The organism is Bradyrhizobium sp. HKCCYLRH3059 (genome assembly GCF_051168035.1).
Lineage (GTDB): Bacteria > Pseudomonadota > Alphaproteobacteria > Rhizobiales > Xanthobacteraceae > Bradyrhizobium.
This window is the reverse complement of the sequence record NZ_JBNPUF010000002.1, coordinates 732,136-835,392: the sequence shown is the minus strand read 5'-3', so window position 1 is coordinate 835,392 and position 103,257 is coordinate 732,136. Positions and strand designations below refer to the sequence as shown.

At 65.9% G+C, this 103,257-nt stretch carries 90 protein-coding genes (1 of these 90 only partly in view); 51 read left to right on the top strand and 39 right to left on the bottom strand.

All coding sequences use genetic code 11. The features are described from left to right. Positions 1-244: 244 nt before the first annotated feature. The 4 genes from ACQR13_RS10725 to ACQR13_RS10710 all read right to left on the bottom strand — a co-directional run bounded on the left by ACQR13_RS10725 (position 245) and on the right by ACQR13_RS10710 (position 1,639). Positions 245-589 carry a hypothetical protein gene (locus tag ACQR13_RS10725; RefSeq protein ID WP_315754242.1) on the bottom strand — a complete coding sequence of 115 codons (345 nt, stop codon included), beginning with the start codon at positions 587-589 and terminating at the stop codon, positions 245-247. 9 nt (positions 590-598) lie between these two features. After that, a complete protein-coding gene (locus tag ACQR13_RS10720) occupies positions 599-730 on the bottom strand; it encodes a hypothetical protein (protein WP_315754240.1) in 132 nt (43 codons plus the stop codon). A gap of 66 nt (positions 731-796) precedes the next feature. After that, positions 797-1,255: an energy transducer TonB family protein gene (locus ACQR13_RS10715; RefSeq protein ID WP_315754238.1), complete on the bottom strand. Its 459-nt coding sequence runs from the start codon at positions 1,253-1,255 to the stop codon at positions 797-799. A gap of 165 nt (positions 1,256-1,420) precedes the next feature. After that, positions 1,421-1,639, bottom strand: coding sequence for a CBS domain-containing protein (locus tag ACQR13_RS10710; protein ID WP_315754236.1), 219 nt, complete (start codon positions 1,637-1,639; stop codon positions 1,421-1,423). A 702-nt stretch (positions 1,640-2,341) separates the two neighbouring features. Here ACQR13_RS10710 and ACQR13_RS10705 point away from each other — a divergent pair. Further along, a complete protein-coding gene (locus ACQR13_RS10705) occupies positions 2,342-3,028 on the top strand; it encodes a cysteine hydrolase family protein (protein WP_315715675.1) in 687 nt (228 codons plus the stop codon). 75 nt (positions 3,029-3,103) lie between these two features. Then, positions 3,104-4,759, top strand: a complete 1,656-nt coding sequence (locus ACQR13_RS10700; RefSeq protein ID WP_316193900.1) for a regulator — start codon at positions 3,104-3,106, stop codon at positions 4,757-4,759. Between the two features lie 52 nt (positions 4,760-4,811). Here the strand turns inward: ACQR13_RS10700 and ACQR13_RS10695 are convergent, their stop codons facing one another. The 3 genes from ACQR13_RS10695 to ACQR13_RS10685 all read right to left on the bottom strand — a co-directional run bounded on the left by ACQR13_RS10695 (position 4,812) and on the right by ACQR13_RS10685 (position 6,375). After that, on the bottom strand, positions 4,812-5,303 hold the full coding sequence (locus tag ACQR13_RS10695) for a TlpA family protein disulfide reductase (RefSeq protein WP_316193927.1): 492 nt from the start codon (positions 5,301-5,303) through the stop codon (positions 4,812-4,814). Between the two features lie 106 nt (positions 5,304-5,409). Continuing rightward, positions 5,410-5,874: a DsrE family protein gene (locus tag ACQR13_RS10690; protein WP_012042917.1), complete on the bottom strand. Its 465-nt coding sequence runs from the start codon at positions 5,872-5,874 to the stop codon at positions 5,410-5,412. 63 nt (positions 5,875-5,937) lie between these two features. Then, positions 5,938-6,375: a DoxX family protein gene (locus tag ACQR13_RS10685; RefSeq protein WP_315715678.1), complete on the bottom strand. Its 438-nt coding sequence runs from the start codon at positions 6,373-6,375 to the stop codon at positions 5,938-5,940. A gap of 101 nt (positions 6,376-6,476) precedes the next feature. Between ACQR13_RS10685 and ACQR13_RS10680 the strand changes: the two genes are divergently transcribed. After that, on the top strand, positions 6,477-7,436 hold the full coding sequence (locus ACQR13_RS10680) for a LysR family transcriptional regulator (RefSeq protein WP_316193901.1): 960 nt from the start codon (positions 6,477-6,479) through the stop codon (positions 7,434-7,436). A 131-nt stretch (positions 7,437-7,567) separates the two neighbouring features. Here the strand turns inward: ACQR13_RS10680 and soxA are convergent, their stop codons facing one another. The 9 genes from soxA to ACQR13_RS10635 all read right to left on the bottom strand — a co-directional run bounded on the left by soxA (position 7,568) and on the right by ACQR13_RS10635 (position 15,867). Continuing rightward, entirely contained in the window at positions 7,568-8,344 is a 777-nt protein-coding gene (gene soxA, locus ACQR13_RS10675; protein ID WP_434862807.1) for a sulfur oxidation c-type cytochrome SoxA, read from the bottom strand. Continuing rightward, on the bottom strand, positions 8,344-8,664 hold the full coding sequence (soxZ, locus tag ACQR13_RS10670) for a thiosulfate oxidation carrier complex protein SoxZ (protein ID WP_434862806.1): 321 nt from the start codon (positions 8,662-8,664) through the stop codon (positions 8,344-8,346). Before soxZ ends, soxA begins: the two co-directional genes overlap by 1 nt. Beyond that, entirely contained in the window at positions 8,664-9,152 is a 489-nt protein-coding gene (locus ACQR13_RS10665) for a SoxY-related AACIE arm protein (RefSeq protein ID WP_316170628.1), read from the bottom strand. The genes soxZ and ACQR13_RS10665 overlap by 1 nt, the downstream gene beginning before the upstream one ends. A 6-nt stretch (positions 9,153-9,158) precedes the next feature. Next, entirely contained in the window at positions 9,159-9,602 is a 444-nt protein-coding gene (soxX, locus tag ACQR13_RS10660; RefSeq protein WP_315826431.1) for a sulfur oxidation c-type cytochrome SoxX, read from the bottom strand. After that, positions 9,589-10,866 carry an NAD(P)/FAD-dependent oxidoreductase gene (locus tag ACQR13_RS10655; protein ID WP_316170627.1) on the bottom strand — a complete coding sequence of 426 codons (1,278 nt, stop codon included), beginning with the start codon at positions 10,864-10,866 and terminating at the stop codon, positions 9,589-9,591. Before ACQR13_RS10655 ends, soxX begins: the two co-directional genes overlap by 14 nt. Before the next feature lie 56 nt (positions 10,867-10,922). Then, complete coding sequence (locus ACQR13_RS10650) at positions 10,923-13,106, bottom strand: xanthine dehydrogenase family protein molybdopterin-binding subunit (protein ID WP_316186868.1); 2,184 nt, start codon at positions 13,104-13,106, stop codon at positions 10,923-10,925. Between the two features lie 10 nt (positions 13,107-13,116). Next, positions 13,117-13,566, bottom strand: coding sequence for a (2Fe-2S)-binding protein (locus ACQR13_RS10645; protein ID WP_315715685.1), 450 nt, complete (start codon positions 13,564-13,566; stop codon positions 13,117-13,119). A 137-nt stretch (positions 13,567-13,703) separates the two neighbouring features. After that, complete coding sequence (locus ACQR13_RS10640) at positions 13,704-15,104, bottom strand: MFS transporter (RefSeq protein ID WP_315715686.1); 1,401 nt, start codon at positions 15,102-15,104, stop codon at positions 13,704-13,706. Between the two features lie 130 nt (positions 15,105-15,234). After that, positions 15,235-15,867, bottom strand: a complete 633-nt coding sequence (locus ACQR13_RS10635; RefSeq protein ID WP_315715813.1) for a GntR family transcriptional regulator — start codon at positions 15,865-15,867, stop codon at positions 15,235-15,237. A 120-nt stretch (positions 15,868-15,987) separates the two neighbouring features. Between ACQR13_RS10635 and bioB the strand changes: the two genes are divergently transcribed. The 5 genes from bioB (at position 15,988) to ACQR13_RS10610 (ending at position 22,203) form a co-directional block, all read left to right on the top strand. Further along, positions 15,988-17,040 carry a biotin synthase BioB gene (bioB, locus tag ACQR13_RS10630; RefSeq protein ID WP_410051821.1) on the top strand — a complete coding sequence of 351 codons (1,053 nt, stop codon included), beginning with the start codon at positions 15,988-15,990 and terminating at the stop codon, positions 17,038-17,040. Between the two features lie 100 nt (positions 17,041-17,140). Further along, positions 17,141-18,286, top strand: a complete 1,146-nt coding sequence (locus ACQR13_RS10625; RefSeq protein ID WP_316170626.1) for an 8-amino-7-oxononanoate synthase — start codon at positions 17,141-17,143, stop codon at positions 18,284-18,286. After that, positions 18,283-18,915 (top strand): dethiobiotin synthase, encoded by a 633-nt coding sequence (gene bioD, locus ACQR13_RS10620; RefSeq protein WP_316170625.1) that lies wholly within the window; start codon positions 18,283-18,285, stop codon positions 18,913-18,915. Before ACQR13_RS10625 ends, bioD begins: the two co-directional genes overlap by 4 nt. Further along, complete coding sequence (locus tag ACQR13_RS10615) at positions 18,912-20,177, top strand: adenosylmethionine--8-amino-7-oxononanoate transaminase (RefSeq protein WP_315754212.1); 1,266 nt, start codon at positions 18,912-18,914, stop codon at positions 20,175-20,177. The genes bioD and ACQR13_RS10615 overlap by 4 nt, the downstream gene beginning before the upstream one ends. An 82-nt stretch (positions 20,178-20,259) precedes the next feature. Continuing rightward, positions 20,260-22,203, top strand: a complete 1,944-nt coding sequence (locus ACQR13_RS10610) for an alkyl/aryl-sulfatase (RefSeq protein WP_315826425.1) — start codon at positions 20,260-20,262, stop codon at positions 22,201-22,203. Positions 22,204-22,249: 46 nt separating this feature from the next. Here the strand turns inward: ACQR13_RS10610 and ACQR13_RS10605 are convergent, their stop codons facing one another. Continuing rightward, positions 22,250-23,320, bottom strand: a complete 1,071-nt coding sequence (locus ACQR13_RS10605; RefSeq protein WP_315754208.1) for a glycosyltransferase family 4 protein — start codon at positions 23,318-23,320, stop codon at positions 22,250-22,252. A gap of 291 nt (positions 23,321-23,611) precedes the next feature. Between ACQR13_RS10605 and ACQR13_RS10600 the strand changes: the two genes are divergently transcribed. The 4 genes from ACQR13_RS10600 to ACQR13_RS10585 all read left to right on the top strand — a co-directional run bounded on the left by ACQR13_RS10600 (position 23,612) and on the right by ACQR13_RS10585 (position 29,584). Beyond that, the gene (locus ACQR13_RS10600; RefSeq protein WP_315754206.1) at positions 23,612-25,375 is read left to right on the top strand and encodes an ABC transporter ATP-binding protein; all 1,764 of its coding nucleotides are present in this window, start codon (positions 23,612-23,614) and stop codon (positions 25,373-25,375) included. Between the two features lie 72 nt (positions 25,376-25,447). Beyond that, entirely contained in the window at positions 25,448-27,649 is a 2,202-nt protein-coding gene (locus tag ACQR13_RS10595; protein ID WP_315754204.1) for an amylo-alpha-1,6-glucosidase, read from the top strand. After that, positions 27,646-28,155, top strand: a complete 510-nt coding sequence (locus ACQR13_RS10590; protein WP_434842222.1) for a PRC-barrel domain-containing protein — start codon at positions 27,646-27,648, stop codon at positions 28,153-28,155. The genes ACQR13_RS10595 and ACQR13_RS10590 overlap by 4 nt, the downstream gene beginning before the upstream one ends. Before the next feature lie 106 nt (positions 28,156-28,261). Then, the gene (locus ACQR13_RS10585; RefSeq protein ID WP_434842221.1) at positions 28,262-29,584 is read left to right on the top strand and encodes an MFS transporter; all 1,323 of its coding nucleotides are present in this window, start codon (positions 28,262-28,264) and stop codon (positions 29,582-29,584) included. Positions 29,585-29,598: 14 nt separating this feature from the next. On the opposite strand, the gene ACQR13_RS10580 is transcribed toward ACQR13_RS10585, so the two are convergent. The 4 genes from ACQR13_RS10580 to fixL form a co-directional block, all read right to left on the bottom strand. After that, positions 29,599-30,303 (bottom strand): helix-turn-helix domain-containing protein, encoded by a 705-nt coding sequence (locus tag ACQR13_RS10580; protein ID WP_316186886.1) that lies wholly within the window; start codon positions 30,301-30,303, stop codon positions 29,599-29,601. A gap of 111 nt (positions 30,304-30,414) precedes the next feature. Further along, a complete protein-coding gene (locus ACQR13_RS10575; protein ID WP_315715697.1) occupies positions 30,415-30,819 on the bottom strand; it encodes a response regulator in 405 nt (134 codons plus the stop codon). A 77-nt stretch (positions 30,820-30,896) separates the two neighbouring features. Then, positions 30,897-31,514, bottom strand: a complete 618-nt coding sequence (fixJ, locus tag ACQR13_RS10570) for a response regulator FixJ (protein ID WP_434862805.1) — start codon at positions 31,512-31,514, stop codon at positions 30,897-30,899. Next, positions 31,507-33,030: a sensor protein FixL gene (gene fixL / locus ACQR13_RS10565; RefSeq protein WP_409998690.1), complete on the bottom strand. Its 1,524-nt coding sequence runs from the start codon at positions 33,028-33,030 to the stop codon at positions 31,507-31,509. The genes fixJ and fixL overlap by 8 nt, the downstream gene beginning before the upstream one ends. 271 nt (positions 33,031-33,301) lie before the next feature. Here fixL and ACQR13_RS10560 point away from each other — a divergent pair, with 271 nt between their 5' ends. The 10 genes from ACQR13_RS10560 (at position 33,302) to ccoS (ending at position 42,771) form a co-directional block, all read left to right on the top strand. Beyond that, complete coding sequence (locus ACQR13_RS10560; protein WP_316202302.1) at positions 33,302-34,135, top strand: universal stress protein; 834 nt, start codon at positions 33,302-33,304, stop codon at positions 34,133-34,135. A 37-nt stretch (positions 34,136-34,172) separates the two neighbouring features. Further along, positions 34,173-34,598, top strand: coding sequence for a CBS domain-containing protein (locus tag ACQR13_RS10555; RefSeq protein ID WP_315715700.1), 426 nt, complete (start codon positions 34,173-34,175; stop codon positions 34,596-34,598). A gap of 215 nt (positions 34,599-34,813) precedes the next feature. Then, positions 34,814-36,460 (top strand): cytochrome-c oxidase, cbb3-type subunit I, encoded by a 1,647-nt coding sequence (gene ccoN / locus ACQR13_RS10550; RefSeq protein ID WP_316164329.1) that lies wholly within the window; start codon positions 34,814-34,816, stop codon positions 36,458-36,460. Positions 36,461-36,470: 10 nt separating this feature from the next. After that, a complete protein-coding gene (gene ccoO / locus ACQR13_RS10545) occupies positions 36,471-37,205 on the top strand; it encodes a cytochrome-c oxidase, cbb3-type subunit II (RefSeq protein ID WP_172236801.1) in 735 nt (244 codons plus the stop codon). A gap of 17 nt (positions 37,206-37,222) precedes the next feature. After that, positions 37,223-37,387 carry a cbb3-type cytochrome oxidase subunit 3 gene (locus ACQR13_RS10540; protein WP_315715702.1) on the top strand — a complete coding sequence of 55 codons (165 nt, stop codon included), beginning with the start codon at positions 37,223-37,225 and terminating at the stop codon, positions 37,385-37,387. A gap of 6 nt (positions 37,388-37,393) precedes the next feature. After that, positions 37,394-38,266, top strand: a complete 873-nt coding sequence (ccoP, locus tag ACQR13_RS10535; protein WP_315715703.1) for a cytochrome-c oxidase, cbb3-type subunit III — start codon at positions 37,394-37,396, stop codon at positions 38,264-38,266. A 113-nt stretch (positions 38,267-38,379) separates the two neighbouring features. After that, positions 38,380-39,861, top strand: coding sequence for a cytochrome c oxidase accessory protein CcoG (gene ccoG / locus ACQR13_RS10530; RefSeq protein WP_315715704.1), 1,482 nt, complete (start codon positions 38,380-38,382; stop codon positions 39,859-39,861). Positions 39,862-39,878: 17 nt separating this feature from the next. Further along, a complete protein-coding gene (locus ACQR13_RS10525) occupies positions 39,879-40,379 on the top strand; it encodes a FixH family protein (RefSeq protein ID WP_315715705.1) in 501 nt (166 codons plus the stop codon). A 14-nt stretch (positions 40,380-40,393) separates the two neighbouring features. Further along, positions 40,394-42,595, top strand: coding sequence for a cation-translocating P-type ATPase (locus ACQR13_RS10520; protein WP_315715706.1), 2,202 nt, complete (start codon positions 40,394-40,396; stop codon positions 42,593-42,595). Next, positions 42,586-42,771 (top strand): cbb3-type cytochrome oxidase assembly protein CcoS, encoded by a 186-nt coding sequence (gene ccoS / locus ACQR13_RS10515; RefSeq protein WP_315715707.1) that lies wholly within the window; start codon positions 42,586-42,588, stop codon positions 42,769-42,771. Before ACQR13_RS10520 ends, ccoS begins: the two co-directional genes overlap by 10 nt. On the opposite strand, the gene ACQR13_RS10510 is transcribed toward ccoS, so the two are convergent. Together ACQR13_RS10510 and ACQR13_RS10505 are read right to left on the bottom strand one after the other, a co-directional pair. Continuing rightward, entirely contained in the window at positions 42,741-43,970 is a 1,230-nt protein-coding gene (locus ACQR13_RS10510; protein ID WP_315754195.1) for an MFS transporter, read from the bottom strand. The genes ccoS and ACQR13_RS10510 overlap by 31 nt on opposite strands. Before the next feature lie 92 nt (positions 43,971-44,062). Then, positions 44,063-44,548: a cupin domain-containing protein gene (locus tag ACQR13_RS10505; RefSeq protein WP_409977935.1), complete on the bottom strand. Its 486-nt coding sequence runs from the start codon at positions 44,546-44,548 to the stop codon at positions 44,063-44,065. Between the two features lie 244 nt (positions 44,549-44,792). On the opposite strand from ACQR13_RS10505, the gene ACQR13_RS10500 reads away from it, so the two are divergent. Beyond that, a complete protein-coding gene (locus ACQR13_RS10500; RefSeq protein WP_434862804.1) occupies positions 44,793-45,074 on the top strand; it encodes a hypothetical protein in 282 nt (93 codons plus the stop codon). Positions 45,075-45,159: 85 nt separating this feature from the next. Continuing rightward, positions 45,160-45,879, top strand: a complete 720-nt coding sequence (locus tag ACQR13_RS10495) for a peroxiredoxin-like family protein (protein ID WP_316202301.1) — start codon at positions 45,160-45,162, stop codon at positions 45,877-45,879. Here the strand turns inward: ACQR13_RS10495 and ACQR13_RS10490 are convergent. Beyond that, the gene (locus ACQR13_RS10490) at positions 45,867-46,757 is read right to left on the bottom strand and encodes a LysR family transcriptional regulator (protein ID WP_316202328.1); all 891 of its coding nucleotides are present in this window, start codon (positions 46,755-46,757) and stop codon (positions 45,867-45,869) included. The two genes, ACQR13_RS10495 and ACQR13_RS10490, sit on opposite strands and share 13 nt — an antisense overlap. Before the next feature lie 190 nt (positions 46,758-46,947). On the opposite strand from ACQR13_RS10490, the gene ACQR13_RS10485 reads away from it, so the two are divergent. The 3 genes from ACQR13_RS10485 to ACQR13_RS10475 all read left to right on the top strand — a co-directional run bounded on the left by ACQR13_RS10485 (position 46,948) and on the right by ACQR13_RS10475 (position 51,363). Beyond that, entirely contained in the window at positions 46,948-47,769 is an 822-nt protein-coding gene (locus ACQR13_RS10485; protein ID WP_315754193.1) for a 3-hydroxybutyrate dehydrogenase, read from the top strand. Between the two features lie 76 nt (positions 47,770-47,845). Then, complete coding sequence (locus tag ACQR13_RS10480) at positions 47,846-49,000, top strand: patatin-like phospholipase family protein (RefSeq protein WP_316202300.1); 1,155 nt, start codon at positions 47,846-47,848, stop codon at positions 48,998-49,000. Between the two features lie 239 nt (positions 49,001-49,239). Further along, entirely contained in the window at positions 49,240-51,363 is a 2,124-nt protein-coding gene (locus ACQR13_RS10475) for a methyl-accepting chemotaxis protein (RefSeq protein ID WP_315754189.1), read from the top strand. 157 nt (positions 51,364-51,520) lie between these two features. Here the strand turns inward: ACQR13_RS10475 and glgA are convergent, their stop codons facing one another. After that, positions 51,521-52,936 carry a glycogen synthase GlgA gene (gene glgA, locus ACQR13_RS10470; RefSeq protein ID WP_315715717.1) on the bottom strand — a complete coding sequence of 472 codons (1,416 nt, stop codon included), beginning with the start codon at positions 52,934-52,936 and terminating at the stop codon, positions 51,521-51,523. Between the two features lie 338 nt (positions 52,937-53,274). Here glgA and ACQR13_RS10465 point away from each other — a divergent pair, with 338 nt between their 5' ends. The 3 genes from ACQR13_RS10465 (at position 53,275) to ACQR13_RS10455 (ending at position 56,885) form a co-directional block, all read left to right on the top strand. Next, positions 53,275-54,342 (top strand): CaiB/BaiF CoA transferase family protein, encoded by a 1,068-nt coding sequence (locus tag ACQR13_RS10465; RefSeq protein WP_410052270.1) that lies wholly within the window; start codon positions 53,275-53,277, stop codon positions 54,340-54,342. 231 nt (positions 54,343-54,573) lie between these two features. After that, positions 54,574-55,641, top strand: coding sequence for an alcohol dehydrogenase (locus tag ACQR13_RS10460; RefSeq protein WP_315715718.1), 1,068 nt, complete (start codon positions 54,574-54,576; stop codon positions 55,639-55,641). Positions 55,642-55,805: 164 nt separating this feature from the next. After that, positions 55,806-56,885 (top strand): isocitrate/isopropylmalate dehydrogenase family protein, encoded by a 1,080-nt coding sequence (locus ACQR13_RS10455; protein WP_434862803.1) that lies wholly within the window; start codon positions 55,806-55,808, stop codon positions 56,883-56,885. Here ACQR13_RS10455 and ACQR13_RS10450 read toward each other — a convergent pair. The 3 genes from ACQR13_RS10450 to ACQR13_RS10440 form a co-directional block, all read right to left on the bottom strand. Then, the gene (locus ACQR13_RS10450; protein WP_434862802.1) at positions 56,882-57,703 is read right to left on the bottom strand and encodes an enoyl-CoA hydratase; all 822 of its coding nucleotides are present in this window, start codon (positions 57,701-57,703) and stop codon (positions 56,882-56,884) included. The genes ACQR13_RS10455 and ACQR13_RS10450 overlap by 4 nt on opposite strands. A 440-nt stretch (positions 57,704-58,143) precedes the next feature. Continuing rightward, positions 58,144-58,539, bottom strand: coding sequence for a helix-turn-helix domain-containing protein (locus ACQR13_RS10445; RefSeq protein ID WP_015668220.1), 396 nt, complete (start codon positions 58,537-58,539; stop codon positions 58,144-58,146). 7 nt (positions 58,540-58,546) lie between these two features. Further along, entirely contained in the window at positions 58,547-59,767 is a 1,221-nt protein-coding gene (locus ACQR13_RS10440; RefSeq protein WP_315715722.1) for a LysR family transcriptional regulator, read from the bottom strand. A gap of 515 nt (positions 59,768-60,282) precedes the next feature. On the opposite strand from ACQR13_RS10440, the gene ACQR13_RS10435 reads away from it, so the two are divergent. Then, positions 60,283-60,528, top strand: coding sequence for a hypothetical protein (locus ACQR13_RS10435; protein ID WP_315737708.1), 246 nt, complete (start codon positions 60,283-60,285; stop codon positions 60,526-60,528). Between the two features lie 304 nt (positions 60,529-60,832). Next, on the top strand, positions 60,833-61,567 hold the full coding sequence (locus ACQR13_RS10430; protein ID WP_316170614.1) for a cytochrome c biogenesis CcdA family protein: 735 nt from the start codon (positions 60,833-60,835) through the stop codon (positions 61,565-61,567). Positions 61,568-61,573: 6 nt separating this feature from the next. Here ACQR13_RS10430 and ACQR13_RS10425 read toward each other — a convergent pair whose 3' ends face one another. Then, entirely contained in the window at positions 61,574-63,091 is a 1,518-nt protein-coding gene (locus ACQR13_RS10425; protein WP_434842217.1) for a sensor histidine kinase, read from the bottom strand. A gap of 231 nt (positions 63,092-63,322) precedes the next feature. Further along, positions 63,323-64,597 carry a serine hydrolase domain-containing protein gene (locus ACQR13_RS10420; RefSeq protein ID WP_315715725.1) on the bottom strand — a complete coding sequence of 425 codons (1,275 nt, stop codon included), beginning with the start codon at positions 64,595-64,597 and terminating at the stop codon, positions 63,323-63,325. Between the two features lie 149 nt (positions 64,598-64,746). Between ACQR13_RS10420 and ACQR13_RS10415 the strand changes: the two genes are divergently transcribed. Further along, on the top strand, positions 64,747-65,661 hold the full coding sequence (locus ACQR13_RS10415) for a dioxygenase (protein WP_315754180.1): 915 nt from the start codon (positions 64,747-64,749) through the stop codon (positions 65,659-65,661). 20 nt (positions 65,662-65,681) lie between these two features. Here ACQR13_RS10415 and ACQR13_RS10410 read toward each other — a convergent pair whose 3' ends face one another. Together ACQR13_RS10410 and ACQR13_RS10405 are read right to left on the bottom strand one after the other, a co-directional pair. Continuing rightward, positions 65,682-67,412, bottom strand: a complete 1,731-nt coding sequence (locus ACQR13_RS10410; protein ID WP_315754178.1) for a bifunctional protein-serine/threonine kinase/phosphatase — start codon at positions 67,410-67,412, stop codon at positions 65,682-65,684. A 69-nt stretch (positions 67,413-67,481) separates the two neighbouring features. After that, positions 67,482-68,315 carry a formate/nitrite transporter family protein gene (locus ACQR13_RS10405; protein WP_315754176.1) on the bottom strand — a complete coding sequence of 278 codons (834 nt, stop codon included), beginning with the start codon at positions 68,313-68,315 and terminating at the stop codon, positions 67,482-67,484. 679 nt (positions 68,316-68,994) lie between these two features. Here ACQR13_RS10405 and ACQR13_RS10400 point away from each other — a divergent pair. From ACQR13_RS10400 to ACQR13_RS10355, 10 genes are all read left to right on the top strand, one after another. After that, positions 68,995-70,311, top strand: a complete 1,317-nt coding sequence (locus ACQR13_RS10400) for a CmpA/NrtA family ABC transporter substrate-binding protein (protein ID WP_315754174.1) — start codon at positions 68,995-68,997, stop codon at positions 70,309-70,311. A gap of 64 nt (positions 70,312-70,375) precedes the next feature. Continuing rightward, positions 70,376-71,284, top strand: coding sequence for a nitrate ABC transporter permease (gene ntrB / locus ACQR13_RS10395; protein ID WP_315715730.1), 909 nt, complete (start codon positions 70,376-70,378; stop codon positions 71,282-71,284). Between the two features lie 9 nt (positions 71,285-71,293). Then, positions 71,294-72,088: an ABC transporter ATP-binding protein gene (locus ACQR13_RS10390; RefSeq protein WP_315715819.1), complete on the top strand. Its 795-nt coding sequence runs from the start codon at positions 71,294-71,296 to the stop codon at positions 72,086-72,088. 82 nt (positions 72,089-72,170) lie between these two features. Further along, on the top strand, positions 72,171-72,596 hold the full coding sequence (locus tag ACQR13_RS10385; RefSeq protein ID WP_315715731.1) for a globin family protein: 426 nt from the start codon (positions 72,171-72,173) through the stop codon (positions 72,594-72,596). Between the two features lie 5 nt (positions 72,597-72,601). Beyond that, positions 72,602-73,816 (top strand): NAD(P)/FAD-dependent oxidoreductase, encoded by a 1,215-nt coding sequence (locus tag ACQR13_RS10380; RefSeq protein ID WP_409977925.1) that lies wholly within the window; start codon positions 72,602-72,604, stop codon positions 73,814-73,816. A gap of 19 nt (positions 73,817-73,835) precedes the next feature. Then, positions 73,836-76,526 (top strand): nitrate reductase, encoded by a 2,691-nt coding sequence (locus ACQR13_RS10375; RefSeq protein WP_434862801.1) that lies wholly within the window; start codon positions 73,836-73,838, stop codon positions 76,524-76,526. 212 nt (positions 76,527-76,738) lie between these two features. Continuing rightward, positions 76,739-77,578, top strand: a complete 840-nt coding sequence (locus ACQR13_RS10370) for an aldo/keto reductase (RefSeq protein ID WP_315754168.1) — start codon at positions 76,739-76,741, stop codon at positions 77,576-77,578. 195 nt (positions 77,579-77,773) lie between these two features. Continuing rightward, entirely contained in the window at positions 77,774-78,727 is a 954-nt protein-coding gene (locus ACQR13_RS10365; RefSeq protein ID WP_434862813.1) for a DMT family transporter, read from the top strand. A 211-nt stretch (positions 78,728-78,938) separates the two neighbouring features. Continuing rightward, positions 78,939-81,971 (top strand): autotransporter outer membrane beta-barrel domain-containing protein, encoded by a 3,033-nt coding sequence (locus ACQR13_RS10360; protein ID WP_434862800.1) that lies wholly within the window; start codon positions 78,939-78,941, stop codon positions 81,969-81,971. An 85-nt stretch (positions 81,972-82,056) separates the two neighbouring features. Further along, positions 82,057-83,229 (top strand): fumarylacetoacetate hydrolase family protein, encoded by a 1,173-nt coding sequence (locus ACQR13_RS10355; RefSeq protein WP_434862799.1) that lies wholly within the window; start codon positions 82,057-82,059, stop codon positions 83,227-83,229. A gap of 203 nt (positions 83,230-83,432) precedes the next feature. Here ACQR13_RS10355 and ACQR13_RS10350 read toward each other — a convergent pair whose 3' ends face one another. The 3 genes from ACQR13_RS10350 to ACQR13_RS10340 form a co-directional block, all read right to left on the bottom strand. Continuing rightward, complete coding sequence (locus ACQR13_RS10350; RefSeq protein WP_315826404.1) at positions 83,433-84,692, bottom strand: 2Fe-2S iron-sulfur cluster-binding protein; 1,260 nt, start codon at positions 84,690-84,692, stop codon at positions 83,433-83,435. A gap of 55 nt (positions 84,693-84,747) precedes the next feature. Further along, positions 84,748-85,851 carry a ferredoxin gene (locus ACQR13_RS10345; RefSeq protein WP_315715737.1) on the bottom strand — a complete coding sequence of 368 codons (1,104 nt, stop codon included), beginning with the start codon at positions 85,849-85,851 and terminating at the stop codon, positions 84,748-84,750. A gap of 1,356 nt (positions 85,852-87,207) precedes the next feature. Continuing rightward, positions 87,208-87,669: an Lrp/AsnC family transcriptional regulator gene (locus ACQR13_RS10340; RefSeq protein ID WP_315715739.1), complete on the bottom strand. Its 462-nt coding sequence runs from the start codon at positions 87,667-87,669 to the stop codon at positions 87,208-87,210. Between the two features lie 141 nt (positions 87,670-87,810). On the opposite strand from ACQR13_RS10340, the gene ACQR13_RS10335 reads away from it, so the two are divergent. Together ACQR13_RS10335 and ACQR13_RS10330 are read left to right on the top strand one after the other, a co-directional pair. After that, positions 87,811-90,180: a transketolase gene (locus tag ACQR13_RS10335; RefSeq protein WP_315754731.1), complete on the top strand. Its 2,370-nt coding sequence runs from the start codon at positions 87,811-87,813 to the stop codon at positions 90,178-90,180. A 490-nt stretch (positions 90,181-90,670) separates the two neighbouring features. Further along, positions 90,671-92,101, top strand: coding sequence for an aldehyde dehydrogenase family protein (locus tag ACQR13_RS10330; RefSeq protein ID WP_315754729.1), 1,431 nt, complete (start codon positions 90,671-90,673; stop codon positions 92,099-92,101). A 95-nt stretch (positions 92,102-92,196) separates the two neighbouring features. On the opposite strand, the gene ACQR13_RS10325 is transcribed toward ACQR13_RS10330, so the two are convergent. Continuing rightward, positions 92,197-93,165: an SMP-30/gluconolactonase/LRE family protein gene (locus ACQR13_RS10325; protein ID WP_316186861.1), complete on the bottom strand. Its 969-nt coding sequence runs from the start codon at positions 93,163-93,165 to the stop codon at positions 92,197-92,199. 89 nt (positions 93,166-93,254) lie between these two features. Between ACQR13_RS10325 and ACQR13_RS10320 the strand changes: the two genes are divergently transcribed. After that, entirely contained in the window at positions 93,255-94,073 is an 819-nt protein-coding gene (locus tag ACQR13_RS10320) for an NAD-dependent epimerase/dehydratase family protein (protein WP_315826402.1), read from the top strand. A gap of 138 nt (positions 94,074-94,211) precedes the next feature. Beyond that, entirely contained in the window at positions 94,212-95,918 is a 1,707-nt protein-coding gene (locus ACQR13_RS10315; RefSeq protein ID WP_315754724.1) for an IlvD/Edd family dehydratase, read from the top strand. 8 nt (positions 95,919-95,926) lie between these two features. Here the strand turns inward: ACQR13_RS10315 and ACQR13_RS10310 are convergent, their stop codons facing one another. Further along, positions 95,927-96,712 carry an enoyl-CoA hydratase/isomerase family protein gene (locus ACQR13_RS10310; protein ID WP_315754722.1) on the bottom strand — a complete coding sequence of 262 codons (786 nt, stop codon included), beginning with the start codon at positions 96,710-96,712 and terminating at the stop codon, positions 95,927-95,929. 114 nt (positions 96,713-96,826) lie between these two features. Between ACQR13_RS10310 and ACQR13_RS10305 the strand changes: the two genes are divergently transcribed. Continuing rightward, positions 96,827-98,062: an NAD(P)/FAD-dependent oxidoreductase gene (locus tag ACQR13_RS10305; RefSeq protein WP_315754720.1), complete on the top strand. Its 1,236-nt coding sequence runs from the start codon at positions 96,827-96,829 to the stop codon at positions 98,060-98,062. Here ACQR13_RS10305 and rbsK read toward each other — a convergent pair. Next, on the bottom strand, positions 98,059-98,967 hold the full coding sequence (gene rbsK, locus ACQR13_RS10300; protein ID WP_315754718.1) for a ribokinase: 909 nt from the start codon (positions 98,965-98,967) through the stop codon (positions 98,059-98,061). The two genes, ACQR13_RS10305 and rbsK, sit on opposite strands and share 4 nt — an antisense overlap. A 20-nt stretch (positions 98,968-98,987) precedes the next feature. Further along, on the bottom strand, positions 98,988-99,881 hold the full coding sequence (locus tag ACQR13_RS10295; protein WP_315715822.1) for a sugar kinase: 894 nt from the start codon (positions 99,879-99,881) through the stop codon (positions 98,988-98,990). Positions 99,882-100,086: 205 nt separating this feature from the next. Between ACQR13_RS10295 and ACQR13_RS10290 the strand changes: the two genes are divergently transcribed. The 3 genes from ACQR13_RS10290 to ACQR13_RS10280 all read left to right on the top strand — a co-directional run. Beyond that, a complete protein-coding gene (locus ACQR13_RS10290; protein WP_315754716.1) occupies positions 100,087-101,346 on the top strand; it encodes a Glu/Leu/Phe/Val family dehydrogenase in 1,260 nt (419 codons plus the stop codon). Next, complete coding sequence (locus ACQR13_RS10285; RefSeq protein WP_315754715.1) at positions 101,343-102,191, top strand: VOC family protein; 849 nt, start codon at positions 101,343-101,345, stop codon at positions 102,189-102,191. The genes ACQR13_RS10290 and ACQR13_RS10285 overlap by 4 nt, the downstream gene beginning before the upstream one ends. A gap of 138 nt (positions 102,192-102,329) precedes the next feature. Beyond that, positions 102,330-103,257 carry the 5' portion of an NAD(P)H-binding protein gene (locus ACQR13_RS10280; protein ID WP_315754739.1) on the top strand. It continues 14 nt past the right edge of the window, so only the first 928 of its 942 coding nucleotides appear in the window; its start codon is at positions 102,330-102,332; its stop codon lies off the right edge, out of view.

Here is a 103,257-nt window from a genome sequence, read left to right as displayed (position 1 = left end):
AGCGCCTCATCGATTCCCCCAAAAGAATCACTGGAGAATCATAACAGCCGCGCAGCGTTTTCACACAGCCAGGGTCATAAGCAGCCTATCGGCCCTCTGATTGCCGACTTCCGGTGCGGGCCGAGAGCGGACATCCTTGGCGCGACCTGCCGGGTTCGGGACAGGCCCACAACCGACCTTGCGCTCAAATTTTGCTCTTCGCCATATGGGGCACGATCTGTCGGCGCAGTAGGAATCGGTCCGGTCAGGTTGGCTGGCCGGCCACTTTCGCGAGGTATCCGTCCCTCTGCATTTGGGTGAGGCCGGGTGACTGGCCTGACGCCCAAAGGGCGGCCAGCGCCTCGGCAGAAGCGAGATGCTCCATCTCCGGCAGAGCGGCCGTCTCAAGCAACATCGCGATCCTCTTTCCCGCCTGAACAGCGTCCTCGCTATTTCGGCATGTCCACCAATAGTCGCTCGGCTTGTCCATAAACTCACCAATTCGCTTCCGCCAGTGCCCAGCACCTGGGAAGATGCTCGGGTCGCGGTCCAATTTGCCAAGCCGTATGCTCAGGTTGATCGTGATCAATAGGCGGGTCTTGTCGCTCATTTGGCTGCTCTAGAACTCGACAAGGAGCTTCGCGTCGCCGCGATCGGCCGAGAAGCGCAGCCCGTTCTTTCGGAATCCGCGCTTCTTGAGAAGTTCGGCTACGGACGCCGCGATGATCTTCTTCCAATCTTCGAGTGCCATCAGCCGACCTAAGCGCTGCAGGATGGCGCAGCTTCAGTGTTGCTGCGCGTGAGTTTCAGTCACGCCTTAGCAGCCACGACAGATGCCGCGAATTTTTGCGTCAATCTTCTTCTGCTCGTCGACCCACTCAGCAGGCCAATGTCCGCCTGCCCAAGGCAACTGCTTCCCGCCTGCAAAGTTGATGGGTAATGTAAAGGCGAAGCTATCGTCGCTCAACTCTGCGGGCGGCTCCGGAAATGGCTCCGCTCGCTCAATCATACTGAGGGCCGCCGTATCGAGTAACGCGGAGCCGGTGCTTTCCACCAGTTCTCTGGAAATCAGTTTTCCCTGCCGATCGATGACAAACTTGACCTTGGCCGTGCCACTTTGACCGGCCGCCCCGGGCGGAAATGTTCTCTTTCTAACTAACAGTATGACAATCTTCTTTTTCCACGCTTCGAGCGCACTTGCCTGAGCGCCGACACTTTCCGTTTGCGCATATGAGAAAGACGCCGAAGCCAATAGAAGTACGAACAGGCCGGCCAACAAGGGGATTCTCGCGTTCATAAGCTGATGTCATCACACGCAAGATAATTCATCACCAAGAATGCGATGCGGCGCAGTCGCGTAAAGCGCCCGTCCGCATGGACGGGTGGGCGCTTCGGGTCAGAAGCACACCTACGTGGGGGTGACGGTATCGCGGTTCGTTCGTCAGCCCCCGGGACCGTCTTTCATGATGTAGCCCATCAGGCCGTCCACGTTGTGCTCCAGATCCCGGATGATGTTCTTGACGACGTCTCCGATCGAGATCACGCCCACGACCTTGCCCGCGTCCAATGCGGGCAGATGGCGAAAGCTGCGCTGAGCCATCATCGCCATGCAACCGTCCAGCGGATGGTCCGGCTTGACCGTCACCGGGTCGCGCGTCATTTACCTGGCTCACCGGCGTCTGCTTCGCATCGAACCCGGGCAGCAGCACCTTGATGGCGCAGTCACCTTGGGTGACGATGCCGACCAGCACGCCGTCGTCGATGACCAGCACCGACCGGCCCCGATTGTCGCGCATCTGGCGCAAGGCTTCGACGACCATGTCGCCGGAACGAACATGGATCAGGGCGCCGCTCTTCTGGGCCAGAGCGCTTCTGACTGTGATCATCGATCTCCCTCTCGTGGGCTCTGCCCGACCCTGCCTTGATCAGGATAGTCGAAATATCTCACCTCGTCAGCACCGCGCCGATGCCGTCGGCCTGCCCACGAACCGAACTCGGTCAAGGGTCAAAAGCAGAGATCGGTGGACGTTTCTCGAAACGCCGGCCTCGGGCCGATCGCAGAAGTCCAGCGAGCCTGGAACGGCACCTTAGCCCGCCGGCGCGGGTTCTTCCCGAGTCGGGCACCCAATGGCGCATGGACGCGCCGCAGCGCGAGCGCTGCATGCATCGACTGCCCAGGAAATGAGCCGCTGCCTTCGCGAAGCCCGCGGCCCGGCGACCGCCCCGTTGTCAGCTGCCCTTTCAAGTCATTGAATGAGTTCGGACTTCGTCCGGCCTGCGGCGATGCCGGGGATTGTACACAATGGCATAGCGCTTGCTTCGTCTGTTGCGAGGCATTCTCGTGGAGAGGCAAGCGGCTGGTATGGCGAACTCATCTGCATCGGCAACCGCTACGATCACGGCCGAGCCGGAGCCGATCACGCTCGATCTCTTCAAGACCGCGCTGGTCATCATCGACATGCAGCGCGACTTCATGGAGCCGGGCGGGTTCGGCGAGACGCTGGGCAACGACGTCTCGCAGCTTGCACGCGCCGTCGCGCCGATCGCCAACGTGCTGGCGGCGGCGCGCAAGAGCGGCATGCTGGTGATCCATACGCGCGAGGGGCACGCGCCGGATCTCTCCGACGCGCCGCCGGCCAAGGTCGAGCGCGGCGCGCCGTCGCTTCGCATCGGCGATCCCGGTCCGATGGGGCGCATCCTCATCCGCGGCGAGGCCGGCCACGACATCATTCCCGCGCTCTATCCTGTCGACGGCGAGGTCGTGATCGACAAGCCGGGGAAGGGCGCCTTCTACGCCACCGAACTCGGTGACGTGCTGAAGCATCACGGCGTCGAAAACCTGCTGGTGTGCGGCGTCACCACCGAGGTCTGCGTCAACACCACCGTGCGCGAGGCCAATGACCGGGGCTATCGCTGCGTCGTCATCTCCGACGGCTGCGCGTCCTACTTCCCGGAATTCCACGAGATGGGCCTGAAGATGATCAAGGCCCAGGGCGGCATCTTCGGCTGGGTCGCTGACTCCGCCGCGGTTCTGAAGGCCATGAACTGAGAGATGAACCGAGAGACGAGTCGAGACGAATGAGTTCGGTCATGTAGTCGCTGCAAGCAACAGGGGAGCAAGGCGATGAGCGGAAGCGGGACGGCAAGCTCGGTAAGAGCGGATTTCAAGCCGGTGCTCTGGACACCCGGAGACTGGAACGCGTTCTTCGGTTTCGGCACCAACATCCTCGTCAACATGCTCGTCCTCACCGGACTGTTGCGCTTCGTGCTGAAGATGCCGGACAGCCTGGTGTTCGGCCGCATCCTGCCGGCGCTCGGCCTCATGATGTGCCTGTCGACCCTGTACTACGCCTTCCTTGCCTATCGCCTGGCGCAGAAGACCGGACGCAGCGACGTCTGCGCGCTGCCCTCGGGCGTCAGTGTCCCGCACATGTTCATCGTGACCTTCGTGATCATGCTGCCGATCACGCTCAAGACCGGCGATCCGCTGAAGGGCTGGTCGGCCGGCCTCGTCTGGGTGTTCTTCCAGAGCTTCATCCTGATGATCGGCGGCTTCGTCGCGCCCTATATCCGCAAGATCACGCCGCGGGCGGCGCTGCTCGGCACGCTGGCCGGCGTCTCGGTCACCTTCATCTCGATGCGGCCGGCGCTCGAGATGTACATGACGCCGCAGATCGGGCTGGTCTGCTTCGCGATCATTCTGGTGAGCTGGTTCGGCGGCGTGAAATATCCGAAGGGGCTGCCGGCCGGCCTGGTGGCGATCGCGGTCGGCATGATCATCGCATGGGGCTCGAACCTGTTCGGCCTCGGTCTCGGCGGGCTCAGCGTCAAGGGCGTCGGGGACGCCTTTGCGAGCTTCGGCTTCTCGGTGCCGCTGCCGGCGTTCGGCACGGTGTTCTCCGGCTTCGAATATCTCGGGATCATCCTGGTGACTGCGATTCCGTTCGGCATCTACGACCTCGTCGAGGCGATGGATAATGTCGAGAGCGCGGAAGCCGCGGGCGACGAATATCCGACCACGCGGGTGCTGACAGCCGACGGCGTCGTCAGCCTGATCGGCTGCATGATGGGCAACCCCTTCATCAACGCCGTCTATATCGGCCATCCCGGCTGGAAGGCGATGGGCGGCCGCATCGGCTATTCGGCAGCGACCGGGCTGATGGTGATCGTGCTGTCCTGGCTCGGCATCATCTCGGTGCTGCTGGCGCTGGTGCCGGTGGTCGCGATTTCGCCGATCCTGCTCTACATCGGCATGCTGATCGGCGCGCAGGCGTTCCAGACCACGCCGGTCAAGCACGCGCCGGCGATCGTGCTCGCCTTCACGCCGCATCTCGCCGCCTGGGCCAAGCTGCAGATCGACACCATGCTGGCCTCGACGGTGGCCGCGGCGCAGAGCGTCGGCGGCCTCGCAGCCGACAAGGTCGATGCGGTCAAGACCGCTGCGATCGCGGCGCTGCCGCAGCAAGGCGTGCTGTATCACGGGCTCGAAGTGATGGGCGGGGGCTCGATCCTCGCCGGCCTCGTGCTCGGCGCGATCGGCGTGTTCGTGATCGAGCGCGACTTCACCAAGGCGGCGGCCTTCGCGCTTGCCGGTGCCGTCATGACCTATTTCGGCTTCATGCATGGCGAGGCCGTCGGCATCGGTGGCGGCTTCGGCGTCACGCCGGCGGTGGCGCTGGCCTATTTCGTGGTCGCAGGCGGATTGTTTGCACTGGGGCGGCTCGGCATGTCCGAGAGCTACCTGGCGCATGCCGACATGCATGCGGCGCCGGCAGAATAGGTATCTTTTCAACGAGAACGACAACCGGCGGCATGGCCGCCGGTGATGATTTTCACGCGCCCGGCTGATCGAGATAATAGCGCAGCAGCGCCTGGCCCGGCTCGGACAGCCATTCGGCCGCCCCGGTGACATAGCCTTCGATCAATCCCGTCGTGCCGATCAGATAGGTGATCGGCATCGCCGGCGTCGCGAAGATCGAGGCATCGGCATTGGCCGGATTGGTCGCTTGCGCATGCGGATCGGCGTAGGAGGCGCGGGGCATCGCGATCGCCTCGGCATAGCGGCGGATGCTTTTGATGTTGCGCCGGTCGGTGCAGATGGTCCAGACGTCGAGCGCCGGAATCCGCATCCGCTCCAGCCCGGCCAAAGTCGGCAGGTCGACCTTGCACGCCGCGCACCAGCTCGCCCAGAGATTGACCAGCGTGACATGGCCGGGCTTGGGCGCGAGCGTCACGTCCTTGCCGCCCATGTCCTGCAGCTTCAACGGCGGCAGCGCCCGGCGCGGCCGCTCGACGATGAACTGGGTGCGGCCGCTGCGGAACACCGGCGGGCTCGGGTCCTGTGCGCCGGCGCAAGCAGGCCTGCTTGTCAGCAGCAGCAGGCTGGCCGCCGCCAGCAGCAGATCGCGCCGTGCGGGCGCGCTCAAAACCTCAGCCATGGACGTAGGCCCAGCCTTTGCGCTGCAGCTCGACGACGCGGCCGATGCCGAACGGCACCAGCCTGGCGCCGTCGATCAGCTGGATCGTGAGGTTCTCCTTGCTCTCCGCGATCGACTTCGACGAGGCGCACATGCTGAAGCCGATATGCGGATACATCTGCCGCAGCGCCGCGAGCGGCTCCTTGAGCGGAGATTTGTCGGCGCGAAATACGTCGATGCCGGTGCCGTTGGCGACGACCTCGATCGCGGGGGTCTGTCCGAGACTGGCGAAATGCCGCGTCAGATTGCCGGAATAGCTGATGGCGTGACCCATCACATGGGGGTCGTTGCGGTCGATCAGCACGACAATGCCGGCGCGATGCTGGGCGACGGCCGGGACGGCGGGGGCTGGGGCGCCGAGGGCTGTCGCGCCAGCGAGAAAGCCGCGGCGCGACACGTCAGGGATCGGTTCGCTCATCATGGCTTCCTTCAAAGCACGCGATGCGCCGGCGCTGGATGGCCAGCGCCGGCGATGCTCGGATCAGCCGCGCGGCGCGATCGGCGCCTTGCCGTTGCGGCCCCACAGCACGAACAGCGACAGCGCCAGCAGCAGGATGTTCAGGGGCGTGACCGCCGCTTCGCCGCGGGAGATGTGGAAGGCGAACGCGAACACCTGCAGCGTGGCACAGCCGATTGCGGCCAGCACGGTCAGGCGCGGCATGATGCGGGTCAGCGACGGCAGCAGGATGCCGAGCCCGCCAGCCAGATCGATCAAGCCGATGGTGCGGACGAAGGCCACCGAATATTCGCCGGTCCACGGCATCATCTGGGCGAGTTCCTTGATCGGGGTGAAGACCTTGGTGACGCCGGCGAAGCAGAACAGGGCGAAGAGCAGGGTCTGGGCGACCCACAGGCCGATGCGCAGCGCCAGCGGGGGCTGGAGTGGGCTGAGATCGGTAGTCGATGCGGTGCTGGACATCGTCGGAGCTCCAAATGAAAAGGTGCCCGACATTGATAATTTCTTCTGGTTTGATCATTATGCTTTTCGTTAAGTCATCATTTTCTATGGGTTGATGATAAGTGGATACGCTGGTCAGTATTCGGGTGTTCTGCCAGGTCGCGGAGCTCAAGAGCTTCGCGGCCGCCGCCGATCGCCTGGGGCTTTCGGCGGCGATGGCCTCCAAGCATGTCATGCAGCTGGAGCAGCGGCTCTCGACCCGGCTGCTCAACCGCTCCAGCCGGCGGGTCGGCCTGACCGAGGCCGGCCAAGTCTATTTCGACCAGGTGCGGCCGATGCTGGAGTCTCTCGACGAGGTCGAGGCCGTCGTCAGCAAGGCGACCGTGATCCCGCGCGGCACCCTGAAGGTCAGCGCGCCGGTATGGTTCGCCAATCCGCTGTTTGCCGGCACGCTCGCGGCGTACCGCGCGCGCTATCCGGACGTGGTGATCGATCTCGATCTCAGCGGACGCCTGGTCAATCTCGTCGACGAGGGGTTTGATCTGGCGCTGCGCGTCTCGGCCACGCCCGGCGATGGGCTGATCGCGCGGCCGCTGTCGCCGGTGCTGATGCAGCTCGTCGCCGCGCCGAGCTATCTCGCCGCCGCCGGGCGGCCGAAGGCGGTGGCCGATCTCAATGGCCATGCAATGCTGAAATACGCGTTGTACCCGCTGCGGGCCATGATCCTGCCGACCGGAGAGGGCGAGGTGACGGTCAACTTCAACGAGGTGCTGATCAGCGGCAACGAGACGCTCCTGCATCACGCCGCTGTCGCCGGCATGGGCATGGCGGTGCTGCCGCGCTGGCTGATGGCCGACGACCTCGCCAGCGGCCGGCTCGAGACGGTGCTGCCGGAGATGCTGACGATCAAAGCGCCGCTGATGGCGGTCTATCCCAGCCGAAAATATCTCTCCGCCAAGGTCCGTACCTTCATCGACTTCATCGCCGCCGATCCCCTGATGAAGCAGGCCTCGGACGGACCTCTAGCCGCGATCGATCCGACGGCGGCGGGGGTGAGAAAGGGACGGAAGGCAGGATCTTGAGCATATTGGGTCGCCGGAGGTCTCCATGCCGTCATGGCCGGCCACGACGCGTAACCCATGGCACGGCTCGTTCGTAAGCGGCGTTCTGCAAGCTCGAACGACTGCCTGATAGCTCGCGAGACCTTGCCCGCTCACGGCCGCACCGCCGGCGCCTCCACCGGCATCCCTTGCGCCCGGGACATCAGATACAGCGCCAGCGCGATCATGTCGGGGGCGTCGAAATCGTAAGCCTGGGCGCGCACCCCGGTCATGCAGCCGCGCAGGCGGCGCTGCAGCGAGCCCATGCCTTGCCATTCCAGCCGGTAGATCGGATAGCCCGTCGGCTGTCCCTGCGTGATCGCGGAGCCGGCGAGATGCTTGCTCCAATTGTCATCGTGACAATTGGTGCAGGCGAGATTGAGCTGGCCCTGCCGCTGAAAAAACAGTTCGCGACCGCGCGCGATGAAGGGCTTGAGCCGCGGATCGTCGCCAGCGGTGATCGGCATCCCGCGCGATTGCTTCGCGATCAGCGCCGTCAGTGCCAGCAGCTCGCGGCTCTCTGCTGCGAACGGCGCTGCCTCCTGGTGCTGTTTGCGGCAGAGATTGACGCGCTGGCCGAGATCGACCGGCGCACCGCTGGCGGCATTGAAGGCGGGATAGCGCGCGGCGACGCCCTTCATGCTGACATCGACCGGGCCATGACAATCGCCGCACGCCTTGTTGGCCGTGCCTGCCTTCGTCGTCCACAGCGCCTCACCGTCGAGCACCGACAGCATCGCCGGATTGGCGGTGTCGTCGTCCTGCATCGCCCTGGTGTCCGACGACATGAAGTCATAGCCGGAGCGGCGCTCGGACTCAGCGATCTCGCCGGCAAGCACGGGCAAGGTCAGGACGATTGCCGTGACGACAGTGAGAAACGCAGACCGCATCATTCGATCGTGATCGCGGCGGCGGTGGTGGCGACGAACCCGTTGTCGCCGATCCATTCGAACTCGAAGCGGCCGCTCTCGGTAGCCGTGGTGAAGAACGACAGGAACGGATTGGCCGCGATGGCCGGATAGAGATCGGCGCGAAAGATCTCGGTGCCGTTGAAGCGGCAGGTGAAGCTGGTGATGATGTCGCGCGGGATGGCTTCGCCTGCGGCCGTACGGCGGTAGCCCGGCTCCATGACGTGGCTCATCAGCGTCTTGATCTCGATGACGGCGCCGCGCTTGGCCTTGGCGGGAACGTTGACGAGGGCGGCAGGCATCACGGCATCTCCTCGGTGCAGGCGGCCAAGGTCACGATGACGTCGACGCTCGCCGACCAGAACGAGCCGTCGGAGAGCCTTGCGATCGCCACGACCTTCTGGGTGTCGGCGAGCCGGATGCGCGTCGTGACCTGGGCGCGGCCGGCGCTGGCTGTCAGGTGAAAGCTGGCGACGTTGGGCTGCGGGTTCTTCTCGTTGAAGACGTGGATGCTCTTGACGAAATCGTCAGGCGTCATCGGGTGATCGACGCTGACGGTCATCGGCACGGTGTTGCCGTTCTCGACCAGCGGCGGGATGTCTAATCGGATCTTGCCGGCGTTCACCTTTGCCTCGCCGACGAGGTTGCGGATCGCGGACGCCAGCATCGCCGGGGTCGCCTGCGCAGGCCGGACCGTGATCAGCGGCAGCGCGCCCGCGGCGGTCAGCGTTCCCGCCAGTTGCAGCAGGTGGCGGCGGGACATGTGGGACGGTTCGAACATGCCGGTCATATGGGCTCACTCGCGCAAGGTCGCGAGATAGGCGACGATGTCTTCGATCTGCTCTGCCGACAGGATCGGCTTGTCGCGCCAGGCGGAACCGACGCGCGTCAGCCCGTCGATGCGATAATAGGACGGCATGATCGTTTCCGGATTGAGCCTGGAGGCATCGACCAGCCGCAAGCGGAGCTGCGGGATCGTCGAACGGCTGCCGGCCCCGGCAAGGCTGGGTGCGAGATCGCCCTGGAAGCGCGCTTCCGGAAACGGGCCGGAGTGACAGAGGATGCAGGTCGAGCTGCGCGCGAGGACGAGTGCGCGGCCGCGGGTGGCGTCGCCGGGCCGTCCGGTGAGGGACGAGGCGATGCCGTCGCCGGTGATCGTAGCGGGCGCGAGCGTCTGCGCCGCGACAGCGGCGGGCAGGGCGGCCACGAGCGCGGCGATGACAAGGCTAGCCGAAGGCATCGTGGGTCAGCGCCTTGAACCAGGCCGTCGCCGCGGCGGCCTCACGCGCGCGCGTCTCGCGCGATGCGTCGACCGGGCTGGCCCGTCCGCCCTCGATCTCGGCGAAGATGTCTCCCTTGGGCTGGTAGATGCCGGCGAGCGAGAACGCGTCGTCCGGCGCGACGATGCTGTAACAGATGCCGGTCAGCGTCGGCGGCTCCGACCGCCGTCCCGTCAGATCGCGCACGATCACGGCCGCGCACGCCTTGCCCTGCGCCTGGGCGGCGCCGGCCGATTTCGGGATGCCGCCGCCGAGACAGGCGTCGCCGATGACATGGACGTCGGGGACGAGCTTCGAGGCGAAGGTCGCGGCATCGATCGGGCACCAGCCGGTGCGGTCGGCCGCGCCGGCGAGGGCGGCAATGCGGCCGGCCTTCTGCGGCGGGATGATGTTGGTCACATCGGGATTGTAATTGCCGAACTCGGTGACGACGGTACGCGTGGCGATCTCGACGCCGGTGACGCGGCCGCCCTGCGACAGCGGAATGCGCTCGATCATGCCGGGGTAGAGCTGCTGCCACGCCTGCTCGAACAGCTTCTGCTGCGAGAAGCTGTCCTTGGCATCGAGGATCAGCACCTTCGACTTCGGCTTGTGCGCCTTGAGATAATGCGCGATCAGGCTGGCGCGTTCGTAAGGCGCGGGCGGACAGCGCGACGGATTGGCCGGGACGGCGATCGCGACGGTGCCGCCATCCGGCATCGCCTCGATCTGCGTCCGCAGCAGCAGCGTCTGCTCGCCGGCCTTGTAAGCGTGCGGCATGACCGCGGAGGCGGCCTCGTCGTAGCCTTGCAGGGCCGTGAAATCGAGGTCGATGCCGGGCGCCAGCACGAGGCGGTCATAGGCCAGCGCGCTGCCGTCGGCGAACGTGACCTTGTGGGCGGGCGCATCGACCGCCGTGGCCGCCCGCAGCACAGTGCTCACGCCTTCGGCTGCGATCTTGTCATAGCCGAACTGCTGGGCACCGATATCGCGCAGGCTGGCGATGACCTCGTTGCTGAGCGGACACGCCGTGAAGGTCGTGTTGGCCTCGACCAGGGTGACGTCGAGCTTGCCATCGGCTTGGCGCAGCGCGCGGGCGCAACTGGCGCCGCCGAAGCCGCCGCCGATCACGACGACGCGCGCCATCGCTTGTGCGCGCAACACGGCAGGGGCGGCGACCATGGCAACTGACGCCGCGATCAGGCCGCCGACCTCTCTGCGCGTGCGCTGTCGGGACATCGTCATCATCATTGCAATAGCACGGCGGCGGCCATTGGTCCCAACGGCCGCCGCCACGCGGGTCATGCGAAGGTGATGTTCTGGTCGCGCAGTGGCAACGAGCGGATGCGCTTCCCGGTGGCGGCAAAATACGCATTCAGCACGGCGGGCGCGGCGACGCCGATGGTCGGCTCGCCGACGCCGCCCCAGAACCCGCCGCTCGGGATCATGATCGCTTCCACCTTCGGCATCTCGGCGATGCGCATCGAGTTGTAGCTGTCGAAGTTGGTCTCGACGATCCGTCCGTCCTTCACGGTGCAGCCGCCGTAGAACAGCGCCGAGAGGCCGTAGACGAACGAGCCGGCGATCTGCCGCTCCACCTGCGCCGGGTTGACGACGTAGCCGGGATCGGTCGAGGCGACGATGCGGTGGATCTTGATCTTGCTGCCGTCGATCACCGAGATCTCAGCGGCACCCGCGACGTAGCTGCCATAGCCGTGCAGTTGAGCGAGGCCACGGGACACGCCGTCCGGCGCCGGCGTGCCCCAGCCGATCTTCTCCGCGACAGCGTTGAGCACCGCGAGATGCTTGGGATGATCGGCCATCAGCTTGCGGCGGAAGTCCAGCGGGTCCTGCCCGGCCGCATCGGCGAGCTCGTCCATGAAGCATTCGAGATAGATCGCGTTCTGGTTCACGTTGACGCCGCGCCAGAAGCCCGGATTGATGTGCGGGTTGCGCATCGCGTGTTCGATCAGCAAATTCGGCACGGAATAGCCGATCGTGGCTTCGCCCGATGGCGCAAGCCCCTGGAAGGTCGCGGGGTCCTTGCCGTTGACCAGCGCGTCGGGCCGCAGGCTGAACAGGATCGACTGGCCGGAGATGCGCATGTGCAGCGCCGTCAGATTGTTGTCCGCGTCGAAGCCGCCGGTCAGCTTGCACTGCGTGATCGGATGATAGCGGCCGTGGGTCATGTCCTCCTCGCGCGACCACAACAGCTTGATCGGCGTGCCCGGCATCTCCTTGGCGATCTTCACCGCCTGGCGGACATAGTCGGTCTGGCCGCGCCGGCCGAAGCCGCCGCCGAGGATCAGCTTGTGCACCTCGCATTTGTCGGCGGGCAGCCCTGAGGCTTCCAGAACCGCGGCGAACGCCGCCTCGCCGTTCTGCGTGCCGCACCACACCTCGCATCGCTCGGGCGTGTAGAGCGCCGTGGCGTTCATCGGCTCCATCGTGGCGTGGTTCTGATAGGGATAGTTGTAGACGGCCTCGACCTTCCTGACGGCGCTCGCCAGCGCCGCCTTGGCGTCGCCGTTCTCGTTGCCGACAAAGGCGGGGCCGGACTCCAATCCTTCCGCGAGCCATTTGGCGATCGAGGCCGAGGAGACCTTGGCGTTCTCGCCTTCGTCCCACACGATCGGCAGCGCATCGAGCGCCGTCTTCGCGTGCCACCAGGTGTCGGCGACCACGGCCACGGCGGTGCCATCGATCGCGACCACCTTCTTGACGCCCTTCATGCCGGCGATCTTGGCCTCGTCATAGCTCTTCAGCTTGCCGCCGGTGACCGGACAGTCCTTGATCGCGGCGTTGAGCATGTTCGGCAGCTTCATGTCGGCGCCGTAGATCATCGCGCCGGTGACCTTGTCGGCGGTGTCGAGCCGTCTCACGCCCTTGCCGATCAGGGTCCAGTCCTTCGGATCCTTCAGCTTGACGTCGGCAGGCGGCGTCAGCTTCGCGGCGGCTTCCGCCACCTTGCCGTAGGTCGTCGTGCGGCCCGACGCCTTGTGGGTGATGACGCTGTTGGCGGCGGTGCATTCGGCCGCCGGAACCTTCCATTCGTCGGCGGCCGCCTGGATCAGCATCATGCGCGCGGCGGCACCGCCCTTGCGGACGTAGTCCTGCGACGAGCGGATGCCGCGGCTGCCGCCGGTGGAGAAATCGCCCCACACGCGCTTGCGGGCGACGTTCTGGCCGGGCGTCGGATATTCGGTCGTGACCTTGCTCCAGTCGCAGGCAAGCTCCTCCGCGACGAGCTGGGCGAGCCCGGTCAGCGAGCCCTGGCCCATTTCCGAGCGGGCGATGCGGATCACCACGGTGTCGTCGGGCCGGACTACGACCCATGCATTGACCTCGGGTGAGCCATCGGCTGCGCGCACCACCTGCGGGCCGCCGAAGGGGATATCGAGGCCGAGGGCGAGGCCGCCGCCGAGCGCGGCGGTGCCGATGACGAAGGACCGGCGGTCGAGGCGCGGCGTCACATGCTGGTTCATGCCGTCCTCCTCAGGCGTTGGCCGCGGCGTGGATCGCCTCGCGCACCTGCGCGAAGGTTCCGCAGCGGCAGATGTTGGTGATGGCGTCGTTGATGTCCTGATCGCTCGGCTTCGGATTGTCCTTGAGCAGTGCCGCGACGGCCATGATCATGCCGCTCTGGCAGTAGCCGCATTGCGGAACGTCGTTCTCCACCCAGGCCTGCTGCACCTTGTGCAGCCCGTTGTCGCTCGCGAGCCCCTCGATGGTGGTGATCTGCTTGCCCTGGGCCTCGGAGACGGTGACGCCACAGGAGCGCACGGCCGCGCCGTCGAGATGCACGGTGCAGGCGCCGCATTGTGCAATGCCGCAGCCATATTTGGTGCCGGTCAGTCCGGCGTTCTCGCGGATCGCCCACAGCAGCGGCGTGTCGGGCTCGACGTCCAGAGTATAGGATTGTCCGTTGATCGTGAGGTTTGCCATCGCAGATCCCTTTCGTTCAACTCGCCAGTTGAACAGAGGGCGGCAATGTGGCGCGAACGTTTGCATCCTTCAAATCAAGAATATGCGTTTGCCGCGCGGGAAGATTTGTGATGAGCCGGGGTTGTAGTTGCTCCGGCTCATGGGCCGCGCGGCGGAGCTACGGCCAGCCGCAGAAAGCTCATCACGCTGCCCAGCGCGGCGAAACCTGCGCCGAGGGCCAAGGCAAGGGTGGCTCCGTCGTGCCCCGCAAGGCTGAAGCACAAGGCGGCCAGCGCCGCGCCGGTGGTCTGACCGGTCAACCGGGCCGTGGCGACGATGCCGCTGGCGCCGCCGCTGCGATGGGGCGGGGCGCTTGACATGATAGCCTTCATGTTCGGCGCCTGGAAGAAGCCGAACCCGATGCCGCAGATCAGCATGCGCCAGACGATGTTGGCGATGCTCGGGTTCTCGGGCAGCATGGCGAGCAGCGCCATGCCGGATCCGAGCATCACCAGGCCGATGCCGCCAAGCAGGCCGGCGGGAAAACGGTCCGACAGCCGCCCGGCGATCGGGGCCATGATCGTGACCGCGAGCGGCCAGGGGGTCATGAAGAACCCGGTCTCGACCTGCGAACGCTGGAGAATGTCCTCGAAATAGAACGGCAGCGACACGAAGCCGAGGCCCTGCACCGAGAAGGAGCAAACCGCGGTCGCCGCCGACAGCGCGAAAACCCCGCGGCGGAACAGGTCGATCGGCAGCATCGGCGCCGGGTGGTCGGCCTGGCGGCGGGTCAGGATGACGCCGAGCACGAGCGCGCCGACAAGCTCTGCCACCACCATGGCCGGCGTCGCGCCATGCGCGGCGCTGCCGATGCCGGTGATGAACAGGCCGAGGCAGAGCGCAGCGAGCCCGGCGCCGAGAAAGTCGAAGCCATGCTCGGCGCGCGGCGTGCGCGGCAGCATCTTCATGCCGATCGCGATGGCGATCAGGCCGAAGGGGAGGTTGATCGCAAACAGCCAAGGCCAGGAGCCGAGCGAGAGAATGGCGGACGCAATGGTCGGGCCGAAGGTGAAGGAGATGCCGACCACGAGCGCGTTGTGGCCGAGGCCGCGGCCGAGCATTTTTCCAGGATAGACGTAGCGCACCAGCGCGGTGTTGACGCTCATGATGCCGCTGGCGCCGAGGCCCTGCAACGCGCGGGCAACGACCAGGGTCGGCAGCGACCACGCCAGCGCGCAGCCGACCGAGGCCAGCGTGAACAGCAGGAGGCCGCCGAGATAGATGCGCTGATGGCCGACGATCTCGCCGAGCGCGCCGAGCGGCAGCAAGGTCGCCACCAGCGCGATCTGGTAGATGTTGACCACCCAGACCACCTCGGCCGGGGAGACGTGGAGATCGGCCGAGATCGACGGCAGCGCGATGTTGGCGATGGCGACGTCGAGCGAGGCCATCGACAGCGCGGTGAAGATCGCCGCGATCGCCCAGGGACGCTGGCCCGGCGGCAGGCCGTCGGCGGTGCCGTCGCCGGCGAGCCTCGAAGCGTGGTGGCGGTTGGACATGGAGACCTTTGGAGACCTTCGGTTCGCGGGGCGCGTCCGGATCAGCATGTACACGGGAGCAGGCGAGCGCCCCAGCCGTCGCGGGCGCATGGCGGTATGCGCCCGGTCGCAAGGAACGGGTTGAAGCCGGCTACACGCCCGGCCTTGCCAGCCGCTCGATCGTCTGGTTGTGCCGCGTCAGGAGCTCGCAGGCGTGGCCGATCTGGCGGGCGCGCAGGGCCTGCAGGATCAGCCGGTGATCCTGGTTGGTGCGCGGACGCCAGCCGGCATTGCGGGCCATCGCCAGCACGAGGCGCGAATTCGCGAGGCGTAGTCCGTCGAGGCTCGCCAGCAGCCGCGGCATCGCGCAGGGCGCGACCAGCGCGCGGTGGAAGGCGCGGTTCGCGGTCTCGAACTCCTGGATGGTCTCGGCATTGTCGGCCTCGATCAGCGCCAGCTCGATCGCGGCGAGATGCGCCGGCGTATAGCGCGGCGCGGCATTGCGCAGCGCGATCACCTCGAGCGCTGTGCGCATCTCGACGATCTCCCTGGTCGACTTCGCATCGAGCGGTGCCACGCGTACGCCGCGTCGCGGCGCGGCGACCACGAGATAGAGCGCCTCGAGCTGCCGAAATGCCTCGCGCACCGGCACGTGGCTGGAGTTGAACTCGCGCGCGACGTGGTCCTGCCGCAACGGCGCGTCGGGCGGCAGCGCACCGCTGACGATGCGATCGGTGATCGCTTCGGCGATCCGCTGAGCGGTGGTGAGATTCTCGTCCGGCATAGTCATAGATTATCTATCGAAAAAACCGATGCAGCGGAAGCTCTCGTCCGATACGGTGCTCGAATACAGAGAAATCATAGATAATGTCTATGATAATCTATAATTTGGCGTGGAGCGAGCATGGCGGATCAAAGCGGCGCGGGCCCTGATCGAATGGCGGTTGGCAATGCCATCCGTCATGACTGGACCAGAGACGAGGCCGAGGCGCTCTATCGCCTGCCACTTCCGGACCTGATGTTCCTGGCGCAGTCGGCGCATCGCCGGCAGTTCGATCCCACCCGCGTCGAGACAGCGAGCCTGCTCAGCATCAAGACCGGCGGCTGCCCGGAGGATTGTGGCTACTGCTCGCAGAGCGCGCATTACGACACTGGGCTCAAGGCGACCAAGCTGATGGACCGCGACGAGGTGGTCGCCACCGCGCGGCGCGCGAAGGCCGCCGGGGCCGAGCGCTTCTGCATGGCCGCCGCCTGGCGCAGTCCGAAGGACCGCGACCTCGATCAGGTCTGCGACATGGTCAGCGCGGTGAAGGGTCTCGGCATGGAGACCTGCGTCACGCTGGGCATGCTGACCCCGCCGCAGGCGCAGCGGCTGAGAGAGGCCGGGCTCGACTTCTACAACCACAATGTCGACACCTCGCCCGAATTCTACGACCGCATCATCACCACGCGCACGCTGCAGGACCGCATCGACACGCTCGCGCATGTGCGGCAGGCCGGCATCAAGGTGTGCTGCGGCGGCATCATCGGCATGGGCGAGGAGGTCGATGATCGGCTCGGCATGCTGGTGCTGCTGGCCAATCTCGCTGAGCATCCCGACAGCGTGCCGATCAACATGTGGAACGAGGTCAAGGGCGTGCCGGTCAACGCTACGGCCGCGCGGCCCGATCCGATTGCGCTCGTGCGATTGATCGCGGTGTCCAGGATCATGATGCCGGCCAGCGTGGTGCGGCTGTCCGCGGGCCGGCAATATATGAGCGACGAGCTGCAGACCCTGTGCCTGCTCGCCGGCGCCAATTCCATCTTCATCGGCGACGTGCTGCTGACCACGGCCAATCCGCAACGCGACCGCGATGCCGATCTGCTCGCACGGCTCGGCATGACATCGTCGCTGTTGGCGCGCCCGGGCGCGCCGATCGCCGCCGGCGAGGGCGCGGAGGCTTCGTCCCCGGCCTGATTCAACCCTCAGCGCGATCTCGGCGCGACGGCGCCCACGGAACTGCCTTGTCGTGCCGGTCCACGTCCGCGGCTGACCGAAAGAGAGCGGAGCCATGCCCATGTCGTCCGACAGATTGGCGATCTATTCCGACGGTCTGCAGAGACTCGCGGCCGATGACCGGTTGCGGCGCCTCAGTCCACGGGCCGGTCTCGATTTCTCCTCCAACGACTATCTCGGTCTCGCACAGGCTCCGCGGATGAAGCGCGCGGTCGCCGCGGCCATGGAGGCCGGCACGCCGGTCGGCGCCGGCGGCTCGCGCCTGCTGCGTGGCAATTGCGAGGAGCACGAACGGCTCGAGGCGGACGCGGCGCGCTTCTTCGGTGCCGAGAGCGCGCTGTTCTTCGGCTCCGGCTACATGGCGAACTTCGCCGTGCTCACCACGCTGCCGCAGCGCGACGACCTGCTGGTGCTCGATGCGCTGGTTCATGCCAGCACCCATGAAGGCGCGCGCGCCGGCCGTGCCGAGACGTGCCAGTTCATCCACAACAACGCCCAGTCGGCCGAGGACGCGATCCTGATCTGGCGCAGGGGCGGCGGGGTGGGCCGGCCCTGGATCGTCGTCGAAAGCCTCTACAGCATGGATGGCGATCTCGCGCCGCTGGCGGATTTGATCGCGATCGCCGAACGCCACGATGCCTTTCTGCTGATCGACGAGGCCCATGCGACCGGGGTCCACGGCGCGCAGGGCCGCGGTCTGGCCGCAGCCTACGAGGGACGCGAGAGCGTCGTGACCGTTCACACCTGCGGCAAAGCGTTGGGCGCAGCCGGTGCGCTGGTCACCGCAAGCCGCGTGCTGCGCGACACGCTGATCAATCGCTGCCGGCCTTTCGTCTTCAGCACGGCGCCGTCGCCGCTGATGGCGGTGGCGGTGATGGAGGCGCTTGCGATCCTGCGGGAAGAGCCGGAGCGGCAGCGGAGGCTGGCGCAGCTCGTTGCCTTCGCCCATGGCGCGATCGCCGCGCGCTTCGGTGAAAGCTGGTCGCCGTCGCAGATCATTCCCTGCGTCGTCGGCGACAATGCGCGCGCGATGAGCCTGGCTGCCGCGCTGCAGGCGTGGGGCTTCGACGTCCGCGGCATCCGCCCGCCGACGGTGCCGCCGGGCACGGCGCGGCTCAGGCTGTCGCTGACCTTGAACATCGACGAGCCGGCCATCGCGGCGCTGCTCGACGCGCTCGCCGATGAGATCGGAAGGCCGCGGCCATGACGCTGCGCATCGTGGTCACCGGGACCGACACCGGGATCGGCAAGACGGTGTTCGCCGCCGGCCTCACGGCGCTGCTCGGGGCCTGCTATTGGAAGCCGGTCCAGGCCGGCCTTGCCGAGGAGACGGACTCCTGCTGCGTCCAGCGGCTCGCCGAGCTCGCCGACGATCGCGTGCTGCCCGAAGCCTATCGGCTGGCCGAGCCGGCCTCGCCGGATCGCGCGGCGCGCCTCGCAGGCATCAGCATCGATCCGCTCCGCCTCCGTCCTCCGCGGGCCGCCGGCCGGCCTGTCGTGATCGAGGGAGCCGGCGGCGTCATGGTGCCGCTCGATTCCGGAACGCTCTATCTCGATGTCTTCGCGCGATGGCAGCTGCCGGTCGTGCTCTGCGCGCGCACCAGTCTCGGCACGATCAATCACTCGCTGCTGTCGCTGGCGGCGCTGCGCAGTCGTGGCATCGACGTGCTCGGCATCGCCTTCATCGGCGACGGCCACGACGACAACGAAGATACGATCTGCCGGCTCGGCGAGGTGAGGCGCCTTGGCCGGTTGCCCTGGGTCACGCCGCTGACGGCGCGATCGCTGCAGCACGTGTTCGCCACCCAATTCCAGCGCACGGATTTCGAACCATGATGCGCAAGGCAACCTCGCCGATCTGGCATCCCTTCACGCAGCATGCGCTCCAGCCCGAGATGACGGCGGTCGCGCGCGGCGAGGGCGCCTATCTCTTCACCGCCGACGGCAGGCGGATCATCGACGCGATCGCGTCGTGGTGGGTGGTCACGCACGGCCATTGCCATCCGCATATCGTGCGCGCGATCCAGGACCAGGCCGAGCGGCTGGATCAGGTCATCTTCGCCGGACATAGCCACGAGCCGGCCGAGCAGGTGGCCGCCGGGCTGCTCGCGCTGGTGCCGCCGAGCCTCACGCACGTGTTCTTCTCTGACAGCGGCGCCACCAGCGTGGAGGTCGCGCTGAAGATGGCGCTCGGCTACTTCAAGAACATCGGCGAGCCGCGCTCGCGCATCGTGGTGATGCAGCATTCCTATCACGGCGACACCATCGGCGCGATGTCGGTCGGCGCGCGCGGCGTGTTCAATGCGGCCTATGAGCCGCTGCTGTTCGACGTCGCCGTCGTCCCGTTTCCAGTGCAGGGCCGGGAACAGGCGACTCTGGATGCGCTCGCTACAATTTGCGAGAAGGACCGGCCGGCCGCCTTCATCGTCGAGCCCCTGGTGCTCGGCGCCGGCGGCATGCTGATGTATCCGGCCGAGGTGCTGCGCGAGATGCACCGGATCTGCAAGGCGTTCGGCGTGCTGTTCATCGCCGACGAGGTGATGACCGGCTGGGGCCGCACCGGCACGTTGTTCGCCTGCGAGCAGGCGGACATCGCCCCCGATATCGCCTGCTACGCCAAAGGACTGACTGGAGGCGCGATGCCGCTTGCGGTCACGCTGTGCAGTCCCGCTATCTACGAGGCGCACTATTCGACCGACCGCGCCTGCACGTTCTTTCACTCCAGTTCCTACACCGCCAATCCCATCGCCTGCGCGGCAGCGAGCGCCAATCTCGAGCTGTGGCGGCAGCCGCAGACGCGGGCCCGGGTCGCCGCCGTCGCGGCCGCGCAGGAGCGCTGCCTCGACCGCCTGCGTTACGACGAGCGATTTTCCGACCTGCGGCGCTGCGGTACCATCACCGCGCTCGATCTCCATGCCGACGAGCCGGGCTACCTCGCCGAGGTCGGCCCGAAGCTGCAGGCCTTCTTCCGCGACAGCGACGTCCTGCTGCGTCCGCTTGGCCACACCATCTACGTCATGCCGCCTTACTGCGTCACCGCCGGGGATGTCGAGACGGTCTATGCCGCCATCGACGAGGCCGTCGATCACGTGCTCTGAGGGGCTGTTCTGCGGCCCACGATTTGCGCTCCGCGATCCCGCGCACTAGCATCGTGCCAACGTCGTTGCGGAGGAAACAGTCATGAGCGCGCCGGTCAGCGGAGATGGCACCAAGGATCCGAAGGAGGCCAGCGCGGCCGTGAGCGCAGCGCAGCAGGCCGTGCTGGAGGCGCTGCCGTTCGGCGACACCGCCGATTTCGATGATGCCGCCCGCGGCTTTCTCGGCACGATCGATCAGGCCAAGGTGACGACGGCGCAGGGGCGCACCGTCTGGAGCCTCGCGCCTTACTACTTCCTTGACGCGGAGCAGGCGCCGCCGACCGTCAATCCCAGCCTGTGGCGGCAGGCGAAGCTCAACATGCATCACGGCCTGTTCGAGGTCGTGCCCGGCGTCTACCAGGTGCGTGGGCTCGACATCGCCAACATGACGCTGATCGAGGGGGACACCGGCGTGATCGTGGTCGACACGCTGACCTCGATCGAGGGCGCGCAGGCCGCATTGGAGCTGTACTACCAGCACCGCGGCGTCAGGCCGGTCACGGCGGTGATGTTCACGCATACCCACACCGATCATTGGGGCGGCGCGCGCGGCGTGGTCGACGACGACGCGATGGCCAGCGGCCGCGTGCCGCTGATCGCGCCGAACCTGTTCATCGAGCATGCGGTCTCCGAGAACATCATCGCCGGCCCTGCGATGCTGCGCCGGGCGCAATATCAGTTCGGGCCGCTGCTCGCGAAGGGGCCGAAGGGCCATGTCGATTGTGGGCTCGGCAAGACCATGGCGGCGGGAGCCGTTGCGCTGCTGCGGCCGACCGACCTGATCATGGCGACCGGGGACACCCGGGTCATCGACGGTCTCACCTTCGAATTCCAGATGGCGCCGAACAGCGAGGCGCCGGCGGAGATGCATTTCTTCGTGCCGCGCTATCGCCTGTTGAACCTCGCCGAGAACTGCACGCACAACTTCCACAACCTGCTGCCGTTTCGCGGCGCCGACGTGCGCGATGCGCTGGCGTGGTCGAAATATCTCGGCGAGGCGCTGCAACTGTGGGGCGGCAAGGCGGAGGTGATGTGCGGCCAGCATCATTGGCCGATATGGGGCGCGAGCCGTGTCGACGGCATGATCCGCGAACAGCGCGATCTCTACAAATTTGCCCACGACCAGACCGTGCGGCTGATGAATCATGGCCTGACCGCAAGTGAGATCGCCGAGCAGATCAGGCTGCCCCGGAGCCTCGAAGGGGCATGGCATGCGCGCGGCTATTACGGCCACATCCGCCACAACGTAAAGGCGATCTACCAGAAATATCTCGGCTGGTATGATGCCAATCCGGTCAATCTCGATCCGCTGCCGCCGGTCGAGGCCGGCCGGAAATACGTCTCCTATATGGGCGGGACAGAGGCGCTGCTGGCGCGGGCGCGCGCGGACTTTGCCAACGGCGAATTCCGCTTCGTCGCGCAGGTCGTGGGTCATCTCGTCTTCGCCGAGCCGGACAATGCCGAGGCGCGCGCGCTGCTGGCCGACACGCTGGAGCAGCTCGGCTATGCCGCCGAGAGTGCGACCTGGCGCAATGCCTATCTGTTCGGCGCGCAGGAGCTGCGCCAGGGTATGCCGGAGGTTCCGGCTCGGCCCGGCCTGCCGCGCGAGACGCTGGCGGCGCTGCGCACCGAGCAGCTATGGGACGTGCTCGGGGTCAGGCTGAACGGGCCCAAGGCGGAGGGCAAGCATATCGTGCTGAACTGGACGTTCACCGACACCGGCGAGCGCTTCGTGCTCACCTTGCAGAATTGTGCGCTGACCTATGCGGTCGGCGTGCAGGCGTCGACCGCCGATGCGGGGTTCACGCTGGCGCGTTCGACGCTCGATGCGGTCATTGCCAAGGCCACGAGCTTTCCGGAAGCGGTCGCCGCCGGGAAGATCAGCTTCGCGGGCAATCCGATGCGGCTGGCCGAGCTGATGTCGCTGATGGACGAGTTCCCGCGTATGTTCGAGATCGTCGAGCCGAAGCGGGCTGCCGTCACCTGAGATGAGGCGGAGGCCGGGCTCGCCGAACTTGCCCGGCCTCCTCATGCTATTCGGCGCTGCTGACCAGCCGGATGCGCGGCGCAGCGATGTCGATCAGGCTGCGATAGGCCGCGAGATAGTCGAGCGCCATCCGGCGCGCGGTGAAGCGTCGCTCGAACTGCGCGCGCACGCGGGCGCGGCTCAGCTCGGGCAGGCGACTGACGGCCGCTACCGCGCTGAGCTCGTCCTCGACGATGAAGCCGGTCACACCGTCGTCGATCACTTCGGGAACCGAGCCGCGGTTGTAGGCGATCACGGGCGTGCCGCAGGCCATCGATTCGATCATCACCAGGCCGAACGGCTCCGGCCAATCGATCGGCAACAGCAGGCCGAGCGCGCCGGACAGGAACTCCGGCTTCTCGTGATCGCTGATCTCGCCGATGAACTCGACGAGCGGATTGCCGTGGATCAAGGGACGGATCGTCTGCTCATAATAGTCTTGGTCGGCGCGATCGATCTTGGCCGCGATCTTCAGCGGAATCCCGCAGCGCATGGCGATCTTGATGGCACGGTCGACACCCTTTTCCGGGGCGATGCGTCCGAGGACGGCGAGATAGCTCGGCGTCACCGGCTTGGGAATCAGGAGCGTTGCGGGCAGTCCATGCAGCACGGTGCGCACCCAGTTCGCATTCGGCACCGGCCGGCGCTGCGAGTCCGAGATCGAGACGACGGGAACATCCTTGAAGACCGAGAACACCGGCTGGTGCTCCGGAAGATCGAGCCTGCCGTGCAAGGTGGTCAGGAACGGTGTGGGTTGCCGGTGGAACAGGGAGAACGGGTAGTAGTCGAGGTGGAAGTGCAGAATGTCGAACTGTTCGTCGTCGCATTGCTGCCGCACGTTTTCGAGCATCACCATGTGCAGCGCGTTCGGATCCCTCACCGAGCCGTCGAGGCGCAGTGCTTTCGGCCATGTCGGAGAGAGCTTCGCCGAGGTCTGCGAATCGCCGCTGGCGAACAGGGTGACGTCGTGTCCGAGGGCAACGAGCTCTTCGGTCAACCAATGGACGACCCGCTCAGTGCCGCCGTAGAGCTTCGGAGGCACGGCCTCCGTCAATGGAGCTATTTGCGCAATGCGCATCTCATCGTCTCCTGTTCGTGACCGATCATGGATGAATCCCCAATGGCACCGGCACTGCCACAGCGGGAACGTTGTCGCATGTGCGAAGTTCCATTCACGCGATCACTCTTTCTTCGACACAACGTGTTCCGTGCCGTCTCATTGATGCCATCCCCGCTCTCCAACGCTGCTGCCGCGGCATCGTCGGAGGGCAGGTTTGCGCCGCGAAGGCGCACGGAACCCGAGAAACCGTTCGTCGTTCATCTGGCCGCATCAGGTGTCGCCACGACCTCGCTCATCAACGGGAAGACCATGGATCAGCTTTCTGGCTACGCGCACCGACCCTTTCCCTTCGTGATGCGCTATCTGCGCAAGCGCCCCACCGCCCACCTCGTGATTCTGATGGCCGTCATCGGTGCGGTTGCCTGTTCGGTAGGCACGCAATATGGCGTGAAATCGCTCGTCGACAGCCTCTCGGCAGGGCCTGCGGGCGGCGGCAACGTCTGGGCCGCGTTCGTGCTGCTGATGGCGCTGATCGCGACCGACAACATTCTTTGGCGTGTCGCCAGCTGGATCGCGAGCTTCACCTTCGTCCGTGTCACCGGAGATCTCCGGCGCGACATCTTCCGTCATCTCACCGGGCATTCGCCGAGCTATTTCGGCGACCGTCTGCCCGGCATGCTGTCGAGCCGCATCACGGCGACGTCGAACGCCGTGTTCACCGTGGAGAACATGTTCGTCTGGAACGTCTTGCCGCCATGCCTCGCCACGGTCGCGGCGATCTGCCTGATCGGAACCGTGAGCGGCCCGATGGCCATCGGCCTGCTGCTGATCGCGGCGATGATGGTGGCGGCGATGTTCCGTCTGGCGGCCGCCGGCAAGCCGCTGCATGACGATTTCGCCGACAAGGCGGCCATGGTCGACGGCGAGATGGTCGACGTGATCTCGAACATGCCGCTGGTGCGCGCGTTCTGCGGCCTGCGCCACGAGCACGACCGGTTCGACGCGACGGTCGACAGGGAGTTGGAGGCACGCGGGCGCAGTCTCCGCTACCTCGAGAAGCTGCGCATTCTGCACGCGACGGTGACGATCGTGCTGACGATCGCGCTCATGGCGTGGGCGATCTCGCTGTGGCAGCGGGGCGGGGCGACGACCGGCGACGTCGTGCTGGTCTGCACGCTCGGCCTCTGCATTCTCAACGCGACGCGGGATCTGGCGGTGGCGCTGGTCGATGTCACCCAGCACGTGGCGCGCATGAGCGAGGCGATCGCGACCCTGCTGCAGCCGCACGAGCTGCGCGATGACCCGCAGGCCGAGCCGCTGGTCAAGAGCGGTGCGGCCATCGCCTTCGACAACATCACCTTCCACTATCCTGGCGGTCACAAGCTGTTCGAGAATTTCACGCTGCGCCTGCAGCCGGGCCAGCGCGTGGGCCTGGTTGGACAGTCCGGCGGCGGCAAGTCGAGCCTGTTCACGCTGCTGCAACGGTTCTATGATCCGCAAGCCGGGCATATCACGATCGACGGCCAGGACATCGCCAAGGTCACCCAGCAGAGCCTGCGCGAGGCGATCTCGGTGGTTCCGCAGGACATCTCGCTGTTTCATCGCTCCATTCTGGAGAACATTCGCTACGGACGTCCGAGTGCGACCGACGACGAGGTGTTGCGGGCGGCGATCGCGGCGCGCTGCGACTTCGTCGAGACGCTGCCGGAGGGATTGCAGACAATGGTCGGGGATCGCGGCGTCAAGCTTTCGGGCGGGCAGCGCCAGCGCATCGCGATCGCGCGCGCCTTCCTCAAGGATGCGCCGATCCTTCTGCTCGACGAGGCCACCGCCGCGCTCGACAGCGAGTCCGAGGAGGCCATACGTGAGGCGTTGAGTCGTCTGATGCGCGGCCGCACCGTCATTGCGATCGCGCATCGCCTTGCGACCTTGCGGAATTTTGACCGCGTGGTGGTGCTGAAATCGGGCAGGATCATCGAGGACGGAGCGCCTGACCGGCTGATGCAGGACGAGGGCCCGTATCGTGAGCTCGTCACCCAGGAGATGAACCGGCTCGCCAAGTTCGCCGCCTGATCGTAGCGTCGGGTCGCGTCGAGAACGTGCACTCTCGGTTGTCTGGGCACTTCAACATCGCATGAGGCCAACATGTCCGCCGAAGTCGCAAGCACACTGTCGTTGATCACCCAGACGGACGAGCCTGTCGAGCAGCCGTTCTATATTCCCATGACGGGGCCGGCGTCCCGGCCGCGGCGCTCGCTCAAGCACGACGATACGTTCATCGTCCTCGACGGCCATGGCGACATCGGCGCCTCGGCCGGCGGACCGGACGGTCTCTTCAACGCCGATACGCGCTATCTCGCGCGGCTCGAATTGACGCTGGACGACGTTCAGCCCCTGCTGCTCGGCTCGAGCCTGCGCGACGACAACTCCGCGCTGACCGTCGATCTCACCAATCCCGACATCTACAGCCAGGGCCGCCTGGTGCTGCCGAAGGATATGCTGCACATCGTGCGCACGATCTTTCTCTGGCATGGCACGGCCTATCAGCGCATCGGGCTGCAGAACCATGGCGATCGCCATGCCAGCTTCGATCTCAAGCTGACATTCGACAATGATTTTGCCGACCTTTTCGAGGTGCGAGGCACCGTGCGGCCGCGGCGCGGCATCGGCTCGAGCCGGCTGGTGGACCCGTCCGAGGTGGTCCTGCACTATCGCGGCCTGGACAATGTCCTGCGCACCACCGACGTGAGCTTCGATCCGCGTCCGACGCATCTCACCGTCAATGTCGCAACCTATCATTTCGACCTTGCCCCGCAGGAATCGGCCTCGCTGTTCGTGGCCGTGATGTGCAACGCCAAGGCCGGCGAGCGGCCCCGGCCCTTTTTCCGCAGCCTGCTCGCCCATCGCCGAGAGATGCGCCGATGCACCGTTGGCGCCGCCAGCATCGAGACCTCCAACGACATCCTCAACGAGGTGCTGTGCCAGGCAGCGGCCGATCTGAACATCCTGATGACGGATACGCCGGAGGGGCGTTATCCCTATGCCGGCATTCCCTGGTATTCGACCACATTCGGTCGCGACGGGCTGATCACCGCGATGCAGATGCTGTGGGTCGATCCGCGCATTGCCCGCGGCGTCCTGCGCCGGCTCGCCGTGCATCAGGCGCGCACGACCGATCCGCTGTCCGATGCCGAGCCCGGCAAGATCCTGCACGAGATGCGCGGCGGCGAGATGGCGGCGCTGCGTGAGGTGCCGTTCGGCTGCTATTATGGCAGCGTCGATTCCACGCCGCTGTTCGTGCTGCTCGCCGGGCTTTATATCGAGCGCACCGGCGACATCGACACCCTGAGGGAGTTATGGCCGGCGATCGAGCTGGCGTTGCGCTGGATCGACGGCCCCGGCGATCCCGATCGCGATGGCTTCGTGGAATATCAGCGCGCCTCCGAGCAGGGTCTCGCCAACCAGGGCTGGAAGGACTCCTACGACGCGGTGTTCCATGCCGATGGACGTCTCGCGGAAGGTTACATCGCGCTTGCGGAGGTGCAGGGCTATGTGTTTGCCGGCAAGCAGCTGGCGGCGCGTTGCGCCCGTCGGCTCGGAAAGGCCGAGATGGCGGACCGGCTCCAGGCCGAGGCCGCTGATCTCGCGGAACGGTTCGAGGACGCCTTCTGGTGCGAGGATCTGAACACCTATGCGCTCGCGCTCGACGGCCACAAGCAGCCCTGCCGCGTCCGGACGTCCAACGCCGGGCAGCTGCTGTTCAGCGGCATGGTGCGCGAGGATCGCGCCCGCAAGCTTGCCGCCGAACTGCTGCGGCCGCATTTCTTCTCGGGCTGGGGCATCCGCACCGTGGCCTGCGGCGAAGCGCGCTACAATCCGATGTCCTATCACGACGGATCGATCTGGCCGCACGACAATGCGCTGATTGCGCTCGGCCTGTCGCGCTATGGCCTCAAGCATGCGGTCGAGCAGGTGTTCGGCGGCCTGTTCGAAGCGGCGTCCTACATGGATCTGCGCCGGCTGCCGGAGCTGTTCTGCGGCTTCCGGCGCGAGAAGCATCGCGGCCCGACGCTCTATCCGGTGGCCTGCGCGCCGCAGGCCTGGGCCAGCGCGACGCCGTTCACCTTGCTCGAGGCGGCGCTCGGGCTCGAGTTCGACGCCGCGCGCGGCGAGATCCGTCTGCGCAATCCGCGGCTGCCCGCCTTCCTGGACTGGGTGGTGCTGCGCGATCTCAGGCTCGGCAGCTCCACGATCGACCTGCGCATTCGCCGCCATGGCGAGGACATCTCCATGGAGGTGCTGCGGCGGCGCGGTCAGATCCAGGTCTCGCTGGTGCTGGCGCAATGATGGCGTTGAAACCCGCTCTCCACCGAGCTGCTTGCGGCTGTCTCGTCACGCTGCCGTTGCTCATCGGTCCGTATGTCGGCGACGGGCATGCGCAGCAGCCGTCGCCGGCACCGCCTGCCAAGGATGCCGCGGCGCCCGCGAAGGAGCCGGCACCGCCGCCCTCGGTTACCATCCTCGGCGCGCGCGATGCGCATGGCGTGCTCGGTCGCGACGTGCGCAGCTCGACCGGCGAGGACATGGGCCACATCGTCGACGTCATCGTCGATCTCACCGGCACGGTGCGCGCCGCGGTGATCGATTTCGGCGGCTTCCTCGGCGTCGGCAGCCGCAAGATCGTGGTCGACTGGACCGCGCTCGATTTCAAGCACATCGCCGAGAAGAGCGACCAGGTCACGCTCGACCTCACCAAGGAGCAGGTGAAGGCCGCGCCCGAATACAAGGAGGACAAGCCGGTCGTCGTGCTCGGCGCGTCCGGCAAGCTGTCTCCCTGGGATTTCGATCATTGAGTTGATGCGTGAGATTGCCGGTCCGGCCTGCGCGTGCAGCGGAACATGGTGGGGATGTTCTGTCCCGTCAGCCTCATGAGTTGAGATGAGTTGAGATGTGAGAGCCATGCCGATTGCACGGCCGTCGAGATCGCCTGACCGGGAGCCCGAGCCTGACGGCGCGGCAGAGGCGGGCGCGCGTCCGGATGCCGGGGAGGATCATGGCCAGACTTCAAGACCGGCGCCGTCGCGGCAGAGCCTGCGCGGGCTGGATTGGTTCATCTTCTTCCTGGCCGACGTGCAGACCGGCTTCGGTCCCTTCATCGCGGTCTATCTGACGACGCAGAAATGGACGCAGGCGCAGATCGGCCTGGTGCTGTCGATCGGCGGCGTCGTCGGGCTGATCGGGCAGATGCCGGGCGGCGCGATCATCGATGCGGCCAGATCCGAGCGCCGCGTCGCCGGCCTTGCCATCGCGGCCATCGGCGGCTGCGCGCTGGCCTATGCGGCTTGGCCGATCTTTCCCGTGGTCGCGGCTGCCGCAACGTTGCATGCGGCGGCGAGCTGCGTGCTGGGACCCGCGATCGCGGCGATCAGCCTCGGCCTGGTCGGGCCGCGCGGCATGGCGGAGCGGCTCGGCCGCAATGCGCGGTTCGCGTCGCTCGGCAATGGTGTGGCCGCGGCCGTGATGGGCACCTGCGGCTATCTGCTGTCCAGCCGCGCCGTGTTCCTGGTCACCTTCATTCTCGCCTTTCCGACGCTGATCGCGTTGTCGCGAATCCGCGATCGCGAGATCGACGTCGCGCGGGCGCACGGCCGGGCCGATCACGAGGACAAGGAGGTCGCGCGGCTGTCGAATCTGCTCGGCCTGCTGCGCCAGCGCGCGCTGCTCGTGTTCGCGCTCGGCGTGTTCCTGCTGCAACTCGCCAATGCGGCGATGCTGCCGCTGATGGCCGGCGTGGTGACGACGAAATCGAGCGAATGGGCGCCGATGCTGATCGCGTTCTGCATCGTGGTGCCGCAGGCGATCGTGGCGCTGACCTCGCCCTCGGTCGGCGCGGTGGCGCAGCAATGGGGCCGCAGGCCGCTGCTGATGCTCGGGTTTGCCGCGCTCGCGATGCGCGGCGCGCTGTTCGCGGTCGTGCACGATCCCTACGTGCTGGTGGCGGTGCAGATCTTCGACGGCGTCACGGCGGCCGTGTTCGCCGTCATGATTCCGCTGACGGTGGCCGACGTCGCCTTCGGCAGCGGGCATTTCAATCTGGCGCAGGGAATCGTCGGGACGGCGTCCGGAATCGGCGGATCGCTGTCCACCGTCGTCGCCGGCTTCGCCAGCGACCGCTACGGCAGCGCCACCGCCTTCATCGGTCTGTCGGGCGTGGCGCTGACAGGTCTTCTTCTGATCGCGCTGCTGATGCCCGAGACCGGGCACCGCCGGCGCAGGGCGTGAACGGGCAGGGCGCCTCAGGCGTCCATGCTGCGCAGGCGCTGGCGGTTGCGCAGCACGATCTGGCGGGCACCGGAGAAGCCGAGAACGCCCTGGCTGTGCAACTGCGACAGCGCGCGCGACACGGTCTCCAGGGTCAGGCCGAGATAGTCGCCGATATCGCGGCGGCACATCGGCAGCGCCATCATGCCGGCGACGGCGAGGCGGCGGTCCATCTCGAGCAGGAAGGTCGCGACGCGCTCCATCGCAGTCTTGCGGCCCAGCAGCAGCATGTGGTCCTCGGCATGGCGGAGATCGCCGGCCGTCATGGTCCAGAGCTTGCGGGCGACCGCGACGTCGACGCCTGCTGCCTGTTCGAGGCTGCGGCGCTTCACCAGGCGCACGGTGGTATCGATGATGGCCTCGGCGGCGAGGCGATGCATGGAGCCGAATTCGAGGCCGAAAACGTCACCGGGAAGATGGAAGGCGCCGATCTGGCGGCGGCCGTCGGAGAGCAGCTTGTAGCTGCGAACGGCGCCGGAAATCACTTGGTAGACGTATTCGGCCGGCTCGTCCTCGCCATAGATCTCCTCGTCCTTCTTGTAGGAGAACTCGCTGGCGATGAGCCCGGCATGGCCGGTGATCTCGGCAAAGGGATTGGCGGCAGGAGAGACGACAGCAGAGGGGACGGCGTGGGGGGCGTTGGTGTTGACGACCGAATTGGTAATCGACTGATTGAGCATGACCATCTCCTTGCGGCGGATGGCGATGTGGTACACGGCGGCTCCCGTTAAGGACATTTCGGCCGTTATCTTAAGGGGGGTTCCTTACGTAGATATACGTAGCCGGCCCGCTCAGGAGACCCGCTGGGCGGTACCCGAATGGTCGTTGGCGATCGCCTTGCGGATCCGCTTCACCAGATTGTCGTCGAGCAACGGCTTGAGCAGGAAATCCTGGATCCCGACGGCCGCCGCGCGCGCCGCAAGCCGGTCATCATAGTGCCCCGTGATCAGCACCACCGGCGCGGTCGCCCCCTGCTTGCGCAACCGTTCGGCGAGCTCGACGCCGTTGATCTCCGGCATCTTGTAGTCGACCACGAAGCAGTCGACGGGCGCGTGGTCCGAGGCCTTGAGCAGCGCGGTGCCGCTGCGAAACGTGCGCACGTCGAAGCCATCGGCCTCCAGCAGGAAGCGCAGCGAGCCGAGGACGTCAGCATCGTCGTCGGCTACGTAGACCGTAGGTTTTGTGTGAGCCGACATCGCACGTGCCGCGAGAATGTGATGTTGAACCGAGGCGCAAGATAACACTCGATTCTGTCAAGGTAGCTTGATCTAGCTCAATCCTTCAGCGCACCTGCGCGCATCGCCAGACGCACCAGCTCGGAGAGGCTGTTCGCTCCCATCTTGGTCATCACGTTGGCCCTGTAGACCTCGATGGTGCGCGGACTGATGTCGTATTCGCGCGCGATCAGCTTGTTGGAGAGACCGGCCATCAGTCCATCCATCACCTGGCGCTCCCGGGGGCTCAGGCTGGCGACGCGGGCCAGGACGTCCTGCGTGACCGATTCATTCTTCGCGGCCGGCTCGGCCTGCTGGATTGCCGTTTCGATCATGGCGACCAGTCGCTCGTCCTCGAACGGCTTCTCCAGAAAATCGACCGCGCCGAGCTTCATCGCCTCGACCGCGAGCGGCACGTCGCCATGGCCGGTCATCACCAGGATCGGAAAGCTGCTGCCGGCGGCCTTCATGCGCTTGAGCAGCTCGATGCCGTCGATGCCGGGCATCCGAACGTCCGAGACGACGCAGCCGAAAGGGAGCATCGGCAGTCGGCCGAGAAAGATCTCCGCGTTCTCGAACAGCGTGACGTCAAAGCCTGATGAATCGAGCAGGAAGTTGAGCGAATCCCGCATCGCCTCGTCGTCGTCGATCACATAGACCTTGGCCCGTTCAGCCATCGTGCTCAACCTTGGTGGAGGCCGCGGGCAGGGTGAAGCGGAACGTCGCGCCGCCCGCTTCGTTGTTCTCGGCCCACATGCGCCCGCCATGGGCCTCGATGATGGACCGGCTGATCGAGAGGCCGACTCCCATTCCGGTGTCCTTGGTGGTGAAGAAGGTCTTGAAGAGATTGGGCATGACGTCGTCGTGGAATCCCGTTCCGGTGTCGGATACCGAGACCTCGATCAAGTCGTCGCTGAGTCTGCAATTTGTCGCACTGAGCTCGCGGCGTTCGGAATGAGCCATCGCCTCGAGTCCATTGCGGAACAGATTGACCAGGACCTGCTGGATCTGGACCCGGTCGGCGAGCACGAGATCGGCCTCCGGATTGAGTTGAAAGCGCAACTGGACGTTCTGCTCGCGGGCGCCGGAAAGGCCGAGGGCGCCGGCTTCCTCGATCAGCTTCGACAGGCTCTCGACCCGCTTCTCCGATTCGCCGCGCGAGACGAAATCGCGCAGACGGCGGATGATCTGGCCGGCGCGAATCGCCTGCTCGGCGGCGCGGTCCATCGCGCTCTCGATCTTGGGCGTGTTCGGATCACTGCTGCCGGCCAGCAGCCGGCGCGAGCCTTTCATGTAATTGCTGATCGCGGCGAGCGGCTGGTTCAGCTCATGCGCCAGCGCCGAGGCCATCTCGCCCATGGCGCTGAGGCGCGACACGTGGACCAGTTCCGACTGCAGTTCCCGCAGCCGTGCCTGGGTCTGCTGATGCTCGGTGAGATCATGGGCGAAGCCGGTGAAATAGGGCTTGCCGCCGGACTGCATCTCGCCGATCGACAGATGCATCGGGAATGTCGTGCCGTCGCGGCGGCGGCCGGTCACGATGCGGCCGATGCCGATGATACGGCGCTCGCGACTGGCATGGTAGCGGGTGAGGTAGCCGGCATGGCGCGAGCGGTCCGGCTCGGGCATCAATTCGCTGACGTCAAGGCCGACCGCTTCTGCCTCGGTGAGGCCGAACATCCGCTCCGCCGCGGAGCTGAAGAACTGGATCGTGCCGCTGCCGTCGATCACGATCATCGCGTCCGGCACGGTGTCCAGGATCGAGCGGAAATGCTGCTCGCGCAGCCGCAGCGTCTCCTCCAGCCGCTTCTCCTGGTCGATGTCGAGGGCGATGCCGCGCAGATGGTGCGGCGCGCCGGCCTCGTCGGGGACCACGCCGGCGAGCACGCGAATCCAGTGGCCGCCGCCGGACACCTTGAACGACATGTCGAACCCGGTGCTCCGATGGCGCGAGTCCTCGATCGCCGCCTCGACCGGCGCGCGATCCTCGGGCGCGAGCAGCGCCAGGAAGGACCCGTAGGTCACCGGCTGATCGGCCGCCACGCCGAACAGCTTCCGCGTCGTCACCGACCAGTAGAACTCGCCCGAGGCCAGATCGAGATCCCACGCGCCGAAGCCCAGCCTCCGAGCGTCCTCGGGAGCGTCGTCGAGCCTGGCGGATGCATCCGGGAAGGGGTGGGTGAAGTCGCGCAATTCGAGGCCTTTGATCGATTCGCCGTTGTCCGATTCGCCGTTATCGCCGCAGCCGGGAGGCCGACCACCGCGGTATCCTATACCAGATTGCGCCCCTGCAACCCGGCCCGACTTAAACTTTGGTTCGACAATTCAAGGCTTTCTCCGATCCTGGGCCGGGTTCCAACGGTGTCCTGCCGCCCGTGCTTCACCGCCGCACCTTGATCTATCTCATCACGGCAGGTGATTTCACCTCTAAGAGCTGCATGGAAGCAATGTTTGGAGAGGCGGGATGACGTTCGCGACTGTCATGGTGAGCCTTGCGCTCAGTCAGCCGAATGAGGCCCGCCTTCAGGTCGCGGCCGACTTGGCGGCGCGCTTTGACGCAGGTGTCATCGGCGTGGCGGCCGCGGAATTCGCGCCGCCGCTGTATTTCACGACCGGCGAGCAGGCGCAGGATCTGATCGAGCAGGGTGAGGCCGCGCTGCGGAATCGACTGGCCGAGCTCGAGCAGCAGTTCCGCACCGCAGTGGGTGACCGGGCTGCGTCGTTGAGCTGGCGCAGCGCCGTGGATTTCCCCGCGCGCTACGTGCTGGCGCAGGCCCGTGCCGCCGACATTCTCGTCACCGGCGGCGTGCCGCCCGGGGTGTCCGATGCGTTCGCGGTGGCCAATCCCAAGGATCTCGTCATGCAGGCCGGGCGCCCGCTGCTCGTGGTGCCGGACAACGTCAGCAGCCTCGATCTCGGGACCGTACTGGTGGCCTGGAAGGAGACACCGGAGGCGCGCCGCGCTTTGACCGATGCCCTGCCGCTGCTCGCCAAGGCGAGCGGCGTCGTGGTCGCCGAGATCCCGGAGACCGCCTCGGAATATGACGCCTGCGCGGCGCGTCTTGCGGACGTCGTCGCATGGCTCGGCCGTCACAAGATCGTCGCATCGGCGCGCGTCGCGGAACCGGGGCAGGGGCGCAACGTTGCGGCTACGCTCGACGCCGTCGCCGCCGATGTTTCGGCCGGTCTCGTCGTGGCGGGCGCCTATGGCCATTCCCGATTCCGCGAGCTCGTGCTCGGCGGGGTCACCGAGCATCTGATGACGCGCAGCGAGCGTTGCGTTCTGCTGTCGCACTGAAATTCGACCCGCTCCATTCGAGAACAGGATTGCCGCCTTGTACAGATTTCTCGAGGAAACCGCCGGCAACTACATGACGCGGAACGTCACGACCGTGACCCGGGAGACGACGATCCGCGAGCTCGGCGAGATGTTCGACCGCGACGATTTCAACACCTACCCCGTCGTCGAGAACGACGAGGTGATCGGCATCGTCACCAAGTTCGACGTGCTGAAATGCTTTGCCTTCACGCCGAATCAGATGCTGCCGCGCTACAGCGACCTGATGAACCGGACGGTCGCCGACGTGATGACGTCCGAGTTCATCTACGTCAGGCCGGATACGAAGCTGACGCGCGTGCTGCAGCTGATGGTCGAGCATCGCATCCGCAGCCTTCCCGTGACCGATGCCGACAACCGCGTGGTCGGGATCGTCGCCCGCGAGGACATCGTGCGAGCGCTGGCGGCTGCCGCCAAGGATTGAGCGCGGCGCGCTGAGTCCGAAGCCTGCTACGAACGTCTAATGACGGCCGGCATGCATCGCTGCATGCCGGCCGTCGCCATGTCTGCGAGCGAAACCGCGTCGTCGTGCAACACTCCGCCTGTTTACCGGCGAACTGGTCGCAAAGTTGATTTCGATCAATTCCACGTGTGAACGATTGTGGTTGCTGGGCTCGTGTTCTTTCAGCGAGATTCCGCATGAGCGCGTCCTCATCCACAAAATCCATGACCATCGGCGAAAGTGGCTTGTCGCTCACTTTTGCCGTCACCGCCTTCCTGTGCGTCTTCGCTGCGGCGAAGGCACTGGATACGGCCTTCGCGTTCCACGCCTCGCTCGCGGCTGCCGCCAGCGCGGCGTCCGTCTTCTTCATCCTCAACCGCTACTTCGAGCGCGGCGAGCTGCCGCCGCAGGAGATCAATGGTCGGCCGAACTACAATCTCGGTCCGATCAAGTTCGCCTCGTTCATGTCGATGTTCTGGGGCATCGCCGGCTTCACGGTCGGCCTCATCATCGCCTCGCAACTGGCCTGGCCCGCGCTGAACTTCGACCTGCCATGGACCAGCTTCGGCCGCCTGCGGCCGCTGCATACCTCGGCGGTGATCTTCGCCTTCGGCGGCAACGTGCTGCTGGCGACGTCGTTCTACGTCGTGCAGCGGACCTGCCGCGTGCGTCTCGCCGGTGATCTCGCGCCCTGGTTCGTGGTGATCGGCTATAACTTCTTCATCCTGATCGCGGGCACGGGCTATCTGCTCGGTGTCACCGAGGGCAAGGAGTACGCCGAGCCCGAATGGTACTCGGATCTTTGGCTGACGATCGTCTGGGTGGTCTACCTGCTGGTCTTCCTGACGACGATCATCAAGCGCAAGGAGCCGCACATCTTCGTGGCGAACTGGTTCTATCTTGCCTTCATCGTCACGATCGCGGTTCTGCACCTCGGCAACAATCCGGCGCTTCCGGTGTCGCTGTTCGGCTCCAAGTCCTACATCGCCTGGGGTGGCGTGCAGGATGCGATGTTCCAGTGGTGGTACGGCCACAACGCGGTCGGCTTCTTCCTGACCGCCGGCTTCCTGGCCATCATGTACTACTTCATCCCGAAGCGGGCTGAGCGTCCGATCTACTCGTATCGGCTGTCGATCATCCACTTCTGGGCGCTGATCTTCCTCTACATCTGGGCCGGCCCGCACCATCTGCACTATACGGCGCTGCCGGACTGGACGCAGACCCTGGGCATGACCTTCTCGATCATGCTGTGGATGCCCTCCTGGGGCGGCATGATCAACGGCCTGATGACCCTGTCGGGAGCGTGGGACAAGCTGCGGACGGACCCCGTGCTGCGCATGCTGGTCGTCTCGGTCGCCTTCTACGGCATGTCGACCTTCGAAGGTCCGATGATGTCGATCAAGGTGGTCAACTCGCTCAGCCACTACACCGACTGGACCATCGGTCACGTGCACTCCGGTGCGCTCGGCTGGGTCGGCTTCGTCTCCTTCGGCGCGCTGTACTGCCTGGTGCCGTGGATCTGGAACCGCAAGGGTCTCTATAGCCTCAAGCTCGTGAACTGGCACTTCTGGACGGCCACGCTGGGCATCGTGCTCTACATCTCCGCGATGTGGGTCTCGGGCATCCTGCAGGGTCTGATGTGGCGGTCCTACACGGCGCTCGGCTTCCTCGAATACTCGTTCATCGAGACCGTCGAGGCGATGCACCCCTTCTACATCATCCGTGCCGCTGGTGGCGCACTGTTCCTGATCGGCTCACTCATCATGGCCTACAATCTCTGGATGACGGTCCGTGTCGGTGAGGAAGAAGTTCAGTCGCCCGTCGCCCTTCAGCCGGCGGAGTGAGGTATCAACCATGTCTTTCTGGCAACGACACCAAGTCTTCGAGAAGAACTCGATCATCCTGGTCATCGGCATCCTGCTGGTGATCGCGATCGGCGGCCTCGTCGAGATCACTCCGCTCTTCTACCTGAAGAGCACGATCGAGGCGGTCGACGGCGTGCGTCCCTATACGCCGCTCGAGCTGGCCGGCCGCAACATCTACGTCCGCGAGGGCTGCTATCTCTGCCATTCGCAGATGGTTCGTCCGCTGCGCGACGAAGTGGAACGCTACGGCCACTTCTCGCTCGCCGCGGAGAGCATGTACGACCATCCGTTCCAGTGGGGCTCCAAGCGTACGGGTCCTGACCTCGCCCGCGTCGGCAACAAGTACTCCGACGACTGGCATGTCACCCACCTGACCAACCCGCGCGCCATCGTCCCGCAGTCGATCATGCCCGGCTATCCCTTCCTGAAGGAGACCGAGCTGAACGCCGACAACGTCGCCGATCACCTGAAGACGCTGCGGGCGGTGGGTGTGCCCTACACCGACGACCAGATCGCCAACGCCGCCGCCGACCTCAAGGCGCAGGTCGATCCGGACGGTGCCGGTGCCGAGGCGCTCACCAAACGCTATCCGAAGGCGGTGGTGCGCAACTTCGACGGCAAGGCGGGTGCGCCGACCGAGATGGATGCGCTGGTAGCGTACCTGCAAATGCTCGGCACCTTGGTCGACTTCAAGATCTACAACGAAAAAGCCAATCTGCGCTGAGATCAGAGGCGAACATCATGAAGCCCATCATTGCAGTCGAAAACATCGCGTCGTCACTCGTGACGACGCTGTGGACCCCGATCTTCGTCGCGATCTTCATCGCGATCGTGACCTATGCCCTCTGGCCTCGCAACAAGGCCGCTTTCGACGAGGCGGCGAGCATGCCGTTGCGGGAGGATTAATTCATCATGGCTGACCATACCGAAGTCGACAGTGTCTCCGGCACCCCCACCACCGGCCACGCCTGGGACGGCATCAAGGAGCTCAACACCCCGCTGCCGCGGTGGTGGGTGATCACCTTCTACATCACCATCGTCTGGGCGATCGGCTACTGGATCGTGTATCCGGCCTGGCCGACCATCTCCAGCAACACCCAGGGCCTGTTCGGCTACTCGTCCCGTGCGGACGTGGCGGTCGAGCTTGCCAATCTCGAGAAGATCCGCGGCGCCAAGATGGCCGCGCTCGCGACCGCCTCGCTCGCCGACATCGAGAAGGATCCGGCGATGCTGGCCCTGGCGCGCGCCAAGGGCAAGACGGTGTTCGGCGACAATTGCGCCGCCTGCCACGGGACCGGCGCGGCCGGCGCCAAGGGCTTCCCGAACCTGAACGACGACGACTGGCTGTGGGGCGGCTCGCTGGAGCAGATCCAGCAGACCCTGCTGTACGGCGTGCGCTCGGGTCACCCGAAGACGCGTGAGGGCCAGATGCTCGCCTTCGGCAAGGACGGTGTCCTGAAGCCGGCGGAGATCGTCACGGTCGCCAACTACGTTCGGGAGCTGGCGGGCCTGCCGACCCGGCCGGGTTATGACGCCAAGGCCGGCGCCAAGGTCTTCGCCGAGAACTGCGCGGCCTGCCATGGCGACAACGCCAAGGGCAATCCGGAGCTCGGCGCGCCGAACCTCACCGACAAGATCTGGCTGTACGGCTCCGACGAGGCGACCCTGATCGAGACCATCACCAATGGTCGCGCCGGCGTCATGCCGGCCTGGGAGGGCCGTCTCGACCCGACCACGATCAAGGCGATGGCGGTCTATGTCCACTCGCTGGGTGGCGGAAAGTAACGGAAATCCAACGGAACTTTCCCTTCGATTGAGCTGGATCAACTGAGCGGCCGGAGGTGGACATACCTTCGGCCGCAACTGCGAGAAGACCCCCCAGCCATGATCCGCCAGCCATGAACCAGACGGTAAGACCGGACGACCTGAAGCCTCAGGACCTGCAGCCCGTGGACGATTACGGTCCGCTCTATGCTGCGCACAAGAAGGTCTATCCCCAGAGCGTCTCGGGCACTTTCCGCCGGATCAAATGGGGCCTGATGGGCTTCTGCCTCGGCGTCTATTATTTCCTGCCGTTCGTGCGCTGGAATCGCGGCCTCGGCGCGCCCGACCAGGCGGTGCTGATCGACTTCCCGAACCACCGCTTCTATTTCTTCTTCATCGAGCTGTGGCCGCAGGAGGTGTACTACTTCACCGGCCTCCTGATCATCGCCGCCATCGGCCTGTTCCTGATGAACGCGATCGGCGGCCGTATCTGGTGCGGCTATCTGTGCCCTCAGACAGTGTGGACCGACCTGTTCTATGCCGTCGAGCGCCTGATCGAGGGTGACCGGCGGGAGCGCATGAAGAAGGATGCCTCCGGCGACCCGATGAAGCTGGAGCGGATTTCGGAGCTCGTGCTCAAGCATTCGATCTGGCTGATGATCGCGTGGTGGACCGGCGGCGCCTGGGTGCTGTATTTCAGCGATGCGCCGACGCTCGTGAAGGATCTCATCACCTTCCAGGGGCCGATGCTCGCCTATGTCTGGATCGCGATCCTGACCGCGACGACCTACACGCTCGCCGGCTTCATGCGCGAGCAGGTCTGCGTTTATATGTGCCCGTGGCCGCGCATCCAGGCGGCGCTGACCGACGAATGGGCGCTCAACGTCACCTACCGCTATGACCGCGGCGAGAGCCGCATGTCGGTCAAGAAGGCCGCCGAATTGCGGGCGCTCGGCCAGCCGGCCGGCGACTGCATCGATTGCAAGCAATGCGTGGCGGTATGCCCGACCGGCATCGACATCCGCGACGGCGCCCAGATGGATTGCATCCAGTGCGGCCTCTGCATCGACGCCTGCGATACCGTCATGACCAAGATCGGCCGCCCGACGCGGCTGATCGGCTATGACAACGACATCAACATCCATCGTCGGCAGGAAGGCAAGCCGCCGATCTACAAGCTCGTGCGCCCGCGGACCATCGTCTATGCCGCGATCATCGCCGTGGTCGGCGGCGCCATGGTCTACAAGCTCGCGACCCGGTCGCTGCTCGAGGTCAACGTGCTGCACGATCGCAATCCGATCGCGATCAAGCTGTCCGACGGCTCGATCCGCAATGCCTATACGGTGCGCGTCCTCAACAAGCACGGCTTCGATCGCGTCATCGCCATCGACATCGAGGGGCCTGCCAATTCGACCGTCCACGTCGTCGGTGCGGATTCGGTGACGCCGGACCGGCCTATGATCGTGATCGGGCGCGACCAGACCGAGGAGCTGCGCCTCCTGGTGACCGCTCCCGAGGAGAACAATCCCGCGAAGTCCATCCCAGTGAAGTTCCATGTGACGGATATCGGTCTCGGCGTCGTCGCCTCCGCCACCGACAATTTCGTCAGCCCGTAGAGCTAAGGAGCCTGTCAATGGCCAGCCGTTCCAATCCTTCTTTCCAGCTGACCGGAGGCATGGTGCTCGCGATGCTCCTCGCCTTCTTCGGGACCGTGATCGGCGTCAACGTCTACATGATGAAGATGGCGATCTCGACCCTGCCGGGCACCGAGGTCGACAGCGCCTACAGCGCCAGCCTCGGCTACGAGAAGGAGATCGCGGCGGCGCGCGCCCAGGAGGCGCGGCGCTGGCAGGTCGAGGCGCATATCGAGCGTAGCGCCGGCGGCGCCGCCATCCTGCAGGTCAACGCGCGCGACGCAAGCGGCAATCCCGTCTCGGGCCTGACCTTCCAGGGCCGGCTCGAGCGTCCGGCCGACAAGCGCGCGGATCAGGACGTCGCCCTCGCCGAGGTCGGCATCGGCATCTATCGCGGCACGGCGGAGGCGATCGCGCCGGGCCAGTGGGACCTCGTGCTCGAAGGTGATTCCAGCGGCCGCCGCCTGTTCATGTCGAAGAACCGCGTGCTGCTGAACTGAAGGGACTTCCGATCATGCATGTGACGCGTGACTTCTCCCACTACGTCAAGGATCTCGGCGCCGGCCTGAAGCACATCGACCTCGCGGTCGAGGGTGTCAGCTGCGCCGGCTGCATGGCCAAGATCGAGCGCGGCCTCTCGGCACTGCCCGACGTGACGCTCGCGCGGGTCAACCTGACCGACCGCCGCGTCGCGCTGGAATGGAAGCAGGGCACGCTCGATCCGGCCAAGTTCATCGACCGCCTCGCCGAACTCGGCTACAAGGCCTATCCGTTCGAGAAGGCAAGCGCCGAGGCCACCGAGGCCGAGGAATCGCGCTTCCTGCTGCGCTGTCTCGGCGTCGCCGCGTTCGCGACCATGAACGTGATGATGCTGTCGATCCCGGTGTGGTCCGGCAATGTCAGCGACATGCTGCCGGAGCAGCGCGACTTCTTCCACTGGCTGTCGGCCGTCATCGCATTGCCGGCCGCGGCCTATGCCGGCCAGCCGTTCTTCCGTTCGGCATGGCGCGCGCTCAAGAGCGGCAACGTCAACATGGACGTGCCGATCTGCATCGGCGTGATCCTGGCGCTGGGCATGTCGGTCGTCGAGACCTTCCACCACGCCGAGCACGCCTATTTCGACGCCGCGATCATGCTGCTGACCTTCCTGCTGGTCGGCCGCTATCTCGACCAGAACATGCGGCGGCGGACTCGCGCGGTCGCCGGCAATCTCGCCGCGCTGAAGGCGGAGACCGCGACCAAGTTCATCGGCCCCGACGAGATTTCGGAGGTACCGGTCGCCGCCGTTCGCGCCGGCGATCTCGTGCTGCTGCGGCCCGGCGAGCGCTGCGCCGTCGACGGCGTCGTGGTTGAGGGCCGCTCCGAGATCGACCAGAGCCTGATCACCGGCGAGACGCTGTACGTGCCGGCCGAGCAGGGCACGGCGGTCTATGCGGGTTCGCTCAACATTTCCGGCACGCTGCGCGTCCGGGTGTCGGCCGCGGCCGAGGGCACCTTGCTCGCCGAGATCACGCGCCTGCTCGACAACGCGCTGCAGGCCCGCTCGCGCTACATGCGCCTCGCCGACCGCGCCTCGCGGCTCTATGCGCCGGTCGTGCACGCGACAGCGGCGCTCACCGTGCTCGGCTGGGTGCTGATGGGCGCGAGCTGGCATGACGCCATCGTCACCGGCATTGCCGTGCTGATCATCACCTGTCCCTGCGCCCTCGGGCTCGCGATTCCCACCGTGCAGACCGTGGCGTCGGGCGCGATGTTCAAGTCCGGCGTGCTGCTCAATGCGGGCGATGCGATCGAGCGCCTCGCCGAGGCCGATCACGTCATCTTCGACAAGACCGGCACCTTGACGCTGCCGGAGCTCGAGGTCGTCAACGCCGCCGACATCCCTGCAGATGTGTTCGCGCTGGCCGGCCAGCTCGCGCTGTCGAGCCATCATCCGGTGGCCGCGGCGGTGGCACAGGCCGCCAATGCGCGGTCGCCGCTGATGGGCGCGGTCGAGGAGCCGGGCCAGGGTGTCCGCGCCGTCGTCGACGGCGTCGAGATCAGGCTGGGACGTCCAACCTTCTGCGGCGCCGAGGCGCTGGTTGCGCAGACCGGCAGCGTCGATCCCGAGGCCTCGGTGGTGGCCTTCAGCCGCGGCGACAGCAAGTACCTGTTCTCGGTGCGGCAGGGCTTGCGCCCCGACGCCGCCAAGATCGTCGCCGGCCTGCAGCGGCGCGGCATCAAGGTCGAGATCCTCTCGGGCGATCGCGAGGCGGCGGTGGCCGCGGCCGCCAAGGCGCTCGGCATCGGCGAGTGGCGCGCCGGCGTCACGCCGGCCGACAAGATCGCGCGCATCGAGGAGCTGAAGCGCGCGGGCGTCAAGGTCATGATGGTCGGCGACGGCATGAACGACGCGCCGTCGCTCGCCGCCGCGCACGTCTCGATGTCGCCGATCTCGGCCGCGCATCTGAGCCAAGCCACCGCGGATCTCGTCTTCCTCGGTCGTCCCCTGGCGCCGGTGCTGGCCGCGATCGACTACGCGCGCAAGGCGCTGCATCTGATGCGGCAGAATCTGTGGCTCGCAGTCGGCTATAACGCCCTGGCGGTGCCGCTGGCGATCAGCGGCGTCGTCACCCCGCTGATCGCGGCAGCCGCGATGTCCGGCTCGTCGATCATCGTCATGCTGAATGCGCTGCGTGCCCGCAAGGTGGCCGGGGAGGCCGCGTCATGGAAGTGATGATCATTCTCGTCCCGCTCGCTCTGGCGCTCGGCCTTGCCGGCCTGGTCGGCTTTCTCTGGTCGCTGAAGAGCGGCCAGTATGAGGATCTCGAAGGGGCGGCCTGGCGCGCCATCGCCGACGACGATGAGCAGGCCCCGCCGGCTCAGCCCGAGGCCGCGCCGAGCCGGTCCTGAACGCCTGGCAGCGTCATCCGACGCGCCAGGTATCCCGCGACCGCGAGCGCGGCGGCGATGCCTGCCACGCAAGCCGTCCAGCCGAACCGGTCGAACAACTGGCCGAGCACGGCCGTTCCGATGATGCCGCCGGCGAAATAGCTGGCGAGGTAAAGACCGCTTGCAACGCCCTGATCGTGGGCGGCGGTCTTTCCGACGAAACCTGTGGTCACGGCCTGGGCGAAGAACGTGCCCGCTCCGACCAGCACCATGCCGGCGAGCACCGCCCCGAGCTGTGACGACAGCATCAGGACGAGGCCGAGGCCTGCGGTTGCGAGTGCGCCCCAGATCGCGCCCTGTGTGCCAATCCTTGCGACCGTCCGGCCGGCGAGCAGCGTGGTGACGATCGAGGGCAGGAAGACGAAATACACCAGTCCGACCTCCATCATGCCGAGCGACAGCGGCGGTCGCACCAGCACGAAGTTCACGAAGGTGAAGGCGCCGATGAAGGCGAACAGGACGCAGAAGCCGACGCCGAAGGCCGCGCGCAGCCGGCGGTCGCGCAGGTGATCGGCGATGGCCCCGCCGCGCAGCCGCATCGTTCCCTGCACACGCATGGCCGCGCCTCCGACCGCGAATGCGGCGAGAAGGGCACCGCAGACATTGAGCGCGGCGAAGACGTAGAAGGTCGGCTTGAGGCCCAGGGCACCGGTGAGACCGGCCGAGAGCAGGCGCCCGACCAGATTGCTGGCGACGTTGCCGGTGATATAGGCCGCGAAGGCGCCGCCGGCCTCGCTGGCGGTGCACTGCTCGCCGAGATAGGCAAGGGTGAGGGCGAACGCCGAGGCCATGCACAGGCCCTGCAGGATGCGCAAGCCTGCGAACACCGTCAGGTCGGGCGCGCTGCCGAGCAAGGCGGTGAAGCCGGCGAGCAGGGCAAGGCTGGCGACGATGCCGATCCGGCGATCGATCAGCGGGCTGAGCAGGCCGATGACCAGGCTCGCGATCGCCATTCCCAGCGTGCAGGCGTTGACGGCAAGCCCCATCTCGGCCGCGCTGACCTGATAGTAGCGCGCGAGGACCGGCAGCATCGCCTGCGCCGCGAACAGATCGACGAGGCTGAAAAAGGCGAGCAGGCCGACCAGGACCGCGCGCCGCGCCGCCCTTCGTGCATTCACATCGGCGGCTCCAATCGGCAACCGTGCGGACAGATCCGTCATGGCAATCTCCTCGGCTCCACAGGCAACGCGGCCGTATCCGGATCGCCTGCCTGAAGGGGGCGATCCGAAGGCGGCTGGCGGAGGCCCGCGATCTACATGTTGTGATCGTGCGGATCCTTGCGAACGTCGCCGACATAGAGGATGACCGTCTCCTTGCCGTCGTTCTTCCACCAATGCGACGTGCCGAACACCTCGGCTCTCAGATCGCCGGCCTTGTGCAGGATCGGCTCGGCGCAGTTGCTGGCATATTCGATGATCTCGCCCTGCTGAACGAAGATCAGCGCCGGGCGATCGTCATGGCTGTGCCACGGCACGATGCCGCCGGGCGCGATGGTCAGCTTGCGGAAGCGCAACTCGCGGTCCTTGATATTGGCGGGCTGCTTGGCGAGATCGATCGCGCCAAGCGTGACGTCGGTAACGCCGACCGCCTTGACGTCGGCTTTCTCACGTACGCCGGCCTTGATCTTGTCGGCCGGACACTCGCCGGCGCGGGCGCCGGACGCCGCGATCACCGTCGTAGCAACGGCCAGGACGAAAGCAGCGCTCAGGCGGCGCGCGCGTGTAGGTGCGATCTGCATCAACATGTCATTGTCTCCTCTGATGGAACAGCGGCCCGCGCCGAGCGGGCATCGCGAGGCGCACCATCGGGGAGCAGGGGACATGATGGAAATGCATCCTTTCTCTGGAGCCGATAGACCGCCGCTATCGATAGGCGGACGCTATCCTCGCGATTGGACAACGGCATTTCTCAAGCAGAGCAGGTCGCGCTTGTAATGCGGACGCCCGATGACGGGCGACAGCATTCATGAGGAGGAGATATCCATGACCCGCCTGTCCAAGACCTTGATCGCCGCGGCCGTGGTCGCGGTCTCTGCCACCGCAGCCATCGCGCAAGGCGGCCTCGATCTCGCGCCCGGCATGGCCTATGTCTACAGCGCCGGCAAGACCAGCATGATGACGATGGCCGCCGGCGACGCCAATCATCGGGCCATGATGCGCCACGCCAGGAAGGTGCCGAACAACACCGTCTTCTTCATGAGCGACGGGCAGCTCTATTCGGCGCCCGGCATGCTCGATCCCACCGGCAATTTCTATCGGCCCTGAGCGCGACAGTCGGGCAGGCCGCCCTTGTGGTCGGCTTGCCCGGGAAACTATCATGGTTGGGGTCCTGAACCTGCCGGAGCTGCTCATGACAGTGCTTTCACCCGCGGATGCCGAGCGGCTCAGACAGGCCTTCCTGCAATGCAGGGAGATGCAGGGCACCCTGCGTCAGCAGCTCGATGCCTATGCCGCTGCGGGTCGCGAGATCTTTCCGGCCTACGCGTCCGCCGTCGACCGCCTGGTGGCGCGGCTCGGAGACAACGGCGGCGGCGAGACTGCGCCGCGGCCCGGTGAGACGATGCCGCCATTCGTCCTCCCCGATGAGGCTGGCCGGCTGGTGAGCCTGCAATCCTGCCTCGTCCGGGGGCCGGTCGCCGTGATGTTCTTCCGCGGCCATTGGTGCCCCTATTGCCGGCTCAACGTTCGCGCGGTGATCAAGGCGCAGGAGCGCATCGACGCCGCGGGCGGCGCGATCGTCGCGATCATGCCGGAGCTGCAGGCGTTCACGCAGCAGTTCAAATCGGACGCCGGCGCCACCTTCCCTGTGTTGACGGATCTCGACAACGGCTATGCCTTGTCGCTCAACCTCGCGATCTGGCTTGGTCGTGAGATCCAGCAACTACTGGCGCACCAGGACCTGGCGAGCTTCCACGGCAATGACGGCTGGGTGTTGCCCATTCCGGCTGCCTTCGTGGTCGGGCGTGACGGTCTCGTAAAGGCGCGCTTCGTCGATCCCGATTTCCGCAAGCGGATGGAAATCGACGATCTGGTCGAAGCGCTTCGCCAGGCCGCGGCTCAGGACAGCTGAGCGAGCCATCCCTGCCAGTTCCTGCCGCGCAGCATGCGCATCACGGTCGAGGCAACCGCCGTGCGTTCACGGCCAGCAACGCCGTAGAGATGAACGGTGCGCCGCGCGTCGAGTCCGTCGACGGTGGCCCGATGCAGGGTCTCCGGCAGCGTGGTCGTTTGCGGCACCACACCGATGCCGACTCCGGCTTCCATCAGCGCGATCAGGTCGCGTTCGGAGTGGACATCATGAGTTCGTCCGAGGTCGACGCCGCGTTCGCGGAGCAGCGTGCGCAACCTGTCCGCATGTTCGCAATAGTTGCGGCACAGCAACGCGTCACCGCCCAGATCATCGATCGCGATCGGATCCTGCCCGGCCAGCCGGTGCCGGCTGCTCACGGCGAGCGCGAAGTCCTCCGTGAAGAGAGGCCAGACATCCAGCCGATCCCAGGTCTCGTCGATCTCCGAGGCGATGCCGAGCTCCGCTTCGCCGCTCTTCAGATGCTCTGCGATCATGCGGCTGCTGCCGCGTAGAAACCTGAGCTCGAGCTGGTTGAACTGGCGCTGCAGCTGATCGAGCAGCGGGATCAGCAGCGCAAGGTCGACCGAGTCGGCGAGCGCGATCCGGAGCGTGCCGAGCTCTCCGCTCTTGAAGGACGAGGCGAGGGTTCGCGCGCCAACGGCAGCCTCGTAGCATTGCTTCAGCAGTGGATGCATGCGCTGGCCGAGCTCGGTGAGTTGCGCGGCCGGCCGCTCACGCCGGAACAAGTCGCCACCGAGCTCGGCTTCGAGCTGCTTGATCGCACGCGTCAGCGACGGCTGCGTCACGTTGCATTCCTCGGCCGCGCGCGTGAAGTGCAGCAGCCGGGCAACGGCAAGAAAATACCGAACCTGATGCATTTCCATCGAGGTGCTCCGTTCGATCGGGCCGACGTCCCCGGGTGCAATATCCTACCAAGCGGGGCTTGGCACCAGCGATTGCGATAGCGAACACCTATCGTGTGGTGAGCCAAACGGCATTTCCATTGGTCATGGCGGCCCGGCAATTTGTGCAGGCACGGGGCTCAACTGCTCGGACGAAGGCGACGCCATGGCTGTAGATTCACTGAAAGCCCGATCCACATTACCTCCGTTGTCCGGCAGGGTGGCGGTGATCACCGGCTCGACCAGCGGCATCGGTCTGGGGATTGCGCAGGCACTTGCCGGTGCCGGGGCGCACGTGATGCTGAACGGCTTCGGAGCTCCCGAGGAGATCGGCCGCATCAGGTCGCAGATCGCTGCGGAGTTCGGTGTTCGCACCGGCTATGCTGCGGCCGACATGACGCAGCCGGAAGCGATCGCGCGCATGATGGCCGGTACCCTGCAGGAATTTGGCCGTATCGACATCCTGGTCAACAACGCCGGCATTCAACACGTCGCGCCGCTCGAGCAGTTTCCCGTCGAAAAGTGGGACGCCATCGTTGCGGTCAATCTCTCGTCGGCGTTCCACACGATGCGGTTGGCACTGCCGTCGATGCGGCGGAATAGCTTCGGTCGCATCATCAACATCGCCTCGGCGCATGGCCTCGTCGCGTCGCCGTTCAAATCGGCCTATGTCGCTGCCAAGCATGGCATCATCGGCTTGACCAAGGTCGCGGCGCTGGAGGCGGCCGAGATCGGCATCACCTGCAATGCGATCTGTCCAGGCTACGTCTACACGCCGCTGGTCGAGGCGCAGATCGACGGACAGGCCAGGGCGCACGGCATCTCCCGCGATCAGGTCATCCGCGATGTCCTGCTGGCGCAACAGCCGAACAAGCGCTTTGCAACGGTGGAGGAGATCGGTGCGCTCGCCGTCTTTCTCGCCAGCGATGCCGCCGCATCGATCACCGGTGTTGCCCTGCCGGTCGATGGTGGTTGGACCGCACATTGACGGTTGGGCGATGTAACAGCGACGGGAAAACTGCGAACAGGACAATGCATCAGGAGGGAGACATGAGGAGGGAGACATGGCCGACGTCGACGACACGATGTGCGCGATGATCGATCGCAGCAGGCTGCCTGGGCAGGTGGTTCTCGTCCTGCAGGGCGGTGGTGCGCTCGGTTCATACCAGGCCGGCGTCTATCAGGCGCTGCACGAGGCTGGTCTGGAGCCGGACTGGGTGATCGGGACATCGATTGGCGCCATCAATGCCGCTCTCATCGCCGGCAGCCCGGTGCAGGAGCGCATGACGCGGCTGCGGGAGTTCTGGAAGCAGATGCACCGGCGGCCAGCCTGGACAGTGCGCACGGCCTTTCCGGATTTCAACGAGCGGCTGTCCTATTGGACGACCGTGACGCATGGGATTCCGGGCTTCTTCCGTCCCAACGCCCTGGCGCATGCCGGGGAGTCCTATCCGCTCGGTGCCGAGCAGGCCGGCTATTACTCGACCGCTCCGCTGCGCGAAACGCTGCAGGAGCTCGTCGACTTCGATCGTCTCAACAATGGCGGTCTACGCCTCACGGTCGGGGCGGCGCATGTCAGGACGAGCCGGATGCGCTATTTCGACAGTCGCGACGAGGTGCTGGATGTCCGCCACATCCTGGCATCGGGCGCGCTGCCTCCCGCGTTTCCGGCAGTTCGCATCGATGGCGAACTGTATTGGGACGGCGGCATCCTGTCGAACACGCCGACCGAGGTCGTGTTCGACGACAATCCGCGAAAGGACTCGCTGATCTTCGCCGTGCATCTGTGGAATCCCGAGGGAGCCGAGCCGACGACCATGGCGGAGGTGTTCAACCGCCACAAGGACGCGCAATATTCGAGCCGGATCTCGAGCCATATCGCGCGCCAGCAGCAGACGCATCGGCTGCGGCATATCATCAATCAGCTTGCGGTTCATTTGCCGGAGTCGGCCCGCAATGATCCGGCGATCCGCGATCTTGTCAGTCACGGTTGCCAGACGCGGATGCATGTCGTCCGGCTGCTGGCCCCGCAACTCGCTCGCGAGAGCCATACCAAGGATATCGATTTCACCGAGCGAGGCATCATCGCGCGCTGGACTGCGGGCTATCAGCACACGCGATCGGTCCTGCAGCGCAGGCCCTGGTCGGGCGAGCACGATCCGCTCTCCGGCGTGGTGTTGCACGATCCCTCGGTTACGCTTGCAGCGGCTGCGGAGTAGAGGGCCCGATGGGCCGAGTCGATCCGATTGGCGCGGTATCGCGGCATTCCGATACCGCTCGGATCAGCTCAGTTTAAGGGATTAGTCGCCATTCGTTCTTAATCATTATGGCGCGGCAGCATCGCCGCGATTCGTGTTTGCCGACCGCGCGGGGACGTCGCCGGAGGCCGCTGCGCCAGCGCGTATCGGCCGACGCGAGCGTGACCGGCCGGGCAGCGATATTTGATTGGGAACGGCCGATGTCCGAGCGCTCGGTGCTGCAGAATGAGACGATCAAGCCGGAGACCGGTGCGGTCAGTCTCAAATGGAAAATTCTTGCCGGCAATCTGCTGACCGGCTTCTTCGCGATGGCCTTCGCCTTTGCGCTCGCATGGAGCGGGTGGGGCGACTTGCGCAAGCGCGAGCGGGCGGAGCAGGTTCTGGACGCCTTCGAGCTGGCACTGAAGGTCAATGCGCAGATCCCGCTCGAGCGCGGCCAGTGGAATCTGCTCGCGGCGGCCGGGTCCGCGTCGGCGGATGATGTCGCCAAGCTCGACAAGGCCATCGCCACGACGGACGAGTCGCTGGCACGGGCCAAGACCGCCGCGCAAGTTGCGGGCCTGCCGACCACCAACATCGATGCCGCAGCGACGACACTGCGTGGCGTCCGTTCGGCGGCGCGCAACGCTGTACCGCTTCCGGCCGCGCAACGTCCGGCGAACATCCAGGCGACGACCACGGATGGCCTCGGTCGGGCGGCCGAGTCCCTGAATGCCGCCATCGACGAGACCGCGATCGAGCTGTCGGGGGCCGGCGGCGAGGTCGAGAACCTGTTGCCTTCGGCCCAGCTTGCGCAGCTGTCGCAATCGATGCGCACGATCAACGGCGCGCGCTCCGCCGTGCTGCGCTTCTTCATCCAGAACGTCAGCTGGACCCCGGCGCGTCTTGCCGAGGTGACCGAGCAGAGCGGACAGGTGACCCTGCTGTGGCAGCAGATCGAGCTCGCGGCGCGCAGCGTTCGCAATACGCCGGAGGTGTCCGCCGCGCTGGAGCACGTGCGCACGACCCTGATGGGTGCTGGCGAACAGCGCTACCGTCAGATCGTCACGGCGGGGCGCGACGGACAGCCGTCGCCGGTCACGGCTGAGGAATGGGGCCGCTGGACCACGCCGATGCTGAACAACGTCATCGTGCTGCGCGATGCGGCGCTGAAGTCCGCGCATCAGGCCATCGATCAGGCGATCGGCGCGGCGCGGCTGCGGCTGTTCATCGCGCTCGGCGTTCTGCTGCTGGTGGCGATCGTGTCGGTCGCCGTGGTCATCGGCGTCGTCCGCGGCGTCATCGGCCCGCTGGTCGGGCTGACCGGCGTGACCCTGCGCCTCGCCAATGGCGAGCTGAGCGCCGACATTCCGAACGAGTCCCGCAAGGACGAGATCGGCGCGATGGCGCGCGCCCTGAAGATCTTCAAGGACGCGCTGATCGCCAAGAAGGCCTCGGACGAGGCCGCGCAGCGCGACGCGCAGGCGCAGATCGATCGGGCCCAGCGGCTGGATGCGCTGACGCGCAACTTCGAGTCGACGATCGCCGACATCGTCAACACCGTGTCGTCGGCGGCCTCGGGCCTCGAGACGTCGGCGGATATGCTGACAAACACCGCTAGCCGCTCGCAGGAGCTCAGCACGGTGGTGGCGGCTGCGTCGGAGGAAGCGTCCGCCAACGTTCAGTCGGTCGCCTCCGCCACCGAGGAGCTCTCCTCGTCGGTGACCGAGATCAGCCGTCAGGTCCAGGCGTCGGCCCGCATGGCCGGCGACGCCGTGCAGCAGGTGCGCCAGACCAATGGGCGCGTCGCCGAGTTGTCGCAGGCCGCAGCCCGCATCGGCGACGTCGTCGAGCTCATCAACAGCATTGCCGGACAGACCAATCTCCTCGCACTCAACGCCACCATCGAGGCGGCGCGCGCCGGCGACGCCGGCCGCGGCTTCGCGGTGGTCGCGACCGAGGTGAAGGCGCTCGCGGAACAGACGGCGAAGGCGACCGAGGAGATCTCACAGCAGATCTCGGGCGTGCAGGCCGCGACGCAGGAATCGGTGAATTCGATCCAGGCGATCAGCTCGACGATCGAGCGGCTTGCCGAGATCGGAGCAGCCATTGCGGCGGCGGTCGAAGAGCAGGGCGCGGCAACGCAGGAAATCTCGCGTAACGTGCAGCAGGCCGCCCACGGCACCCAGCAGGTCTCGTCCAACATCACGGACGTGCAGCGCGGCGCCTCGCAGACCGGCTCGGCCTCCGCCGAGGTGCTGTCGTCGGCCAAGTCGCTGGCTGGAGATTCCAACCGCCTCAAGCGGGAGGTCGGCAGCTTCCTGGAAGCGGTCCGCGCAGCGTAAGAAGCTGGCCTTTCAAGCGCCCAAGAAAAAGCCCGGACGACGTCCGGGCTTTTGTTGTTTGACCGTAGCCCGGATGAGCGAAGCGATATCCGGGGCCTGTTCGACAGGATGAGATAAACCCGGATGTCGCTTCGCTCATCCGGGCTACGGGAGCGGGCTACGACGCCAGCATCTTCCGGTACAGCGCGTTGTAGCAGGCGGCCGACAGGTTCCAGCTGAATGAGCGTGCCATCGCCGACAGCCGCATCTCGTTCAGCCGTTCGGTGCTGGTGAACGCCGAGAACGCGCGCTTCACCCCGCCGAGGAAGGATTCCGCCGACGGCTTCTCGAACAGGAATCCGGTCTCGCCATCTGTGATGGTCTCGGCGAGGCCGCCGGTCTGGTGGCCGATCGGCAGCGAGCCGAAGCGCTGGGCATACATCTGGCTCAGGCCGCATGGCTCGAAGCGCGACGGCATCAGGGTGAAGTCGCTGCCGGCGAAGATGCGCCGCGCCTGTGCATCGTTGAAGCCGATGGCGACCCCGATCGCGTCCGGCCGGCGGCGGTGGGCCTCCATCAGCGCGCGCTCGATGGCGGGCTCGCCGGTGCCGGTGACCACGATCTGGCCGCCGGCGCCGACGATCTCATCGGCGGCTTCCAGCACCAGGTCGATGCCCTTCTGATGGACGAGGCGCGCGACGATGCCGAACATCGGACCGCGCGACACGGCGAGGCCGAACTGCTTGCGGACGTAGTCGGCGTTGGCCTTCTTGCCCTTCCAGTCGCCCGCGGCGAAGGGCTGCGCCAGCTGCTGGCAGTAACGGGGATCCCAGCTCTCGTCGATGCCGTTGAGAATGCCGGTCAGCTCATCGGCATTGGAGCGCTGCCGGAGCAGGCCCTCCAGCCCGCAGCCGAGCTCGGGCGTCGTGATCTCCTGGGCATAGGTCGAGCTGACCGTGGTGAGATGCGACGCATAGATCAGACCGCCCTTGAGAAAGGACAGTTTGTCGTAGAACTCCAGACCGTCGATGTGGAACGAGGATTCGGGGGCGCCGATCCGGCGCAGCGACTCGCGCGGGAACAGGCCCTGATAGGCGAGGTTGTGGATGGTCAGGATCGACGGTACGTCGACCCCGCGCCACGCCAGATAGGCCGGCACCAATGCGGCCTGCCAATCATTGGCGTGGACCAGATCGGCTGCCCAGTTCTTGTCCAGCGTGCCCGCCGCCAACTCGGCGGCGGCGGCGGCGAGACGGCCGAAGCGGATGTCGTTGTCCGCCCAGTCCTGCCCGCTTTCGTCGCCATAGGGGTTGCCCGGCCGGTCGTAGAGCTCGTCGCAGAGCAGGACGTAGACCGGCAGGCCGTCGCGGGTCGACGACCGCCCCAGGGCGCAGCCCGGCATCTCTGCCAGGGGCGCGCAGTGGCCGACGATCTCGATGTGAGTGAGTTGCTCGATCACGTCCCGGTAGCCGGGCAGCATGATCCTGACGTCGGTGTGTGAGCGCAGCGCCCGGGGAAGTGCCGCCGAAACGGCAGCCAGTCCGCCCACCCGGACGAAATCGTCCATTTCGGTCGTAACGAACAGAACCCGCAAGAGATGTCCTCGATCAAGCCCCATGTTCGTCCTATGCAAGAAAAGGTCCAAATCAGTCATGAAGAAAGGCGCTGCCGCACCGCGGCGGAACGCCAAACGCTTTCGACATCGAATGGTTCGATCTAGAAACGACCTGCACGACGATCGATGGCTTACGCTTTGTGAATCAGCGACGGCAAAGCGGACCTTCGGCCTCGGTGCCGAGCGAGAAGAGTTCAAACCAGGGAGCTGCCAGGGTGAGTCTAGTGGGAAACGATGAGAGCCGTTTGACAGGATGTTTCGAGGGACTGCGCGTCCTCGACTTCTCGACCACCATCGCCGGCCCGCACTGTGCCCGCATGCTTGCCGATATGGGAGCGGAGGTGATCAAGATCGAGTCAGTCGAAGGTGAAACCATGCGCACCCGGCCTCCGATGCGTCATGGCTGCTCTACCGCTTTCGGTCAGCTCAACGTCGGCAAGAAGAGCGTCGTGCTCGACCTCAAGTCGCGCGACGGTGTCGCCGCGGTGTGTCGGCTGGTCGCATCGGCCGATATCCTGGTTGAGAACTTCCGCCCTGGAGTGATGCAGCGGCTCGGGCTGGACTATGCGGCCTTGAGCGCGCTGAATCCGCGGCTGATCTACTGCTCGATCTCGGGCTACGGCCAGACCGGCCCATCGGCGGAACTCCCGGCCTACGCCCCGGTGATCCATGCGGCTTCGGGCTACGACATGGCGCATCTCGCCTACCAGCCGGGGCGCAGCCGGCCCGATTATTGCGGCATCTATCATGCCGACGTCGTCACCGGGACCTACGCGTTCGGCGCCATCGCCTCCGCTCTGTATCAGCGCGAACGCAACGGGCGCGGCCAGCACATCGACTGCTCGATGCTGGAATCGATGCTGAGCCTGACACTGAACGAGATCCAATGGTCGCAATTTCCCGTCGCGCAGCCGTCGCGGCCGACCTTCGGCCCGGCGGAGTGTCGCGACGGCTATGTGATGATCGCCATCGCCAGCGAGAAGACGTTCCAGAACCTGATGACCGTGATCGGCCATCCGGACTGGGTTGATGATCCCAGATTCGCAAAATATTCCGACCGGCGGGCAAACTGGGGGGCGCTGATGGATGGCGTGGAAGCCTGGTCGCGCGGGCTCAACGTCGCCCAGTGCCTGGCGGCATTGAATGCGGGCGGCGTGCCCAGTTCGGCCTACCGCAGCGTGGCCGATGCGCTGGCTGATCCGCAGATCGCGCATCGCGGCGCGCTGGCCGATGTGGAGGATGCAGCCGGCAACTTCAAGGTCGTCAACCTGCCGTTTCGGATGTCGGAAGCGAAGGTTGCGGCCGGCCCGCGGGCCGCAAGCCTCGGAGAGCATACCGTGGAAGTCCTGCGGGGAGCTGGCGTAGGCGACGCTGCAAAACCTTGAGCTCGCTGAGGCAAAACGCTGCAGGGCTGCCATGACCGCAGGCGCTGCGCGCAGCCTTGCCGCTCCTCGCGTTTCCAGCCAATGTCGCGATATCGCAAGAACAGTCCGGACCAGCCGGGCGCGCTCATGCCGGGGAGGAGGTCCAAGGCGACGTTGCCGCGCGCAGCCTCGCCGCTCGTCCCGTCGATGCGCCGTCCGGTCGCGCCCGCACCGGACTACGGGAGTGAAACCATGAAGAGCTTCAAGGTCACCGATTTCAATGCGCCGCTGACCGAGGTCGACGAGCCGACACCGCAACCATTCGGCAAACAGGTGCTGATCAAGGTGAAGGCGGCCGGCGTCTGCCACAGCGATCTGCACATCTGGGAAGGCGGCTATGATCTCGGGCACGGCCGCAAGCCGCTGTCCCTCAAGGATCGCGGCGTGTCGCTGCCGCGGACCATGGGCCACGAGAGCGCCGGCGAGATCGTGGCGTTCGGGCCGGAGGTCACCGAGGCGGAGAAGGGCGGGCTGAAGGTCGGCGACGTCGTGCTGGTCTATCCCTGGATCGGCTGCGGCAAGTGCGCCACCTGTCTCGCCGGCGACGAGAACATGTGCCTGAAGCCGGCCTCGCTCGGCGTCTATTGCGACGGCGGCTATGCCGACCACATGACCGTGCCGCATCCGCGCCACCTGATCGACCTCAAGGGGCTCGATCCGGTGACGACCGCGCCTTACGCCTGCTCCGGCGTCACGACCTACAGCGCGCTGAAGAAGGTCGAGAAGGATTTCGACACGCCGATCGTGATCTTCGGCGCCGGCGGCCTCGGGCTGATGGCGCTGTCGCTGTTGAAGGCGATGGGCGGCAAGGGCGCGATCGTGGTCGATATCGACGCACGCAAGCGCGAGGCGGCGCTGGCGGCCGGCGCGCTGGCGGCGGTCGACGGCAAGGCGCCGGATGCGCTGGAGCAACTGAACAAGGCCGCAGGCGAGCCGATCCGGGCCGTCATCGACCTGGTCGGCAATGCCGCCACCGCGCAGCTGGGCTTCGACTGCCTCACCAAGGGCGGCAAGCTGGTCATCGTCGGCCTGTTCGGCGGCGGCGCGCCGTGGGCGCTGCCGCTCATTCCGATCAAGGCGGTGACGATCCAGGGCAGCTATGTCGGCAATCTCCGCGAGACAAAGGAGCTGCTCGACCTCGTCCGTGCCAAGCACATCGCGCCGATCCCGGTGACGCCGATGCCGCTCGCCAAGGCCAACGATGCTCTGCGTGAGCTGCAGAAGGGTCAGCTGGTCGGCCGCGCCGTGCTGACGCCGTAGGACACACCCTCTCCATCGTCATTGCGAGGAGCGAAGCGACGAAGCAATCCAGAGTCTCAACCTGGGCCCTGGATTGCTTCCGCCGTCGCCCTTCGGGCTAAGGCGGACAAGTCGCTTCGCTCGCAATGACGGCGCTAAATCCCTCGTGTGACGAAGAAAAAAGCATGCCCTCCACTAACGCACTCCACATCGCAGTCCTCCCCGGCGACGGCATCGGGCCGGAGGTCATGGCGCCGGCCCTTGAAGTGCTGCGCAAGGTCGAGGCCAAGGCCGGCCTGTCGTTCCGGTTCACCGAGGCCCAGGCCGGTGCGAACAACTATCTCGCGACCGGCGTCTCGATCGCCGACTCCACGATCCGGCTGTGCGAAGAGGCGGACGCGATCCTGCTCGGCGCCTGCGGGCTGCCGTCGGTGCGCTATCCCGACAACACCGAGATCGCGCCGCAGATCGAGCTGCGCTTCCATTTCGACCTCTATGCCGGCGTGCGGCCGGCGCGGCTGATCCCGGGCGTGCCGAGTCCGATCGTCGGCGCCGCCGAGCGCGGCATCGACTTCGTCGTGATCCGCGAGTCCACCGAAGGCCTGTTCGCCTCGATGGGCAAAGGTGTCGTGACACATGAGGAGGCGCGCGAGACCCTCGTCATCACCCGCAAGACATCTGAGCGGCTGTTCAACTTCTCCTTCAAGCTCGCCGCCCGGCGCCGCGCGCGCGGCCGCTCGGGGACTTTAGCCTGCGTCGACAAGGCCAACGTCTTCAAGGCCTTCGCCTACTTCCGTAAGATCTTCGACGAGGTCGCTCAACTTCATCCGGACGTGAAGACGGACCGCCTCTACATCGATGCTTGCGCGCTCATGCTGGTGAAGCGCCCGTGGGATTTCGACGTTCTGGTCACCGAGAACATGTTCGGCGACATCCTGTCCGATCTCGCCGCCGGTCTCGTCGGCGGCATGGGCATGGCGCCGTCGGCCGACATCGGCGATCGCCACGCCGTGTTCCAGCCCTGCCACGGCACCGCGCCCGACATCATGGGACAGGGCAAGGCCAACCCGACCGCGATGGTCCTGTCGGCCGCGATGATGCTGGACTGGCTGGCGGACACCCATGGCATCGAGGGGGCAGCCGAGGCTGCCCAGCGGATCGAGCAGGCCGTCGACCAAGTCTATGCATCCGGCCTCAAGCCATTCGAGTTCGGTGGCAATGCCGGCACGATCGACGTGACCAGGGCGGTGCTGGAGGCGCTCTAACGTCCCTTGAAGGCTGGCTTGCGCTTCTCCATGAAGGCGCGGCGGCCCTCGCGGAAATCCTCCGAATCCATGCAGATGTCGCCGATCCGCTTGATAGCTTCCATGTCGCGGCGACTTTCGTCCTTCAGCACTTCGGCGATGGTGATCTTGGCGGCCTTGACCGCCAGCGGCGCATTGACGGCAATGGTGCGGGCGATTTCCAGCGTGGCCGGCAGCAGTTCGCCGTTGCTCATCATCCGGTCGACGAGGCCGATCCGCAGCGCCTCCGCGGCATCGATCCGCAGGCCCGTATAGAGCAGCAGCCGCGCCTGCGACGGGCCGACCAGTGACACCAGGTTGCGCAGGCCGTCATAGCCATAGGCGATGCCGAGCCTGGCGGCGGGGATGCCGAACTGGCTGTCCGCGGCGGCGAAGCGCATGTCGGTCAACATCGCGATCTGCAGGCCGCCGCCGAGGCAGAAGCCGCTGACGCAGGCGATCGTCGGCTTCGGGTAGCCGGCGAGCAGCGCCCGCTGGGCGGCGCTTCGCTCGGCATAGGCCTCCGAGGCCGCGGCATTGTGGCGGCTCTGCTCGAACTGGCTGATGTCGGCGCCGGACACGAAGGCCTTGCCGCCGGCGCCGGTCAGCACCACGACCCGGATCGCGTCATCGTCGCGCAGCGCGACCAGTGCCTGGCCGAGCCCCTCCCACATCTCCAGCGACATCGCATTGCGCTTGTCCGGGTTGTTGAAGGTAATGATGCCGACGCCATCGTCCGCTCTGGTCATGAGGATCTTGTCCCCGGCGAAGGTGGTGGGGAGCTCGGAGATGGTCGGCATGTGGGTCCGTCCGCAGGAGGGCAGGCGGCCGCCATCGTTCACCGCGCCCGTGACGGCGTCAATGCAAGTTCAGGACATGATGGGCAGGCAAAGGGACGTTCGGGCCGAGGCTCTCGACCTGTGCATGTGTGGCCCAGGAGAGGACGCGCAGCAGTCATGATCAGCGTCGGCCGGACGGGACCGAAACGCCGGCATGCCGCCACTTCCTATGACGGCAGAGAGCACGAGATTATAAAGGCGACGAAGCCTCAGACCGCGCAGCGATCGCTGTGCGGACGAGAAGGGCCGGTGTGTCGGCCGCGCCGATCGCTCGGCCTTGAGCCGAGGCAGTGAACTCGCCCGAGCTGGCAGAGCGCCTGGCGCCCCCAAGTTGCGCCCTCGAGCGAAGATGGCCCATATCCATCACGGGCAGACCTGTCTGACGGATCAGACAGCCTTGCCTATTCTTCGTTCGCTGCGATCGATTCCATCAAGGATACCAGCTGACGCTGCACGGTCTGGTCCTTGATCTTGCTGTAGGCGCGCAGCAACCGCAGGCTGAAGGCTGAGTCCAGGAACAGGAGGCTCTCGACCTCGCGCGCCTTGCTGTCGCCGTCGTAGAAGAACGTCACGGGCACGTCGAGCGCGGTGGCGATCTGCTGCAGACGCGCAGCGCCGACCCGGTTGACGCCCTTCTCGTACTTCTGGACCTGCTGGAAGCTCACGCCGAGCTTCTCGCCGAGCTCGGCCTGCGAGATCTTCTGCTCTACACGCCGCAGGCGAATCCGCTTGCCGAGCTCGATGTCGGGCTTGCCCGCACTGCGCTGCTTCATTTTCTTTGCCGCTGATTTGTTCATACTGATTTTACCGTCCTTCCATCGGAAAGCCCCCGAATAGATGGGTCAGGGGTTCACCCATATATACTGTTTTAAGTTGCTGTGGATGAATGAATTCGTCTTTAAACCACGGGTATTTGCCAGGGTTAAAAGCCTCGACCAGCCAGTCGATCATGTGACGCACCCTAGGGATGCGTCCGGTGGTGGCATGATAAGACAGCCAGATGTCGTAAGACCACTTGAGGTCAACCTCCAGTGGTATGATTTTCCCGCCCAGGGCACTCGCATAGGTTGGGAAGACTCCGATGCCGGCGCCGTGCGCCACGGCCCAGTAATTGGCGCTCGAGACATTGGTGGTCATCGCGATCAGGTCCCGCTGCTCGAAACCGGGGAAGATGGTGGCGAAGGCGGCATTGGCGGCGGCTTCGTCCGCCACCTGCAGAACCAAGCGGTGTTTGACGAGATCGTCAATCGTCTTTGGGATGCCAAATATCTCCAAATATTTCTCGCTCGCAAAGCACATCAGGTGCATGCGGCCAAGCCGGACCAGCTTGACGTCGAGCGCCGCCGGCCGGGAGAGGTGGATGGCGACGTCGGCCTCGTGACGCGACACGTCGGCCGAGCGCATCGCGCAATAGAGATCGACCATGACGTTGGGAAAGCTCTGCTGAAATTCGACCAGCCGGGGCGCCAGCCAGAACGTGCCGAGCCCCTCGGTCACCGCGACCCGGACCTCGCCCGACGCAGCGCCGGCGAGACCATCGCCCGCGCGCAGCAACTCGAATGACGCGGCCTCCATGTGCTCGACGGCGGAGACCACCAGCGCGCCTTCGTCGGTCAGCCGAGCGCCGTGGACATCGCGCGTGAACAGCGTCGCGCCGATCTGCCGCTCGAAATCATCGATGCGTCGCCGTACGGCATTGATCGAGAGCGTCAGCCGCTCGGCCGCGGAGCGAAAGCTGCCGGCCCTGACAACCTCGAGGAATATCCGCGCTGCATCCCAGTCGGTGAGGCTTGCCTGCGCCGATTTGCTCACGGTCGACTTGGCCGGGGCGGCCCGGCCCGTCGCAGTTCTTGCCGGCTTGCTCGCCGTTGCGCCCTTGGCGCCGCCACTCTCTCGGCTCAGTTCAATGCTCGATCCTGCCCCAGCAGACGAGCCTCCGTGCTCCCCTGGTGCCAGCGTCGCAGGGGTCTCGGCTAGTTCCCGGCGTTCCTTCTGAGGAACGCCCCGTTCCGCCGCAACGCGCATACAAGCTCTCTCCGCCTGCTAGAGTGATTCCGATAAATTACGGGCAGGGCACGTTCGTGCCATGATTTGGTTGAGCGATCGAGGGTCGATGAGTCTGCCACCTTCAGTTCTCTGCAGCATGGTCTTACCGCCAGCAGATGCGCGGTCTGACACATCATGTAGGACAGGGACACGCTTAACGCGAGTCGAACCTAAGATCGACGGTTTTTGCCTCGACCGCAATGAAATGGTATTCGAAGATGGGCCGTTGTCATGCTATCGTGATGAACGGATCGTGGCGCTAATTCATCGAATGCCGGGGAGCGGTGATGTCTCTTCACCCTGCGTCATGCCAGGACGCCGTCGTGCCGTCCCAGGAGGTGGGTGCATGGCTCGGCTGAGCCGCATCGGCAAAGCGCAGGGGAGCAACGACATGACGTATTTGGAAGCCATCCGCGAGTCGGGAGTTGCTCGGCTCCATCTCGTCGCACGCTACTAGAACGGAAACGACGCCTGTGGCCAATTCAGACGAACAAATGCTTGCAGTGCTTGCGTCCCTCGAGCAGTGCCGCGCCATGCTCGCGGCGACGGGCAATCGCGAATCGGCGCATTTGGTCTCGGTTGCCATCCTCGACCTGCGCATGAAGCTGAACCGTCTGAGCGAGGACGATCTGAAATCGCTCTGCGATGAGATGGTTCAAGCCGACAATCCCGACAAGCTGCGCGATGCGAAGCTGCAGCCGGGTCAGCGCCGGCCACCGTTGCTTCGAGTGGTGAAATAGCACAGTTCGATGTGTGCACAAGGGTGCATTTGGCGCATTTGTGATATGTCGTGATCCCACGGTGAGGCGCGCGCCGGCTCGCAGACGAGCCGGTTAAAGCGAGGCGACACTCCCTATCGGGGCGGGGGACTTCGCCAATGAGGCCCCGATCCGGGGACGTCTGGCTCTATCCTGGCGAAAGCCCGCAGGCCGCGATCATCGTTGACCGCCGTAACTTCGGCACGTCTGTTGCGTATTCCCCGCATCGGCGGCAAGAAGCGTCGTGCCCCGGCTTGCGCCTGGAGGGGCGTATCGCGGGACTCGCATGATCCAGAACGTATCGATTCCGGCCGCGTTCATTGCTGGCTTGGTCAGTTTTCTTTCGCCCTGCGTGCTACCGCTGGTTCCTCCGTATTTGATCTATCTCACCGGCGCCACGATCGAGCACATCGAGAGCGACGAGCCTCCGGCCGCGTCGCGTCGCGCCGTGATGATCTCGGCCGCACTGTTCGTGCTGGGCTTCTCCACCGTGTTCGTGATGCTGGGGGCGAGCGCCTCGCTGATCGGCGGCCTGATCCGGGCCTGGTCGGAGCAGTTGTCCATCCTCGCCGGCGTCGTCATCATCGTGATGGGCCTGCACTTCCTCGGCCTGACGCGGATCTCGTTCCTGATGCGCGAAGGGCGGCTGCCGATCCCCAAGCCGGTCGGCCTGTGGGGCGCCTATGTCATGGGGCTCGCCTTCGCCTTCGGCTGGACGCCGTGCATCGGGCCGATCCTGGCGGCGATCCTCTCGATCGCAGCCGCGGAGACGACGGTCGCCAAGGGGGCGGGGCTTCTTGCCGTCTATTCCGCGGGCCTCGGCATTCCGTTCCTGGTCGCGGCGTTCATGATCGAACAGTTCTCGGCGCTGTTCGTCCGCATGCGTGGCCATCTCGTGAACATCGAGCGCGCGATGGGCGTGCTGATGATCGCCACCGGCATCGGCTTTCTCACTGGCGCGGTCTCGACCTTCAGCATCTGGCTGCTCGAGACGTTCCCGGCGCTGCAGAGGTTCGGCTGACGCGGCTCAATCGTCGAGCTTGCAGGTGATGGTGTAGACCACGCCCGGCGGCAGGAAGTCGACCGTGGCCTCGCCGCCGAGCTGATCGCGCGCGCTGCGCTCGATCAGGCGGGAGCCGAAGCCGCGCTGGATCGGCGCCGAGACCACCGGGCCGCCGGTTTCCTGCCACACCAGCCGCAGCCGTGCCGGCAGCTTCTTCGCCGCGTCGGCCGCGCTCGCCAGCTCCCAGGACAGATCGACCGTGCCGGTGTCGTTGGAGAACGCACCATATTTGGCGGCGTTGGTTGCGATCTCGTGCACGATCATCGACAGCACGACGGCGAGCCGCGGCGACAGCGCCACCTTCGGGCCGGAGATCCTGATGCGGTCGGGCGTGTTGAGGCGGTAGGGCTTGAGCACGCGCTCGATCACGTCCTGCAGCTCAGAACCCTGCCATTTCTCCTTGCTGAGCAGATTATGCGCCTCGGCGAGCGCGCCGAGCCGGCCCTCGAACTTCTCACGCTCATGGCGGCTGGCGCTGCGGAAGGTCTGCACCGCGATCGCCTGCAGGATCGCCAGCGTGTTCTTGACCCGGTGATTGAGCTCCTCGATCAGCAGGTCGTGCAGCATCTCGGCGCGCGCGATCGTCGTCGCCATCCGCACCGCGAAGGCCAGACCGATCGCCAGCATGATGCCGCCGAGCAGGCTGGTGACGGCGAGGTTGCGCCACAACGGCGCAACCAGCGAATCCTCGGCGATGCCGGCGCCGATGGTCCATCCGGTGAGGGTGGAATGGGTGAAGCTCGACAGCAGCGGCACGCCCTCGAGCGATACGCTCGACAGCGTCGCCTCCTGCTCGTTGCGCATGCGATCAAACACCGAGGGCGAGGCCTGCTTGCCTATCGTCTCCGCCGGATTTGGCACGCGCGCGAAGACGGTCGCCTGGCGGTCGAGCAGCGACAAGGTCCAGTCCGGATTCGGCCGCTGCTTTTCCAGGATGGTCTGGAACATCTCGATCGGCGGGCTGAACGAGATGTCATAGACGACCTCGCCGTCGCGAAAGACGGGCACCTCGACGGTGACGATCAGGCTCTTCTTCACGACGCCGTAGAACAGGTCGGAATATTGCGGCTGCCGGGTCTCGAACACGCGGCGGGTGATCTCGCGGTTGTTGCGCGTCGGCAGGTGAGCCGTATCCGTCGTCGCCGACGAGAACAGCTGGCGTCCGTTGCGGTCGGCGACCACGATCGTGCCGTTCTTGCCGTACTGCTCGAGGAAGCCCATCGCGATCGGCCGGAAGCGTTCGAAATCGCCGGTGGTCAGAGCATCGGTCAGCGCCAGGACCTGGACGCCGCCGGTCATGCGCTGCATTTCGGCATCGAGCGTCAGCCGGATGCTGCGCACCGTCTCCAGCACGCGCTGACGGGCGTCGCTGCGATCCTGCATGTAGCTGTGCAAGACGATTCCGCCTGCGAACAGGATGAGCGGCAGTGTGGTCCCTGCGACCAGAAGAGCAAGCCGGATCGGCAGGGAGAGTTTTGGCACGGATGCCCCGTTTGAGCTGGCGCTGCTGATCGCCGTTGGGACTGACGCAGGCGGGAGACGCGTCGGGCGGAGGCGAATTTGTGCGGCGAGCGCATATCAGGCTGGAGCGGCTGCCTCCGCAAGGGCTCGGCGGTTGCAGCCGTTCACATGACTGTCAGCATAAGAGAGCACCGCGTGCACGCCAAGCGCAACGCGCGGGGATCGCCGGTTCCCTGAGCGGCTTTACCGCTCCTAGACGTTGCTTTCGGTGATCGCCGCGTACACCATCGTGCGCAGCTCGCGGCGGATCGGGTAGGCGCTCGACGGCAAGACCTGGGTCATGAAGATCGTGATCAGCTCCTCGGCCGGGTCGATCCAGAACGCCGTGGAGGCCGCGCCGCCCCAGGCATATTCGCCGGCGCTGCCGGGGATCAACGTCTTGGCCGGATCCATCGTCACCGAGAAGCCGAGACCGAAGCCGATGCCGTTATAGGCTGCTTCCGCGAACATCGAGCGCGACAGCGCCGGCAGGTCGACGCCGCCCGGCAGATGGTTCGAGGTCATCAGCTTCAGCGTCTTCGGTCCGAGCAGCCTGACGCCGCCGAGCTCGCCGCCATTGAGCAATGCGCGGCAGAACGTCAGATAGTCGGCCGTGGTCGAGCACAGGCCGCCGCCGCCGGAGATGAAGTCGGGCGGGCTCAGGAACGAGCTGGTCGCCGGGTCGTCCTGCAAGGTCAGGCCGCCCTTGCGATCGGCGGCGTGGAACGACAAGGCGCCGCCGGCATCGGCCGAGTAGCACGCCGCCAGCCGGTGCGCCTTCGCCGCGGGCACGTGGAAATCGGTGTCGCTCATGCCGAGCGGATCGAAGATGCGCTGCTTCAGGACTTGCTCGAACGGCTGGTCGGCGATCTTGCCGACGAGATAGCCGACCACGTCGGTCGAGACCGAGTAGTTCCAGGCCTCGCCCGGCGAGAATTCGAGCGGAATACGCGAGAGATCATCGATCATCGACTGCAGCGTTCCCGCCTTTTCGACTGCGCCGATCTTGGCGTCGCGATAGGCGGCATCGACGTTCGATCGCTGCTGGAAGCCGTAGGTCAGGCCGGAGGTGTGGCGCAGCAGGTCGACGATCAGCATCGGCCGCGACGGCGGCCGGCTGACAAAGGCCGGTGCGGTCCCGGCGACGAACACGCCGAGATTCTTCCACTCCGGAATGTATTTCGCGACCGGCTCGTCGAGCGCGACCTTGCCTTCCTCGACCAGCATCATGAAGGCGACGGAGGTGATCGGCTTGGTCATCGAATAGATGCGGTAGATCGTGTCGTCCCTGACCGGGACCTTGCGCTCGACGTCGGCATAGCCGAGCGAGCTCGCATGCACGATCTTGCCGCGGCGATAGACCATCAACTGCGTCCCGGGAAAGCGGCCGGCCTCGACATAGCGCTGCCGCAGATGGGCATCGATGCGATCGAGCGCGGCTTTCGACATGCCGACGGTTTCGGGCGAGGCGGGTGTCGGGGCGAGCATCGGGCGTCTCCGCTATGATCGGTTTCTGGCGGCCTGCGCGAGGATCGGCCGCGCATCCCGTTTGTTCCGGGTGATAGCCGAAAAACGCGCCGCGTCCAATGGCAGGCCAGGCATGCGTCGTGTACCCTTTGCGCCGGGAGGAATTGGCAATGACACAATTCAATGAAGCCGAGCTCACGGAGGCCGTCGTCGCGAGCTTCGAACGGACACCCGATCCGCGCGCGAAATTCCTGCTGCAGGAATTGGTGAAGTCGCTGCACGATTATGTGCGCCGGACGGAGCTCACTTTCGACGAATGGGCCGCCGCCATCGACTTTCTCACCCGCACCGGACAGACCTGCACCGCAAGCCGGCAGGAGTTCATCCTGCTGTCCGACGTGCTCGGCGTGTCGATGCTGGTCGACGCCATCAATCATCGCGACCGGGCAGGGGCGACGGAGACGACCGTACTCGGCCCGTTCTACGTCGGCGAGCACAAGGTGACGCCCCACGGCACCGACATCTCGGCGGATCTCAAGGGCGAGAAGATGTTCGTCCAGGGACGGGTGACCGATCTGGCGGGTGCCCCGCTGGCAGGCGCCGCGGTCGATGTCTGGCATGCCGACGACGAGGGCTTCTACGATTCGCAGCGGCCGTCCTATGAAAGCGATGGTCCGTCGTCGCGGGCGCGCTTCATCACCGATGCGGATGGCCGCTTTTTCTTCCGCACCATCCTGCCCTGCAGCTATCCGATCCCGACCGACGGTCCGGTGGGACGGATGATCCTCGAGACCAAGCGTCATCCGATGCGCCCGGCCCATGTGCATTTCCTGGTGGACGCCAAGGGCTACGAGCCGCTCATCACCCATGTCTTCGTCGGCGGCGACGAATATCTCGACAGCGACGTCGTCTTTGGCGTCAAGGACGAGCTCATCGCCCAGGTCGAGCGGCGCAGCGACGCGGTGATGCCGGACGGCAAGCTGGCCATCGGGCCATGGCACTTGATGACCTATGATTTCCGCATGAAGCCGGGAGCGGGCGTGGCGCCGAGGCCGCTTGGCGCGATCGCGCCTGAACCCGCCTGATCCGCGGCTGGCAGGTCCGCCTACCAGCCGCCGTGGCGAGCCGCGAGCAGGATGATCACTGCGATCGCGAGCAGCGCAGTCGTCGCCTTCCAGAACAGCAGCGGATTGCGCTCGATCAGGGGCGTCCGGCCGCCGCCGATATAGGCGGGATTGGGGTGCCGAAGGTCGAAGACGAATTCCGAGAGGCTCTCGTAACGTTTGGCGGCGACGGGATGGACGGCGCGCCGGAGTGCGCCATCGATCCAGAGCGGGACGGTTTGGTCATCGCCGGAGGCCGGGTGATAAAGCACCTTGCGAAACTGCGCCCGGGTTCGTGCACGTGCCATCTGCGCGCCGTAGGGCAGCCGGCCCGTCAGCATCTGGTAGGCGATCACGCCGAGCGAGAACTGGTCGGACCATTCGGAGCCGCCCTCGCCGAGAAAATATTCCGGCGCCGTATACTGCTGGGTGCCGAGGATGCTGTCGTGGTCGGCAGCCGGATCGGCCTCGACCACGCCGCTGACCCGCACCGATCCGAAATCGATGATCTTCACCGTCCCGGTCCGGTCGATCATGATGTTTGCAGGCCGCAGATCCTGGTGCAGCACTTCCTTGCGATGCAGCGCCTGCAGCCCCCTGGCGATCTGCTCGATGATGTCTCTGACGGTATCGAGATCGGCTTTGGGATGGTCGATCATCCATTGCGCCAGGGTCTGGCCTTCGACGAATTCGGTGACGACGTAGAGATGATCGCGGCGACGCGTCGATGGGAAGGCCTTCAGCACGTGCGGGTTGTCGATCCGCCGCGCAATCCAGTCTTCCATCAGGAACCGTTTGAGATAGGCCGGGTCGCCGCGCAGGTCGATCGAAGGCACCTTGAGGGCGACGGCGAGCTCCGTCTCGACGTCGACGGCCAGATAGATGTGGCTGCGGCTGCTGGCGTGGATCTCGCGCACGATCCGGTAGCCCTCGAAGATCATCCGCGCGTCCAGCAGCGGCGCCGGCGGCAGCTGCTCGGCCTGGACCGGAATCTCGGCGGCATCGCCGGCACCGAGTTCGTCGATCCGCACGATCTGGATCGTGAGATTGTCCGCGCTGCCCTGCGCCAGCGCCTCAGCGACGATGATACGGGCCGCCTGGTCGAGGTCGTGGGAATTCTCTTTCAACACGTTGGCGACAAAACGCTTGCCTACGTGTTCGTGAACGCCGTCGGTCGCGAGCACGAAGATGTCGCCGCGCTCGATCCGAATGGCCTGATAGTCGATTTCGACCTCGGGATTGACCCCGAGCGCACGCCCCAGATAGCTCTGCTGCGACGAGATGATGACGCGATGATCGTCGGTGAGCTGTTCGAGCGAATGGCCTGCGGGGCGATAGATGCGACAATCGCCGATATGGAAGAGATGCGCCGTGGCCGCCTTGATCACCATCGCGCTGAGCGTGCAGACGTAACCCTTGTCGCGGTCATAGGCGTATTGGCTGGCTCTGGTCTGGGCGTAGAGCCAGGAGTTGGCCGCGGCGATCACGCGTCGCGCCGAGGTCTTCACCGACCAGGCATCCGGCGTACAGTAATAGTCGGTCAGGAAGCTCTTGACCGCCGACTCGCTCGCAATGTGGCTGACCTCGCTGCTGCTGATCCCGTCCGCGATGGCGATCGCGATGCCCTTCAGGCTGAGCGCCGGCTCATCGGGAATCAGTGCGCCGTGGAAGTCCTGGTTGCCCGGCTTCTGCCCTTTGTCGGAATGCGCTCCGATGGTGATCCGCAATGGCATTTGGGCTATCGAGCGATTTGAGGAGAGCCCGACCTTAACTGAAGCCGGGCTCTCCAAGGGAGACGGAAATCAAGCCGCGACGCGGGCTGCGATCTTGGCATCACGCTTCGGCTGCGTCCTGACATGGGTGGCGTACAGCGTCAGGCCGGTGAACGAGAGACCGCCGACGAGATTGCCGAGCACGGTCGGGATCTCGTTCCAAATCAGGTAGTCCATGATCGAGAACTTCGCATGGAGCATCAGCCCCGACGGAAACAGGAACATGTTCACCACCGAATGCTCGAACACCATGTAGAAGAACACCAGGATCGGCATCCACATCGCCAGCACCTTGCCCGGGACCGTCGTCGAGATCATCGCGCCGACCACGCCGGTGGAGACCATCCAGTTGCACAGCATGCCGCGGATGAACAGCGTCGCCATGCCGGCCGCGCCATGCGCCGCGTAGCCGAGCGTCCTGCCTTCACCGATATTGCCGATGACAGCGCCGACCTTGTCCGGCTCCTGCGTGAAGCCGAACGTGGTCACGAATGCCATCATGAAGGCAACGGTCAGTGCTCCGGCGAAATTGCCGATGAAGACGAGGCCCCAGTTGCGCAGCACGCCCCCGAGGGTCACGCCGGGACGCTTGTCGATCAGCGCCAGCGGCGACAGCACGAACACGCCGGTCAGCAGATCGAAGCCCAGCAAATAGAGCATGCAGAAGCCGACCGGAAACAACAGCGCGCCGATGATCGGCTGGCCTGTGTTCACATTGATGGTGACGGCAAACCAGGCCGCGAGCGCCAGGATCGCGCCAGCCATGTAGGCGCGGATGACGGTGTCCCGGGTCGACATGAAGATCTTGGACTCACCTGCGTCCACCATCTTGGTCACGAATTCTGAAGGCGCGAGGTACGACATTCAAACGTCCTTTGTTTGCTCTCGGGAATAGATTGCGCGCTGCCTTGCGAGAGGTTCTGGCTCTCGCGGGACATCGCCACGGGCAGGCGGATCGGATGTCGAATGCGGGGAAGGGCGTCACGACGACCGCGCCGAGGTGACCCCGGTCGCGAGCGCGCGTCCGTCCCGGAGATCAGGCGCCATCGGCCTCGACAGTCCGGCGAACCGCAGTCATCGTTGACTTGTAGGCGTCGAAGCAATGCCTGTGCCAATTTTGACGCCAATCAAAAGATCATCGATTTCAATCGATTACGTTTGGACGTCCGGGCCGCGGCTGCTTGAAAGGGCTGATTTGCTGCCCTGGTGCTCATGGAACAATCGCGCCATGCCCGCTTTGTGTGCGGCGCACACAAAGTGGGCGAATCGCAAATTTTGGATGCGGCCTTCTGCCTCTGATGGATTTGCTGTGTGCAGTTAAACGATTGAATTTACTTGTAAATTCAAAATTGATGCGTTGGCACGAAGCTTGAAAGAGCATTCGCGACGCCATCGATGCCGTCCGCGCAATCCTCATCCGAATCGTGACGCTGCCCCTTCCGAGGCCACCTCGGAACACGCGCCTTCGTGCGTGGCGCAGCGACCCGCAACGGACGGCCTTTTCACCCATCGAGCGCTCTTCAGACAAAGGACGACAGCACTCATGACGAAGACTGCCAATCCTGCTCGCCGCAACGGCTTCAGCCGTCGTCAGCTTCTCAAGGCGGGCGCCGGCACGGCTGCGCTGCTAGCAGCCGCGAAGCTGAACTTGCCGGGCGGAGCGTTCGCCCAGGGGGCGGGGCCGGAAGTCGCCAGCGCCAAGCTCGGCTTCATCGCGCTCAGCGATGCCGGTCCGCTGTTCGTGGCCAAGGACAAGGGCATCTTCGCCAAATACGGCATGCCCGACGTCGACGTACAGAAGCAGGCCTCGTGGGGCACCACGCGCGACAATCTCGTGCTCGGCTCTGAAGGCAACGGCATCGACGGCGCGCACATCCTGACCCCGATGCCGTACCTGATCTCCTCGGGCAAGGTGACGCAGAACAACCAGCCGACGCCGATGTACATTCTGGCGCGGCTCAATCTCGATGCGCAGTGCATCTCGGTCGGCAAGGAATATGCGGACCTCAAGCTCGGCCTCGATACCGCGCCGTTCAAAGCCGCGCTGGAGAAGAAGAAGGCCTCCGGCAAGTCCGTGAAGGCCGCGATGACCTTCCCGGGCGGCACCCACGATCTCTGGATCCGCTACTGGCTCGCCGCCGGCGGCATCGATCCCGACAAGGACATCGAGACCATCGTGGTGCCGCCGCCGCAGATGGTGGCCAACATGAAGGTCGGCACCATGGACTGCTTCTGCGTCGGCGAGCCGTGGAATGCGCAGCTCGTCAACCAGGGTATCGGCTACACCGCCGTCACGACGGGCGAGATCTGGAACAAGCATCCCGAAAAATCCTTCGCGATGCGCGCCGCCTTTGTCGACAAATATCCGAAGGCCGCGAAAGCGTTGACGATGGCGGTGATGGAAGCGCAGCAGTGGGCCGACAAGATGGAGAACAAGCAGGAGCTTGCGACCATCATGGCCAAGCGGCAGTGGATGAATTGCCCGGTCGAGGACGTCGCCGGACGCACGGCCGGCAAGTTCGACTACGGTACCGGCAAGGTCGTCGAGAACTCGCCGCACATCATGAAGTATTGGCGCGACTTCGCGTCCTATCCATTCCAGAGCCACGATCTCTGGTTCATCACCGAGGACATCCGGTGGGGCAAGTATGAGGCTGGCTTCGACGCCAAGTCGCTGATCGCCAAGGTCAACCGCGAGGACATCTGGCGCGAGGCCGCCAAGGAGATGAACGTCGCAGCCGCCGAGATTCCGACCTCCAAGTCGCGCGGCAAGGAGACCTTCTTCGACGGCAAGGTGTTCGATCCGGAAGATCCCGCCGCCTACCTGAAGTCGCTGTCGATCAAGCGCGTCGACGCCTGATCAGGACCTCCCGCTGCGCGCGCAAGGCGCGCGGCCTCTCTCATTGCACGGAGAAAGATTTCCGATGTCCATGCCAGCGTTGACCAACGATAGTGCTCCCCAGGTCGTGCCGACCGCGGCGGCGTCCACCTCGGCGTCAATCGTGACCATGACGCCCAAGCAGGCGCCGAAAGCCGAACGCTATGGAAAGATGGCCCGCGAGGCCGCGGTGCGCGTGGTGCCGCCGTTGATCGTGCTGGCGCTGTTCCTGCTGATTTGGGAGCTGGTCTGCCGCCGGGCCGGCTCGGCGCTGCCGCCGCCCTCCCGGGTGTTCAGCGATACCCGCGAGCTGATCTTCGATCCGTTCTTCGATCATGGCGGCATCGACAAGGGACTGTTCTGGCATCTCGAGGCCAGCCTGCGCCGCGTCGCCTTCGGCTACGCGATTGCTGCCGTCGTCGGCGTCGGTGTCGGCACGCTGATCGGCCAGTCGGTGTGGGCCATGCGCGGCCTCGATCCGATCTTCCAGGTGCTGCGCACGATCCCGCCGCTCGCCTGGCTGCCGCTGTCGCTGGCGGCGTTCCGCGACGGCCAGCCGTCGGCGATCTTCGTCATCTTCATCACCTCGGTATGGCCGATCATCATCAACACCGCGGTCGGCATCCGCAACATTCCGCAGGACTATCGCAACGTCGCCGCGGTGGTGCAGCTCAATCCGCTGGAGTTCTTCGCCAAGATCATGATTCCGGCGGCCGCGCCCTACATCTTCACCGGCCTGCGCATCGGCATCGGCCTGTCGTGGCTCGCGATCGTCGCGGCCGAGATGCTGATCGGCGGCGTCGGCATCGGTTTCTTCATCTGGGACGCGTGGAATTCCTCGCATATCAGCGAGATCATCCTGGCGCTGTTCTATGTCGGCATCATCGGCTTCGTGCTCGACCGCCTGATTGCGGTCGTCGGCAAGATCGTCACCCGCGGCACCGCGACGAATTGAGAGGTAGAGATCATGGCCTATCTGAAGCTCGACCACGTCGACAAGACCTTCACCCGCGGCACCGCCACCACCGAAGTGCTGAAGGACATCAACCTCTCGATCAACAAGGGCGAATACGTCTCGATCATCGGCCATTCCGGCTGCGGCAAGTCGACGATGCTCAACATCGTGGCGGGGCTCACCACGGCCACGACCGGCGGCGTGCTGCTGGAGGAGCGCGAAGTCAATTCGCCGGGACCCGACCGCGCCGTGGTGTTCCAGAACCACAGCCTGCTGCCCTGGCTGACGGTCTACGAGAACGTGCGGCTCGGCGTCGACAAGGTGTTCGCCAAGACCAAGACCCGCGCCGAGCGCGACGCCTGGACCATGCACAATCTGAACCTGGTGCAGATGGCCCATGCCAAGGACAAGCGGCCCAACGAGGTCTCCGGCGGCATGAAGCAGCGCGTCGGCATTGCCCGTGCGCTCGCCATGGAGCCGAAAGTGCTGCTGCTCGACGAGCCGTTCGGCGCGCTCGACGCGCTGACGCGGGCGCATCTGCAGGACTCGGTGATGGCGCTGCACCAGAAGCTCGGCAATACCATCCTGATGATCACGCACGATGTCGACGAGGCGGTGCTGCTGTCCGACCGCATCGTGATGATGACCAACGGCCCGAGCGCGCATATCGGCGAGGTGCTCGAGGTCGCCCTGCCGCGGCCGCGCAAGCGGCTCGAGCTGGCGACCAACGCCACCTACGTCAAGTGTCGCCAGCGCGTGCTGGAGTTCCTGTATGAGCGGCATCGCTACGTCGAGGCGGCGTGACGATTGGAAAGCGGAGAGCGCATCGAACCGCTCTCCGCGTCGGGCAACTAACGGGTTCTCGTTTCCATCATAAGGATTTCCCATGACGCCGTCTCAGATCGCATTGGTTCAGAATAGCTTTGCCAGGGTCGCGCCGATCTCCGATCAGGCCGCGACCATCTTCTACGATCGGCTGTTCGAGGTCGCGCCGCAGGTGCGCGCGATGTTTCCCGACGATCTCACCGAGCAGCGCAAGAAGCTGATGGCGACCTTGGCGGTCGTCGTCAATGGATTGACGAATCTGCCCGCGATCCTGCCGGCGGCAAGCGCGCTCGCCAAGCGCCACGTCGATTACGGCGCCAAGCCGGAGCACTATCCGGTGGTCGGCGCCGCGCTGCTGTGGACCCTCGAGAAGGGACTTGGCGACGGCTGGACGCCCGATGTCGCCGATGCCTGGACCGCGGCCTACGGCACGCTGTCCGGCTACATGATCGCGGAAGCCCATGGCAAGGCGCAGGCGGCGGAGTAGGCGCTTTGAGTGAACCGCTCGTCATCGTCGGCAACGGCATGGCTGCCGCAAAGCTGGTCGAGGAATTGTCGCAGACTGCGCTCGGCCGCTACGCGATCGCCGTCATCGGCGAGGAGCCGCGGCTCGCCTACAACCGCGTGCTGCTGTCGTCGGTGCTGGCCGGCGAGGCCGCGTCCCACGAGATCGAGCTCAAGCCGGCGGCCTGGTGGCGCGAGCGCGGGGTAACGTTGAAATACGGTGCGCGCGTCACCGCCATCGATGTCGGCCGTCGCGAACTGCGGATCGAGAACGACGAGAACGTGGCGTTCTCGCGCCTGGTCCTCGCCACCGGCTCGCTGCCGCTGCGGCTGCCGGTGCCGGGCGCCGATCTGCCGGGTGTGCACACATTCCGCGACAGCCGGGACACGGACGTGCTTCTGGCGCTGGCGGCGAAGAAGGGGTGCGTGGTGGTCGTCGGCGGCGGGCTGCTCGGGCTGGAAGCGGCCTATGGCCTGGCGCGTGCCGGCGCCAGGGTGACGCTGTTGCATCTGATGGACCGGCTGATGGAGCGGCAGCTCGATGCGCCGGCCGCCGCGTTGCTCAAGTCGCTGGTGGCGCGCAAGGGCATCGAGGTTCTGCTCAATGCCAGCACCGCGGCCATCCATGGCGATGGTCGCGTCGAAGGAGTCGAGCTGGCCGATGGGCGGCGCCTTGCCACCGACGCCGTGGTCTTCGCGGCCGGCATCCGGCCGAATGTGACACTGGCGAAGGAGGCGGGGCTCGCGGTCAATCGCGGCATCGTCGTCGACGACGCGATGCAGACCTCGGCGCCCGGCATTTTCGCGCTCGGCGAATGCGCCGAGCACCGTGGCACTTGTTATGGGCTGGTCGAACCTGCTTATGAGCAGGCGCGGGTGCTGGCGCGGCATCTCGCCGGCCGCCAGGCGGCCTATGGCGGCAGTGTCGTCTCGACCAATCTGAAGGTGTCGGGTGTGTCGGTGTTCTCGGCCGGCGACTTCATGGGCGCCGAGGGCAGCGAGGCGATCGTGCTCAACGACGCCAGGCGGGGCATCTACAAGAAGCTCGTCATCGCCGAGGGACGCCTCACCGGCGCCGTGCTGATCGGTGAGACTCAGGACGCGTTGTGGTATCGCGACCTGATCCGGAGCCGCGAACCGGTCGCAGCGATCCGGACAGCGATGATGTTCGGCCGCGCGGGGGCGCGGCCGCAGGCAGCGTGAGAAGGGGCCACGCACGACGATGACGACGCTCGATCCGAAGCTGCCGATGGTGCGCACCGCCTGTCCTTATTGTGGCGTCGGTTGCGGCGTGCTCGCCACGCCCGACGGTCGCGGCGGCGCGGCGATCTCCGGGGATCCTTCGCATCCGGCCAATCTCGGCCGGCTCTGCTCCAAGGGCTCGGCGCTCGGCGAGACGCTCGGGCTGGAGAGCCGGCTGCTGTACCCGATGATCCGCTGCAAGGGCGGAATGCAGCGGGTGGCCTGGAGCGATGCGCTCGATCACGTCGCGACCCGGCTGAAGCACATCGTCGCCCGCGACGGCGAGGATGCAGTGGCGTTCTATCTCTCCGGCCAGATGCTGACCGAGGACTACTACGTCGCCAACAAGCTGATGAAGGGCTTTCTCGGCTCGGCCAATGTCGACACCAATTCGCGGCTGTGCATGGCCTCGTCGGTCGCCGGCCACCGCCGTGCCTTCGGCGCCGACACCGTGCCCGGCACCTATGAGGATCTCGATCAGGCCGATCTGCTGGTCTTCGTCGGCAGCAACGCCGCCTGGTGCCACCCGGTGCTGTACCAGCGCATGCTGGCCAACAAGCAGGCGCGCGGCGCCAGGTTCGTGGTCATCGATCCACGTCGCACCGACACGTCGAGCGAAGCCGATCTGTTCCTGGGATTGAAGCCCGGCGCGGATGCGGCGCTGTTCTCCGGCCTGCTGGTGCATCTCGCCGACAGCGGTGCGCTCGATCACGACTACATCAACGCTCACACCGGCGGCTTCGACGAGACCCTGGCCCGCGCCCGGAGCCTCGCCGGCAGCGCCGCGGCGACCGCGCTCGCCACCGGCCTGTCCGAGGTCGACGTCGCCGCCTTCTTCAAGCTGTTCCGCGATACTCCCAAGGTCGTCACCCTCTATTCGCAGGGCGTCAACCAGTCGGCGCAGGGCACCGACAAGGTCAACGCGATCCTCAACTGCCATCTTGCGACCGCGCGCATCGGCAAGCTGGGCATGGGGCCGTTCTCGCTGACCGGCCAACCCAATGCGATGGGCGGCCGCGAGGTCGGCGGGCTCGCCAACCAGCTCGCGGCCCACATGGGCTTCACGCCGCCGGACATCGACCGCGTCCGCCGCTTCTGGAAGGCCAAGGACATCGCCACCCATGAGGGTCTCAAGGCGGTGCAGATGTTCGAGGCGATCGCGCGCGGCGAGATCAAGGCGCTGTGGGTGATCGGCACCAACCCCGCGGTGTCGCTGCCGGACGCCGATCTGGTCCGCGCCGCGCTCAAGAAGCTCGAGCTGCTCGTCGTGTCCGAGAACGTCCGCTCCAACGACACCGTCGATGCTGGCGTCCACGTGCTGCTGCCGGCGCAGGCCTGGGGCGAGAAATCGGGCACGGTCACCAACTCCGAGCGCCGCATCTCGCGCCAGCGCGCCTTCCTTGCGCCGGCCGGCGAGGCCATGCCGGACTGGTGGATCCTGAGCGAGGTCGGCAAACGGCTCGGCCACGCGGGCGCCTTCAATTACAACTCTGCGGCGGACGTGTTCCGCGAGCACGCGGCGTTGTCGGCGTTCGAGAACGACGGCACGCGCGACTTCGACATCGGCGCGCTGGCGACGCTCACCGACGACGAATACGACGCGATGGCGCCGGTGCAATGGCCGGCGCGCGCGGGCAAGCCGCCCGAGCCGCGCTTTTTCGCCGAAGGCGCCTTCTTCACCAACGATCGCAAAGCGCGCTTCGTCGCGCCGGAGGTGCCGGCGCTGCGCGGCGAGACCACCGCCGCCCGCCCGCTGCGCCTGAACACCGGTCGCATCCGCGACCAGTGGCACACGATGACGCGCACCGGCTTGAGCCCGCGGCTATCAGCGCATCTGCCGGAGCCGTTCGTCGAGGTGCACCCGGATGACGCGCTGCGCTATGGCCTGATGCATGACGGTTTCGCCAAGGTCACGACCGAGCACGGCCAGTGCATCCTCAAGGTCGTCGTCAGCGAGCGCCAGCAGCGCGGCATGCTGTTCGCGCCGATCCATTGGAGCGCCACCAACTCATCGCATGGCCGCGTCGGCGCGCTGGTCGCCTCCTACACCGATCCGTTCTCCGGCCAGCCCGAGGCCAAGGCGACCCCGGCTGCGATCAGTTCTTATGAGTACGTATTCCGCGGCTTCATCCTGTCGCGCAACGAGCTCACGCTGCCGTCCAACCTGTGGTGGGCGCGCGCGACGGTGCAGGGCGGCTTCGGCTATCTGTTCGCCGACAACGGCGATCTGTCGCGCTGGCCGGCCTGGTTCAAGGCGCGCGCCACCGACGATGTCACGGACTACATGGATGTCGGCGGCGGCGTCTATCGCGCCGCGTCGTTCGCCGACGATCGCATCGAAACCTGTTTGTTCGTCGGCCCCGGCCATGATGCTGGCGACTGGAACGTCGTGAAGACGATGTTCGCCGCCGACCGCCTCGACGACGACCAGCGTCGCACGCTGCTGTCCGGCCGCGCGCCCGACGGCGTCGGCGGCGGCCCGATCGTCTGCGCCTGCTTCGGCGTCGGCCGCGACACCATCTGCGATGCGATCACGGCAGGTGCGCGCACGCCCGCCGCCATCGGCGCGCAGCTCAAGGCCGGCACCAATTGCGGCTCGTGCATTCCGGAGATGAAGCGGCTGATCGCGCAGACGGCCACGGACGCCCCGCCCATCGCGGCGGCGAGCTAGCCGAGAACACTGTCATTCCGGGGCGAGGCCAACGGCCTCGAACCCGGAATCTCGACATGGTGGAAATGAAACAGCGCAAGACAAGCTCGGGATTCCGGGTTCGACGCTGACGCGTCGCCCCGGAATGACGTGGGTGTGGAGGCGTGTCAGATGCCTTGAGCAGGGAGGGCACCCAATCGACGCCGCGTGCCTCATTCTCTATGCTCGCCCGCATGAAGCACAAGACATTCGGAACCGGCGGCGGCGGCGTCTCCGTCATCGGGCAGGGCACCTGGTATCTCGACCACGCCGATCGCAGCCGCGCCATCGCCACCCTGCGGCGCGGCCTGGATCTCGGCATGAGCCACATCGACACCGCCGAGATGTATGGCGATGCCGAGCTCGTCATCGCCGAGGCCATCGCCGGCCGACGCGACGAGGTGTTCCTGGTGTCGAAGGTGCTGCCGAGCAACGCCTCGCGCAAGGGCACCGTCACCGCCTGCGAGCGCTCGCTGAAGCGGCTGAAGACCGACCGGCTCGACTGCTATCTCCTGCACTGGCCGGGCTCCTATCCACTCGCGGAGACGGTGGCGGCGTTCGAGGAGCTCAAGGCGGCCGGCAAGATCGCGTCCTGGGGCGTCAGCAATTTCGACGTCGACGATCTCGACGAATTGCTGGAGGTCGCAGGTGAGGGCAAGATCGCCTGCAACCAGGTGCTCTATCATCTGCAGGAGCGCGCCATCGAGCATGCCGTCATCCCGTGGTGCGGCCAGCATGGTGTTGCCGTGGTCGCCTACTCGCCGTTCGGCCATGACGACTTTCCGGAACGCCGCGGCGCCGGCGGCGAGGTGCTGCAGCGGATCGCGGAGCAGCATGGTGCAACGCCGCGCCAGGTCGCGCTGGCCTTCCTGACGCGGGCGTCGTCGCTGTTCGCGATCCCCAAGGCGTCGCGGCCCGGGCATGCCGAGCAGAATGCGGCGGCCGGCGACATCGAGCTCACCGCGGCCGAGATCGCCGCAATCGATCGCGCCTTTCCGCGCGGGCCGAAGCCCCGTGGGCTGCCCATGCTGTAATGCAGCATCACGGAAAATTACGGATGTTTGCTACCCCGGCGCGTAGCAACGCATAAGTGCTGCCCGCTTCGATGGGTTGTCGCGGCGTCGCGATTGGCGTCTTGTCGCCACTCACCGAATCGTCCTGTTTCCAAACTTCCGAGTTCGACCGTGACCCCGCCACCGAGTGCGGCTGCCGCCGCGCGGCTCGACGACATGCCGACCTCCCTCCAGGAGAAGCCGCAGGCCACGCGCAAGCGCGCGCCCGCGCGCGCCGACCGGCCGTTTCGCGGCATCGCGCTGATCCTGCTGTCGACCGTGTTCCTCGGCACCTCGGACGTCACCGCGAAGTATCTGTCGAAGACGCTGCCCTCGATCGAGATCACCTGGATCCGCTTCGTGGTCTTCTCGCTGATCATGGTGCCGGCGATGATCCCGGGCTCGCCGCTGTTCGCGATGCGCACCGAGCAGCTCAAGTTCCAGCTGCTGCGCGGCGTTGCGCTGCTCGGCTCGTCGCTGATGTTCATCACCGGTTTACGCTATCTGCCGATCGCCGAGGCCTCCGCGACCGGCTTCGTCGCGCCGCTGTTCGTCACCGCGCTGTCGATCATCTTCCTCAGCGAGAAGGTCGGCCTGCGCCGCTGGGTCGCAACCGCGGTCGGGCTGTGCGGCGTGTTGATCATCCTCCGCCCTGGGACCGGCGCGTTCCATCTCGCTGCGCTGTTCCCGATCGTCTCGGCGTTCGCCTGGGCCTGCACGCTGATCATGACGCGGATGATGAGCGGCCGCGAGCACGCCATCACCATCATGACCTATTCCTCGATTGCCGGCGTCTGCGTGCTCACGGCAATCGTGCCGTTCGTGTGGACCACGCCGTCCTGGCAGGACATCGGCTTCGGCGTGCTGGTCGGCGTCGCCTCGACCATGGGGCAGTGGATCGTCGTGCTGGCATTCCGCTATGCCGACGCCTCGGTGCTGGCGCCGTTCTCCTACACCCAGCTCCTGTGGGTCAGCATCCTCGGCTTCTTGGTGTTCGGCGAGGTGCCGGACGTCTGGACCATCGTCGGCGCCGCCTTCATCGTCTCCAGCGGCCTCTACACCGCCCATCGCGAGCGCATCCGCCGCTCGCAACTGCTCCAGGTCGCCGGCGAGAGCTCGCCGAATCCGTAAATGATCGATTGCACGTCCCCCCGGGCCGTCAGGGGGTGTGACTTTTTGAGTGGATGCGTTGCGCGATCGCTACATCCGAAGTGAAACGTGTAATCACCTGAAATCCTTGGAAAAACGCATTCGCATATCGTCCCGACGGTGGACTCCGCGCTGCTAGGTTTTGGACTGCACGAGACCGTGCAGAACAAAGCTTGGGAGCGATGGAGTGCGGATGTCGGGCGACACGACGGCTGATTGGGTTGTACGCTGGCTGTTTGGCGCGTTGGCACCCGTGGTCGTGCTCGGGCTGACGACGTCGGCGCAGGCCCAGACCGACTACACCTGGGGCGGCACCGGCTCGTCCACCGCGACCTCCGACTACAATCTCTCGACCAACTGGGAGAGCCCGCCGGCCGGCGCGCCGCCGGCATCGAGCGGCCAGGAGGCGCTGTTCGGCGCCACCGGCGCATCGACCATCACGGTCACCGCGCCGATCAATCCGGATTCCTGGATCTTCCTCAGCAACGCCCAGTCCTATTCGATTGGCGGCGCCGGCGTGAATTTCGGCGTCGCCGGCTCCGGCTGGGGCTTCATCAACAACGCCAATTCCGGCCAGACGATCACGATCGGCAACAATCTCGGCGAGACCGTTGCCGGCGTGCGCGCCGAGCTGCTCGGCAACAGCACCACGATTCTGCTCGGCACCAACTCCTATTCGGGCGGCACCTTCATCGGCAGCGTCGCGACGCTGCAGCTCGGCGACGCCACCCACACCGCCCGCATCATCGGCGACGTGTCGAATTTCGGCATCTTCAACATCGTCAGGGCCGACACCTCCGGCATCACCTCGCTCACCAATGACGGCGGCACCACCAACTTCCTCGGCGCGAGCTCCGCCGGCACGATGACGATCGTGAACCAGTCGATCGCCACGACCGCGTTCGGTGTCGCCGGCGGCACGGACACGGCCACGGCGGGGAACGCCGTGATCACCAACCATCAGGGCCGCACGCTGTTCAACGCCAACACCAGCGCCGGCAATGCGACGATCACGAACGATACGTTCAGCCTGCTGGCGTTCGTCAATGCCGCCACGGCCGCCAATGCGGTCATCACCAATGGCGGCAATTCGTACGTGATGTTCGGGATCGGCTTCGGCAGCGACACCCCGTCGGCCGGCAATGCCACCATCATCAACAACATGAACGGCCAGGTCCAGTTCAACGCCCATTCCACCGCGGCGAACGCGACCGTCACCACCAATGACGGCGGATCGACGCTGTTCTTCGATCATGCCAGCGCCGGCTCCGCCACGATCATCACCAATGATGGCGGCCGCACCCGCTTCCTCGACAATACGACCGGCGGCACCGCCCAGTTCGTCACCAATGGCACCGGCGTGGTCGATTTCTCCGGTAGCGTGGGTGTCAATGGCGACGGCCGCATCACCGCCGGCTCGCTGGCGGGTTCCGGCAACTACTACATCGGCGCCTTCAACACGCTGGTGGTCGGCGGCAACAATCTCTCCACCGAGGTCTCCGGCGTGATCGGCGACACCGATCCTTGCGGGTGCGGCACCATCGGCCCAGGCTCGCTGACCAAGGTCGGCAGCGGCAAGCTGATATTGTCCGGCATCAACACCTACACCGGCACGACCACGGTCGATGGCGGCATCCTCGCCGTCAACGGCGCCATCGCCGGCAGCAGCGTCACCGTGAATGCCGGCGGCACGTTCGGCGGCAACGGCATCGTCGGCAGCACGCTGGTCAATGGCGGCGCGCTCGCGCCGGGCAATTCGATCGGGCTGCTCACGGTGCAGGGCAGCCTCGTGTTCACGGCGGCCGCGAGCTACATGGTCGAGGTGTCGCCGGCCAATGCCGACCGGGTCAATGTGACGGGCACCGCGACACTAGGTGGCGCCACGGTGCAGGCGGCGTTCGCCCCTGGCAGCTATGTCAACAAGCAGTACACGATCATCAACGCCGCCGGCGGCATCAGCGGCACCTTCAACACGCTGATCAACACCAACCTGCCGGCCAACTTCTCTTCGAGCCTGAGCTACGACGCCAACAACGTCTATCTGAACCTGACGCTCGGCACGGCCGGGACCAACACCAACCAGCAGAACGTCACGGATACCACGACCGGCTATTTCAACCGCACCGGCGGCATCCCGCTCGCTTTCGGCGCGTTGACCCCAGCCGGCCTGACGCAGGCGTCCGGCGAGATCGCCACCGCCTCGCAGCAGGCGATGTTCGACTCGATGAAGATCTTCCTTGGCCTGATGACCGATCCCTTTGTCGCCGGGCGCAGCGCGAACGCATCTAGTCCGGCAGCGGCGTTCGCCGACGCAGGGCAGGGCGCTTCGCCTCGCGATGCCTTCGCGCGCATGCCGGTGAAGGCCACACCGGCCCAGCGCTTCGATGAGCGCTGGAGCACCTGGGCGGCGCCGTTCGGTGGCGGTTCGTTCGCCGACGGCAATGCCGCGCTCGGCTCGAACAACGCCACCATCCGCGAGGTCGGCTTCGCCGCGGGCGCCGATTACATCGTGTCGCCGAACTGGCTGGCCGGCTTCGCGCTGTCGGGCGGCGGCACCAGCTTCGGCGTCAATGGCGGCGGCAGCGGCCGCTCCGACCTGTTCCAGGCCGGCGCCTTCGCCCGCTATCGCAGTGGTCCGGACTATCTCTCCGCGGCGCTCGCCTATGGCTGGCACGACGTGACCACCGACCGCACCGTGACCGTCGCCGGCGTCGACCAGCTCCGCGCCCGCTTCGATGCGTCGGCCTATTCGGCCCGCCTCGAGGCCGGCCGCCGCTATGCCACGCCGTGGGGCGGGATCACGCCCTATCTCGGCGGCCAGGCGACGGCTTACGTGCTGCCGTCCTATGCCGAGCAGGTGCTCTCCGGCGCGGGCACCTTCGCGCTGAGCTATGCCGGCAAGACCGTGACGGATGCGCGCACCGAGCTCGGCGCGCGCGTCGACCGGTCGTTTGCGCTCGCCGACGGCGTGCTGTCGCTGCGCGGCCGCGCCGCCTGGGCGCACAATTTCAACCCCGATCGCACCATGACCGCGGGCTTCCAGGCGCTGCCGGGCACGAGCTTCGTCGTCAACGGCGCCGCGCAGTCGCGCGACCTCGCGCTCACCACGGCCTCGGCCGAAATCGTCTGGCGCAACGGCTGGTCGGCGGCCGCCACCTTCGAAGGCGAATTCTCGTCCATCAGCCGCTCCTACGCCGGCAAGGGCGTGGTGCGCTACAGTTGGTGATCGCGCGACGTCGTGTGGCTTGGAGCCGGCGTGCACCGATGCTAGGGGTGCGCTGAGCAACAAGAACAACAGGGAGCACGACGCCATGATCAACCTGACGCCCGAGACCGTCCTGCCCGACGACGGCACCAGCGGCACGCTGGTTGGCCGGGTCTGGCGCCCCGACGTGGACGGACCGGCCGTGGTCGCGGTGCGCGATGACGGTGTTTATGACGTCACCTCGGCTTTCCCCACCGTCAGCGCGCTGTGCGAGCAGGATGATCCGGCGACGGCGCTGCGCAGCATGGGCGGGCAGCGCATCGGCGACCTCGCCGCCATCCTCGCCAACACCCCGCCGGATCGCCGCGATCCGGCCAAGCCGTGGCTGCTGGCACCGGTCGACCTGCAGGTCCTGAAGGCGGCCGGCGTCACCTTCGCGATCTCGATGCTGGAGCGCGTCATCGAGGAGCGGGCGCGCGGCAATCCGGCCTCGGCCGAGGCGATCCGGAAAGAGGTGGTGCGTCTGGTCGGCGACGATTTCTCCAAGCTCAAACCCGGCTCCGACCAGGCGATGCACCTCAAGCAGGTGCTGATCGAGCAGAACGCCTGGAGCCAATATCTCGAGGTCGGCATCGGCCCCGATGCCGAGGTCTTCACCAAGGCGCCGACGCTGTCATCTGTCGGCACCGGCATGGATGCCGGGCTGCATCCGAAATCGACCTGGAACAATCCGGAGCCGGAGGTGGTGCTGGCGGTGTCGAGCCGCGGCCGGATCGTCGGCGCGATGCTCGGCAATGACGTCAACCTGCGCGACTTCGAGGGCCGCTCGGCGCTGCTGCTGTCGAAAGCCAAGGACAACAACGCCTCCTGCGCCATCGGCCCCTTGCTGCGCCTGTTCGACAAGACCTTCACGCTGGATGACGTCCGCAAGATGGACGTGGCGCTGAACGTGACCGGCAGCGACGGCTTCGTGCTCGACGGCCATTCCTCCATCAGCAAGATCAGCCGCGATCCGACCGACCTCGTCGCCCAGACCATCGGTGCCGTGCATCAATATCCCGACGGCTTCGCGCTGTTCCTCGGCACGATGTTCGCGCCCGTCGAGGATCGCGACGCACCGGGCCAGGGGTTCACCCACAAGCGCGACGACATCGTCACGATCTCGGCGCCTCAACTCGGTCGTCTCGTCAACCGCATGCGCAACAGCGACGAATGCGAGCCGTGGACGTTCGGCGTGGGTGCGCTGATGCGCAGCCTGGCGCGGCGGAAGCTGATCTGAGGCACGCAGCCTCCACACCCACGATGTCATTCCGGGGCGCGCGACAGCGCGAGCCCGGAATCCATACGCCGCAGCGCTCGTGAGGCAGACGGCCTGAGTTACGATCGCGCTCCATCACGCAGGCTGGTGGTTATGGACTCCGGGCTCGCTCGCTTCGCGAGCGCCCCGGAGTGACGGAGAGACTGGGGGGCTCCTGCGTCATCTCACACATGCCCCGAGGCCATCTGGCTGGCGGCGCGGCGCGGGCGCTCCTGCAGCGATGAGGCGTCGCCCAGCGCGCGCTCGCGCACCAGCGAGAGTGCGTGGTCGCGTTCGGCGGCCGTGCTGCGCCGTGGCTCCGACCGGCGCAGGCCCAGATCGTCGTCGATCGGATCCTTCGGCACCAGCGACAGCGCCCGCTCGAACGGATCGAGCGACGCGTCACGCCCCCTGCCGCCGTCACGGCCCGGCTCAGGCTCGGGCGGACGTCGCGCCACGAGCGTCTTGATGCGGCCGATCAGGCCGGATGGCGCTTCTGGTGGCGCGGAATCGAACGGGTCGGCATAGAACGTCGCGCCGGCCTTCTCGACCATCCCGGCGAGCGCGGTCACCATGCGCGGCGAGCCGCAGGCATAGACGACATCGGAGGCCGTCAGCGTCGGCATGTGCGGCTCGATCCGTCCGGTGCGGATCGAGGGATGATTGACCGGACCTTCCTCGACCGTCGGGATGATCGTGACGTTCGGCAGCCGCGCCAATTGCGCCAGGATCGGCGTCATGTAGAGCTGCGGCAGCTTCTTGGCGCCGGCGATGATCACCATCGGCCGGTTGCGGGACTCGCGCAGCGCCATCGCGGCGATCGCCCAGATCGGCGCGAAGCCGGTGCCGCTGCCGGCGAGGACGAGACGGCCGGTGCCGCCCGGGCGCAGGAACGCATGCCCATACGGCCCCTGGATGCGCAGCCGATGGCCGGGACGGATGCCGCTGCCGAGCGCCGTCGTGACGCGGCCGCCGCGCACGCGCTTGATGTTGAGATGGATGACGCGGCCGCCGATGCGGCCGTCGAACGACGCCGTTGGGCTGTAGGCGCGTGCCGGATAGCCGTTGAAGGTGAACTTGAAGTACTGCCCGGGCAGATAGCTGATGCTCTTCTCCGGAGCGATCATCAGCTCCATGATGTCGGGCGCGACCTCGCGCAGGCCGACCAGCCGCGCCTTGCTGGTGTCGATTTCCGGCACGTCCTCCAGCTCGACGTCGAGATCGGAGACGACGCGCGCCTGGCAGGCATAGATCATGCCCTGCGTATGCGTCTCGCCGCACACCGTCTGGCCCTTGGAGACGTGAACCATGCAGGTGCCGCAGGTGCCGGCGCGACAGTCGAACGGAATCTCGACGCCGTTGGCGAGCGCGCCATCGAGCAGCACGTCACCCGCGCGGACGCGGAACTGGCGGCCCTTGACGGTGACGGTCCTGAAGTTCGACATGGTTCACTCCTCGATCGGATACGCTGTGACGATGGTGGGATGAGACCGCGGGGATTCACGCCTTGCCGGGCGACACGCGGATGAGATTCTTGTTGGCGGTGCTCTCGAACCGGCTCGACCAGTAGTTCGACGCCATCACCGGCCGCTTCAGCCAGCTCACCTTCGGCGAACGCAGCACCAGGAACCAGAAGAAGAACGGCGTCGTGATGAGATGCGAGACCAGCGGAAACCAGTCCGGCAGCAAGGATGCCGGGCCGGGCAGGCGATACCAGTAGTAGGTGCTGATCGCGGCCGCCGCGAAGATGCGATGCATCCGGGTGCGGGCGGCGGGCCTGTAGCGCAGGATGTGCTCGCCGACCCTGAAGACGACGTAGCTGACGAGCGCGGCGCCCAGCGGCCACACATAGGCGGTGATGATCGCGGCCTGGTCGACCTGCTGCGGCGGATAGTCCGGCACTTGATACCAGCCCCAGACGAAGCCGGGGAAGCTGCCGATCAGGAAGTTGCCGAGGAACTGCTGGACTTTGGTGGGCACGCCCGCCGTCGGCGTCAGCTCGGGCGTGGAGTCGGGACACGGATTGCTGCAGGCCTCGCAGATGTTGCAGCGGGCATTCTTGAAGGTCAGGGCGGGGTTGGTGCCGTAGAGCCGCTCGACGGGGTGGATCGGACACAGCGAGGTGCACCAGCCCGAGCGCATTTCGAACACAGAGCCCATCGCGAACGCCATGACCGCGGCCGACAGCAGCATGACCGCCGTCAGCGGACCGTCGACATTGAGTCCGATTCGTCGCATCGGCACGACGATGAAAAGAAGCGTCACGCTGATCACCGCGAGCGTCGCCGCGCCCCATTCCGGCATCCGGATGTTCTGCGAGATGCCCATCTTGTTCGGCAGCAGATGGAATGTCGCCATTGGACAGATGTTGCGCCACAGGCCGGGCGAGATCGTCACCAGCGCGGGCGCGATCGGAATCAGGAGATTCCACATCAGGGCGATGCCGAGGGGAGGGAAGAACAGCAGCAGGTTCACCAGCAGCACGCCGACGACCAGCATGACCGTCTGCATCGTCAGCCAGAATCGCCGCTCGGCCCGTCCGGTGCTGCGGCTGCCGGCCTGTGCGGCCGGCTGATACCTGGCGGGAGCCACCTTCACCGCCACGTGCGCGAGCGGCCGGGCATCTCGATGTTGCGAAGCGTAGTCGTGTCGGGGCGAACGTTGAGCGCTGTTGTTCTGCATTGCTTTCCAGGACGCGAGTTGGTCTTCACGATCGCGCCGACGTCACGTTCACAGGCGCGGAGTTGTTAGTCCCGCAATCCCTGTGACTTCGTGTCGCAGCGCATGCTGTGACGCAGAATCTGACGGCGAGATGTGGCGCTTTTTGACGGCCAATATGGACGTCCCTGGGCCATGCTGCGGTCGGCCTGCGGCCGTTTGATCTGGATCAAATCGAGGAACATCAAGGATTTGATCGGGGGCTGGAGCAGTTTTTCCAGATCGTTTGATCTGGATCAATGACGGCCTCGGCTGTGACGTAGTTCGGGCGTGATCAGGGCAGTGCGCAGATGATTTCGACGCTGCCATAACGACCCGACGGGCAAATCAGATCGCGCGCTAAAATCCTGTCCAGCCGTCAGGCAAAAAATAAATCGCTTGCCGATTTCGTATAATCAGCATTACAGTCCAGCCCGTTCCGTTGCGTCGGAGGGGACGTATCGCGGTCGTCATGGACGTCGGCAGCGGAATGCGATGGGCGTGTGTCGTTGCAGCGTGATCATTCGCGCCGACGAACAATGATGCACGCACGGTCAAGTCGCGCGGTCCTGGCACCCCGATGCTGGTGTCCCCGCGGCGGCGCGCGGACAGCGCGTCGTCGCGCACGGTGGCCAAAAGCCGGCGCACCGGGGAGAACGCGAAGCAGCCGTCAAAACCATCGCGCAGGGAGGGCCGGGCGTCTTCGGCCAGACCTGTGGTACCTGCCGCCTGCATTTTTTCCGCAGGCGGGCCACGGGCGCGGCCAGCGCCCGGCCTTCCCTGCGCCCTTCACGTCATAAGGGCGATGATATCGGCATCACCCGGACGCAACGCGCCGCGGGAGTGAGAACGCATGTGACCATCCCGGTCGGTCCTGGACTCACGATTGTGGCAAATCCGATGACACAACAAAGGTCGTCATTCCGGGACGCGTCGCGCAGCGGCGCGGGCCCGGAATCCATACGCACGATCGTGGTTATGGATTCCGGGCTCGCCCTGCGGGCGCCCCGGAATGACGGCGCAGGGAGAGGGGCTCATGCGAGGTCTCTCATGGCCGAGCGCCAGAGCTGGCCGAAAGTCTCGCTTGGCTCTCCGCTGTCGTCCCGGACAAGCGTGCGCAGCACGCGCAGATCCGGGACCCATAACCCCAGGGAGATGTTGTTGCGCACGATGTTGGACCAGTCGTTCTTCGCAACGTCTGCCGCGGAGTATGGGTCCCTGCGTTCGCAGGGACGACAGCTGAGGTCGTGGATGGGACCCGGCTCACACCGGCAGCGCGATGGAGTACTTCACCTGGCTCAGCGCAAAGCTCGACTCGATCGAGGCGATGCCGTCGAGGCGGGTCAGCTTGCTCTTCAGGAACGCCTCATACGACGACAAATCAGCCGCCACCACGCGCAGCAAATAGTCGCGATTTCCCGTCATCAGATAGCATTCCAGCACCTCGGGCCAGGCCGAGATCGCCTTTTCGAAGCGCTTGAGGTCCTCCTCCTTCTGCCGCGCGAGCTTGATGGAGATGAAGACGGACACGTGCAGCCCGAGCGCCTTCTGGTCGACGGTCGCGAGATAGCGGGTGATGACGCCGCGCTCCTCCAAGAGCTTGACGCGGCGGTGGCAGGGCGAGACCGACAGCCCGACCTTGTCGGCGAGCTCCTGCATGGTGATGCGGCCGTCGGCCTGGAGATGGCCGAGGATCTTGCGGTCGATGGCGTCGAGCTCGGGCATTGGGATAAAATCGCTCAAAGTGGATTCTGAATGGGAAAATATCTCAACAATCGGCAACTGCACGCGAAAAATTGAGAATTATGGCCGGTGCGACAGGATTAAAATCGGCGAATCCAACAAGGCCCCGGGGAGCAGCGCGCCATGGCCACGCCATCCGCATCGTCAGACCGTCTCGACATCCTGAACGCGCTGACCCGCAAGGCGCTGTGGCTGTCGTCCTGGACCATCCATCACGCCAACCACATCCGGCCGAACACCGACGGCCTGAAGGTCGGCGGCCACCAGGCCTCCTCCGCCTCGCTCGCGACCATCATGTCGGCGCTGTACTTCTCGGTGCTGCGCCCGGAGGACCGCGTCGCGGTGAAGCCGCATGCGAGCCCCGTCTTCCATGCCATCCAATATCTGTTCGGCCGGCAGACGCGCGAGAAGCTGGAGAATTTCCGTGGCTTCAAGGGCGCGCAATCCTATCCGTCGCGCACCAAGGATGTCGACGATGTCGACTTCTCGACCGGCTCGGTCGGCCTCGGCGTCGCGCAGACTTTGTTCTCCTCGCTGGTGCAGGACTACGTGCACGCGCATGGCTGGATGAAGGACCGCCGCGAGGGCCGCATGATCGCGCTGGTCGGCGACGCCGAGATGGACGAGGGCAATATCTTCGAGGCCCTGGCCGAAGGCTGGAAGCACGGCCTGCGCAACACCTGGTGGATCGTTGACTACAACCGCCAGAGCCTGGACGCCGTCGTGCGCGAGGGCCTGTGGGAGAAGTTCGAAACCATGTTCCGCAATTTCGGTTGGGACGTGGTGATCGTGAAATACGGCCGGCTGATGCGCGAGGCGTTTGCCGAACCCGGCGGCGAGGCGCTGCGGCGCTGGATCGATAACTGCCCGAACGCGCTTTATGCGGCGCTGTGCTTCCAGGGTGGGGCTGCCTTCCGCAAGCACATCCAGGACGAGATCGGCGATCAGGGCGACGTGACCCGGCTGCTCGACAAGCGCACCGACGACGAGTTGCTGGCGCTGATGAGCAATCTCGGCGGCCACGACATGGCCAGCATGCTTGATGCCTTCGAGTCCATCGACCACGACCGCCCGGTGTGCTTCATCGCCTATACCATCAAGGGCGTCGGCCTGCCGTTCCAGGGCCACAAGGACAATCACGCCGGCCTGATGACCGTCGCCCAGATGGAGAAGTGGCGCGCGCAGCAGAACATTCGCCCGGGCCATGAGTGGGACAAGTTCGAGGGACTGACGCAGGATGCTTCGACGCTGGAGTCGTTCCTCGCGTCGGTGCCGTTCAATCGCGATGGCCGCCGGCTCGATGATGCGGTGTTCGACGTGCCGGAGCGGCTGACCTTCACCGCGGCGGCGCAGATGTCGACGCAGCAGGGCTTTGGCCTGATCCTCAACGATCTCGCCCGCAGCGACACCGCGCTGGCCTCGCGCATCGTGACCTCGTCGCCCGACGTCACCGTCTCGACCAATCTTGGCGCCTGGGTCAACCGCCGTGGCCTGTTCGCCCGCGCGGAGAAGGCGGATTTGTTCCGCAGCGAGAAGATCCCGTCGACCTTCAATTGGGCGGCCTCGCCGAAGGGCCAGCATATCGAGCTGGGGATCGCCGAGATGAACCTGTTCATCATGGCCTCGGCGCTTGGCCTGTCGCACGCCATCAACGGCGCGCGGCTGCTGCCGGTGGTCACCTTGTACGATCCCTTCATCGAGCGCGGCCTCGATGCGCTGAACTACGCCTGCTATCAGGATGCGCGTTTCATGGTGGCGGCCACGCCGTCGGGCGTGACCTTGGCGCCGGAGGGCGGCGCGCATCAGTCGATCGCGACACCGTTGATCGGCATGGCGCAGGACGGGCTGTCGTCGTTCGAGCCGGCCTTCGTCGACGAGCTCGCCGCGATCATGAAATGGGGCTTTGCCCACATGCAGCGCGAGGCAGGCGAGGGCGGCTCGCTCTATCTGCGGCTGTCGACGCGCACCATCGATCAGCCGCAGCGGATCATGACGCCGGAGCTGGAATCCGACATCGCCGCCGGCGCCTATTGGCTGCGCAAGCCGGGACCGAATGCCGAGGTGATCGTCGCCTATACCGGCGCGGTCGCGCCGGAGGCGATCGAGGCCACCGGCCTGATCGGCGAGTCCCGCCGCGACGTCGGCCTGCTCGCGATCACCTCGGCGGACCGGCTGCATGCCGGATGGACGGCGGCGCGCAGCCTGCGGCGGCATCGGCGCGGTGTGCAACATCTCAGCCACATCGAACAACTGCTGGCGCCGCTGCCGCGCGATTGCGGCATCGTCACCGTGATCGACGGCCATCCGGCGACGCTCGGCTGGCTCGGCTCGGTGCGCGGCCATCGCGTCGAGGCGCTGGGGGTTGAGAAATTCGGCCAGACCGGGACGATCGACGACCTCTATCGCCACAATGGGATGGACGCCAACGCGATCATCGATGCGGCCGAGAGCCTCACTGGCGCGCCGGTCCGGCATCGCAAGATGGCAGTGTGAGGGCGGGCCAAGAACGGGGACGCCGTCTCCCTCACCTGGATGAAGGAGACGGCGTCGCAACTTGGATCAAATGTCTACGTACTGAAAGGCTGCGCAATAAGAACTGGCGAAAATATCGGTTCTGAAATCTTATCCGGCGTCCTTTCGAGATGCCGGGATGTCTATGAAGAGGAGATTAGCCAGAGCGATCGAACGGCGATGTGAAGCAGTTCACATCTTGGAAATGAATCTTCGACGGCGGGAATTCTGCCATCCGGAATGATGGCGATCTGGAGGGGGCGAAGGGGACACGCGGTTGCTGCGATGCAAAATGGAGCGGCGACGAAACGCAGGCCGGTCGGCTTGCGCCGGTCGCGGCCTTGCTCCTATATCCGCGGGACGCAACCCCGGTCCCCGCATGTGGCGGGTTCATCCCGCGGATCGCGCGTGCCAGGATGCCGGCCGCGTGCTGCCGCCCCCTCCAGATGCTTCCACGTGAAGAGGTTTTCCGATGGTCAATCGCCTGCAATTCTACATCGACGGCGCCTGGGTCGATCCGGTCGTCAAGAAGTCCACCCAGGTCATCAATCCGGCGACCGAGGAGGCGATGTACGAGGTTGCGCTGGGCTCCAAGGCCGATGTCGACAAGGCCGTCGCCGCCGCCAAGCGCGCCTTCGAGACCTTCTCACAGACCTCGCGCGAGGAGCGCGTCGCGCTGCTCGAGAAGATCATCACGATCTACAAGGGCCGCATGAAGGAGATCGGCGCCGCCGTCTCCGACGAGATGGGCGCGCCGCTGCCGATGGCGGAGAAGCTGCAGGCCGGCGCCGGCCTCGGCCATCTGATGTCAACGCTCGACGTGCTGAAGAAGTATGAGTTCGAGGAGACGCTGCCTGCGTCCGTGGTGGTGCGCGAGCCGGTCGGCGTGGTCGGCATGATCACGCCCTGGAACTGGCCGCTGAACCAGATCGCCTGCAAGGTCGCGCCGGCGCTGGCCGCGGGCTGCACCATGATCCTGAAGCCGTCGGAATTCACTCCGACCTCGGCGCTGATCTTCGCCGAGATCCTGCATGAAGCCGGCGTGCCGAAGGGCGTGTTCAACCTGATCAACGGCCTCGGGCCGGAGGTCGGCGCTGCGATGAGCGAGCATCCGGACATCGACATGATCTCGTTCACCGGATCGACCCGCGCCGGCATCGACGTCGCCAAGCGCGCGGCGCCGACCGTGAAGCGCGTCAGCCAGGAACTCGGCGGCAAGTCGCCGAACGTGATCCTGGAGGGCTCCGACCTGGTGAAGGCAGTGACCGGCGGCGTCATGCATATGTTCAACAACTCCGGCCAGTCCTGCAACGCGCCGTCGCGCATGATCGTGCCGGCCGCGCGCATGAAGGAAGTCGCTGCCATCGCGAAGGGCGTCGCCGACAAGACCAAGGCGGGTGACCCGCGCGGCGAGGGCACCACGATCGGCCCGGTCGTCAATCGCGGCCAGTGGGACAAGATCCAGGCCCTCATCAATAAGGGTATCGAGGAGGGCGCGACCCTCGTCGCCGGCGGCCCGGGCCTGCCGGAGGGCGTCAACAAGGGCTTCTATGTGCGGCCGACCATCTTCGCCGACGTCAAGCCTGAGATGACGATCTCGCGCGAGGAAATCTTTGGACCAGTGCTCGTGATCATCGGCGCCAAGGACGAGAACGAGGCGGTGCGTATCGCCAACGACACGCCCTATGGTCTTGCCGGCTATGTCACGGCGCCGACGATCGAGAAGGCCCGCGAGGTCGGCCGCAAGATCCGCGCCGGCAACGTCAACCTGCAGGGTGTCCCGAACGACCGCACCGCGCCGTTCGGTGGCTACAAGCAGTCCGGCAACGGCCGCGAATGGGGCCGGTTCGGTCTCGAGGAGTATCTCGAGGTCAAGGCCATCGCGGGCTACAACGCGGCTTGATTGGTCTCCGTCATTGCGAGCGCAGCGAAGCAATCCAGGGGCCGGGAAGGAAGTCTGGATTGCTTCGTCGCTTCGCTCCTCGCAATGACGGCCAATTATCCCCCCAGCGCGCCCTGCGTGTTGACGTAGAGCGCGTAGATCGACTGGCTGGCGGCCATGAACAGGCGGTTGCGCTTGAGGCCGCCAAAGCAGAGGTTGGCGCAGCGCTCGGGCAAGGCGATGCGGCCGATCGGGGCGCCGTCGGGTGCGAACACCATGACGCCATCGAGCTCGGGCGAGCCCATCCCCCAGCCGCACCAGAGATTGCCGTCGACGTCACAGCGCATGCCGTCCGGCGTGCCCGGACCGGCATCGATGTGGACGCGCTTGTCGGCGAGCTTGCTGCCATCGGCGGAGACGTCATAGGCGAGGATCTTGCGGTTCGGCACGCCGCGGGATTCGACGATGTAGAGGATGGATTCATCGGGCGAGAAGCACAGCCCGTTCGGTCCCAGCACGCCCTCGGCGACGATGGTCGCCCGGCCCGTGGCCGCGTCGATCCGGTACACGTTGGCGTCGATCTCGGACTCGGCCTTGTAGCCCTCGTAATTGCCGAGCAGGCCGAAGGTCGGATCTGTGAACCAGATCGAGTCGTCCGATTTGACGACGACGTCGTTTGGCGAGTTCAGCCGCTTGCCGTCGAAGGAGTCGATCAGCACGGTGATGGAGCCGTCATACTCGGTCCGCGTGACGCGGCGGCCACCGTGCTCGCAGGTGACGAGACGGCCCTGGCGATCCCGGGTGTTGCCATTGGCGAAATTGGAGGGCTTGCGAAACACCGAGACCGCGCCGCTTTCCTCCTCCCATTTGAGGATGCGCTGGTTGGGGATATCGCTGCACAACAGATAGCGCCCGTCGCCGAACCACACTGGCCCCTCCGCCCAGCGCAGGCCCGTCGCCAGCCGCTCCACGGCCGAGAGCTTGAGCCAGTATTTCTCGAAGCGCGGATCCAGCGCCTGGATCGCCGGATCGGGATAGAAGGTGGCAGGGCGCCAGCCCTGCGCGTGAGCGTTTCCGTCGGACATTTGGCCGGTCCTGTTATTGCGCGGTTGCGATCTCTGCTATCATTGGCCCGCCACAACCGCAAACCTGCGGACCCAACACGAGGGATGAAATGCCACGTATCTTGATGACCGGTGCGAGCGGTGGAATCGGCACTTCCTTGCGGAAGCTGCTGCCGCCGATCTATCCGGACCTTCTGCTCAGCGACCTGAAACCGCCTGCCGATCTTTCCAGCCAGGAGACCTTCAAGGCGGCCAATCTTGCCGACCTCGCCCAGGTCGAGGCGCTGTGCGAAGGCGTCGACGGCATCATCCATTTCGGCGGCTATTCGGTCGAGGGACCGTGGAACGACATCCTGCAGGCCAACATCATCGGCGGCTACAACCTGTTCGAGGCGGCCCGCCGCAAGGGCGTCAAGCGCGTGGTGTTCGCGTCGTCGAACCATGCGGTCGGCTTCTACCCGCGGCACCGCAAGATCGACAATGAGGTGCAGCCGCGCCCCGACGGCCGCTACGGCGTCAGCAAGGTGTTCGGTGAGGCGGTCGGCTCGCTCTATGCCGACAAGCATGGGCTGAAGGTGACCTGCATCCGCATCGGCAATTTCGGCGACAAGCCGCTCGACAAGCGCCGGCTGTCGATCTGGCTCAAGCCGGAAGATCTGGTGCAACTTTGCCGCATCGGCCTCGAGCATCCCGACATCCATTTTGAAGTGCTCTATGGCGCATCGCTGAACGAGCGCGCCTGGTGGGACAACCAGCGTGCCTATGACCTCGGCTATCGCCCGACCGGCCGCGCGGAGGATTTCCGCGAGCACGCCTTGGCCGAGCAGGCCAAGCTGCCCGCCGATCCGATCGGCGACTATTTCCAGGGCGGCGCGTTCTGCACCACTGAGTTCGACGGCGACACCAGCCGGATCATCGACTGGGGTTGATCCGACCTCGTCATTCCGGGGCGCGTCCGCAGGACGCGAACCCGGAATCTCGATGTGAGAGCGCAAGACAATGTCTGGATTCCGGGTTCGCGCTTCGCGCGCCCCGGAATGACGTTGAGAATGAAAGAAGAGAAGACCATGACCGATGGATTGCGCAAGGGACTGACCGCTTACGGCGATGCCGGCTTCTCGCTGTTCCTGCGCAAGGCCTTCATCAAGGCGGCCGGCTATTCGGACGACGCGCTCGATCGCCCGATCGTCGGCATCACCAACACCTACAGCGACTACAATCCGTGCCACGGCAACGTGCCGCAGATCCTGGAGGCGGTGAAGCGCGGCGTCATGCTGTCGGGCGCGATGCCGTTCGTGTTTCCGACCATCTCGATCGCCGAGAGTTTTGCGCATCCGACCTCGATGTATCTGCGCAACCTGATGGCGATGGAAACCGAGGAGATGATCCGCGCGCAGCCGATGGATGCGGTGGTGGTCATCGGCGGCTGCGACAAGACCCTGCCCGCGCAGATCATGGCCGCGGTGTCGGCCGATCTGCCGACGGTGGTCATTCCGGTCGGGCCGATGGTGGTCGGGCATCACAAGGGCGAGGTGCTCGGCGCCTGCACCGACTGCCGACGTCTCTGGGCGAAGTATCGCGCCGGTGAGATGGACGGCGGCGAGATCGACGCAGTCAACGGCCGGCTCGCTCCTTCGGTCGGCACCTGCATGGTGATGGGAACGGCCTCGACAATGGCCTGCATCACCGAGGCGCTCGGACTGTCCTTGCCGATGAGCGCGACCATCCCGGCGCCGCATGCCGAGCGCTTCCGCTCGGCCGAGGCCAGCGGCCGGGTCGCGGCCGAGATGGCCAAGGTGAAGGGACCGAAGCCGAGCGAACTGCTGACCCCTGCGGCGTTCCGGAATGCGCAGGTGGTGCTGCAGGCGATCGGCGGCTCGACCAACGGGCTCGTGCATCTCACCGCCATCGCCGGCCGGACGCCGCATAAAATCGAACTCGATGCATTCGACAGCATCGGTCGCGAGGTGCCGGTGCTGGTCGATCTCAAGCCGTCCGGCGATCACTACATGGAGCATTTCCATCACGCCGGTGGCGTGCCGAAGCTGATGAAGCAGCTCGGCGATCTCATTGATCTCGATTGCCGCTCGATCACCGGCCAATCGTTGCGCGACATCGTGGCCGCTGCCGAGGACGTGCCGGGGCAGGACGTGATCCGCGCGCGCGGCGACGCGATCAAGCCGGAAGGCGGCCTTGCCGTGCTGCGCGGCAATCTGGCGCCGCGCGGCGCGGTCATCAAGCATTCGGCGGCAAGCCCCAAGCTGCTGCAGCACACCGGGCGCGCCGTCGTGTTCGAGTCGATCGAGGACATGACCTTGCGGGTCGATGCTCCCGATCTCGACGTCTCGGCCGACGATGTCCTGGTGCTGCGCAACGCCGGGCCGAAAGGCGCACCCGGCATGCCGGAGGCGGGGTACCTGCCGATCCCGAAGAAGCTCGCGCGCGGCGGCACGAAGGACATGGTGCGCATCTCCGATGCGCGCATGAGCGGCACCGCCTTCGGCACCATCGTGCTGCATATCACCCCGGAGTCCGCGGTTGGAGGCCCGCTGGCGCTGGTGCGGAGCGGCGACATGATCCGGCTCGATGTTCCCAAGCGCAGCATCGACCTGCTGGTCGACGACGCCGAGTTGGACCGGCGTCGCGCTGTGCTGAAGCAAGCCGCAACGCCCGAATGGGCGGAGCGTGGCTATGCGCATCTCTTCCATGAAACGATCCTGCAGGCCGACGACGGCTGCGATTTCGATTTCATGCGCCGGAAAGGGAAGGGGTGAGCGCAGTCCTACTTTCCCTTGCTGGTGAACCGCTTCACGGCGGCGCGGAATTCATCCGTGTGCATGCAGTTGATGATGGCATCGCGCTCGGCGGCGAGCTGGTCTTCGACCGAGCTGGTTGGCGCGCGATGGATTAGCGCCTTGGTCGCCGCGATCCCCGCCGGCACATTCAGCGCCAGCCGCGCAGCCAGCGCTTCGGTGGCTGCCGCGAGTTCGGGGGCGGGGACGACTTTCGCGACCAAGCCCCATTCACGGGCCTGCGCGGCCGTGAAGCTGTCCTCCGCCAGGAAGATCTGCAGCGCCCGCCTGATGCCCACAGTGGCGACCACGCCAACTGTACCGCCGCCGTCGGGCGACACGCCGAGCTTGGCATAGGCCGGCGTGAAGCGCGCGTCCTCGGCGGCAATGCAGAGGTCGGCGGCGAAGGCGAGCGACATCCCCGCGCCGGCGGCGGAGCCGTGCACGCTCGCCAGCACGATCTTGGGCATGCGCCGCAGGCTCGCGATGAAGGCATGGTAGTGATGCAGCAGTTCGCTGACGACAGGCGTGATGGCGTCGGCCTCGGCGGCAGCGCCGATCGTCTGCAGGTCGCCGCCGGCGCTGAAGGCGCGGCCTTCGCCTTTCAGGATCAGCACGCGGATGGTGTCGTCGGCCTCGACCTGGGCCGCAAGCAGCTCCAAGCGCTTCGCAATCGCAAGGTTGATGGCGTTGAACGCTGCCGGGCGGTCGAGCGTGATGGTCGCGATCGGACCTTCGATGCTCAGGCGGGCAGGTTCCGCTACGGCGTCCGACATTCATACCTCCCGGGGCGTGGCTTTTGTTGCCGCATTTAAACCGTATGGCGGGACCGGTGACAATGCCGGACAAGTCTGCCAAAACCCGGTTCCGTCGGCGTGGACAATGACAGAATGGGGCAGGGTGCAGTGACGAAGGGACCGGTGGTGATCGTGGGTGCGGGGCATGCGGGATTCCAGCTCGCGACCTCGCTGCGTCAGGCAGGCTTTGCCGATCCGATTCATCTGATCAACGACGAGCCGCATCTGCCGTATCAGCGCCCGCCGCTGTCGAAGGCGTATCTGAAGGGCACCGGCGGTCCCGAGACCCTGATGTTCCGACCGCAGAAGTTCTACGCCGACCAGACCATCGATCTCGTCTACGATCGTGCCGTCGCTGTTCAGCGCGATCAGCGACGGGTGCTGCTCGCCTCCGGTAGGACGCTCGACTATGGGCACCTCGTGTTCGCGACCGGTGCGCGCAACCGGCTGCTCGACATTCCCAACGCCAATCTCCCAGCGGTGCGCTATCTGCGCATTCTCGACGACAGCGAAGCGCTGCGAGGCTTGCTCGCCGATGCCAAGCGGGCCGTCGTCATTGGCGCCGGCTTCATCGGTCTTGAATTCGCAGCGACTGCGCGGATCAAGGGCCTCGAGGTCGACGTGCTCGAGCTCGGCGCTCGGGTGATGGCGCGGGCAGTGACCGCCGAAATCTCGGACTACTTCCAGAAGCAGCATGCGGAAGCCGGCGTGCGCATCCATCTCGGCGTGCAGGCCACCAGCATCGAGGCCGACGGCAACAAGGTCACCGGCGTCAGCCTCAGCGATGGTCGGCACATCCCCGCTGACCTCGTCGTGGTCGGCGTCGGCGTGCTGCCGAATGTCGAGCTCGCTGCCGAGGCTGGATTGCAGGTCGCCTCCGGCATCGTCGTCGACGAATATCTGCTCACCAGCGATCCGCACATCTCGGCCATCGGCGACTGCGCCCTGTTCGTCAGCCAGCGCTTCGGCGGGACGCTGCGGCTGGAGTCGGTGCAGAACGCCACCGATCACGCCCGCTGCGTCGCGGCGCGGCTGATGGGCGACGTCAAGCCCTATGACGGACAGCCGTGGTTCTGGAGCGACCAGGGCAATGACAAGCTCCAGATCGCGGGGCTCACCACCGGCTATGACCAGGTCGTTCTGCGCGGTGATCCGGCGCAAAAGGCGTTCTCCGCGTTCTGTTACAAGGAGGGCCGGCTGGTCGGCATCGAGTCGGTCAACCGCGCCGGCGACCATATGTTCGGCCGCAAGTTGCTGGCTGCGGGCGGCACCTTGGATGCAGCCAAGGCCGCTGATCCCAGCTTCGACCTGAAGAGCGCTCTGGCCTAGAGCCACGCGCGAACCTCCTCCTCGGTCGGCATCGACGGGCCGGCGCCCATGCGCTGCACCGAGATCGAGGCGGCGACGTTGGCATAGCCGATCGCATCCGCGATATCAGCGCCCTGCGACAGCCGCGCGGCGAGCGCACCGACGAAGCAGTCGCCGGCACCGGTGGTGTCGACGGCCTTCACCGCGCGGCCTTCGACCAGCCGGGCCTCGGCACCAGAAACCGCGACCGCGCCACGCGCGCCGAGCGTGACGCAGACCGTCTGGTCGTCGCGAGGCTTGAGCGCGCGAACCGCCTCATTCACCTGCTGCGGCGTCGGCGCGTCGCCGAGCTCGATGCCGGCCAGGAAACCGAGCTCGGTTTCGTTGAGCACGAGGACATCAACCAGCGCAAACAGCGGGCTGTCGAAGGCGCTCGCGGGGGCGGGGTTGAGGATCGTGGTGGCGCCGGCCGCTTTGGCACGCTGGAAGAACGCGACAATCGTCGCTTGCGGGATCTCGAACTGGCTGACGGCCACGTCTCCCGAGCCAAGAGACACCTGCGCCACATCGTCGGCGCTGACCTCGGCGTTGGCGCCTGATATCACCACGATCGTGTTGTCGGCCTTGGCCAGCGTGATGATCGCGGTGCCGGTCGACGCGCTGGCGCTGTCCTTCACGGCGGTGAGATCGATGCCCTGAGCCGTGAGAAATGCGCGCAACTGCTCCCCGAAGGCGTCGCGACCGAGCCGGCCGATCAGCGCCGTCGGCACGCCGAGCTTGGCCGCGGCGACGGCCTGGTTCGCTCCCTTCCCGCCCGGAAAGTACATCACCGACCGGCCGGCGACGGTCTCGCCGATGCGCGGATGGCGCTCGGCCGCAGCCACCACATCCATGTTGATGCTGCCGGCGACGACGACCCGCCCCATCCGCCTGCTCCCCACAACCGCTAGACGCGAGCCTCGAATTCCTGCCGGACCAGCTCGATATCGGCGAGCGTCGGCAGGCCGGCCTCGTTGCCGAGCTTCTGGATCTTGAACGTCGAGGCCGCGCGGGCGAACTCGAAATGCTCCTTCCAGCCCTTCGCAGGATTGGCGAGGTACGAATACACATAGGCGCCATGGAAGACGTCGCCGGCGCCGTTGGTGTCGATCACGCGCTCGCGCGGGATCGGATAGGCGGGCAGCGTATGCACGGCGCCGACCTCGTCATACCAGAGCAGGCCCTTTTCGCCCTGGGTGACGCCGCCGATGCGGCAGCCGCGGCTCTTCAGGTAGTCGAGCATCTTCTCCGGCGTGAGGTCCATCTGCTCGCACAGCCGCTCGGCCACGATCGCGACGTCGATATATTCCAGGAGCTCATGGGTGTTGGTGCGCAGGCCGCCGCCGTCCAGCGAGGTCAGGATGCCGGCCTCGCGGCACAGCTTGGCATAATGCAACGCCGCGTCGGGCTGGTGCCCGTCGACATGCAGCGCCTTGCAATTGCCGAGATTGAGCAGCGGGAACGGGTGGATATGCGCATCGTCGCGGCAGCGCACGATGGCGCGCTTGCCGTCCTTCGGCATGATGAAGGACAGCGAGGAGGCATTGACCTTCCGGGGATGGACGGAGATGCCGTATTTCGCGGTCATGTCCTGGAACATCCGCCCGAGCCAGTCATTCGCGACGGTGGCGATCAGGTCGGGCACGATGCCGAGCTTGGCGCAGCAAAATGCCGCAGTCACCGCATTGCCGCCGAACGAGACGGCATAGTCGGATGCCACGTGCTTCTCGTCCCCCGTCGGCATGTGGTCGGTGATGAACGTCACGTCGATGTAGGTCTGTCCGATGAAGAGGGCCTGCATTGCCATTTCTGTCTCACTAAGGGGTGATCGCGGCCCCGGCGCCGCAGATTAGCAAGCGGTCAAAGCGGATCAACGCTGAAATTCTTCGCCAAATCGTCACCTTGGTGGTTGAGATCGGCCGTCTGCTACCGGTGGCCCCCTGCCGCCGGCGCTCGGGTCGCGCTATGGTTGCCGGCCTGCAGAAGCGCAGATTCGGGAGTGGAATATGACTGTCTATGCGGGTCCGGTCTTCGAGATGGCCACCAATCAGTTCAACGTGATCGCCGACCACCTTGGCATCCCAGCCGACGAGCGGGACCGGCTGCTCTTGCCGAAGCGGGCGATCACCGTCTCGTGTCCGATCCACAAGGATGACGGCACGATCGCGGTCTATGAAGGCTACCGGGTCCAGCATCTGCTGACGATGGGGCCGACCAAGGGCGGCACGCGGTTCGCTCCGACGGTCGACATTGGCGAGGTCGCCGCGCTCGCGATCTGGATGAGCTGGAAATGCGCGTTGGTCGGGTTGCCCTATGGCGGCGCCAAGGGCGGCATCAACGTCGATCTCTCCAAACTGTCGAAGCGCGAGCTCGAATCGCTGTCGCGCCGCTATATGCAGGAGATGATCCCGTTCGTCGGCCCGCATACCGACGTGATGGCGCCCGACATGGGCACCAACGAGCAGGTGATGGCGTGGTTCATGGACACGTATTCCATGTACCAGGGGCAGACGGTGATGGAGATCGTGACCGGCAAGCCGGTGTTCTCCGGCGGCACGTTGGGGCGCCGCGAGGCGACCGGCCGCGGCGTCGCCCATGTGTCGAGGCGGGTGATGGATGAGCTGGGCATCGACCCGACCAAGTCCACCGCGGTCGTGCAGGGCTTTGGCAATGTCGGCTCCTATGCCGCGCTCGGCTTCCACCAGATGGGCATGAAGGTGATTGCGGTCAGCGATCACACCGGCGCCCTCCATGATCCGCGCGGCCTCGACATCCCGGCCTTGATGGCGCACGCCGCCAGGCACGGCAGCATTGCCGGCTTCTCCACCGAGCTCGCCTTCGATCCGCGGGAGATCCTGACCCTGGCCTGCGACATCCTCGTGCCGGCCGCGGTCGAGCGGGTGATCGACGCCAAGGTGGCGGCGAACCTGAAATGCCGCGTCATTGCGGAAGCCGCCAACGGCCCGACCACGCCGGATGCCGATCTGGTGCTCGACCAGCGCCGCAACGAGATCTTCCTCATTCCCGACATTCTCTGCAATTCCGGTGGCGTCATCGTCAGCTATTTCGAATGGGTGCAGGACCTGCAGCAGCTGTTCTGGGAGGAAGAGGAGGTGATGCGCAGGGAGTACCAGATCCTTGACCGTGCCTTCGAGCGCATGCTGACGCGCGGCAAGACCGACGGCATCTCCCACCGGACCGCGGCGATGGCGATCGGCGTGGAGAAGGTGCGCGCCGCCAAGAACTCGCGAGGGCTGTTTCCGTGATCACCGGCCTCGACCACGTCGTCGTCCTGCTGCAGGACATCCAGGCCGGCAGCGCCGCGTTCGAGACGCTGCTGGCGCGCAAGCCGTCCTGGCAGAATTCGGGCGAGGGCGCCGATCGCGTCCTGTTCACGCTCGACAATATGAGCCTGGAGCTGATGGCGCCGGCGGGCCAGGGCGTGGCCGCCGACCGCATCCGCAACGTGATCAAGATCTGGGGCGAGGGGCTCGCCAGTATCTGCTTCGCCACCGGCGATATCGGCAAGATGCATCGGCGGCTCGAGCGGGTCGCGCTGAAGCCGGATCCGATTGCCGAGGTCGACAGCACCGACCGCATCTCGGGCCAGACGCTGCATTGGAAGCGCACCCGCGCCATGACCGATCTCACGCGTGGCGTGCGCATGTTCTTCCTCGAGCTCGCCGAGCCGCGCCCGCCGTCCGCCAAGACCGCCGATACGGCCGTGCTCGGCCTCGACCATATCGTGATCTCGACCGAGGATCCCGAACGCGCCGCCGCGCTCTACGGCGCGCGGCTCGGCCTCGACATGGCGCTCGACCGCAGCCATCAGGAATGGGGCCAGTTGATGTTCTTCCGCTGCGGCGACCTGATCGTCGAAGTGGTGAAGCGGCCGGTCGCCGGCAACGACAAGGCCCATGACAAGCTGTGGGGCCTGAGCTGGCGCGTCGCCGACATCGAGGCGACGCGCGCGCGGCTGCTCGCCGCCGGCCTGCAGGTCTCCGAGCCGCGCGCCGGCCGCAAGCCGGGCACACGGGTGATGAGCCTCTACAGCGGCACCTGCGGCATCCACACGCTGATCCTCGAGAAGACCCCGCGCGCGGCGGAGTGAGGTCGAAGCCGAGCCGACGGCGTCATGGGCCAGCCGGCCGTGATATAGGTCGGAACGGCATTCGGAGTCTTTGCCACGCCGATGATCTCTCCTTCCGAACCGGCTCCCGCCACTGTGTCCCGTCCACGCCGCGTCTTCATGCTTGGCGCGACGGGAACGATCGGCCGTGCCACGGTACGCGCGCTCGTCGCGCGCGGGCACGAGGTGGTCTGCTTGGTGCGTCCGCGCCATGACGCCGTGAAGATCGCGGGCGCCACCGTCAGGACGGGGGATGTCACCGATCCCGCCTCCCTCGCACGTGACGGCTTTGGCGGTGAGCGGTTCGACGCCGTGGTGTCCTGCATGGCCTCGCGGACCGGCGTGCCCAGGGATGCCCAGGCGATCGACTACCAAGCCCATGTGAACGTGCTGGATGCCGCGCGGAGTGCCGGTGTGAGTCACTTCGTCCTGCTGTCCGCCATCTGCGTGCAGAAGCCGCTGCTGGCGTTTCAGAGGGCCAAGCTGGCGTTCGAAGCGCATCTGATGGAGCAGGGGCTGACCTACTCGATCGTCCGCCCGACCGCGTTCTTCAAGTCGCTGTCGGGACAGGTCGCGCGGGTGAAGCAGGGCCGGCCCTATATGGTGTTCGGCGACGGCCGGTTGACGGCGTGCAAGCCGATCAGCGACGGGGACCTCGGCGACTATCTGGCCGGATGTCTCGATGACGAGCGCCGCTGGAACCGGGTGCTGCCGATCGGCGGCCCAGGCCCCGCCATCACGCCGATCGAACAGGGCGAGCATCTGTTCGCGCTGCTCGGACGCAAGCCGCACTTCCGGCACGTCCCGGTGGCGCTGCTCGATGTCATCATCGGCGGGCTCGATGTCGCCAAGCGGATCGTGCCGTCGCTGGCCGACAAGGCGGAGCTCGCCCGCATCGGCCGCTACTACGCGACCGAATCCATGCTGGTGCTCGATCCCGCCACCGGCCGCTACGACGCCGACGCCACGCCGTCGACCGGATCGGAGACGCTGTTCGACTACTACGCCAGGCTGATCCGCGGCGAGGCGACCGCCGAGCGCGGCGATC

What these genes read in the sequence shown, in the direction of transcription:
- ACQR13_RS10320 (WP_315826402.1), top strand. Translation starts at nt 93,255, where the DNA reads ATGCCACGTATCTTGATGACCGGTGCGAGCGGTGGAATCGGCACTTCC.
- ACQR13_RS10325 (WP_316186861.1), bottom strand. Translation starts at nt 93,165, where the DNA reads ATGTCCGACGGAAACGCTCACGCGCAGGGCTGGCGCCCTGCCACCTTC.
- ACQR13_RS10665 (WP_316170628.1), bottom strand. Translation starts at nt 9,152, where the DNA reads ATGACCGGCATGTTCGAACCGTCCCACATGTCCCGCCGCCACCTGCTG.
- ccoS (WP_315715707.1), top strand. Translation starts at nt 42,586, where the DNA reads ATGGAAGTGATGATCATTCTCGTCCCGCTCGCTCTGGCGCTCGGCCTT.
- soxX (WP_315826431.1), bottom strand. Translation starts at nt 9,602, where the DNA reads ATGCCTTCGGCTAGCCTTGTCATCGCCGCGCTCGTGGCCGCCCTGCCC.
- ACQR13_RS10435 (WP_315737708.1), top strand. Translation starts at nt 60,283, where the DNA reads ATGCTTGCAGTGCTTGCGTCCCTCGAGCAGTGCCGCGCCATGCTCGCG.
- ACQR13_RS10295 (WP_315715822.1), bottom strand. Translation starts at nt 99,881, where the DNA reads ATGCAGGCCCTCTTCATCGGACAGACCTACATCGACGTGACGTTCATC.
- ACQR13_RS10310 (WP_315754722.1), bottom strand. Translation starts at nt 96,712, where the DNA reads ATGTCGGACGCCGTAGCGGAACCTGCCCGCCTGAGCATCGAAGGTCCG.
- ACQR13_RS10375 (WP_434862801.1), top strand. Translation starts at nt 73,836, where the DNA reads ATGACGACGCTCGATCCGAAGCTGCCGATGGTGCGCACCGCCTGTCCT.
- ACQR13_RS10725 (WP_315754242.1), bottom strand. Translation starts at nt 589, where the DNA reads ATGAGCGACAAGACCCGCCTATTGATCACGATCAACCTGAGCATACGG.
- ACQR13_RS10290 (WP_315754716.1), top strand. Translation starts at nt 100,087, where the DNA reads ATGACTGTCTATGCGGGTCCGGTCTTCGAGATGGCCACCAATCAGTTC.
- ACQR13_RS10510 (WP_315754195.1), bottom strand. Translation starts at nt 43,970, where the DNA reads ATGACGGATCTGTCCGCACGGTTGCCGATTGGAGCCGCCGATGTGAAT.
- ACQR13_RS10505 (WP_409977935.1), bottom strand. Translation starts at nt 44,548, where the DNA reads ATGCAGATCGCACCTACACGCGCGCGCCGCCTGAGCGCTGCTTTCGTC.
- ACQR13_RS10580 (WP_316186886.1), bottom strand. Translation starts at nt 30,303, where the DNA reads ATGCTCAATCAGTCGATTACCAATTCGGTCGTCAACACCAACGCCCCC.
- soxZ (WP_434862806.1), bottom strand. Translation starts at nt 8,664, where the DNA reads ATGCCTGCCGCCCTCGTCAACGTTCCCGCCAAGGCCAAGCGCGGCGCC.
- ACQR13_RS10445 (WP_015668220.1), bottom strand. Translation starts at nt 58,539, where the DNA reads ATGAACAAATCAGCGGCAAAGAAAATGAAGCAGCGCAGTGCGGGCAAG.
- ACQR13_RS10710 (WP_315754236.1), bottom strand. Translation starts at nt 1,639, where the DNA reads ATGACGCGCGACCCGGTGACGGTCAAGCCGGACCATCCGCTGGACGGT.
- ACQR13_RS10365 (WP_434862813.1), top strand. Translation starts at nt 77,774, where the DNA reads ATGCCGACCTCCCTCCAGGAGAAGCCGCAGGCCACGCGCAAGCGCGCG.
- ACQR13_RS10480 (WP_316202300.1), top strand. Translation starts at nt 47,846, where the DNA reads ATGGCCGACGTCGACGACACGATGTGCGCGATGATCGATCGCAGCAGG.
- ACQR13_RS10540 (WP_315715702.1), top strand. Translation starts at nt 37,223, where the DNA reads ATGAAGCCCATCATTGCAGTCGAAAACATCGCGTCGTCACTCGTGACG.
- ACQR13_RS10610 (WP_315826425.1), top strand. Translation starts at nt 20,260, where the DNA reads ATGAGCGCGCCGGTCAGCGGAGATGGCACCAAGGATCCGAAGGAGGCC.
- ACQR13_RS10430 (WP_316170614.1), top strand. Translation starts at nt 60,833, where the DNA reads ATGATCCAGAACGTATCGATTCCGGCCGCGTTCATTGCTGGCTTGGTC.
- ACQR13_RS10600 (WP_315754206.1), top strand. Translation starts at nt 23,612, where the DNA reads ATGGATCAGCTTTCTGGCTACGCGCACCGACCCTTTCCCTTCGTGATG.
- ACQR13_RS10465 (WP_410052270.1), top strand. Translation starts at nt 53,275, where the DNA reads ATGCTTGCCGATATGGGAGCGGAGGTGATCAAGATCGAGTCAGTCGAA.
- ACQR13_RS10495 (WP_316202301.1), top strand. Translation starts at nt 45,160, where the DNA reads ATGACAGTGCTTTCACCCGCGGATGCCGAGCGGCTCAGACAGGCCTTC.
- ACQR13_RS10400 (WP_315754174.1), top strand. Translation starts at nt 68,995, where the DNA reads ATGACGAAGACTGCCAATCCTGCTCGCCGCAACGGCTTCAGCCGTCGT.
- ACQR13_RS10640 (WP_315715686.1), bottom strand. Translation starts at nt 15,104, where the DNA reads ATGTCCAACCGCCACCACGCTTCGAGGCTCGCCGGCGACGGCACCGCC.
- ACQR13_RS10415 (WP_315754180.1), top strand. Translation starts at nt 64,747, where the DNA reads ATGACACAATTCAATGAAGCCGAGCTCACGGAGGCCGTCGTCGCGAGC.
- ACQR13_RS10690 (WP_012042917.1), bottom strand. Translation starts at nt 5,874, where the DNA reads ATGAGCGAACCGATCCCTGACGTGTCGCGCCGCGGCTTTCTCGCTGGC.
- ACQR13_RS10685 (WP_315715678.1), bottom strand. Translation starts at nt 6,375, where the DNA reads ATGTCCAGCACCGCATCGACTACCGATCTCAGCCCACTCCAGCCCCCG.
- ACQR13_RS10360 (WP_434862800.1), top strand. Translation starts at nt 78,939, where the DNA reads ATGTCGGGCGACACGACGGCTGATTGGGTTGTACGCTGGCTGTTTGGC.
- fixJ (WP_434862805.1), bottom strand. Translation starts at nt 31,514, where the DNA reads ATGGCTGAACGGGCCAAGGTCTATGTGATCGACGACGACGAGGCGATG.
- ACQR13_RS10355 (WP_434862799.1), top strand. Translation starts at nt 82,057, where the DNA reads ATGATCAACCTGACGCCCGAGACCGTCCTGCCCGACGACGGCACCAGC.
- ACQR13_RS10705 (WP_315715675.1), top strand. Translation starts at nt 2,342, where the DNA reads ATGGCGAACTCATCTGCATCGGCAACCGCTACGATCACGGCCGAGCCG.
- ACQR13_RS10520 (WP_315715706.1), top strand. Translation starts at nt 40,394, where the DNA reads ATGCATGTGACGCGTGACTTCTCCCACTACGTCAAGGATCTCGGCGCC.
- ACQR13_RS10455 (WP_434862803.1), top strand. Translation starts at nt 55,806, where the DNA reads ATGCCCTCCACTAACGCACTCCACATCGCAGTCCTCCCCGGCGACGGC.
- ACQR13_RS10590 (WP_434842222.1), top strand. Translation starts at nt 27,646, where the DNA reads ATGATGGCGTTGAAACCCGCTCTCCACCGAGCTGCTTGCGGCTGTCTC.
- ACQR13_RS10405 (WP_315754176.1), bottom strand. Translation starts at nt 68,315, where the DNA reads ATGTCGTACCTCGCGCCTTCAGAATTCGTGACCAAGATGGTGGACGCA.
- ACQR13_RS10420 (WP_315715725.1), bottom strand. Translation starts at nt 64,597, where the DNA reads ATGCTCGCCCCGACACCCGCCTCGCCCGAAACCGTCGGCATGTCGAAA.
- ACQR13_RS10315 (WP_315754724.1), top strand. Translation starts at nt 94,212, where the DNA reads ATGACCGATGGATTGCGCAAGGGACTGACCGCTTACGGCGATGCCGGC.
- ACQR13_RS10490 (WP_316202328.1), bottom strand. Translation starts at nt 46,757, where the DNA reads ATGCATCAGGTTCGGTATTTTCTTGCCGTTGCCCGGCTGCTGCACTTC.
- ccoN (WP_316164329.1), top strand. Translation starts at nt 34,814, where the DNA reads ATGAGCGCGTCCTCATCCACAAAATCCATGACCATCGGCGAAAGTGGC.
- ACQR13_RS10525 (WP_315715705.1), top strand. Translation starts at nt 39,879, where the DNA reads ATGGCCAGCCGTTCCAATCCTTCTTTCCAGCTGACCGGAGGCATGGTG.
- ACQR13_RS10655 (WP_316170627.1), bottom strand. Translation starts at nt 10,866, where the DNA reads ATGACGATGTCCCGACAGCGCACGCGCAGAGAGGTCGGCGGCCTGATC.
- ACQR13_RS10475 (WP_315754189.1), top strand. Translation starts at nt 49,240, where the DNA reads ATGTCCGAGCGCTCGGTGCTGCAGAATGAGACGATCAAGCCGGAGACC.
- ACQR13_RS10650 (WP_316186868.1), bottom strand. Translation starts at nt 13,106, where the DNA reads ATGAACCAGCATGTGACGCCGCGCCTCGACCGCCGGTCCTTCGTCATC.
- ACQR13_RS10485 (WP_315754193.1), top strand. Translation starts at nt 46,948, where the DNA reads ATGGCTGTAGATTCACTGAAAGCCCGATCCACATTACCTCCGTTGTCC.
- ccoO (WP_172236801.1), top strand. Translation starts at nt 36,471, where the DNA reads ATGTCTTTCTGGCAACGACACCAAGTCTTCGAGAAGAACTCGATCATC.
- ACQR13_RS10605 (WP_315754208.1), bottom strand. Translation starts at nt 23,320, where the DNA reads ATGCGCATTGCGCAAATAGCTCCATTGACGGAGGCCGTGCCTCCGAAG.
- ACQR13_RS10340 (WP_315715739.1), bottom strand. Translation starts at nt 87,669, where the DNA reads ATGCCCGAGCTCGACGCCATCGACCGCAAGATCCTCGGCCATCTCCAG.
- ACQR13_RS10330 (WP_315754729.1), top strand. Translation starts at nt 90,671, where the DNA reads ATGGTCAATCGCCTGCAATTCTACATCGACGGCGCCTGGGTCGATCCG.
- ACQR13_RS10450 (WP_434862802.1), bottom strand. Translation starts at nt 57,703, where the DNA reads ATGCCGACCATCTCCGAGCTCCCCACCACCTTCGCCGGGGACAAGATC.
- ACQR13_RS10595 (WP_315754204.1), top strand. Translation starts at nt 25,448, where the DNA reads ATGTCCGCCGAAGTCGCAAGCACACTGTCGTTGATCACCCAGACGGAC.
- rbsK (WP_315754718.1), bottom strand. Translation starts at nt 98,967, where the DNA reads ATGGGGCGGGTCGTCGTCGCCGGCAGCATCAACATGGATGTGGTGGCT.
- soxA (WP_434862807.1), bottom strand. Translation starts at nt 8,344, where the DNA reads ATGCGGTCTGCGTTTCTCACTGTCGTCACGGCAATCGTCCTGACCTTG.
- ntrB (WP_315715730.1), top strand. Translation starts at nt 70,376, where the DNA reads ATGTCCATGCCAGCGTTGACCAACGATAGTGCTCCCCAGGTCGTGCCG.
- ACQR13_RS10440 (WP_315715722.1), bottom strand. Translation starts at nt 59,767, where the DNA reads ATGCGCGTTGCGGCGGAACGGGGCGTTCCTCAGAAGGAACGCCGGGAA.
- ACQR13_RS10635 (WP_315715813.1), bottom strand. Translation starts at nt 15,867, where the DNA reads ATGCCGGACGAGAATCTCACCACCGCTCAGCGGATCGCCGAAGCGATC.
- ACQR13_RS10615 (WP_315754212.1), top strand. Translation starts at nt 18,912, where the DNA reads ATGATGCGCAAGGCAACCTCGCCGATCTGGCATCCCTTCACGCAGCAT.
- bioD (WP_316170625.1), top strand. Translation starts at nt 18,283, where the DNA reads ATGACGCTGCGCATCGTGGTCACCGGGACCGACACCGGGATCGGCAAG.
- ACQR13_RS10370 (WP_315754168.1), top strand. Translation starts at nt 76,739, where the DNA reads ATGAAGCACAAGACATTCGGAACCGGCGGCGGCGGCGTCTCCGTCATC.
- ACQR13_RS10560 (WP_316202302.1), top strand. Translation starts at nt 33,302, where the DNA reads ATGACGTTCGCGACTGTCATGGTGAGCCTTGCGCTCAGTCAGCCGAAT.
- ACQR13_RS10645 (WP_315715685.1), bottom strand. Translation starts at nt 13,566, where the DNA reads ATGGCAAACCTCACGATCAACGGACAATCCTATACTCTGGACGTCGAG.
- ACQR13_RS10585 (WP_434842221.1), top strand. Translation starts at nt 28,262, where the DNA reads ATGCCGATTGCACGGCCGTCGAGATCGCCTGACCGGGAGCCCGAGCCT.
- ACQR13_RS10575 (WP_315715697.1), bottom strand. Translation starts at nt 30,819, where the DNA reads ATGTCGGCTCACACAAAACCTACGGTCTACGTAGCCGACGACGATGCT.
- ccoP (WP_315715703.1), top strand. Translation starts at nt 37,394, where the DNA reads ATGGCTGACCATACCGAAGTCGACAGTGTCTCCGGCACCCCCACCACC.
- ACQR13_RS10385 (WP_315715731.1), top strand. Translation starts at nt 72,171, where the DNA reads ATGACGCCGTCTCAGATCGCATTGGTTCAGAATAGCTTTGCCAGGGTC.
- ACQR13_RS10305 (WP_315754720.1), top strand. Translation starts at nt 96,827, where the DNA reads ATGGGGCAGGGTGCAGTGACGAAGGGACCGGTGGTGATCGTGGGTGCG.
- ccoG (WP_315715704.1), top strand. Translation starts at nt 38,380, where the DNA reads ATGAACCAGACGGTAAGACCGGACGACCTGAAGCCTCAGGACCTGCAG.
- ACQR13_RS10410 (WP_315754178.1), bottom strand. Translation starts at nt 67,412, where the DNA reads ATGCCATTGCGGATCACCATCGGAGCGCATTCCGACAAAGGGCAGAAG.
- ACQR13_RS10720 (WP_315754240.1), bottom strand. Translation starts at nt 730, where the DNA reads ATGGCACTCGAAGATTGGAAGAAGATCATCGCGGCGTCCGTAGCCGAA.
- ACQR13_RS10625 (WP_316170626.1), top strand. Translation starts at nt 17,141, where the DNA reads ATGTCGTCCGACAGATTGGCGATCTATTCCGACGGTCTGCAGAGACTC.
- ACQR13_RS10460 (WP_315715718.1), top strand. Translation starts at nt 54,574, where the DNA reads ATGAAGAGCTTCAAGGTCACCGATTTCAATGCGCCGCTGACCGAGGTC.
- ACQR13_RS10500 (WP_434862804.1), top strand. Translation starts at nt 44,793, where the DNA reads ATGACCCGCCTGTCCAAGACCTTGATCGCCGCGGCCGTGGTCGCGGTC.
- ACQR13_RS10350 (WP_315826404.1), bottom strand. Translation starts at nt 84,692, where the DNA reads ATGTCGAACTTCAGGACCGTCACCGTCAAGGGCCGCCAGTTCCGCGTC.
- bioB (WP_410051821.1), top strand. Translation starts at nt 15,988, where the DNA reads ATGGCGGATCAAAGCGGCGCGGGCCCTGATCGAATGGCGGTTGGCAAT.
- ACQR13_RS10700 (WP_316193900.1), top strand. Translation starts at nt 3,104, where the DNA reads ATGAGCGGAAGCGGGACGGCAAGCTCGGTAAGAGCGGATTTCAAGCCG.
- ACQR13_RS10335 (WP_315754731.1), top strand. Translation starts at nt 87,811, where the DNA reads ATGGCCACGCCATCCGCATCGTCAGACCGTCTCGACATCCTGAACGCG.